Source organism: Rhodanobacter sp. Root480 (assembly GCF_001426645.1).
Taxonomy (GTDB): Bacteria; Pseudomonadota; Gammaproteobacteria; order Xanthomonadales; family Rhodanobacteraceae; genus Rhodanobacter; species Rhodanobacter ginsenosidimutans.
The window spans coordinates 1,424,837-1,514,764 of record NZ_LMEX01000001.1 but is presented as its reverse complement, the minus strand read 5'-3'; the positions used below and the strand labels follow the sequence as shown (position 1 = coordinate 1,514,764).

Below are 89,928 nucleotides of genomic sequence, written 5' to 3'. Positions count from 1 at the left end.
CAGGCGACAACGCCGGTCTGCTGCTGCGCGGCCTGAAGCGTGACGACGTGGAGCGTGGCCAGGTGCTGGCCAAGCCGGGCACGATCACCCCGCACACCAACTTCGAGGCCGAGGTGTATGTGCTGAGCAAGGACGAGGGTGGCCGTCATACCCCGTTCTTCAAGGGCTATCGTCCGCAGTTCTACTTCCGCACCACCGACGTCACCGGCGCTTGCGAGCTGCCCGAGGGCGTGGAAATGGTAATGCCGGGCGACAACGTGAAGATGGTGGTGAGCCTGATCCACCCGATCGCGATGGACGAAGGCCTGCGTTTCGCCATTCGCGAAGGCGGCCGCACCGTCGGCGCCGGCGTGGTGGCCAAGGTCATCAAGTAAGCTGAAAACCGGGAATGGGGAATAGGGAATAGGGAATCGGAAGGGCATGCGACAGCGCCATCCGATCTTCCTGTTCCCGATTCCCCATTCCCTATTCCCGTTTTCCATACGCCAGTAGCTCAATTGGCAGAGCAGCGGTCTCCAAAACCGCAGGTTGGGGGTTCAAGTCCCTCCTGGCGTGCCACTTTCCAAGGAGCAATGACGGGTGGCGGATGGCGATACCGGCCGCAAGGTCCGGTATGCCGATGACACACGGCAACTGCGCATGAATACCAAGGCAGAACAGCCCAAGGGCACGAACGCCGCCGATATCGGCAAGCTGGTACTGGCGGGGCTGGTGCTGGCCGCCGGTATCTTCGCCTATTCCTGGTTCAACAACGACGCCAACGTTCCCGGCACGGTTCGCCTGCTGGGCGTATTTGCTGCGCTGGCGATCGCGCTGGCCATTGCAGCCTTTACCGCGCCCGGCCGGCGCGTGCGGCACTTCATCAGCGAATCCCAGTTCGAAATGCGCAAGGTCGTGTGGCCGACGCGCGACGAGACGCTGAAGACGACCGGCATCATTATCGTGGTGGTGATCATCCTGTCGCTGCTGTTGGGTTTGATCGACCTGATTCTGAAGTCAGTCATCCTTGACTGGCTGCTCAAGTTGGGTTCCTGAGGTGGCAAGCATGAGCAAGCGCTGGTACGTGGTACACGCCTATTCCGGTTTCGAGAACCAGGTGAAACGTTCGCTGGACGAGCGCATCCAGCGCGCGGGCATGGAAGAGAAGTTCGGCGAAGTGCTGGTGCCGACCGAGGAAGTGATCGAAATGCGCGGCGGCCAGAAACGGCGCAGCGAGCGCAAGTTCTTTCCCGGTTACGTGCTGGTGCAGATCGAGGCCAACACCGAAGGCAAGGTGCCGCGCATCGATGACGAATGCTGGCATCTGATCAAGGAAACGCCGAAGGTGATGGGTTTCATCGGCGGTACCGCCGACCGCCCGTTGCCGATCCGCGACAGTGAGGCCGAGGCGATCCTCAGCCGGGTGCGCGAAGGTGTCGAGAAGCCGCGGCCGAAGGTGCTGTTCGAGCCGGGCGAGATGGTGCGTGTCACCGAAGGCCCGTTCAACGACTTCAACGGCGTGGTCGAGGAAGTCAATTACGAGAAGAGCCGGTTGCGCGTCGCGGTGCTGATCTTTGGTCGCTCCACGCCCGTGGAACTGGAATTCGGCCAGGTCGAAAAGGCCTGAGCCAGGGATTGGTTGGCTCAGGGCGAAACCGCTCGGCACCTTCGCCCTCTCCCCGTTAGCGGGGAGAGTTGGAGAGGGGAGATTCCAGCTAACCGGAACTTCCAGCCGCTTTTGCTTCACCTCGACGCCTCACTGGCACGGGGCTTGCTCACAAACAGGTAAATCTCTAAACTACGCGGTTCACGCTGGGTCTTTTCGACTCGGCGTGCGCGCGTTTCGGGATCCGCAAGAGGCGGATCTTCCTTCCATCCAAGGAGCGGTGAACAGCGAGGAGCCGCAAGGCGCCTGCACTCGCGAGGAAATCCCATGGCAAAGAAAGTTATTGGTTACATCAAGTTGCAGGTCAAGGCCGGTCAGGCCAACCCGTCGCCGCCGGTGGGCCCCGCCCTCGGTCAGCGCGGTCTGAACATCATGGAATTCTGCAAGGCGTTCAATGCCGCCACGCAGAAACTGGAGCCGGGTCTGCCGATTCCGACCATCATCACGGCTTATTCCGACCGCAGCTTCACCTTCATCACCAAGACCCCGCCCGCCACGATCCTTCTGAAGAAGGCCACCGGCGTCGCCAAGGGTTCGCAGAAGCCGAACACCGACAAGGTCGGCAAGGTCACCCGCAAACAGCTGGAAGACATTGCCAAGCAGAAGGAGCCGGATCTGACGGCTGCCGATCTCGACGCCGCGGTGCGCACCATTGCCGGTAGCGCCCGCAGCATGGGCCTTGTGGTGGAGGGTTAAGACATGGCAAAGCTCACGAAGCGTATGAAGTCGGCTCAGGCCGCGGTGCAGCCGGGCAAGTTCTACGGCCTGGAAGAAGCCCTGAAGATCGTCAAGGACAACGCCAAGGCGAAGTTCGCCGAGTCGGTCGACGTGGCCGTGCGTCTGGGCATCGACGCGAAGAAGTCGGACCAGGGCGTACGTGGTTCCTCGCTGCTGCCGCATGGCACCGGCAAAACCGTCAAGGTCGCCGTGTTCTGCCCGCCGGGCGAGAAGGCTGAGGCCGCCAAGGCCGCCGGTGCCGACGCTGTCGGCATGGATGACCTGGCCGAGCGCATGCAGGCCGGCGATCTCGACTTCGGTCGCGTGATCGCCACGCCGGACGCCATGCGCGTGGTCGGCAAGCTGGGTCAGCTGCTGGGCCCGCGTGGCCTGATGCCGAACCCGAAGGATGGCTCGGTCACCGCCGACGTCGCCACGGCCGTCACCAATGCCAAGGCCGGCCAGGTGAAGTTCCGCAACGACAAGGGCGGCATCATTCACGCCACCATCGGCAAGGCGAGTTTCGAGGCGTCGCAGCTGGCGGACAACCTCAATGCGCTGATCGGTGACCTGCTGAAGGCCAAGCCGGCGACGGCGAAGGGTCAGTTCCTGCAGAAAGTTGCGCTGTCCAGCACGATGGGTGTCGGTGTTGCCGTGGATACCTCCACGCTGACGCTCGGCGCCAAGTAAGTATCAAGCCCCGTACCGGTCATTCCGGTGCGGGCACGTTTTTGAGGGCAGTTTCGGCCACTGGCCGATGCCGCCGTCAAAGACCGCAGGCGCGCTCAGCGCGCGGTGACGACGGGCAGGACGCTCGCATCTGGCAGGGAATCGCCGTCACCGCCAGCGGGATCGCTTAATCGGGTTCGAGAGGATCCGGCCTGCGCAGATGGTGCTGCCCTTCTGGAATGTTCGATTTGTTCTGGAAAGGCCATCACCCGGGACGTGTGTCCCCGGCGTCAAGGATGGCGTCGCCCAGGACCGCAAGCGGCAGGAGCCGCAAGCGGAGTTCATTTGGAGGAGTGCAATGGCTCTCAATCTGTCACAGAAGAAAGAAGTAGTCGCCGAACTGGCAGGTGTTGCCGCAACGGCTCACTCCCTGGTCGCTGCCGAGTATGCGGGCACCACGGTCGAACAGATGACCGCGATGCGCAAGAAGGCTCGCGAATCCGGTGTGTACTTGCGGGTTGTCAAGAACACGCTGGCGTCGCGCGCCGTGGCCGGAACCGAATTCGAGGTCGTCAAGGACGCCCTGGTCGGTCCGCTGCTGTACGCATTCTCGACGGAAGAGCCCGGTGCTGCCGGGCGTCTGATCAAGGAATTTGCCAAGGGCAACGACAAGCTGAAGGCGAAGGTCGTCTCGGTGGAAGGCAAGCTGCTGCCGGCTGAGCACGTTGACGTGCTGGCCGCGCTGCCGACCCGCGAACAGGCGTTGGCCATGCTGGCCCGCGTGCTGGCCGAACCGGCCACGATGTTCGCGCGCGTGGTCAAGGCCGTTGCCGATCAGCAGGGTGGTGGCGAAGTCGCCGCCGAAGCCCCGGCTGAAGCCGAGCCCGCCTGAGTTCATCGACTTACATACTGAATCGAATCACATCCAGAGGTAAATGAAATGTCCCTGTCCAACGAAGAAATCGTTGAAGCCGTAGCCGCCAAGTCGCTGATGGAAGTGATGGACCTGGTGAAGGCCATCGAAGAGAAGTTTGGCGTGACCGCCGCCGCCCCGGTTGCCGTGGCTGGCCCGGCTGCTGCTGGTCCGGTTGCTGAAGCGCAGACCGAGTTCGACGTCGTGCTGAAGACCGCCGGCGCCAAGAAGGTTGACGTGATCAAGGCTGTCCGCGCGATCACCGGCCTGGGCCTGAAGGAAGCCAAGGACCTCACCGAGGCCGGCGGCGTGCTGAAGGAAGGCGTGTCGAAGGAAGACGCCGAGAAGTTCAAGAAGGATCTGGAAGCTGCCGGCGCCACGGTCGAACTGAAGTAATTGGCGCCCTTGCGCGTCGTCAGTTTGATCTAGTTTCAGGCAAGCCTGGGGGCGAAAGCTCCCGGGCTTTGCCTGCTTTATGCGGGAATGGGGAATGGAGAATGGAGAATCGTTGAGCGACGCCAGCTGTTTGCTCTGACGATTCCCCATTCTCGATTCCCGAGTCCCCAGTTTTTTCATTCAGCCGGTGTGTGCACCACCGGCGTCACAGCGAACCGAGGCGGTATTCACCATGGCCTACTCGTATACCGAGAAGAAGCGCATCCGCAAGGATTTTGGCAAACGTCCACCCGTACTGGGCGTGCCCAACCTGCTGACCATCCAGACCGATTCCTATCGGGAATTCCTGCAGGAGCATGTCGCGCCCAAGCAGCGCGACGAGAAAGGCCTGCACGCGGCGTTGAAATCGGTGTTCCCGATTTCCAGCTATTCCGGCAATGCCGCATTGGAGTATGTCGACTATCGCCTGGGCGAGCCGGCGTTCGATGAGCGTGAGTGCCGCAACCGTGGCATGACGTTCGGCGCGCCGCTGCGCACCACCGTGCGCCTGGTCATCTACGACAAGGACAGCCCGGCCTCGAAGAAGGTGGTGAAGTACATCAAGGAGCAGGAGGTCTACATGGGCGAGATTCCGCTCATGACCGACACCGGCACCTTCATCATCAACGGCACCGAGCGCGTGATCGTCTCGCAGTTGCACCGTTCGCCGGGCGTGTTCTTCGACCACGACCGCGGCAAGACGCACAGCTCGGGCAAGCTGCTGTTCTCGGCGCGCGTGATTCCTTACCGCGGCTCGTGGCTGGACTTCGAGTTCGACCCGAAGGACGCGCTGTTCACCCGTATCGACCGTCGCCGCAAACTGCCGGTGACGGTGCTGCTGCGCGCGCTCGGCTACAGCAACGAGGAGATGCTGAGCATCTTCTTCGAGCACAACGTGTTCCATCTCGGCAAGAAGGGTGGCATCACGTTGGAGCTGGTGGCCGAGCGTCTGCGCGGTGAAACGCTGAGCTTCGACCTGGCCATCGGCGGCAAGGTGCTGGTGGAAGCGGGCAAGCGCATCACCGCGCGCCACGTGCGCCAGCTGGCGGCCGAGGACATCACCGCGCTGGAAGTGCCGGACGATTACCCGATCGGCCGCATCCTGGCGACGGACATCGTCGACGCGCAGACCGGTGAACTGCTGGCCTCGGCCAACGACGAGATCACCGCCGAGCATCTGGAAGCCTTCCGCAAGGCGGGCATCGAGACGCTGCCCACGCTGTACGTCAACGATCTCGATCGCGGCGCCTACATCTCGCACACCCTGCGCATCGACAACACCAAGACGCCGCTGGAGGCGCTGGTGGAGATCTACCGCATGATGCGTCCGGGCGAGCCGCCGACCAAGGACGCGGCGCAGAACCTGTTCTTCAACCTGTTCTTCACCTTCGATCGCTACGACCTGTCGGCCGTGGGCCGGATGAAGTTCAACCGTCGCGTGGGCCGCCAGGACATCCTGGGCCCGGGCGTGCTGTATGACCACAAGTTCTTCAGCGAGCGCAAGGAAGAGGCTTCCCAGGTGCTGGTCAAGGAGCAGGGCGAGAAGTCCGACATCCTCGACGTGCTGAAGGTGCTGATCGACATCAAGAACGGTCATGGCACCGTCGATGACATCGATCACCTGGGCAACCGCCGCGTGCGTTCGGTCGGCGAAATGGCCGAGAACACCTTCCGCATCGGCCTGGTCCGTGTGGAGCGTGCCGTGCGCGAGCGCCTGTCGCTGGCCGAGGCCGATGGCCTGACCCCGCAGGACCTGATCAACGCCAAGCCGGTCGCGGCGGCGGTGAAGGAGTTCTTCGGTTCCTCGCAGCTGTCGCAGTTCATGGACCAGAACAACCCGCTGTCGGAAGTGACGCACAAGCGCCGCGTTTCCGCGCTCGGGCCGGGCGGCCTGACCCGCGAACGCGCCGGCTTCGAAGTGCGCGACGTGCATCCGACCCACTACGGCCGCGTCTGCACCATCGAAACGCCGGAAGGCCCGAACATCGGCCTGATCAACTCGCTGGCCGTGTACGCCCGCACCAACCAGTACGGCTTCCTGGAGACGCCGTACCGCAAGGTGGCGGACGGCAAGGTCACCGACACCGTCGATTACCTGTCGGCGATCGAGGAAGGCGACCACGTGATCGCGCAGGCGAACTCGCCGCTGGACAAGCACGGCGCCTTCGTCGAGGACTTCGTGTCCTGCCGTTTCCGTGGCGAGTCCGAGCTGCGTCCGGCGTCCGAGATCAACTACATGGACGTCTCGCCGATGCAGACCGTGTCGGTCGCCGCAGCGCTGGTGCCGTTCCTGGAGCACGATGACGCGAACCGCGCGCTGATGGGCGCGAACATGCAGCGTCAGGCCGTGCCGACCTTGCGTTCGCAGACCCCGCTGGTGGGTACCGGCATCGAGCGCGCCGTGGCGCGCGACTCCGGCGTCATTGTTTCCGCCAAGCGCGGCGGCGTGATCGACCAGGTCGACGCGGCCCGCATCGTGGTGCGCGTCAATGAGGAAGAGGTCGGTGACAACGACGCCGGCGTCGATATCTACACGCTGACCAAGTACACCCGCTCCAACCAGAACACCAACCTCAACCAGCGCCCGCTGGTGAACGTGGGTGACGTGGTGGCGAAGGGCGATACGCTGGCCGACGGTTCGTCGACCGACCTGGGCGAGCTCGCGCTCGGCCAGAACATGCTGATCGCCTTCATGCCGTGGAACGGCTACAACTTCGAAGACTCGATCCTGCTCTCCGAGCGCGTCGTGCAGGAAGACCGCTACACCTCGATCCACATCGAGGAGCTGTCGTGCATCGCGCGTGACACCAAGCTGGGCGCCGAGGAAATCACCGCCGACATCCCCAACGTGGGCGAGCAGGCGCTGGCGCGCCTGGACGAGAGCGGCATCGTGTACATCGGTGCGGAAGTGAAAGCCGGCGACATCATGGTCGGCAAGGTCACGCCCAAGGGCGAGAGCCAACTGACGCCGGAAGAGAAGCTGCTGCGCGCGATCTTCGGCGAGAAGGCGTCCGACGTTAAGGACAGCTCGCTGCGCGTGCCGCCGGGCATGGACGGCACCGTCATCGACGTGCAGGTCTTCACCCGCGACGGTATCGAGAAGGACAAGCGCGCCAAGCAGATCGAGGAAATGGAAGTGAAGCGGATCCGCAAGGATTTCGACGATCAGTTCCGCATCCTCGAAGGCGCGATCTACAACCGCATGCGCACCCAGCTGGTCGGCCAGTCCGCGATGAGCGGCCCCGGTGGCCTGAAGCGTGGCGCCGAGATCACCGACGCCTACCTGGACGGCCTGAAGAAGGACGACTGGTTCAAGATCAACGTCAAGGACGAGAGCATCACCGAGTTCCTGGAGCGCGCGGCCGATCAGGTCAAGCGTCACAAGGAGGAGTTCGACAAGCGCTTCAAGGAGAAGCAGGCAAAGATCACCCAGGGCGACGACCTGGCCCCGGGCGTGCTGAAGATGGTCAAGGTGTTCCTGGCCGTGAAGCGTCGCATCCAGCCGGGCGACAAGATGGCCGGCCGCCACGGCAACAAGGGCGTGGTGTCGAACGTGGTGCCGGTCGAGGACATGCCGTACATGGCCAACGGCGAGGCGGTCGATATCTGCCTGAACCCGCTGGGCGTGCCTTCGCGCATGAACATCGGCCAGATTCTGGAAGTGCATCTGGGCTGGGCCGCCAAGGGCCTGGGCAAGAAGATCCAGAAGATGATCGAAGCGCAGGAGAAGGTGACCAAGATCCGCGAGTTCCTGGACCAGGTGTACAACCACCACGCCGCAGGTGCCGTGCAGCACGTCGACCTGAAGTCGCTGACCGACGACGAGATCCGCGCGCTGGCGAACAACCTGCAGGAAGGCGTGCCGATGGCGACGCCGGTGTTCGACGGTGCCGAGGAAACCGAGATCAAGGCGATGCTGAAGCTGGCGGATCTGCCCGAATCGGGCCAGACCACGCTGTACGACGGCCGCACCGGCGAGGCGTTCGATCGCCCGGTCACCGTGGGCTACATGCATTACCTGAAGCTCAACCACCTGGTCGACGACAAGATGCACGCGCGTTCCACCGGTCCGTACTCGCTGGTGACCCAGCAGCCGCTGGGCGGCAAGGCGCAGTTCGGCGGTCAGCGCTTCGGCGAAATGGAAGTCTGGGCGCTGGAAGCTTACGGCGCGGCCTACACCCTGCAGGAAATGCTGACGGTGAAGTCCGATGACGTGCAGGGCCGCAACCAGATGTACAAGAACATCGTCGACGGCAACCACGAGATGTCCGCGGGCATGCCGGAATCCTTCAACGTGCTGGTGAAGGAAATCCGCTCGCTCTGCATCGACATCGATCTGGAAGAGATCAAGTGATGTGCGGGATTCGGGAGTCGGGATTCGGGATTTGCACAAGCAAGCCCGGCTTCCGATCCCGGATCCGGCAAGCCTGACCTCGTTCGAACCGCGGACCTCGACCCAAGAATTTGCTCCGACCGGAGATTCAAATGAAAGACCTGCTCAATCTGTTCAATCAGCAGCGCGTGATGCCGGACTTCGATGCGATCAAGATCGCATTGGCGTCGCCTGAGCTGATCCGCTCGTGGTCGTACGGCGAAGTGAAGAAGCCGGAAACCATCAACTACCGCACCTTCAAGCCCGAGCGCGACGGCCTGTTCTGCGCTGCCATCTTCGGGCCGGTGAAGGACTACGAGTGCCTGTGCGGCAAGTACAAGCGCATGAAGCATCGCGGCGTGGTCTGCGAGAAGTGCGGCACCGAAGTGACGCTGGCCAAGGTGCGCCGCGAGCGCATGGGCCATATCGAGCTGGCCAGCCCGACCGCGCACATCTGGTTCCTGAAGTCGCTGCCGTCGCGCATCGGCCTGATGCTGGACATGACCCTGCGCGACATCGAGCGCATCCTGTACTTCGAAGCCTTCGTGGTGATCGATCCGGGCATGACCGCGCTGGAGCGCGGCCAGCTGCTCAGCGAAGACCAGTACCTGGAAGCCACCGAAGAGCACGGTGACGAGTTCGATGCCCGCATGGGCGCCGAGGCCGTCTACCAGTTGCTGAAGTCGCTGGACCTGCCGGCCGAAGTGATCCGCCTGAAGGAAGAGATCGGCTCGACCGGCTCGGAGACCAAGCTGAAGCGCCTCACCAAGCGCGTCAAGCTGATCGAGGCGTTCCTGGAATCGGGCAACAAGCCCGAGTGGATGGTGCTGACCGTGCTGCCCGTGCTGCCGCCGGACCTGCGTCCGCTGGTGCCGCTGGACGGTGGCCGCTTTGCCACCTCCGACCTGAACGACCTGTACCGCCGCGTGATCAACCGCAACAACCGCCTGAAGCGGCTGCTGGAACTCAATGCGCCGGACATCATCGTGCGCAACGAGAAGCGCATGCTGCAGGAATCGGTCGATGCGTTGCTGGACAACGGCCGTCGCGGCCGTGCCATCACCGGCACCAACAAGCGCGCGCTGAAGTCGCTGGCCGACATGATCAAGGGCAAGCAGGGCCGCTTCCGCCAGAACCTGCTCGGCAAGCGCGTGGACTACTCCGGCCGTTCGGTGATCGTGGTCGGCCCGACCCTGCGCCTGCACCAGTGCGGCCTGCCCAAGAAGATGGCGCTGGAGCTGTTCAAACCCTTCATCTTCGCCAAGCTGCAGGCGCGTGGCGAAGCCACCACCATCAAGGCGGCGAAGAAGCTGGTCGAGCGCGAAGAGCCGATGGTGTGGGACATCCTCGAGGACGTGATCCGCGAACATCCGGTGCTGCTGAACCGCGCGCCGACCCTGCATCGTCTGGGCATCCAGGCGTTCGAGCCGAAGCTGATCGAAGGCAAGGCCATCCAGCTGCACCCGCTGGTCTGCACCGCGTTCAACGCCGACTTCGACGGCGACCAGATGGCCGTCCATGTGCCGCTGTCGATCGAGGCGCAGCTGGAAGCGCGCGCGCTGATGATGTCGTCCAACAACATCCTCAGCCCCGCCAATGGCGAGCCGATCATCGTGCCGACCCAGGACGTGGTGCTGGGCCTGTACTACATGACCCGCGAGCTGATCAACGTCAAGGGCACCGGCATGGTGTTCTCCGGCGTCAGCGAAGTGCGCCGCGCCTACGACAACCGCGCGGTGGAACTGCACGCCAAGGTGAAGGTGCGCCTGCACCTGGTGCACATCGCCGAGGACGGCGCGCGCACGCATGAAACCGCGCTGGTCGACACCACCGTGGGCCGCGCGCTGCTGGCCGAAATCCTGCCCGAAGGCCTGCCGTTTGCGCTGGCCAACACCGAGCTGACCAAGAAGAACATCTCGCGCCTGATCAACTCCAGCTACCGTCTGCTGGGTCTGAAAGAGACCGTGGTGTTCGCCGACAAGCTGATGTACACCGGCTATCGCTTCGCCACGCGCGCGGGCATCTCCATCGGCATCGACGACATGCTTATTCCGGACGAGAAGAAGCCGATCCTGGAAGACGCCGAGAAGGAAGTGGTCGAGATCCAGCAGCAGTACCAGTCCGGTCTGGTCACGGCTGGCGAGCGCTACAACAAGGTGGTCGACATCTGGTCGCGTACCAGCGAACTGGTGGCCAAGGCCATGATCGACGGCATCGGTACCGAAAAGGTGACCGACGCCGAAGGCAAGACGGTCAACCAGAAGTCGATGAACTCGCTGTACATCATGGCCGACTCCGGCGCCCGTGGTTCCGTGGCGCAGATTCGCCAGCTGGCCGGCATGCGTGGCCTGATGGCGCGTCCGGACGGCTCCATCATCGAGACCCCGATCAAGGCCAACTTCCGCGAAGGCCTGAACGTGCTGCAGTACTTCAACTCGACCCACGGTGCTCGAAAGGGTCTGGCCGATACCGCGTTGAAGACGGCGAACTCCGGTTACCTGACCCGCCGACTGGTCGACGTGGCGCAGGACGTGGTGATCACCATGGACAACTGCGGCACCGAAGACGGCATCATCATGCAGCCGATCGTCGAAGGCGGCGACGTGGTCGAGCCGTTGCGCGAGCGCGTGCTGGGTCGTGTCGTGGTGGGTGACGTCTACGCGCCCGGCGACGACGATGAGCCGATCGTGCTCTCCGACACGCTGCTGGACGAAGCGCTGGTCGAGAAGCTGGACAAGGCTGGCGTGCAGTTGCTCAAGGTGCGTTCGCCGATTACCTGCGAAGCGGCCCATGGTGTGTGCAAGCTCTGCTACGGTCGCGATCTGGCCCGTGGCCACCTGGTCAACATGGGCGAGGCCGTGGGCGTGGTTGCTGCGCAGTCGATCGGCGAGCCCGGTACCCAGCTGACCATGCGTACGTTCCACATCGGCGGCGCGGCTTCGCGTGCGGCGGCGGTGGACAACGTGACGGTGAAGACCACCGGCTCGCTGAAGTACAACAACCTGAAGTCGGTGCAGCACAAGTCGGGCCATCTGGTGGCGGTGTCGCGTTCGGGCGAATTGAGCGTGATCGACGCCAGCGGCCGTGAGCGCGAGCGCTACAAGGTGCCGTACGGCGCCACCATCGCGGTGAAGGACGGTGCGGCGGTGAAGCCGGGCCAGACCGTGGCCAACTGGGATCCGCACACCCACCCGATCGTCACCGAGGTGGCCGGCGTGGTGCGCTTCATCGACTTCCTCGATGGCGTCACCGTGCAGAGCCAGACCGACGAACTGACCGGCCTGGAATCGGCGGTGGTCACCGATCCGAAGCGTCGTGGCGCGCAGGCGAAGGACCTGCGCCCGATCGTGCGCCTGGAAGACGCCAAGGGCCGCGAACTGAAGCTGCCGGGCACCGACATCGCCGCGCAGTACTTCCTGCCGGCCGGTGCGATCGTGTCGATCCAGAACGGTGCCGAAGTGGGCGTGGGCGACGTGGTTGCCCGTATCCCGCAGGAAACGTCGAAGACCCGCGACATCACCGGTGGTCTGCCGCGCGTGGCCGATCTGTTCGAGGCACGCAAGCCGAAGGAGCCGGCGATCCTGGCCGAGCGGTCGGGCATCATCAGCTTCGGCAAGGACACCAAGGGCAAGCAGCGCCTGATCATCAAGGATGTCGACGGCAACGAGCACGAGGAGCTGATTCCGAAGTGGCGCCAGGTCATCGTGTTCGAGGGCGAGCATGTGGAGAAGGGCGAAACCGTCGTCGACGGCGAGCCGAGCCCGCATGACATCCTGCGCCTGCTGGGCGTGGAGCCGCTGGCCTCGTACCTGGTCAAGGAAATCCAGGACGTGTATCGCCTGCAGGGCGTGAAGATCAACGACAAGCACATCGAGGCGATCATTCGCCAGATGCTGCGCAAGGTCGAGATCGTCGAGCCGGGCGAAAGCCATTACCTGCGCGGCGAGCAGATCGAGCGCGTGCGCATCAACGGTGAAAACGAACGCGCGGTGGCCAAGGGCGAGCGTCCGGCCGAGTATCAGTCGATCCTCCTGGGCATCACCAAGGCATCGCTGGCCACCGAGTCGTTCATCTCGGCGGCCTCGTTCCAGGAAACCACCCGCGTCCTTACCGAAGCGGCGGTTCGTGGCACGCGCGATACCTTGCGTGGCCTGAAGGAAAATGTTATTGTCGGCCGTCTTATTCCGGCAGGTACGGGTCTGGCCTACCACGCAGGGCGTCGCCGCCAGGGTGGTCTGACCGATCTGGAGCTGGATACCCTTTCCGGTTCCACACCTCCGACGTCATTTGTCGAAGCGCCGGTCAGCAGTGAAGGTGGTGCCGAGTAAGCCTCGACAGGTTTTACTCGCCGACATACGAAATGAGGTGCATGGATGCACCTCGTGTTCGGGTCACGGATGGCAGAGCGTCAACTTGCCCAGGCAAGCTCGCTCATGTTAAATTCCCGCTTCTTGGCAGACCGAGCTTATTCGGGCTGCCTTTATGTTTTCAGGAACAGCTTCGCATGACGACAGTCAATCAATTGGTGCGCAAAAACCGCAGCCCCAAGACCTACAAGAGCGGGTCGCCGGCCCTGCAGAGCAGCCCGCAGCGTCGCGGCGTCTGCACGCGCGTTTACACGACCACCCCGAAAAAGCCGAACTCGGCGTTGCGCAAGGTTGCCAAGGTGCGCCTCACCAACGGTTTCGAGGTGATCAGCTATATCGGTGGTGAAGGCCACAACCTGCAGGAGCACTCGGTGGTGCTGATCCGCGGCGGTCGCGTCAAGGATCTCCCCGGTGTGCGTTACCACACGGTGCGCGGCAGCCTGGACTGCGCCGGTGTCACCAAACGCCGTCAATCGCGCTCGAAGTACGGCGCCAAGCGCCCGAAGAAATAATGTCGCGCGGCCCTCGCTGGCCGCTTTACAGGCGGGCAGGAATGTCCGCGAAAATAACGGACAACAAACATGTCGCGTAAAGGTTCACATCCCGCCCGTCTGATCCTGCCGGATCCCAAGCATGGCAGCCAGCTGATCGCCCGTTTCATCAACATGGTGATGAAGAGCGGCAAGAAGTCGGTCGCCGAAAGCATTGTCTACGGCGCGCTGCAGCACATTGGCGAAAAGAATGCCGAGCCGGTGGCTCTGGTCGAGAAGGCGCTGAACAACATCGCTCCGGCGGTCGAAGTGAAGTCCCGTCGCGTCGGTGGTGCCACCTACCAGGTGCCCGTTGAAGTGCGTCCGGGCCGCCGCATGGCGCTGGCCATGCGCTGGGTGATCGACTCCGCCCGCAAGCGCGGCGAGACCTCGATGCCGCGCAAGCTGGCTGCCGAGCTGCTGGAGGCTTCTGAAAGCCGCGGCGGCGCCGCCAAGAAGCGCGAAGAGACGCACCGCATGGCGGAAGCCAACAAGGCGTTCTCGCACTACCGCTGGTAAGTGGTTTGCGCCGTCATCGATGACGGCGACGACCGGCCCGCCACAGATGGTGGGCCTTGATGATTCAGCCGTCGCCACGACGGCGAAGATGGTCCGGCATCATTGCCGGACCGTCGGTTATCCAAAAGCCGCATCGTCACGATGGGGCAAGCCAGCCGGCATCCAGGCCGGATATTCATAAGCGCAACGGCCCGGATGGCTGTCACAAACCAGGGCAGGCAGCCCGACACAGGTAAATATCAATGGCACGCACCACTCCCCTCGAACGCTACCGCAACTTCGGCATCATGGCTCACATCGATGCCGGCAAGACCACGACCACGGAGCGCATCCTGTTTTACACGGGCGTCAGTCACAAGATTGGCGAAGTGCACGATGGCGCGGCCACGATGGACTGGATGGAGCAGGAGCAGGAGCGCGGCATCACCATCACGTCGGCGGCAACGACGGCGTTCTGGAAGGGCATGGACGGCTCGCTGCCCCAGCACCGCTTCAACATCATCGACACCCCGGGACACGTTGACTTCACCATCGAAGTGGAGCGCTCGCTGCGCGTGCTCGATGGCGCCGTGTTCGTGCTGTGCGCGGTCGGTGGCGTGCAGCCGCAGTCCGAGACGGTCTGGCGTCAGGCCAACAAGTACAAAGTGCCGCGTCTGGCGTTCGTCAACAAGATGGATCGCACCGGTGCCAATTTCGACAAGGTCGTCGGCCAGCTGAAGGCGCGCCTCGGTGCGCACGCCGTGCCGATGCAGGTTCCCATTGGTGCCGAGGACGGCTTCGAGGGCGTGGTCGACCTGCTCAAGATGAAGGCCGTGATCTGGGACATGGAAACCCAGGGCATGAAGTTCGAATACCGGGATATCCCGGCCGAACTGGCCGACAAGGCTGCCGAAGCTCACGCCTTCATGGTGGAGTCGGCTGCCGAAGCCACCGAAGAGCTGATGAACAAGTACCTGGAGGGCGGCGACCTCAGCGAGAGCGAGATCATCGCTGGCCTGCGTCAGCGTACGTTGGCCAACGAAATCATCCCGGTCTACTGCGGTACGGCGTTCAAGAACAAGGGCGTCCAGGCGATGCTCGACGCGGTGGTGCAGCTGCTGCCGTCGCCCGCCGATCGTCCGCCGGTTGCCGGTATCGACGAGGACGAGAACGAGGCCTCGCGCCCGGCTGATGACGCCGCGCCGTTCTCCGCGCTCGCGTTCAAGATCATGACCGACCCGTTCGTCGGTTCGCTGACGTTCTTCCGCGTCTATTCGGGCACGCTGAACTCCGGCGACGCCGTCTACAACCCGGTCAAGAGCAAGAAGGAGCGCGTGGGCCGCATCCTGCAGATGCACGCCAACGAGCGTCATGAACTGAAGGAAGTGCGCGCCGGCGACATCGCCGCCGCGGTCGGCCTGAAGGACGTGACCACGGGCGACACGCTGTGCGCGCAGGACCAGATCATCACGCTGGAGCGCATGTCGTTCCCCGAGCCGGTGATCTCGATGGCGGTGGAGCCGAAGACCAAGTCCGACCAGGAAAAGATGGGTATCGCGCTGGGTCGCCTGGCAGCTGAAGATCCGTCGTTCCGCGTGCGTACCGACGAGGAATCCGGCCAGACGATCATCTCCGGCATGGGCGAGCTGCACCTGGACATCCTGGTCGATCGCATGCGCCGCGAGTTCAACGTCGAGGCCAACGTCGGCAAGCCGCAGGTGGCGTATCGCGAGACAATCCGCTCCAGCGACGTCAAGTCCGATTACAAGCACGCCAAGCAGTCGGGCGGCAAGGGCCAGTACGGCCATGTCGTCATCGAGATGTCGCCGATCAGTGCCGAGGACCGTGCGGACGAGAAGCTCGCCGCCACGATCAAGGACGACTTCCTGTTCATCAACGACATCACCGGTGGCGTGATTCCGAAGGAATTCATTCCTTCGGTCGAGAAGGGCTTGCGCGAAACCATCACCAGCGGTCCGCTCGCCGGCTTCCCGGTGGTCAACGTCAAGGTGAAGCTGGTCTTCGGTTCGTACCATGACGTCGACTCGTCGGAAATGGCGTTCAAGCTGGCGGCATCGATGGCGTTCAAGCAGGGCTTCGCCAAGGCCAGCCCGGTGCTGCTGGAGCCGATCATGAAGGTCGAGATCGTGACGCCCGAGGACTACATGGGCGACGTGATGGGCGACATCAGCAAGCGTCGCGGCATGCTCACCGGCCAGGAAGACACGCCGTCGGGCAAGACCATCAACGCCGAGGTTCCGCTGGGCGAGATGTTCGGTTATGCCACCACGATCCGGTCGCTGACCCAGGGACGCGCCACGTTCACGATGGAATTCGACCATTACGCCGAAGCGCCGAGCAACGTCGCCGAGCAGGTCATGCACAAGGCCTGATCAGGGCGGTTCCGCTCTGCAGATAATTTTTCCGAATAACAGTTCTTTCGAGGTTTGAGTCATGGCAAAGGGTAAATTCGAACGCACCAAGCCGCACGTCAACGTCGGCACGATTGGTCACGTGGATCACGGCAAGACGACGCTGACGGCCGCACTGANCATGGCAAAGGGTAAATTCGAACGCACCAAGCCGCACGTCAACGTCGGCACGATTGGTCACGTGGATCACGGCAAGACGACGCTGACGGCCGCACTGACGAAGGTCGGTGCCGAGCGCTTCGGTGGCGAGTTCAAGGACTACAGCGCGATCGACGCGGCGCCGGAAGAGAAGGCRCGCGGCATCACGATCTCGACCGCCCACGTGGAATACGAATCGCCGGTGCGCCACTACGCGCACGTCGATTGCCCGGGCCACGCCGACTATGTGAAGAACATGATCACCGGTGCGGCGCAGATGGACGGCGCGATCCTGGTGTGCTCGGCCGCTGACGGCCCGATGCCGCAGACCCGCGAGCACATCCTGCTGTCGCGTCAGGTCGGCGTGCCGTACATCGTGGTGTTCCTGAACAAGGCCGACATGGTCGACGACGCCGAGCTGCTCGAGCTGGTCGAGATGGAAGTGCGCGAGCTGCTGCTGTCGCGTCAGGTCGGCGTGCCGTACATCGTGGTGTTCCTGAACAAGGCCGACATGGTCGACGACGCCGAGCTGCTCGAGCTGGTCGAGATGGAAGTGCGCGAGCTGCTTTCCAAGTACGACTTCCCGGGCGACGACACCCCGATCATCCACGGTTCGGCGCTGAAGGCGCTGGAAGGTGATCAGAGCGARATCGGCGTGCCGGCGATCATCAAGCTGGTCGACGCGCTGGACAGCTATATCCCGGAGCCGGTGCGCACCATCGACAAGCCGTTCCTGATGCCGGTCGAGGACGTGTTCTCGATCTCCGGTCGCGGCACGGTCGTCACCGGTCGTATCGAGCGCGGCATCATCAAGGTCGGCGAGCCCGAGTCCAGCGCGGCGCCACCCTGATCCNATCCCGGAGCCGGTGCGCACCATCGACAAGCCGTTCCTGATGCCGGTCGAGGACGTGTTCTCGATCTCCGGTCGCGGCACGGTCGTCACCGGTCGTATCGAGCGCGGCATCATCAAGGTCGGCGACGAAGTCGAAGTGGTCGGTATCCGCGACACGCAGAAGACCACGGTCACCGGCGTGGAAATGTTCCGCAAGCTGCTGGACCAGGGTCAGGCAGGCGACAACGCCGGTCTGCTGCTGCGCGGCCTGAAGCGTGACGACGTGGAGCGTGGCCAGGTGCTGGCCAAGCCGGGCACGATCACCCCGCACACCNCTCGCGCAGATCAGCTGCCCGTGACGCGGTGGTGGTGGCAAATGTTCCGCAAGCTGCTGGACCAGGGTCAGGCAGGCGACAACGCCGGTCTGCTGCTGCGCGGCCTGAAGCGTGACGACGTGGAGCGTGGCCAGGTGCTGGCCAAGCCGGGCACGATCACCCCGCACACCGACTTCGAAGCCGAGGTCTATGTGCTGAGCAAGGACGAGGGTGGCCGTCATACCCCGTTCTTCAAGGGCTAYCGTCCGCAGTTCTACTTCCGCACCACCGACGTCACCGGCGCTTGCGAGCTGCCCGAGGGCGTGGAAATGGTRATGCCGGGCGACAACGTGAAGATGGTGGTGAGCCTGATCCACCCGATCGCGATGGACGAAGGCCTGCGTTTCGCCATCCGCGAAGGCGGCCGCACCGTCGGCGCCGGCGTGGTGGCCAAGGTCATCAAGTAAAGCCGTCAATCACGAGGCCGCCTTGCGCGGCCTCGTGTGCATTCCCGCGCAGGTTCCCATCGACTGAAATGTCGAGGGGGCTTCACTAAGCGGAAGTTTGCAGATATACTTCGCAGCTTGCTTATCGACGGACATGGTTTTCGTCGATCTACCGCGAAATGAGACACAGGAAGTGTTTCGAGTTCGCTGGCCGAGGACGGCCCTCGCAATCTCACTCGATCAAAGGCATGGCCGATGATCGGTTTTTTTGCGCGAAGGCAAATGCTGGTCCAGGCGAGCCGTCAACGTTCGCCTGGGCTTTTCGAATTTGGGGCGGCGTGTTTGCGGCCCCGATGTGGTGCAGAAACAGGTTGTGCGGATCGGTGAGAAGCCGTTCCGTTTCACATTACGTTCTTTCGACAACAGGACACGGTTATGGCGAACCAGAAGATTCGGATTCGGCTGAAGGCATACGATCACCGACTGATCGACCGCTCGGCCAGCGAGATTGTCGAGACCGCCAAGCGCACTGGCGCAACGGTACTCGGCCCGATCCCGCTCCCGACCAAGATCGAGCGCTACACGATCCTCACGTCCCCGCATGTGGACAAGGATGCGCGCGATCAGTACGAGACCCGCACGCACAAGCGTGTACTCGACATTGTCGACCCGAACGACAAAACCGTGGACGCGCTCATGAAGCTTGATCTCGCCGCTGGCGTCGATGTTCAGATCAAGCTCGGTTGAGCGACAGACAGGATACGAAGATGAGTATCGGATTGGTTGGCCGCAAATGCGGCATGAGTCGCCTCTTCACTGAAGATGGCCGCTCGATTCCGGTGACGCTGATCGAAGCGACCCCGAATCGCGTGACCCAGCTGAAGACGGAAGATAACGATGGCTACAGCGCCGTCCAGGTTGCAGCGGGCACCAAGCGCGCGAACCTGTTGACCCAGCCGCTGAAGGGTCATTACGCAAAGGCAAAGGTCGAGCCGGGTCGTGGCTTGTGGGAATTCCGCGTGTCCGCCGATGATCTCGGCAAGTACAGCGTCGGTGCCGACATCAAGGCGGACGAGGTGTTCAGCGTCGGCCAGATCGTCGATGTTGCCGGTGTGTCGAAGGGCAAGGGTTTCCAGGGCACGATCAAGCGCTGGAACTTCAAGATGGGTGACGCTACCCACGGTAACTCGCTGTCGCATCGCGCGCCGGGTTCCATCGGTCAGCGCCAGACCCCGGGTCGCGTTTTCCCGGGCAAGAAGATGGCCGGTCACATGGGTGCGGTCAACCGCACGCAGCAGGGTCTGGAAGTGGTCAAGGTCGACGCCGAGCGTCATCTGATCGCGGTGAAGGGCGCGGTCCCCGGTGCAACCGGTGGCGACGTCATCATCCGCCCGACGACGAAGAGCTGAGGAGAGACGCCATGGAACTCAATGTCATTGGTGCCAAGTCGCTCAGCGTGTCCGACGAAGTGTTCGGCGGTGAGTACAAGAAGGCCCTGGTTCATCAGGTCGTGGTGGCCTATCAGGCCGCCGGCCGCGCCGGTACGAAGGCGCAGCTCTCGCGTGGCGAGATGTCCGGTACCACCAAGAAGTTCAAGAAGCAGAAGGGCGGCGGCGCCCGTCACGGCGATTACCGCGCTCCGATCTTCATCGGTGGCGGTGTCACGTTTGCCGCCAAGCCGCGCAGCTACGAGCAGAAGGTCAACCGCAAGGCCTACCGCGTGGCGATCCGCTCGATTTTCTCCGAGCTGATTCGTCAGGATCGCCTGAAGGTGGTCGAGAGCTTTGGCATCGAGACGCCGAAGACCTCCGCGATGGTTGCCAAGCTGGCCGAGCTGGACGTTTCCGGTCGCGTGCTGCTGGTGTCCGAAGATGCGTCCGAGTCGGTGTTTCTGGCCGCGCGCAACATCCCCTATATCCATGTGCTGGACGTGATGGGCCTGAACCCCGTCAGCCTCGTCGGCTCCGACCACGTAGTGGTGACGGTCGATGCGGTGAAGAAGATCGAGGAGTGGCTGGCATGAACAACGAACGCATTCTCGATACGCTGCGCGCGCCGCACATTTCCGAGAAATCGGCGCGTCTGGCCGAGCACAACCAGTACGTATTCGTGGTTGCCCCCGCGGCAACCAAGGCCGATGTCCGCGCTGCCGTGGAGAAGTTGTTCGACGTGAAAGTCGAGCAGGTGAACCTCGTCAACACGAAAGGCAAGGTCAAGTCCTTCCGTTTCCGCGCTGGCAGCCGCCAGGGCAAGCGCAAGGCCTATGTGCGTCTTGCCGATGGCCAGACCATCGACGTGTCCGCCAAGGCCTGAGCCAGGAGTTCTTTGAGATGGCACTAATCAACCACAAGCCGACCTCGCCAGGCCGTCGCGACGCCGTCAGCGTCAAGACGGAAGGCCTGTACAAGGGTGCGCCGTACGCGGCGTTGACCGAGTCGCAGTCCCGCAGCGGCGGTCGCAACCATCATGGCCGCATCACCGTGCGTCATCGCGGCGGCGGTCACAAGCAGCACTACCGCATCATCGATTTCAAGCGTGACAAGGAAGGCATCGCCGCCCGCGTCGAGCGCATCGAATACGATCCGAACCGCACCGCGCACATCGCGCTGCTGTGCTACGCCGATGGCGAGCGTCGTTACATCATCGCGCCCAAGGGCGTGCAGGTGGACGATCGCCTGGTGTCCGGTCGCGACGCGCCGATCAAGGCCGGCAACTGCCTGCAGCTGCGCAACATCCCGATGGGCAGCACGATCCATTGCATCGAGCTGCGTCCGGGCAAGGGCGCGCAAATTGCCCGCAGCGCCGGCGCCTCGGTGCAGCTGGTGGCCCGCGAGTCCGGCTACGCCACCTTGCGTCTTCGCTCCGGCGAAATGCGCCGCGTCTCGGTCGATTGCCGCGCCACCATCGGTGAGGTCGGCAACGGCGAGCACAGCCTGAAGAAGCTCGGCAAGGCCGGCGCCAAGCGCTGGCTGGGTATCCGCCCGACCGTTCGCGGTGTGGTGATGAACCCGGTCGACCATCCGCACGGCGGTGGTGAAGGCAAGACCTCCGGTGGTCGTCATCCGGTCAGCCCGTGGGGCACGCCGGCGAAGGGTTACAAGACCCGTAACAACAAGCGCACGCAGCAGTTCATCGTGCGTCGTCGTACGAAGTAACAGGAAACCGACATGCCTCGCTCTCTGAAGAAAGGTCCGTTCGTCGACCTTCACCTCGTAAAGAAGGTGGAAGCTGCGGTTTCCGCCAACAACAAGCGTCCGATCAAGACCTGGTCGCGCCGCTCGATGATCCTGCCGGAAATGGTCGGCTTGACCATCGCCATCCACAACGGCCGTCAGCACGTGCCCGTCCTGATCAACGAGAACATGGTCGGGCACAAGCTCGGCGAGTTCGCGGTGACCCGTACGTTCAAGGGCCATGTCGGCGACAAGAAGGGTAAGTGATGAGCACTGAAGCCAAAGCGATCCTGCGTGGCGCCCGCATCTCGGCGCAAAAGGCACGCCTGGTGGCTGATCTCGTCCGCGGGCTTCCCGTGGGCCGGGCCAGCGACGTGCTCACCTACACCAACAAGAAGGCCGCACACCTCGTTCGCAAGGTGCTGCTTTCGGCCGTCGCCAATGCCGAGAACAATCTCGGCGCCGACGTTGACGAGCTGAAGGTGTCCAGCATCTTCGTCGACGAAGGTCCGGCGATGAAGCGCATGTACGCCAGGGCCAAGGGCCGCGGTTCGCGCATCCTGAAACGCACCAGCCACATCACTGTGGTTGTTGGCAACTGACCGAGGATATAGACGATGGGTCATAAAGTTCATCCCACCGGTATCCGCCTCGGCATTGCCAAGGATTGGAACTCGAAGTGGTATGCGAACAAGCGCGATTACGCCACGTACCTCGTGGCTGACATCAAGGTTCGCGACATGCTGAAGAAGAAGCTGGCCCAGGCCGGCATCTCGAAAATCCAGATCGAGCGTCCGGCCAAGACCGCACGCGTGACGATCCACACCGCCCGTCCGGGCGTGGTGATCGGCAAGAAGGGCGAGGATATCGAGAAGCTGCGCAAGGAAGTCAGCGACATGATGGGCGTCCCGACGCACATCAACGTCAGCGAAGTGCGCAAGCCCGAGCTCGACGCGCAGCTGGTTGCCGAGTCGATCGCGCAGCAGCTGGAGCGCCGCATCATGTTCCGCCGCGCGATGAAGCGCTCGGTCGGCAACGCGATGCGCCTCGGTGCGCTGGGCGTCAAGATCAACGTGTCCGGTCGTCTGAACGGTGCCGAGATCGCTCGTTCCGAATGGAGCCGCGAAGGTCGCGTGCCGCTGCATACGCTGCGCGCCGACATCGATTACGGCTTTGCCGAGGCGAAAACCACCTACGGCATCATCGGCATCAAGGTGTGGATCTTCAAGGGCGAAATCTTCGATCTCGCCGCGGCCACCCAGGAGTCGAAGGACGAGTCGTCGCAGCCGCGCCGCGAGGGTGGCGAAGGTCGTCGTAATGATTCGCGTCGCGAGGCCGGTGACGGCCGCCGCGAGCGGTCTGCGAAGTAAGGAGAGTTGCCATGTTGCAACCTAAGCGAACCAAATACCGCAAGCAGTTCAAGGGCCGCAACGACGGCTTGGCCCAGTGCGCCAACCTCGTCAGTTTCGGCGAGTATGGCCTGAAGGCGATCACGCACGGTGCGATCACCGCGCGTCAGATCGAGGCCGCCCGTCGTTGCATCACGCGCTACGTCAAGCGTGGCGGCAAGTTGTGGATCCGTGTGTTCCCCGACAAGCCGATCACCAAGAAGCCGATCGAAGTGCGTATGGGCGCCGGCAAGGGCAGCGTCGAGTTCTGGGTTGCCCAGATCCAGCCCGGCCGCATGCTTTACGAGATCGAGGGTCTCGACGAGACCACGGCGCGTGAAGCGTTCCGTCTGGCGGCGGCGAAGCTGTCCGTGCAGACCCAGTTCGTGACCAGGGCGGTGATGTGATGGCCAGCAAAGATATCAATAACCAGTCGGCCGACGAGTTGAAGCAGCACCTGCTGGACCTGCGCAAGGAGCAGTTCAACCTGCGCATGCAAAAGGGTTCCGGCCAGCTCACTCAGCCGCACCAGCTTCGCCGCGTTCGGCGTGACATCGCCCGCACGAAGTTCGTGCTCGGCGGCAAGAAGTAAGGGACGGCCGAGATGAGCGCCAACAATCAAGAAGTTCAAGCAGAAGCGAAGCAGGCGCGTACCCTCGAGGGTCGCGTCACCAGCAACAAGATGAACAAGACGGTCACCGTGCTGGTCGAGCGCCAGGTGCAGCATTGGCTGCTGGGCAAGATCATCCGTCGGTCGACCAAGCTGCATGCGCAGGACGACCTGGGTGCGAACGAAGGTGATCTCGTACGTATCGCCGAGTGCCGTCCGTTGTCCAAGACCAAGCATCACCGTGTGGTCGAAATCATCACGCGCGCCAGCGTCTAAGGGAGGGTGCAGACATGATTCAGGTGCAAAGCACGCTCTCCGCAGCGGACAACAGCGGCGCGAAGGAACTGATGTGCATCAAGGTGCTCGGTGGCTCCAAGCGCCGTTACGCCGCGATCGGCGATGTCATCAAGGTCACCGTGAAGGATGCGATTCCCCGCGGCAAGGTAAAGAAGGGCGAGGTGTACAGCGCCGTGGTGGTTCGTACCGCCAAGGGCGTGCGCCGTCCCGATGGTTCGCTGATCCGTTTCGACGGCAATGCAGCGGTCCTCCTCAACAACAAGCTCGAGCCGATCGGCACCCGTATTTTCGGGCCGGTTACCCGCGAGCTGCGCAGCGAGAAGTTCATGAAGATCGTCTCCCTCGCGCCTGAAGTGCTCTGAGCGGAGTCAAGACATGAACCGTATCCGTAAAGGTGATCAGGTCCTCGTGATCACCGGCAAAAACAAGGGCCAACGCGGCGATGTGCTGCGTGTTGCAGGCGAGCGCGTGTTCGTCTCCAACGTGAATCTGGTCAAGCGCCACACCAAGCCGAACCCGCAGGCCAACCAGGCTGGCGGTATCGTCGAGCGTGAAGCTTCGATCCATCTCTCCAATGTGCAGCTGTTCAACCCCGCCACGAACAAGGGTGAACGCGTCGGCACCAAAACGCTCGAAGATGGGCGCAAGGTCCGCGTGTTCCGTTCGAATGGCGAGGTCGTGGACGCGTAAGGAACACGATCATGACGCGCCTTGAAAAGTTTTATAAAGAGCAGGTAGTGGCGAAGCTCACCGAGCAGTTCGGCTACCAGAACGTGATGCAGGTTCCCCGCATCACCAAGATCACGCTGAACATGGGCGTGGGCGAAGCGGCCGGCAACAAGAAAGTGCTGGAGAATGCCGTGGCCGATATGGCCAAGCTTTCCGGCCAGAAGCCGATCACGACCAAGGCGCGCGTTTCCGTGGCCTCGTTCAAGATCCGTGACGGCTGGCCGATCGGTTGCAAGGTCACCTTGCGCCGCGCCCAGATGTGGGAGTTCATGGACCGCCTGATCAACGTCTCGCTGCCCCGCGTGCGCGATTTCCGCGGCGTGTCGGCGAAGGCATTCGACGGCCGTGGCAACTACAACTTCGGCATCAAGGAACAGATCATCTTCCCGGAGATCGATTTCGACCAGGTCGACGCGCTGCGCGGTATGGATATTTCCATCACCACCACCGCCAAGACCGATGACGAAGCCAAGGCCTTGCTGGCCGCGTTCAGCTTCCCGTTCCGCAACTGATAGGCGTTATCCATGGCCAAGACATCAATGGTGAACCGCGATATCAAGCGGACCAAACTCGTCCAGAAGTACGCCGCCAAGCGCGCCGAACTGAAGGCGATCGTACTGAGCGCCACCGCTTCTTATGAAGAGAAGATGGACGCCCAGGGCAAACTGCAGAAGCTGCCGCGCGACGCCAGCCCGGTACGCCAGCGCACGCGCTGCGCGTTGACCGGCCGCCCGCGTGCCGTCTACGCGAAGTTCGGCCTGGGTCGCAACAAGCTGCGTGAAGCGACCATGCGCGGCGACGTGCCGGGTCTGCGCAAGGCCAGCTGGTAATTTGATTGAGCCGACGTCGGGGCATTCCGCCCCGACGTCGAGCCACGCGCTGGCATGTCGCCATCGCTGATGCGACTACCGCATCGAGATTCGCTAAAACCTGGTAAAGCTGATATAGTCGGCGGTCTGCGCAACGCAGGCCGGCTTCCATGCTGGCTCACAATCTGATTGATTTCCGGTTTTATCGGATATCGGTGCACTCTGAAGGATGTTTTCATGAGCATGACTGATCCCATCGCCGATCTGTTTACGCGCGTCCGCAATGCCCAGGCCATGGGCAAGCCGACCGTTCGTATGCCGTCGTCGAAGTTGAAGGTGGCGATTGCCAACCTTCTCAAGAACGAGGGTTATATCCTCGATCTCAAGACCTCCGCCGAGGAGGGCAAGCCGGTACTCGAGATTCAACTCAAGTACTTCGACGGCGCCCCCGCCATCGAGACCATTTCCCGTGTCAGCCGCTCCGGCCTGCGTGTGTATCGCGGCAAGGACGAGCTGCCCAAGGTGCTGGGCGGTCTGGGCATTTCCATCATCTCGACTTCCGCCGGTCTGCTGACCGACGCGCAGGCCCGTGCCAAGGGTCTGGGCGGCGAAGTCATCGGCCAAGTGGCATAAGGAGTCGATCATGTCACGAGTAGCCAAACAGCCGATTACCCTGCCCAAGGGCGTGGAACTGGTCGTGGGTGCCGAGAACATTTCGGTCAAGGGCCCGAAGGGAACCTTGTCCGTCCATCATCTGCCGGGTGTTTCGGTGGCGGTGGACAACGGCGTTGCCACCATCAGCCTCGCCGAAGGTACTGATGACATGTTCGGCGGCACCGCGCGTGCGTTGCTGGCCAACATGGTCAAGGGCGTTTCCGACGGTTACGAGCGCAAGCTGGAGTTGGTCGGCGTGGGTTATCGCGCTTCGATGACCGGCAAGTCGCTGAACCTCAGCCTCGGGTTTTCCCATCCGGTGGTGTTTGAAGCGCCCGAAGGCATCAGCATCGAGACGCCGACGCAGACCGAAGTCCTGATCAAGGGCAGCGACAAGCAGCGCGTCGGCCAGGTGGCCGCCAAGATCCGCGGCTTCCGTCCGCCCGAGCCGTACAAGGGCAAGGGCGTCCGCTATGCCGGTGAGAAGATCACGATGAAGGAAGCCAAGAAGGCTTAAGTGGGTTAGTACGCTTTCCCTGCGTGAGGAAAGCGGCCATTCATGGCCGCACTCCCCAAAAGAGCAGGGCGATTCGCTAACACTCATGCAAGTCGATCCGCTTCCTGGAGATATAACGATGAACAAGAACGAAAGTCGTCTGCGCCGCGCCAAGTCCACCCGCTCGCACATCCGCAAGCTGGCGGTTGCGCGCCTGTCGGTGCATCGCACCGGCCAGCATCTGTACGCGCAGGTGTTCGATGCGTCGGGTACCAACGTGGTGGCCGCTGCCTCGACGCTGCAGAAGTCCGTGGCCGAAGGCCTGAAGGGCACCAAGAACCTGGCCGCTGCCGCGGCGGTGGGCAAGGCTGTGGCCGAGCGCGCCAAGGCTGCCGGTATCGAGTCGGTGGCATTCGACCGCTCCGGTTTCCGCTATCACGGGCGTATCAAGGCGTTGGCCGAAGCTGCTCGCGAAGCGGGTCTGAAGTTTTAAGAAAGCGACACCTGGTTCGGCAGTGCCTCCGGCGTGCCGATGCCGCAAGCAACACCTACAACTCCAAGCGGCTCAGCCGCAAGCAAAGTCCCGTTTGTCGGGCATACGGATAGAACATGTCTTCTAACGATCGCGAAAATTCGGACGGCCTGCTCGAAAAGCTGATTGCCGTCAACCGCGTGGCCAAGACCGTCAAGGGTGGCCGCCAAATGAGTTTCACCGCGCTGACGGTTGTCGGCGACGGCGAGGGCAAGGTCGGCTTCGGCTATGGCAAGGCACGTGAAGTGCCGGTGGCCATTTCCAAGGCGATGGAGCGCGCGCGCCGCCAGATGGTGAACATCGAACTGAACAACGGCACCCTGTGGTACGCCATCAAGGCCAACCATGGTGCGGCCCGCGTCTACATGCAGCCCGCTTCCGAAGGTACCGGCGTGATCGCCGGCGGCGCCATGCGTGCCGTGCTGGAAGTGGTTGGCGTCAAGAACGTGCTGGCCAAGGCGGTCGGCTCGCGCAACCCGATCAACCTGGTGCGCGCCACCATCAAGGGTCTGCAGGCGGTCGCCTCGCCCAAGAAGATCGCCGCCAAGCGTGGCAAGACACTGGAAGAGGTGCTCGGCAATGGCTAAGTCTCAAGCAACCGCCGACAAGACCGTGCGCGTGCGCCTGGTCAAGGGCCTGCGCGGCGTGCAGGCGCGTCACCGTCTCAGCGTGAAGGCGCTGGGTCTGGGTAAGCTCAATGATGTCCGCGAATTGAAGGACAGCCCGCAGGTTCGTGGCCTGATCAACACGGTCTACTACCTGGTCCGGGTCGAGGAGTAATCATCATGCGTCTGAATGACATCAAGCCGGCCGCCGGTTCGCACAAGACGCGTCTGCGCGTCGGTCGCGGTATCGGTTCGGGCCTGGGCAAGACCGCCGGTCGCGGTCACAAGGGTCAGCATGCCCGTGCGGGCGGCACCCACAAGTACGGTTTCGAAGGCGGCCAGATGCCGCTGAACCGCCGGATGCCGAAGGTCGGTTTCCGTTCCAAGCTGAAGGTCGGCAGCCAGGAAGTGTTCCTGTACCAGCTGGCCAGTCTCAAGGCTGACGTGATCGACGTCGTCGCGCTGCATCAGGCTGGCCTGATCAACAGTCGTGCCAAGAAGGTCAAGGTCGTCCTGAAGGGCGAGATCGGTCGCGCGGTGAAGCTGTCAGGTCTGCTGGCTACCGCCGGCGCCAAGGCAGCCATCGAGGCGGCCGGCGGCAGCGTGGAGTAAGACGGTGGCTGCAGCCAAGGGCAATGCACTCGGCAAGCTCGGCAAGCTGACGGAGCTTCGTCAGCGCATCTTCTTCGTGATCGGCGCCCTGGTGGTGTTCCGCCTGGGCTCGTTCATTCCGGTGCCCGGCGTCAATCCGGCGGCGATGACCAGCCTGGTCAACGGCAATGGCCTGATGGACATGTTCAACATGTTCTCGGGCGGTGCGCTGGAGCGGTTCTCGGTGTTCGCGCTGGGCGTGATCCCGTACATTTCCGCGTCGATCGTGATCCAGATGATGGGGTCGGTCGTACCCAGCCTGCAGGCACTGCGCAAGGAAGGCGAGTCCGGCAAGCGCAAGATGACCATGTACACGCGCTTCGGCACGGTCGGGTTGGCGTTGTTCCAGTCGTTCGGTATCGCGGTGGCGCTGCAGAAGCAGGTGGCGGCCGGCGGGGCACCGGTGGTTTACCACCCGGGCTTCGGCTTCATCATGGCATCGGTGATCGGGCTGACCGCGGGAACCATGTTCCTGATGTGGTTGGGCGAACAGATGACCGAGCGCGGTATCGGCAACGGCATCTCGCTGCTGATCTTCGCCGGTATCGTTGCCGGCCTGCCGGAAGCGGTGGTGCATACGCTGGGCATGGCCAACAACGGCGAGCTGACGGTGCTGAAGCTGTTGATGGTGTTCGGGCTGGTCCTGGCGGTCACGGCGTTCGTGGTGTTCATGGAGCGTGCGCAACGGCGCATCACCGTGAATTACGCGCGACGCGGCGGCGGTCAGAACGCTTACCAGAACCAGAGCTCGCACCTGCCGCTGAAGATCAACATGTCGGGTGTGATCCCGCCGATCTTCGCGTCCAGCCTGCTGATGTTCCCGGCAACGGCGATCACCTGGTTCGGTACCGGTCACCAGTCACGTTGGCTGCAGGAACTGACGCAGTCGCTGAATCCGGGCGAGCCGTTGTACGACATCGTGTACTCGATCCTGGTGATTGGTTTCGCGTTCTTCTATACGGCGATCGTCTTCAACGCCGATGAGACCGCCGACAATCTCAAGCGGTCAGGTGCGCTGATTCCGGGCATCCGTCCGGGTCGGGCTACGGCCAGTTACGTCGACGCGGTAATGACGCGCTTGACCGGTGTGGGCGCTCTGTATCTGGTGCTGGTGTGCCTGGTGCCGTCGTTCATGCAGAGCTTCTGGCACGTACCGTTCTATTTCGGCGGCACCTCGCTGCTGATTGTGGTGGTGGTGGTGATGGACTTCACGTCGCAGATCCAGGCGCATCTGGTCAGTCATCAGTACGAAAGTCTGCTCAAGAAGGCCAACCTTCGCCGCAGTTGAGCTGCGTGTGTCGGGTTCGAAGTCGGGAGGTGGCGGCACCGCGGTGCCGCAGGGCTTTCCCGGCAGTGTAATTCAGGTTAGAATTGCGCGTTTACCGCGCACGAAACGCATCGGAGAAAGAACATCATGGCGCGCATCGCGGGTGTCAATTTGCCGGTCCAGAAGCATGTCTGGGTTGGTTTGCAGAGCATTTACGGTATCGGCCGCAGCCGGGCCAAAAAGGTCTGCGCGGATGCTGGTGTGGTTCCCACCACCCAGATCAAGTCCCTCAGCGAGGGTGAGGTGGAGAAAATCCGCCACGAGATCGGCAAGTACATTGTCGAAGGTGATCTGCGTCGCGAGGTGGGTATCGCCATCAAGCGTCTGATGGATCTTGGTTGCTACCGTGGCCTGCGCCATCGTCGTGGCCTGCCGGTGCGCGGTCAGCGCACGCGTACCAACGCACGTACCCGCAAGGGTCCCCGTCGCGCGATCAAGAAGTAACGGATTCCGAATATGGCTAAGCCGGTAAAAGCAAAGAAGAAGATCAAGCGCGTTGTCACCGATGCGGTGGCCCACGTGCAGGCTTCCTTCAACAACACCATCGTCACCATCACCGATCGCCAGGGCAATGCCTTGTCGTGGGCTACCGCCGGCGGCGCCGGTTTCCGTGGCTCGCGCAAGTCCACCCCGTTCGCTGCGCAGGTCGCAGCGGAAAAGGCCGGTCGCGTGGCTGGCGAGTATGGCGTCAAGACAGTCGAAGTGCGGATTAAGGGCCCAGGCCCGGGTCGCGAGTCGGCCGTGCGCTCGCTGAACGCGTTGGGCTTCAAGGTGCTCAACATCATCGACGTCACGCCCATTCCGCACAATGGCTGCCGTCCCCCCAAGAAGCGTCGAGTCTAAGGAGTAACCCATGGCCCGTTATCGTGGAGCTACCTGCAAACTCGCCCGTCGCGAGGGTGCGGATCTCAACCTGAAGAGCCCGGCGCGTGCGCTGGATTCCAAGTGCAAGCTGGAAAACAAGCCCGGTCAGCATGGCGCCAACAAGCGCATGCGCATGTCCGACTACGCCGTGCAGTTGCGTGAGAAGCAGAAGGTCAAGCGCATCTACGGCGTGCTTGAGCGCCAGTTCAGCAACTACTACACCAAGGCGACCACGCTCAAGGGCAACACCGGTGAAAACCTGTTGCGCCTGCTCGAGAGCCGCCTGGACAACGTCGTTTATCGCATGGGCTTCGCGGTCACCCGCGCCCAGGCGCGTCAGCTGGTTGCCCACAAGGCGATCCTGGTGAACGGCAAGAAAGTGAATATTCCTTCGTACCAGGTTCGTCCGGGCGATGCGATTGCACTGACTGAAAAGGCGCGCAGCCAACTGCGCGTGCAGGAAGCGGCAACCGTGTTCGACACGATGGACCTGCGTCCGATCTGGGTCGAGGTCGATGCCAAGAAATTTGAAGGTACGTTCAAGTCGGTGCCGGATCGCGGCGATCTGCCGTCCGACATCAATGAAGCATTGATCATCGAGCTTTACTCGAAGTAATTACCGGAGCTCTGCATGGCAGTTTCGTCAACTAGCGTGCTGCGGCCTCGTGGCCTCAGCGTCGAACAGCTCGGAGCCAACCGCGCCAAGGTGGTGGTCGAGCCGCTCGAGCGTGGCTTTGGCCACACCCTGGGCAACGCGCTGCGTCGCGTGCTGCTCTCCTCGATCCCTGGCAGTGCCATCGTCGAGGTGGAAATCGATGGCGTGCTGCACGAGTACACCACCCTTGAGGGTCTGCAGGAGGACGTGATCGAAGTCCTGCTCAACCTGAAGGAAGTGGCGATTCGTCAGCACACCGGCGATGAAGTCACCCTTACGCTGTCCAAGAAGGGCAAGGGCGTGGTCACCGCCGGCGACATCGCCGTCGATCACTCGGTGGAAATCATCAACCCCGAGCACGTGATCTGCCACCTGACCAAGGACATCGCACTCAACATGCGCCTGAAGGTGCGTCGCGGCGTCGGCTACCAGCCGGCCAGCGCGCGCCAGCATCCGGATGACGAGGCGCGTCCGATCGGTCGGCTGCAGCTGGACGCGTCGTTTGCCCCCGTGTTGCGCGTCGCCTATGAGGTGGATGCGGCTCGTGTCGAACAGCGCACCAACCTCGACAAGCTGGTTCTCGACATCGAGACCAACGGCACCATCAATGCCGAGGATGCGGTTCGCAAGGCGGCCGAGATCATCAACGACCAGTTGTCGGTCTTTGGCGACTTCTCGCGTCGCGAGAACGACATCAGCACCGCCGAGAAGAGCGGTTTCGATCCGTTGCTGCTGCGTCCGATCGATGATCTGGAACTCACCGTGCGTTCGGCGAACTGCCTGAAGGCCGAGAGCATCTACTACATCGGCGACCTGGTGCAGAAGACCGAGGTCGAGCTGCTGAAGACGCCGAACCTGGGCAAGAAGTCGCTCACCGAAATCAAGGACGTCCTGGGTGGCCGTGGCCTGGCCCTGGGCATGAAGCTTGAAAACTGGCCGCCGCCGGGCTTGTCCCACGGCATGCAGTTGGGTTGATTGAAAGCCGGGACTCGGCAGACGGGATTCGGGATTCGGTAAGGCACGCTCTCGCGAGCGCATGCTTTTCACGAATCCCGCATCTCTAATCCCGAATCCCGAATAAAAGCGGGTAATCCGCGGAAAACCGGACACAGGTGCCGGTTTTTCATAACAACAGACTAGAGAGTTTTCCGCCATGCGCCATCAATATTCCGGACGCAAGCTCAATCGCACCAGCAGCCATCGCGAAGCCATGTTCAAGAACATGGCCTCGTCGCTGTTCAAGCACGAGCTGATTCGTACCACCCTGCCCAAGGCGAAGGAACTTCGCCGCGTCGCCGAGCCGCTGATCACGCTGGCCAAGACCGATGGCGTCGCCAACCGTCGCCTCGCCTTTTCGCGCCTGCGCGACAAGGAAGCGGTGGGCAAGCTGTTCGTCGAGCTGGGCCCGCGCTACCGCGAACGTCCCGGCGGCTACCTGCGTATCCTGAAGTGCGGCTTCCGTCCCGGCGACAATGCGCCGATGGCGTACGTCGAGCTGGTGGGCCGTCCGCAGGTCGAGGCAGTAGACGCCGACTAAGCGCCACGGACATCCAGACGTCCAAACACGAAACCCCGGTCGGGCAACCTTCCGGGGTTTTTGTTTGTCGAAAGATCGGTTCTGTCGGCGCATCCATCGCCGGTGCGATGATGTATTTGGCCCGGTCCGGCATGCTGACAGCATCGCGCCGAACCGGTAATGTCGGGAGCTCGCCATGCAGCAAGATGTCATGAATCCACTTCGTTGGTCGTACCGCGTCAGTTTCCTCGTCGGGTTTTGCGCCTGTTTCGGCTTGCTCGCTTTCGCCCTGTACGCCGAATACGGCCTCGGCATGGCGCCTTGCCCCTTGTGCGTGTTCCAGCGCATTGCCTTCCTTGCGATGGGTTTCTTCTTCTTGCTGGGAGGCTTGCATGCGCCGAGCGGCCGCAACGGTCGGTGGACATACGCGGGGCTGGTGCTGCTGAGTGCACTGGGCGGGCTTGTCACTGCCGGCCGGCACCTGTGGTTGCAAACGCTGCCACCGGATCAGGTTCCGTCCTGCGGTCCCGGCATCGGCTATCTGTTCGATGCGTTTCCGTTGGGGAAAATGCTGAAGCTGGTGTTCACCGGTTCGGGTGAGTGCGCCAAGGTGGAGCCCATCCTGGGCTTGCCGATGCCGGCGTGGAGTTTGTTGTGGTTCGTGTTGCTGGCGGTGCTGGTGATCGTGGCAAGCCGTCGTCGTAGCGTGGGGAAGTGATCATGCAACCTGGGTCGCAGCGGGACGCGAACACCTTCCCGCCAGCGCCGGCGTCGTGGACCCCGGCATCGTGGCAGCAGCACGAAGCACTCCAGCAGCCGCATTACGAGGACGCAGCCGAGCTGGCCGCGGCCACCACGCACCTGGCGCAGCTGCCGCCGCTGGTGACGTCGTGGGAGGTTCTGGCTCTGAAGCAGGCCTTGGCCGAGGCGCAGGATGGGCAGCGATTCCTGCTCCAGGGCGGCGATTGTGCCGAGAGCTTCGCCGACTGCAGCAGCCCGATCATTTCCAACCGGTTGAAGGTGTTGCTGCAGATGAGTCTCGTGCTCGTGCACGGTCTCAAGAAGCCGGTATTGCGGGTCGGGCGTTTTGCCGGCCAGTACGCGAAGCCGCGCTCGGCGGACATGGAAACGCGCGACGGCGTGAGCCTGCCGAGTTTTCGTGGTGACCTGGTCAACAGCCCGGAATTCACGCCCGCCGCGCGCCGGCCCGATCCGCAGCGGCTGATCCAGGCGCATGCGCATTCCGCCTTGACGATGAACTTCGTGCGTGCGCTGGTCGATGGCGGGTTCGCCGATCTGCGCCATCCCGAGTACTGGGACCTGGCCTGGGTGGAGCATTCGCCCTGGGCGGCCGAGTATCGGCAAATGGTGGCGGCCATCGGCGATTCCCTGCAGTTCATGGAAACGCTGGCCGGCCCGATTGCCGGTTTTTCCAAGGTGAATTTTTTCACCTCGCATGAAGCGCTGCTGTTGCATTACGAGCAGGCGCTGACGCGCGAAGTGCCGCGTAACCCTGGCTGGTTCAACCTCTCCACCCACTTCCCCTGGATCGGCATGCGCACGGCGGCGCTGGATGGCGCACATGTGGAATATTTCCGCGGCATCCGCAATCCGGTGGCGGTGAAGGTGGGCCCCACGGTGACGGCGGACCAGTTGCTGCCCTTGATCGACGCACTCAACCCCGAGGATGAGCCGGGCCGGCTCACGTTGATCCATCGCATGGGCAACACGAAAATCGGCGAGGCCTTGCCGCCGTTGCTGCAGGCGGTCAAGCGCGAAGGGCGCCGCGTGTTGTGGGTGGCCGACCCCATGCATGGCAATACCGAGGGCACGTCGAACGGCTACAAGACGCGACGCTTCGCCAATATCAGCGGCGAGCTCGATCAGGCGTTCGATATCCACGCGGCGGCAGGTACGCGCCTGGGCGGCGTGCATCTGGAGTTGACCGGTGAGGACGTGACCGAATGCACCGGCGGCGCACGTGGCCTGGTTGATGCGGATCTGGACCGTGCCTACAAATCGATGGTGGATCCACGCTTGAACTACGAGCAGTCGCTGGAAATGGCCATGCTGATCGTGCGCAAGTCGAACGGAAAGATTCCCTCCCGCGGCTGATCCTCCCGGGAAATCCACGCGGCGAGATGCGGCACGACGTCGCGGTTGACTCCATGTTTGCGCGATTGCCTGTGACAGGGGATCTATAATCGGCGGATGAACTGGTTTGTCTTGCCGTACCTCGCCTGGTCGGGATGGGCTTCGCGGGCAGCGATCGCGTTGCTCGTGGTTTGTGCGCCTCTTGCCACGACGCTGGCCGCCGATTCCGTATCCACCGCGGACTCGCAGCCGCAGGTTCCCGATACGATTCAGCAGCGCGTGAAAGCCTGCACCACCTGTCATGGCGTGCACGGCGAAGGCTCCGCCGGCGACGGTGTGTTCCCGCGACTGGCGGGCAAGCCAGCTGCTTATCTTGCGCAGCAACTCGCTTATTTCCAGGACGGTCTGCGCAAGTACGCGCCGATGGAATACACCGTGCGCCAGCTGAGCCCGGCTTACATGGAAGAGATCGCCGCCTATTTTTCCGCCCAGGAAGCGCCTTACCACCAGTCGCCGGTGCCTTCGGTTTCCACGGCGGTGATGGAGCGCGGCAAGCAGTTGGTGGAACGTGGTGATTCGACGCGCGGCATCCCCTCGTGTGTCAGTTGCCATGGTGAGCGGCTTACCGGCGTGGAGCCGGCGATGCCGGGTCTGGCCGGGTTGTCCTACGATTACGTCAGCGCGCAGATCGGCTCCTGGCGCACGCATACCCGTGCGGCAAAGTCGCCCGATTGCATGGCGATCGTGGCCAATCGCCTGCGTGATTCCGACATCACGGCGGTCGCCGCGTGGCTGGGCAGCCTGCCGCCACCGACGGACATGCACGCGCAGCCGGCCGATGTCGAAAAGCAGGTCTTGCCGGGCTGGTGCGTGGTGAGTGACGCCGGAGTCACGCCATGAAGCGGTGGCTTGGCGGTTTGCTGGCGGTCGTCATCGTGCTCGTGGCGTTGGCGTTGGCGTGGACGTTCTTCCCCTCGCCCCGGGAAAAATCGCCACAGTCCGCATCATCCCAGGTGAGTGCCACCACTCTGCGTGACCCCGCGCTGATTGCCCGCGGCGAATACCTTGCCGCGGTTGGCGATTGTGCGGCCTGCCATACCCGCAAGGGCGGCGTTCGTTATGCGGGTGGTCGTTCGCTGGCGACGCCGTTCGGCAATGTGCCGGCGCCCAACCTCACGCCGGACCCCGAGACCGGCCTGGGCCAGTGGAGCTTCGAGGATTTCTGGCGGGCATTGCACCTGGGCGAGGGACGCCACGGCGAGTTGCTGTATCCGGTGTTTTCCTACACCTCGTTCACCAAGGTCACGCATGACGACGCGCTGGCGATCTTCGCCTACCTGCAGTCGTTGCCGCCCGTGCGGCAGGCGTCCGAGGAGCCCTCGTTGCGTTTCCCGTACAGCCTGCGTCGCAGCCTTGCGGCGTGGCGCGCGCTGTATTTCAAGCCTGGGGTTTATCAGCCTGACCCCGCGCGGTCGGAACAGTGGAATCGCGGCGCCTACCTGGTACAGGGCCTGGGCCATTGCAACGAATGCCATGCCACGCGTGACGCACTCGGCGGCCTGTCTCCCGATCACACGCTGACCGGCGGCCAGATTCCCGAGCAGAACTGGTACGCCCCCGATCTGAGCGTCAACCAGGGTGGCGGGCTGGAAGGGTGGAGCAAGGGCGACATCGTCGACCTGCTGAAAACCGGTCAGTCGGCCAAGGGCGCAGCCTTCGGGCCCATGGCGGACGTGGTGCGCAAGAGCACCCAGCACATGACCGACACGGATCTGGATGCGATCGCCACCTATCTGCAATCGTTGCCGGCGCGCCCGGCCGCACAGGCGCTGGTGTCGCGCGTGTCGTTCGACCGGAAGAAGGGCGCGCAGCTGTATGCGGATCGGTGTGCGGATTGCCATGGTGCCGATGGTCGCGGCGTGGCGGGCATCTATCCACCGCTGGACGGCAATACCTCGATCAACGAACCGACCGGCATCAATGCGATCCGTACCGTGCTGCTGGGTGGTTTTGCGCCGGTCACCGCGGGTAATCCGCGTCCGTACTCGATGCCGCCTTATGCGCAGGAATTGAACGACGAGGATGTGGCGGCGGTGGTCAGCTACATCCGCCAGTCGTGGTCGAACAAGGCGCCGGCGGTGCGGCCGTCGGACGTCAGCGTCTACCGGCATACGCCAATCGATTAGCGCGCGAATGCTGCGCCCGGCTTCACCGGTTGCGCAGCGTCTCCACCAACTGCCCAAGCGCGAGCCATGGCGCAATCTGCCAGTGCCCTCGCGCCTGGCCGGACGGCGAGGGCAGTACGAACAACTGTGTCGTGCCGATATGCCCGGTCTGCAGGCCGTAATCCACCGCGTGGCCCAGCGCAGCGCGTGCGGCATTCTTGCTGGTGAACGCGAGCACGTGCGGGGAATAAATCGCGATCTTGGCGTGCAGTGCAGATACGTCGAAGGCGTCAGGTGGCAGTTGGTTGTCATTGCCGCTGTGGCGCTTGGCCAGGTCGGTAAGGCCAATGCCGAAGTCTGGCAAGACGGGGAATTCGGAAGGCGCCAGTCGGCGCGGGGTGAGCCTTGCCTCGTGCAGTGCGCGCCAGAACAGATTGCCGGGGTGCGCGTAGTAGGCGTGTTCGGCGGCCGATCGTTTGCCCGCGGCGGTGCCGCAGAACACCAGGGCCAGGCCCGGTTGCAGCAGGTCGGGCAGGATCATGTCCGCATCGGCCACCATCACGCGTCCGCAAGCAGGAAATCGGTGAACTGGAAGCGGTCGTCGCGCAGCACCGATTCGCCGCGGTTCAAGGTCAGCGGTTGGCGAAACAGTGGCCCGGCGTAGCTCAGTGTGTGGAATTCGCCGCGTTCGCCGCAGGGGTCGACGCCGGCGGGGAGCGAATCGAGCAGCGCCGCATCGTAGTCGCGGCCGCAGAAACCTGCGTCCAGTTGCTGCGTGTCGACGCAGCACAACCTGGCGCGATGACCTTCGCTGATGAAGCGCCGCGACAACAGGGTGGTGTCCTCGCCCCACAAGGGAAACACCGCGCGCCAGTTTTCGCGGCCGAGTTGGCGCACCCGATAGTCGCGCACGTCTTGCAGGAACAGGTCGCCGAAAGCGCAATGGCGCAGTCCGGGCCAGCGGCGTTGTGCCTGCGCCAGCGCCTCCGCATGTGCCTTTTCATAGGCCTCGTTGCTGCCGGGCCAGTCCAGCGCCACTTCCACCAGCGGCAGGCCGAGCGCGGCGGTTTGTGCGGCGAGCACTTCCTGCCGCACGCCATGCATGGCCACCCGCTGGTAGGAGCGGTTGATGGTGGTGAGCAGGCCGACGACGTGCCAGCGTGGGTCGGCAAGCAATCGCTGCAGGGCGAGCAGGCAATCCTTCCCGCCGCTCCAGGCCAGCAGTATGGGGCGCGCATTCATTGCCTTACTTTAACTTGCTCCCGTATCGACGTGGCATGGACGTAGGCGCTGCCAAGGTGGCGGCCATGATCCCCCTCATCGATTTCTGGAACGCCCATCCGTGGGCACGACTGGGCGCCACCATCGTCGTCGCCTTGCTGCTCGGCGCCTTGTTGCACCGTCTGGTTTACCTGGTGTTGCGCCGGCTGACGCGTGGCCGCGAGGTGGCCACCGACATGTTGCACCGTGCCAGTGCGCCGATGGGCTGGCTGGTGCCGTTGATCACGTTGACGGTGGCCTTGCGCATGTCGCCAATGGTTCCCGGGTTGATACAGCACGTGCTGCTGGCGGCGTTGATCGGCACCGCCACCTGGCTGGGCGTGTCGTGCATCGGTGCGCTGGAGAGCTGGATGGTGCGCGAATATCCGCTCAACACCGCTGACAACCTGCGTGCACGGCGGGTACAAACCCAGGCTCGCGTGCTGGGCCGCGCCGGGGACGTCATCCTGGTGTTGATTGGCGCCGCACTGATCCTGATGACGATCCCCGGCGTTCGCCAGATCGGAACCAGCCTGCTGGCGTCGGCGGGCGTGGCGGGACTGGCGCTGGGTTTTGCCGCCAAGCCGGTATTGGGCAACCTGATCGCCGGCCTGCAGATCGCGCTGGCGCAGCCGATCCGGCTGGACGACGTGGTGATCATCGAAGGGGAGTGGGGCCGCATCGAGGAAATCACCGGCACCTATGTCGTCGTGAGCATCTGGGACGAGCGGCGGCTGGTGGTGCCGCTGAACTATTTCATCGAGAACCCGTTCCAGAACTGGACCCGCACCACCTCGCAGCTGATCGGCTCGGTGTTTCTGTGGCTGGATTACCGCATGCCACTGGAGCCATTGCGCGCGGAGTTGCAGCGGTTGTGCAAGCAGGCACCGCAGTGGGACGGCCGGGTGTGCGTGTTGCAGGTGACCGACGCCAATGAACAGGCGATGCAATTGCGCGTGCTGGTCAGCACCGTGGATTCGGGCACCGGCTGGGACCTGCGTTGTTTTGTGCGCGAGGGGCTGATCGCATTCGTGCAGGCCAACTATCCGCAGCACCTGCCGCTGCGCCGCACCGAGTTTCATCAGGCTGAAAGCGCGTCGCCGCCGGACCGCTCCCGTCCGCTGCTGGCGCAACCTGCCGACGGGCCGTCGCCCGGTTCGCCCTGAGAGCGCTATGGGCGCGCTTTCATCCGGCGCCGTGTACCTGATCGTCGTGTCGCATCGTCGGCGCAGGCCGACCGCGTCACAACAGCCCTTGCGATGGATCGACAGCCGCCGCGGCCACCCGCTATAAAGAACACTTGTCCTGGGGGTGTGTGGTGAGTGAAGAGATCCTGATCAACGTAACCCCGCGGGAAACACGAGTTGGTGTGGTCGAGAACGGCATGCTGCAGGAAGTGCATGTCGAACGCGCCTCCAAACGTGGCTACGTGGGCAATATCTACAAGGGCCGCGTGCAGCGGGTGATGCCGGGCATGCAGGCGGTGTTCGTGGAGATCGGGCTGGAGCGCGCGGCGTTCCTGCACGCGTCGGACATCGTGAAGCCGCCGGCGCCGGGTGGCGCCGATGGCACGGAATCGAACGGCAACGGCCACATTCCATCGATCAGCGAACTGGTGCACGAAGGCCAGGAAATCGTGGTGCAGGTGGTCAAGGATCCGATCAGCACCAAGGGCGCACGGTTGTCGGCGCACCTGTCCATTCCTTCCCGCTATCTGGTGTTGTTGCCGTATTCGCGCACCCTGGGCATTTCTGCGCGCATCGAGGACGAGGCCGAACGCCAGCGGCTCAAGGACGTGCTCACGCCGATGATCGGCGAGGACATTCCCGGCAGCCACCGGCTGGGTTATATCGTGCGCACCAACGCCGAGGGGCAGAGCGCCGAATCGCTGGCGTTCGACGTGGCCTACCTGGGCAAGGTCTGGCGTGTGGTGCAGGAGAACATCGCCAAGGCGAAGGCGGGCGAGCGCGTCTACGAGGAATTGTCGCTGCCGCTGCGCAGCCTGCGCGACATGCTCAACAGCGACATCGAAAAGGTGCGCGTCGATTCGCAAACCACGTTCGACAACGTGGTGAAGTTCGTGCACAAGTTCATGCCGAGCCTGGACGACCGCATCGAGCACTACGACGGCGAGCGACCGATCTTCGACCTGTACGGGGCCGAGGACGAAATGCAGCGCGCGCTCAAGAAGGAGGTGCCGCTGAAATCCGGCGGTTACCTGATCGTCGACCAGACCGAGGCGATGACCACCATCGATGTCAACACCGGCGCCTACCTCGGCACCCGCAATCTGGAAGAAACCGTCTACCGCACCAACCTGGAAGCGGCCCAGGCCGCATCGCGGCAACTGCGCCTGCGCAATCTGGGCGGCATCATCATCATCGATTTCATCGACATGGTGGATGAGGAACACAAGCGCCAGGTGCTGCGGATGCTCAACAAGGGCCTGGCGCGCGACCACGCCAAGACCACCGTGTACCCGATTTCCGCACTGGGCCTGGTGGAGATGACGCGCAAGCGCACCACCGAAAGCCTGGCCCGGCAACTGTGCGAGCCCTGCGCCACCTGCAACGGCCGGGGCGTGCTGAAAACCGCCGAAACCATCACCTACGAGATCTTCCGCGAGATCACCCGCGCGGTCCGCCAGTTCGACGCCGAGAAGCTGCTGGTGATGGCCAACCCGGCGGTGGTCAACCGCATCCTGGAAGAAGAGTCAGGCGCGGTGGCGGAACTGGAAGAGTTCATCTCCAAAAGCATACGATTTCAGGCTGAAGAGCATTATTCGCAGGAACAGTTTGATGTCGTTTTGCTGTAAATCCGTCGGGATCCGTTGCGCGTGAACATGGAGTGGCGACGCCGTTGGCAGCGGGCCGCTCGTGGCCTGGGCTGGACGGCAGGCAGTCTGCTGATCGCCCTCGCATTGATGGTGGCGTTGGCGCAGCTGTTGCTGCCGCTGGTGGCCCATCACCCGGACTGGGTGGCCGCAAAGCTTTCGCAACGCCTGCAACGCCCCGTCAGCATCGAGGCGATGGAGGGCCATCGCACCCGTTCCGGCCCGTCGCTGGTTCTGCATGGCGTGACCATCGGCGTGCCGGTAGGCGAAAGCGGAAGCCCGTTGCACATTCCCTCGTCGAGTTTGAAGCTCGATTTCGGTGGCTGGCTTTGGCCGTCGCGGCATCTGTTCAACCTGCACGTGAGCGGGTTGCAACTCGATGTCCTGCACAGTCGCGATGGCCGCTGGCATCTCGATGGCATCGGTACGGATGCCACGGCGCAGCGGCAGCCGGTATCTCTGCGAGGCATGTCGCTCGATCTGTGGCTGAACGACGTGCGCGTCAATGTCACCGATGAAGCGCTCGACCGGCATTACACACTCACCTCCCGTCAGCTTCGGCTGAGCCGCCGCGGCGGAAATTTGCGGGTTGGTGGCGTGCTGCACCGGACCGGTGCAGCGGGATCACTGAGCGTGGTCGGGCGTTTCAGCGATGACGGCAGTGCGGGCAGGCTCTGGCTCGGCGCGGATCAGGTGGATCTCCAGGCGGCGCTGCAAGGCGTCGATATGGACGGCTATACGGCCAATCGTGGCCATGGTCGCTTGGGGGTTTGGGTTGATTGGCGCGACAAGCGCATCGTCGGCGCCACCGCACGCCTCGATCTCAACGACGTGCAGATCACCGCGCCGAACCACGACAGCGCCAACGTGCCCGCCTTGCATGGCGTGGCCAGCCTGCGCCGGAACGATGACGGTTACGAACTGCGCTGGGCTGGCGATCAAGGCGGTGCACTGGTGCTGGCGCTGCACCAGCCGGCGAATGGAAAGCGGTGGCTGGCCGTTGCCGCCCGCGATCTGCAACTGGCGCCACTGTTGCCGTGGCTGGCGCTGAAATCCGGGCTCCCGAACGGGGTGGCGCAATGGCTGGGCGATGGACGCCCCCATGGTGAATTGAGCCGGCTGGCGATGAACTGGAGCGAGGCGGCCGGGTTGCGGTCGATCGAGCTGGCGTTCAAGGACGTGGGCATCGACGCGGCCGGTGCATTGCCGGGCGTCAGCGGGTTGCGCGGCACCCTGCGCGGTGATGGCGAGGCGCTTTCGCTGGAACTGCCCGTGCAGGCGACCACGCTGACGTTCCCGCATCTTTTCCGCCAGCCACTCGCGTTGTCGAAACTTGGCGGCACGCTGGCGTTCTGGCCTGACGGTGCCGGCTGGCATCTCGGCGCCGATGCACTCGACATCGAAGGCGACGGTTTTTCCGGGCAGGTGCGTGGCCAGGTGCTGTTGCCCGCGAAAGGCGGCAAGCCGTTTGTCGACCTGTATGCCGCGGTGGATCGTGCGGATGTCACGGCGACGCGCCTGTTTCTTCCGCCCTCGACATCGCCCCATGGGACCGCCGCCTGGCTGGACACCGCACTGGCCGGCGGCACGCTCGACAGCGCGCAGGTCGTGCTGCACGGGAATCTGGCCGACTGGCCGTTTCGCCACAATGAAGGGCGGTTCGAGGCGCATGCGAACATCAGCGACCTGACGCTGGATTATGGCCACGACGAATGGCCGGTCGCCAAAGGCGTTGATGTGGTCGCCAGTTTCGTCAACAACGGCTTGCTGGCCGAAGCCAGCAGTGGCCAGTCGTTGGGCGTCAAGGTCGACAAGGCTGTCGCGGTGATACCCGACTACGGGCAAAGCCTGCTCGACCTCAACGTGAGCGGCCACGGCGCCGCCCGTGATCTGCTCACGTTCGCCCGGCAAAGCCCGGTGGCGCGTCGCGAGGCTGATGTACTGGCAAAAATGAAACTCGGCGGCAGCGCCACGTTCGATTTCCACCTGGTGTTGCCGCTGCATGACGTGCAGTCGGTGAGCCTTGACGGCAAGGCGCAGCTCAGTGCCGCCGATCTTGATGCGCCGGACTGGAACCTGGCGCTGGGCAAGCTTGCCGGCCCGCTGCGTTTCGACGCGCATGGCCTGCAGGTGGGGCCGTTGAGCGGCGCGTTCCATGGCCAGCCCTCGACGCTGCAACTGGCGGTGGGTGCCGCCACCGGTGATCCATCGACCATGCTTTCGGCCAGCATGACAGGCCGCTACACGATGGCCGAACTGGTCAGCGATTACCCGACGCTGGATTGGCTGGGCAAGCTTGCCGACGGCCGCAGCGATTTCACGGTCGGTTTTTCCATTGCCGATTCGCGTGGCACGGCACCCGCCGCGCAGTCCTTGCGCATCGAGTCCAGCCTGGACGGCACCGCGCTCGATCTGCCGGCTCCGCTACGCAAACCCGCCAGTGGCAGCCTGCCGCTGCACGTGGCGCTGACGCTGCCGGTCGATGGCAGCGATGTGCAGCTGTCATTGGGGCAGGTGATGCGCGGGCATTTGCGTCTGCCGCAGGATGTACCGAACACGGGCAACCCGGGTGCGCGGAAGCCGCTGGCCGGCGCCCTGGCCTTCGGCAGCGAGATGCCCACCGCCTTGCCCGCAAAAGACCTGCGCATCCTCGGTCACGCCGACACGCTGGATGTGACAGGCTGGGTCCAGCGCGCTGCGGCCGGCACGGGCGGCGATGGGCCGGGTCTGGAAAGCGTGGATGTAAGCACCGAACACGCCGAGTGGTTTGGCCAGCCGCTGGGTGCGATGCAGATCCGCGCCAATGTGCAGCCGGATGCGTTGAGCGTGGACGTGACGGGCGCGGCGATGGTCGGCAATTTCAGCATTCCGCGGCAGGAACTCGCCAAGCGCGGCATCACGGCGCGGTTGCAGCGCTTGTACTGGCCGAAGGAGACGAAGGAGTCGACTGAGCCGCACAAGCCGTCTGCCGCGCCCGCAGTGGCCGCGACGCCACCGGCCGAGCCGACTCCCGCGCCCGCGGTGGAGGACCACCCGTCCGATACCGGCATCGCTCCCGCATCGGTACCGCCGCTGCATCTGTGGGTGAGTGATTTGCGCCTGGGTACGGCGCGCTTGGGCGAAGCGCGGCTGGAAAGCTGGCCGACGGCCGACGGCATGCACATCGATCAACTGCGTGCGCTGTCCAGTCGCGTGCAGATCACCGGCAGTGGCGACTGGAATGGCACGGCCAGCGACAGTCATACTCATATGCGCATCGAATTCGCCGCGGAAAACCTCGGCAGCATGCTGACCGCGCTGGGCTACACCGGTCTGTTCGAGGGCGGCAAGACGCATGACGAGCTGGACGCCAGCTGGCCTGGGTCGCCCTCGGCGCTGGCGCTGGCCAACATGCGCGGCACCTTGAAAGTGAACGTCAGCGACGGCCGCATTCCGGAGGTTCCACCCGGCATGGGCCGGTTGTTTGGTCTGGTGTCGATGGCCGAACTGCCGCGTCGGCTGACCCTGGATTTCGGCGACGTGTTCGGCAAGGGCCTCGCATTCGACGCGATCACCGGCGACTTCACCCTGGCCGACGGCAATGCCACCACCGACAACCTGGTGATTCAGGGGCCGGCGGCCCGGATCAGCATTTCCGGCCGCACCGGCCTGCGCAGCCGCGATTACGACCAGCAGGTGACCGTGGTACCGCATGTGGGCAACAGCTTGCCGATCGTGGGAGCCGTAGTGGCAGGACCCATCGGTGCGGCGGCGGGGATCGCCATGCAGGGTCTGCTCGGCAAGGGCCTCAACCGCGCCGCAGGCGCCCGATATCACGTCAGCGGCAGCTGGGACAAACCGGTCATGACGCTGATCGAGAAACACGATGTGCCCGCACCCGCGACGACCGCGCCGGTTCTGGCGCCGCCGTATCGCGACGCGGGGGAGCCGCCTGCGGCCGGTACGACCTTGCTGCCGGCACCAGCCAGTTCTGCCGCGCATTGAGGCCCGCGACGGCAACGTTGGGGCAGCGATCCCCGCCGGTTCCCTTTAAACGGTGCGCTCCGACCCTCATCTGACAAGACTCCCCCGCATTGAATGGCTGAGATTTGATGGATTCCCTGATTGCCCAGGCCGAGCGCCGGTTGTTGACGCCCGGCGGCCTTGCCGCCACCGATCTCGATCGCGTTTTCTCGCAATTGATGGGGCCGTCGATCGACGCCGCCGACCTGTATTTCCAGCATTCGCGCAGCGAGTCGTGGCTGCTGGAGGAGGGCATCGTCAAGGACGGCAGTCATTCGATCGAGCAGGGCGTGGGCGTGCGTGCCATCTCCGGTGAAAAGACCGGCTTCGCCTATTCCGACGAGATCGTGATGCCGCAGCTGTTGCAGGCGTCGAAAGCGGCCCGCGCCATCGCGCATGACGGCAACGGGGCCGGCAAGCCTCTGGCGCTGAACGGCGCGCGTCAGCTGTATCCGGCCATCGATCCGGTCGACAGCCTGCCCAACCCCGACAAGATCGCGCTGCTGCGCGAGGTCGATGCGTATGCGCGTTCGCGCGACCCGCGCATCAAGCAGGTGATCGTCAGCATTGCCGCCACCGTCGACACCATCCTGATCGCCGCCTCCGACGGCACCCTGGTGGCTGACGTGCGGCCGCTGGTGCGCATGAGCGTGCAGGTGATCGCGGAGCAGAACGGCCGGCGCGAGCAGGGTCATTCCGGCGGTGGTGGTCGCCACAGTTATCGCGAACTGATGGAGAACGGCCGCGCCCTGGGTTTCGCCGACGAGGCCGTGCGCCAGGCGCTGGTGAACCTGGAGGCGGTCGATGCCCCGGCCGGCAGCATGACGGTCGTGCTGGGCCCGGGCTGGCCCGGCGTGCTGCTGCACGAGGCGATCGGGCACGGGCTGGAGGGCGATTTCAACCGCAAGGGCAGCTCCGCCTTCGCCGGTCGCATCGGTGATCGCGTGGCCGCCGCTGGCGTCACCGTGGTCGATGACGGCACGCTTGCCAACCGTCGCGGTTCGCTCAGCATCGATGACGAAGGCACGCCGTCCGAGTGCACCACGCTGATCGAGAACGGCATCCTCAAGGGCTACATGCAGGACAAGCTCAACGCCGGGCTGATGGGCGTCAAATCCACCGGCAACGGTCGCCGCGAGTCGTTCACCACGCTGCCGATGCCGCGCATGACCAATACCTACATGCTGGCCGGCCAGCACGACCCGCAGGAAATCATCCGCTCGGTGAAGCGCGGCATTTACGCACCCAATTTCGGCGGCGGCCAGGTGGACATCACCAACGGCAAGTTCGTGTTTTCCGCCAGCGAGGCCTACCTGATCGAGGACGGCCGCATCACCCGGCCTGTGAAGGGTGCCACGCTGATCGGCTCCGGCCCGGAAGTGCTCAATCGCGTCTCGATGATCGGCAACGACCTGAAGCTGGATGAAGGCGTTGGCGTGTGCGGCAAGGACGGCCAGAGCGTGCCCGTGGGCGTGGGCCAGCCGACCCTGAAAATCGACAACATGACGGTGGGCGGTACCGCTTCCTAACGCGCTTGCGCCAGATAGCGCCGGTGCAGTGCCATGACGGTATCGTCCAGCGCCGCTTCGTCGCCGCTGTTGTCGATGACATCGTCGGCCATGGCCAGGCGTTCGGCGCGACTCGCCTGGCGGTCCAGCATGCGCTGCGCCAGCGCCGCATCGATGCCGTCGCGCTCGACCAGTCGTGCGATCTGCGTCGCTTGCGGCGCGTCCACTACCAGCACGCGATTGACCCAGCGGTAGGCGTTCATGTTCTCCACCAGCAACGGGATCGCCAGCAGGCAATAGGGATCGTGCTGCGCCATCGCGCGATCGTGCAGCCACTCGCGCACGCGCGGATGGATGATCTCCTCCAGCTTGCGTCGGGCGCCGTCATCGGCAAACACATGGCGGCGCATCGCGGGGCGGTCCAGTCGGCCGTCCCGGTCCAACACATCGGGGCCAAAGGCCTGGACCACCGCCTGCAGTCCCGGCGTCCCCGGCTCGATGACCTCGCGGGCAGCCACGTCGGCGTCGTGCACGGGCACACCCAGCGCCTGGAATCGGCGCGTCACCGCGCTCTTGCCGGAGGCAATGCCGCCGGTCACGGCGACGACGAAGGGCCGCGCGTTCATCGCAGGCCGGTGAACTGCATGTAGCTCTGCAGCAGGCCGTCACCGGCCACCAGCCAGACCCAGCCGGCCGCCGCGATGAACGGCCCGAACGGCATCGGCAATTCCCGCTGGTGCCGGTGCAGGGCAATCAGCGAGCCGCCGACCAGTGCGCCGATCAGTGACGACAACAGGATGACCGGCAGCAACGACACCGGCCCCATCCACGCGCCCAACGCGGCCAGCAATTTGAAATCGCCGTAACCCATGCCTTCCTTGCCGGTGAGCAGCTTGAACAGCCAGTACACGCTCCACAGGCTCAGGTAGCCGGCGGCGGCGCCGATGATCGCCGAGGGCGCGGCCACGAACATCGGCAGCAGCGACAGCAGCAAGCCCAGCCACAGCAGCGGAAAGGTCAATTGATCGGGCAGCAGCTGGGTGCGGAAGTCGATGCCGGCCAGCGCGATCAGCGTCCAGGTAAACACCAGCCCGGCCAGCGCAACCCAGGTGGGCCCGAACTTCCACACGATGACGGCGCTCAGGAGGCCGCTGAGCAGTTCCACCAGTGGGTACTGGATCGAGATGGCCGCCTTGCAATAGCGGCAGCGCCCGCGCAGCAGCAGCCAGCTGAACAGCGGGATGTTGTCGCTCGCTGCCAGGCGATGCTTGCACTGCGGGCAGTGCGACGGTTCGCGCACGATGCCCGGCGGCAGTGGTGTCGCGTCGGCCTCCATTTCCAGCACGTCGCGTGCTTCCTGCCGCCACCCCGCCGCCATCCGTTCGGGCAGGCGCAGGATCACCACGTTGAGGAAACTGCCGACCAGCAGGCCCAGCACGCCAGCGATGGTGATCCACAGGGCAAAGGGGAGATCGGGCATGCGTCAGCCTTGTGTGTGAGCCTGTGAAGGAGGCGCTTAGGTTACGGTGCTTCGTTTCATAACGGAAACGGCGGGCCATGCCCGCCGTTTCGTGTCGTGTCGTGTTTTGCCGAGGCTTAGAACGTGCCGGCGAGCTTGAAGATCGGCAGGTACAACGCGACCACCATGCCACCGACCAGCGTGCCCAGCACCACCATGATGATGGGCTCGAGCAGGGTCGACAGTGTATCGACCGCATTGCTGACTTCTTCCTCGTAGAACTCCGCCACCTTGAACAACATATTGTCCAGGGCGCCGGATTCCTCGCCGATGGCGGTCATCTGCACCACCATGTTGGGGAACAGGCCGGTCTGCTTCATCGCCAGTTGCAGCTGGTGGCCGACCGCGATGTCTTCGCGCATCTGGCGCACCGCATCGCCATAAACCACGCTGCCGGTGGCGCCGGCCACCGCATCCAGCGCCTCGACCAGCGGCACGCCGGCGCGGAAGGTGACGCCCAGCGTGCGGGCGAAACGGGCGATCGCCGAGTTGCGCACGATATTGCCCATCACCGGCATCTTCAGCGCCATCCGGTCCAGGAAGTGGGCGAACTTCACCGAACGTTTCTTGGCGACCACCAGGGCGACGATGCTGCCGCCGATGATGCCGATCACCACCCACCAATAGCTCTGCATGAACTCCGACGCAGTCACCAGCAACTGCGTGGGCGCTGGCAATTGGGCGCCGGCGTCCTGGAACGTCTTGGCGAATACCGGCACCACGAACAGCAGCATGATCAGACAGACCATGAACACCACCGCCAGCACCATCATCGGGTAGAACAGCGCTTTCTTGATCTTCTTCTTGATCGCTTCCATGCGCTCTTTGTAGGTGGCCACGGTGTCCAGCACCGTATCCAGCACACCGGAGGCTTCACCCGCGCGCACCAGGTTGCAGTACAGCTCGTCGAACTGGACCGGATAGCGATGCAGGGCTTCGTGCAGGGCCGAGCCGCCTTCGATGTTCTGCTTCACATCGAGCAGGATGTTCTTGAAGCGGACGTTTTTCTGGCCGTCGGCAATGATGTCGAACGACTGCACGATGGGTACGCCGGACGCCATCATGGTGGCGATCTGGCGGCTGAAAACCGCGACGTCGAGCGGCTTGACTGGCTTGCCGGACGAACCGAACAGCGGCTTGGCGCGTTCGCGCACGGTCTGCGGATTCATCCCCTGGCGGCGCAGTTCGGCTTTTACCAGCGAGGCGTTCTTCGCCGGCATGTCGCCTTTCATTCGTTTGCCGCGCTTGTCCAGCGCCACCCACTCGTAGGTGGTCAGCCTGCTGACTTCGGCGCGTTGGGCGCCGAGCGTGCGCGTCTTGCTTGCGGTAGCCGTGGCCATGCGCATTTTCCCCCAATGATCCAATCCAGACTTGCCGCAGGCGGCAGGCAAGGTCAGTACAGCTTATGCCAATTTCCAGCCCCCAAACCGTGGCGCGCAACGCAACTCCAGCCAACGGTTTTTCCAACAAATGTCTTGCTCAGTCCTTGGTGACGCGGTCGATCTCGGTCAGGCTGGTCAACCCGTTTTTCACCTTGAGCAGCGCCGACGCACGCAAATCATTGATGCCTTGCGCCTTCGCCACCTCGGAAATCTGCAGGGCGTTGCCGCCTTGCAGGATGATCTTCTGGATTTCCTCCAGCATCGGCATCACCTGGTAGATGCCCACGCGGCCCTTGTAGCCATCATTGCACCCCGAGCAGCCGACCGCTTCGTACACGGTCATGCCCGCGTCGATGTCGGCTTGGGTGAAGCCCGCCGCCAGCAGCACGTTCGGCGGCAGGCTTTGCGGCTTCTTGCAGTCGTGAAGGCGCCGGGCCAGGCGCTGGGCGATGATCAGGGTGACCGACGAGGTGATGTTGTACGGCGCGATGCCCATGTTCATCAATCGGGCGATGGTCTGTGCCGCGTCGTTGGTGTGCAGCGTGGACAGCACCATGTGGCCGGTCTGCGCCGCCTTGATCGCGATTTCCGCGGTTTCCAGGTCGCGGATTTCGCCGACCATGATCACGTCCGGATCCTGGCGCAGGAACGATCGCAGCGCGCTGGCGAACGTCATGCCGCGCTTGGCGTTCTGCTGCACCTGGTTGATGCCCTCGACGCGGATTTCCACCGGGTCTTCCACCGTCGAGATGTTGCGCTCGGCGGTATTGAGCATGTTCAGGCCGGTATACAGCGACACGGTCTTGCCCGAGCCGGTGGGGCCGGTGACCAGCACCATGCCGTAGGGCTTGTGGATGGCGTCGATGTAGAGCTTCTGCTGGTCGGGCTCGTAGCCCAGCTTTTCAATGCCGACCTTCGCCGACGAGCCATCGAGGATACGCAGCACGATCTTTTCGCCGAACAGCGTCGGCAGCGTGCTGACGCGGAAATCGACCGCGCGGGTCTTGGACAGGTTGAGCTTGATGCGGCCATCCTGCGGCACGCGCTTCTCGGCGATGTCCAGTTGCGACATCACCTTCAGGCGGGAGGAGATGCGGTTGGCCAGTTTCATCGGCGGGCTGGCCACGGCGCGCAACATGCCATCCATGCGCAGGCGTACCCGGTACTGCGTTTCGAACGGCTCGAAATGGATGTCCGACGCGCCGCGGCGGATCGCGTCGAGCAGGATCTTGTTGACGAATTTCACCACCGGCGCGTCGTCGTTGGCGTTCGCGTCGACGCCGGTGCCGGCGGCCTCGCTCTCGTCATCGCCGATCTCCAGCTCCAGCCCGTCCAGCTCGCTGCCGCCGATATCCGGCATGGTGTCGCGCATGCTGTTGAGCAAGGTCTCGATCGTGCGCTGCAGCGTGGCACGCTCGACCAGGATCGGTTCGACATTGCAGTTGGAGTTGAACTTGATCTCGTCCAGCGCGCGCGACTGCATGGGATCGGCAATGCCGACGAACAGGCGCTTGCCACGGCGAAACAGGGGCAGGGCCTGATGCTTGCTGATCAGCGCTTCACTGATCAGGTCCATCGGCATGGTGGTCGGATTGAGCGCCGAGACATCCATCATCGGCATGCCGAATTCGGCTGACGCGATCTGCGTCATGCGCGCGCTGTCGACCAGGCCATGGTCCAGCAGCCAGACCGCCAGCGTGGTTTTATGCGCGGCGCTGTCGGACATCGCCTTGCGCACATCCGTCTCCGGCAGTACGCCTTCGGATACCAGCCGGCGCGCCATGCCGGATAAACCCGCGAGCGTTGCTTGCACTTCAGAAGACATAACCGTATTTCTACCCCATCCCCGTATGTTGTTGAATCTACCGCAGTCTGCGCGGAAGGTCATCCATTGTTTGCAGGGCCATTTGTGACCGCCGGCGAGGTTCGGAGAGGCCGTGCCCACTTTTCGTGGAGCCTCGTGCGCGCCGCTGTGCCGGAGCCCGTTTTCCGCGGCCGGCAGAACCCTACCCGCCGGCAAAGACAGGTATGGCGCGGCAGCAGCCGAAATCCGAGCCGATGGTGAGCTTTGATCTGCCCCGGGCGGTGGCGGCGATTGGTTACCCGGGGGATCGCCCAGCCGCCATTCGGCCGGGCGACAGCGTCAGGCGGCGACGTCGTCGGTCAGCTTCACGCGTCCGCGCAGCGAATTGGCCATCGCCTCGGTGATCTCCACGTCGACGAATTGGCCGATCAGGCGCGGGTGGCCGGCGAAGTTCACGAAGCGCATGTTCTCGGTGCGGCCGGTCAGCTCGGAGGCGTCGCGCGTGCTGGGTTTTTCCACCAGCACGCGCTGCACACTGCCGATCATCGCCTGGCTGATCCGTTTCGCATTGGCGTTGATCGCGGCCTGGAGCCGGCTCAGCCGGGCGTGCTTTTCTTCGGCCGGCGTGTCGTCGGCCAGCCCCGCCGCCGGTGTGCCCGGGCGCGAGGAGAAGATGAAGGAGAAGCTCTGGTCGAAGCCGATGTCCTCGATCAGTTTCATCGTCTTCTCGAAATCCGCCTCGGTCTCGCCGGGGAAGCCCACGATGAAGTCGGATGACACGCAGATGTCCGGCCGCACCGCACGCAGCTTGCGGATCTTCTGCTTGAATTCCAGCGCCGTGTAGCCGCGCTTCATGGCGCTGAGGATGCGGTCGGAGCCGGCCTGCACCGGCAGGTGCAGGTAGTTGGCCAGCTGCGGCACGTTGGCGTAGGCCTCGATCAGCGAGTCGGAGAACTCCAGCGGATGCGAGGTGGTGAAGCGGATGCGGCCGATGCCGTCGATCTGGGCGATGGCGTGGATCAGCACGGCCAGGTCAGCGGTGCCGCCGTCGAAGGTGGGTCCGCGGTAGGCGTTGACGTTCTGGCCCAGCAGGTTGACCTCGCGCACGCCCTGGGCGGCCAGCTTGGCGACTTCGACGATCACGTCGTCGAACGGGCGGCTCAGTTCCTCGCCGCGGGTGTACGGCACCACGCAGTAGCTGCAGTACTTCGAGCAACCTTCCATGATCGACACGAACGCGGTGGGGCCTTCGGCGCGCGGCTCGGGCAGGCAGTCGAACTTCTCGATCTCCGGAAAGCTGATGTCGACCTGCGGCAGGCCGCTGGCGCGCTGCTGCTCGATCAGCTGGGGCAGGCGATGCAGGGTCTGAGGGCCGAACACCAGGTCCACGTACGGCGCGCGCTTGACGATCGCCGCGCCTTCCTGCGAGGCCACGCAACCGCCGACGCCGATCAGCACCGGCTTGCCGTCCTTCTTGTGCTGCTTCCAGCGGCCGAGCTGGCTGAAGACTTTTTCCTGCGCCTTCTCACGGATCGAGCAGGTGTTGATCAGGATCACGTCCGCCTCGGACTCGTCCAGCGTCAGCTCCATGCCGTGCGACTCCCGCAGCACGTCGGCCATCTTGGCCGAGTCGTACTCGTTCATCTGGCAGCCGTGGGTCTTGATGAAGAGTTTGCCGCTCATGGCGTGGGTACCGTGGTTGGTGAGGCGTAATGCACTGAACCGCGCATTTTACCCCTGCACGACTGGCCCCGCCAATCGATGCTTCGCGGATCAAACACTTGCGTCAACTGGCCGCGGGCCGCTGCGGTTCCGCAAAAGTGAGACATTGCACTTGGCGTCGACGTTGCGTTGGCGCCACACTCTGCGCATGTTCGATACCGCACGCCACGGGGGAAGCGTCGGTCGGTTCGCCGGGGGCTTCTCCTTGATCACGTTGCCGCGCCGGCTCGCGCTGGCCGGCGCATTGCTGTGCGGCGCCTTCTGGCTGCCGGGTGCTTCAGCGGGTGCGTTGTACCGCTGCACGGGCAGCGGTGGGGAAGCGGTGTTCAGCAGCAGCACGGTGGGCTACCACGGCTGCAAGCGGATCAGCACGTTCGGTGCCTCGCCATCGCGCAAGGTGCCGGTGCCGCGGGCATCGCTGGCGCGGGCGAACGGCGACGTGACGACCTCGGCGCGCAGCCTGGCAGCGGATGGCATCAAGCCGGTGTCGCTGGCCAACGTGCAAGGGAGCGTGCAGACCAGCGCCACGGCGGTGGGCGCGGCCTCGGTACGGCGCGCTTCGTTGGCCCAGGTGGAGGCAAGCGCAAGCACCACCGGCAAGGGCGCGCACCCGGCACCCGTCGCCGCCCCCGCCAAGCCAGGGCAATGGAGTTATCGCGAATCGCATGATGCCGAAGCGGCGCCAGCCACGGCGATCGCCCCGTCGACCAAGGTGTTGCGCGGAGCGGTTTACCGTGTCGTGGGCCACGACGGCACCGTTGAATACACCAACCTGCCGCCGCGCGGCCGCAAGGCGGCGACCCTGCTTTTCAGCTACATCGCCACCTGTGCTGCCTGCGATCTGCATTCCACCATTCGCTGGGGGCGGGTGGCGCTCAACCTCACTGCCTACAACGACACTATCCGTGCCGCCAGTCTTGAATATGGCGTCGACGAGGCGTTTCTGCGCGCGATCATCCATGCCGAAAGCGCGTTCAATCCTCGTGCGCTTTCGATCAAGGGCGCGCAGGGGCTGATGCAATTGATGCCGGGCACTGCCAGCGACATGGGGGTGCTGGATGCCTTCGATGCCGACCAGAACATCCGCGGCGGCGCGCGTTACCTGGGTTTGCTGCTGCAGAATTTCCACGGCAACGAACGCTTGGCGGCGGCGGCCTACAACGCAGGCCGGGGCGCCGTGCAACGCTACAACGGCGTGCCGCCGTATGCGGAAACCAAGGTGTATGTAGAGCGTGTCGGTACGCTGCGGCAGCGTTATGGCGCAGCGATCCATCCGCCGCTGGCGGCCAGCGGGCCGGGCTGACCGGGCCGGGTGAACTGGGCCAGGCGGGATTCCGCTCAGTCGTCCGAGGTGGTGCTGGTGGCCATGGGCGGACGTTTGGCGACCGTCAGTTCCGAATGGAAGGGAGCGCCGTTGCGCAGGCCGGAAACCGTGACCTTGCTGCCCGGTTCCAACGCTGCCTCGTGTCGTCGCAGATCGGCTGGATCGAGAATGTCGTCCTTGCCTATTTTCAGCAGGATGTCGTGTGGCTGCAGGCCGGCGAGGGCTGCCGGGCTACCCGGATAGACGTCCGTTACCTGGGCGCCACGCGCCGCCGCCGGCAGGCCGCTGTTGGCGGCCACCGGCACGAAGGCGTAATCCGCGCCCAGCCAGCCGCGCACCACGTGCCCGGTGGCGATGATCTGGTCGAGGACCTTCATGGCGGTGTTGACCGGGATGGCGAAACCGATGCCCTCGGCCCCGGCCGCCTTGCCGATCAACAGCGTATTGATGCCGACCAGCAGGCCGCGGGCGTTGATCAGCGCGCCGCCGGAATTGCCGAGGTTGATGGCCGCGTCGGTCTGGATGAAATCCTCGGCGCTGGAGCTGTTCAACTGGCGCCCGATCGCGCTGACGATGCCCATCGTCACGGTCTGGTTGAGGCCCAGCGGGTTGCCGATCGCCAGCACTACGTCGCCGGCGCGCAGTGGTTGCTGATCGGCGATGTGGATGGAGGGCAGGTTGCTGGCGTCGATCTTCAATACCGCCAGGTCGGTTTCCTCGTCGGCGCCCACCAGCGTCGCCTTGGCGATGCGGCCGTCGTAGAGCAGCACCTGGATATCGGCGGCGTGCGCGATGACGTGGTTGTTGGTCAGTACGTAATCCTGGCCCTGCGCGTTGACGATCACGCCCGACCCAAGAGTCTGTTCCCGCCTCTGGTATGTGGTCGGCTGCCCGCCGAGCAGTTGCTGCAGCAGCGGATCGTTGTACATCCGGAAGGCCTGGCCGGTGACGATCTTGTTGGCGTAGATATTCACCACGGAAGGTTCGGCGGCGGCCACCGCGTCGGCATACGACAACGGGCTGCCAGCCGGCGCACTGGCCGGCTCGGTACGTGCTGGCGGCGTGGTAGTTACCCCGAATCGACTGCGCAGGCGATCACCGCTGCCGGGCCACAACAGGGTGATCACGAAGGCGATCGCCAGCCCGAGAATCACGAATCGGGCAATGAAGGCGAGCGTGCCGGCGGCATGTTTCATATCGAGGGGGATACTCGGCAAGTCGGGAGCTGGGGCCGCGGCGCGTCGCCATCGCCGGGTAGGTGTTTTATTGTACGGGGCCGGCCCTGACGCTACACTAACGCGATTTTTGCGGGCACTGGTTCTGCCAGTTTCGGCGAAGCAGCTTGATGGGCTTCGACGATCGGCATGCCCAAACCCATCACGATGATATTGCAAGTACCGGAGAGCCTGATGGCGAACGAAGTCGTCGATCACGGCCGCCGCCGTTTCCTTACAGCAACCACTGCGGTGGTTGGTGGGGTGGGAATCGTTGCGGCGGCTGTGCCCTTCATCAAGTCGTGGGAACCCAGCGCGCGAGCCCGGGCCGCCGGTGCTCCGGTAACGCAGTCCCTGGCCAAGATCGAGAGTGGCCAGATGCTGACCGTGTCGTGGCGCAGCCTGCCGGTGTTCGTGTTGAATCGCAGCAAGGCGCAACTGGCCACGTTGCCGATGGTCGACTCGCGGCTGGTGGACCCCAAGTCCGACGGCGCCTCGGCCGACCAGCAGCCGAAGTACGCACAGAACGAAGCGCGCTCGATCAAGCCGGAATGGCTGGTGGTGATCGGCATCTGCACGCATCTGGGCTGCGTCCCCGATTTCGTGCCGGAGATCAAGCCCGAGCCGTTCGATCCGGAATGGAAAGGCGGTTTCTACTGCCCCTGCCACAAGTCGCGCTACGACCTGGCCGGCCGTGTGTTCCAGGGCGTACCGGCGCCGAAGAATCTGCCGGTGCCGCCGTATCACTTTGTTGACGACAACACCATCCAGATTGGCGTGGATCCGAAGGAGGCTGTCTGATGGCCAACGTATTCACGAGCATCGGTGACTGGGTCAACGAACGCGCACCCGGCATGGCGCCGATGTACCGCGCGCACATGACCGAGTACTACGCGCCGAAGAACTTCAACCTCTGGTACTACTTCGGTTCGCTGGCGCTGCTGGTGCTGATCAACCAGATCGTCACCGGCATCTTCCTCACCATGAACTACAACCCGAGTGCGGCGGGAGCCTTCAACTCGGTCGAGTACATCATGCGTGACGTGGAGTGGGGTTGGCTGATCCGCTACATGCACTCCACCGGCGCCTCGCTGTTCTTCGTGGTGGTGTTCCTGCACATGTTCCGCGGCATCATGTATGGCTCGTACAAGAAGCCACGCGAGCTGGTGTGGCTGCTCGGCATGCTGATCTTCCTGGTGCTGATGGCCGAAGCCTTCATGGGCTACGTGCTGCCGTGGGGCAACATGTCGTTCTGGGGCGCCAAGGTGATCATCTCGCTGTTCGGCACCATCCCCTACATCGGCGACACGCTGGTGGAGTGGATCATGGGCGACTTCCTGCCCGCCGACGCCACCTTGAACCGCTTCTTCGCACTGCACGTGATCGCGTTGCCGATCGTGCTGCTGCTGCTGGTGGTGTTGCACATCGCCGCGCTGCACGAAGTGGGCTCCAACAACCCCGACGGCGTGGAAATCAAGAAGGGTCCCAAGGGCAACCGCTGGGATGCGCTGAAGCCGGCCGACGGCATTCCGTTCCATCCGTACTACACGGTGAAGGACCTGGTCGGCGTGGGCTTTTTCCTGATGATCGCTGCGTTCATCATCTTCTTCGCGCCGACGTTTGGCGGCTGGTTCCTGGAACATGACAACTTCATCCCGGCGAACAACCTGGCGACTCCGTCGCACATCAAGCCGGTTTGGTATTTCACCCCGTTCTACGCGATCGTGCGCATGATCCCGTCCTTCCTCGGCTCGGCCGTGTGGGGCGTGCTGGCGATGTTCGGCGCCATCGCGGTGCTGTTCGCGCTGCCCTGGTTCGATCGGGGCAAGGTGAAGTCGATCCGTTACCGCGGCACCGGTTTCAAGGTGGGCCTGGGCTTGTTCGTGCTGTCGTTCTTCGCGCTGGGCGCGGTCGGTGCGGGCATTACCGCCGAGGTGATCCCGGTCTGGTTCGGCGATGTCGACGTGACGTTCTGGGAGAACCTGTTCGGCCGCGTGATGACGCTCGTCTACTTCGGCTTCTTCGCCTTCCTTTGGGCATACACATATTTCGGCTGGGAAAAGACCAAGCCGGTTCCGGAACGGGTGACCACGCATGACTAAGCGGCAGCTGCTAATGAAGCGATACATCTTCCCGGTGGCGTTGGCGCTGAGTCTGCTCGTCGGCAGCATCTCGGTGCAGGCGTCCGAAGAGGGCGGTTTGCCGGCGGCTGGCACCAACGTGCACGACCAGGCGTCGCTGCAGCGCGGAGCCAAGCTGTACTTCAACTATTGCGTGGGTTGCCACTCGTTGAAGTACATGCGTTACGAGCGGATCGCGGCCGATCTGGGCCTGTCCGAACAGGAAGTGATGCAGAACCTCAACTTCACCGGCGCCAAGTTCGGTGAACCGGTGATCTCGCACATGCCCGAGGCCTCGGCCGCAGCGTGGTTCGGCAAGGCACCGCCGGATCTGTCGCTGGAAGTGCGCGCCAAGGGCGCTGATTGGGTCAACGCCTACCTCAACTCGTTCTACCTGGATCCGAGCCGTCCGGTGGGCTGGAACAACACCGTGTTCCCGAACGCCTCGATGCCGTTCCCGCTGTGGGAGCTGCAGGGTCTGCAGACGGCGGAAATGAAGCCGGCCAAGCCCGGTGAAGATGCGCAGGTGGAGAAGCTGGTGCTGTCGCACCCGGGCAAACTGACCCCGGCGCAGTTCCAGCAGGCTACCCGTGATCTGACCAGCTTCCTGGAATACGCGTCCGAACCGGCCGCGCTTGAACGCCATGCCTATGGTGTCTGGGTGCTGCTGTTCCTGGCCTTCTTTACCTTGCTGGCATACATGCTGAAGAAGGAATACTGGAAAGACGTCCACTGAAACGGGTGAGATAACCCTGCGAAGGCGGCGGCCGACCAGCCGCCGCCTTCGTGTCGACGAAGGGGATTGGTGCATGGTTCAAAGCGCGCGCTCACGTAACGTACTCACCTTGTATACCCTGGCCGATGACATCCAGTGTCACCGGGCGCGACTGGTTCTGGCAGCCAAGGGCGTCAGCTACGAACGCGTGATCGTGGACCGCGACAAGGCGTCGGCGGAGCTGGTGGAGCTCAACCCTTACGGCACGACACCGACGCTCGTTGATCGCGACCTGGTCCTCTATGACACCAGCGTGGTGTGCGAATACCTGGACGAACGTTATCCACATCCGCCCCTGATGCCGATCGATCCGCTTTCGCGCGCCAGACTTCGTGTGGCGGCGGTGCGTATCGAAAAAGACTGGCTGACGGAAGTGGATGTGATCCGTGCTGGTGGTCGGCCCGCGGATGCCGCGCGCAAGCGGCTGCGGCAGAACCTGCTTTCCACGGTGCCGCTGTTCAAGGCGTCGCGCTTCTTCCTCAACCCCGAGATGAGTCTGGTGGACTGCCTGGTGGCCCCGGTGATCTGGCGGTTGCCGTCGCTGGACGTTGATCTTGGCAAGGAAGGGCGACCGATCGTCGATTACGGCGAGCGTCTGTTCCACAGCCAGGGCTTCGAGCGCAGTCTTACCGAGGACGAAAAAAACATGCGGTTGGAAACGGTGCGCTGAAGCCGGCTGCGGCCGTCTTGACACCATTTTTCCGCCCGCTGTCGCAGGGTGTCCAACGCTGACGGCGCGGGCGACGGCTGGCAAGCTGTCAACGCACGATCCATTTGTTGATGTTCAGCTGTCCGCCGCCAACATTCTGGTACGCCCGCAGACATCGACTTTCATTTGGCCCCTGGCCTTGAGGCATCACCCCCACAGATGAGCACCGACGAGTCCCCCTCGATGAGTTCCAATCGCCCGTATTTGCTGCGGGCGATCTACGACTGGATCAGCGACAACAACCTCACCCCGTACGTGCTGGTGGACGCCGGCGTGGAAGGGGTCAGGGTGCCGCCCCAGGTCATCAAGAACGGCCAGGTCGTGCTCAATCTCGCCATGCGCGCCGTCGCCAACCTTGACCTGGGCAACGACTGGATCAGCTTCCAGGCGCGCTTCTCTGGCGTCAGCCAATCGATCCACATACCGGTTCGTGCGGTGCTGGCGCTGTATGCCCAGGAAAACGGGCAAGGCATGATGTTCCCGGCCGAGGAGGAGGGCGACATGCCTCCGCCGACCACGCCGCCCGACGACGACAAGACGTCCGCCGGCCCCGCCGCACCCGCCGAAGCGGCGCCAAAGCGCGGCGCGCATCTGCGCGTCGTCAAATAACCAACAGGTACCGCGCGTAAACGCGGGAATCAGTGCAGGCGTTGGTCGGCGCGACGGGGACGCAGCGGGATCACGTTGTCGGATGTCTGGTGGCTTGCGCTTGTCGCGCCGGTAATGGCAACCGGAGAAACAGGCAGGTCTGGCGTAGGCAAGCTCAGTGCGCTGATCGCTGTGCCCAGCATCCACATGTGCGCGGATTTGCGATCATCGCCTTCAAGACTGACCTCGAACCCGTAGCAGCGCTCGATCCTGCCCCGGCCGGGACTGCCGCGATGCAGTCGCAAGGCACGCAGCCCGACGGTTTCATCGAGCAGTTGCAGCCCATGTTGCAGGCACAAGCGACGCGCTTCGCGTACGGCATGTTCCCGCGCCGCGCTGATTTTCAGCCACAGGCCGACAACGGCACCAAGCGACAGCAGCAACAGCAGGTCTGAAAGATTGCTCATGCCGTCAGTGTGTGGGCCGTCGCTACCGTGTGCAAGCGATCGCCGGCATATCGTTCGGCCTGCGGTGCGGTCGACGACGAACGATTCACCGGTTCGGGGAGTTGGCGCGCCGAGAGGTTGTGATTTTTCAACCTCGAAGCACGGTCACGATGGGCGGGTGCGTGTCGATCACGCCGGTGATTCATTCGCGTGAGCGCTTTGGGGCATGTACCGGAAGCGCGACAGAGGTACACCACAGGAAGTGGTTTACCCCACAAACGCTGAGCCGTCAGCTCAATTGCAGGCGCAGGGAGAAATCCACCGCGTGGACATGCTTGGTCAGCGCACCCACGGAAATGAAATCCACGCCGGTGCGCGCGATGGCGCCGATCGTCTGCAGGTCGACGTTGCCCGAAGCTTCCAGTGGCACACGGCCGGCCGTGATCCGCACCGCTTCGGCCATTTGTGGCAGGTCGAAGTTGTCCAGCATGATGCGGTCCACATCCGTCTCCAGCGCCAGTGCCAGCTCGGCCAGCGTCTCCACCTCGACTTCAAGTGGCAGATCAGGGTGTTTTTGCCTCGCCGATTGCACCGCCGCTGCGAGGCTGCCCGCGGCGATGATGTGGTTTTCCTTGATCAGGATGGCGTCGTACAAGCCCATCCGCTGGTTGTGGCCGCCGCCGCAACGCACCGCGTATTTTTGCGCCAATCGCAGCCCTGGTACGGTTTTGCGGGTATCGAGGATGCGCGCGGCGGTGCCGGCGATGGCCCCGACATGGGACGAGGTGACGGTGGCGGTGCCGGACAGCAATTGCAGGAAGTTCAGCGCCGAACGCTCCGCCGTCACCAATGCCCGGGCTTGACCGGAAAGGCGGCAGATCACGGCACCAGCCGTAGCCCGTTGCCCGTCCTGTAGCCGCCATTCGATATGGACTGAGGGATCCAGCCGCTGGAAGCAGGCATCGAACCATGCGCTTCCGGCCAATACCGCGTCGTCACGGCAGGTGAGCTCGGCGCGCCCGTGGGCATCGGCACCGAGCAGGTCCGCCGTTGCATCGCCTGCGCCGATGTCCTCGGCGAAGGCGCGTTCGATGTCGTTGCTGATCTGGTCGGGGGAAGGGGGCGAAAAAGGCGTGCCGGAATTCATTCTTCTTCTGTGACAGGGGACGGATGGCTGAGGCGGTCCACGATGGCGCTCATGGCTCGCTCGAACAGCGCGTTGGCGGCCAGTACGCGCGCCTTGCCCTGCTTCAGCAGGGTGGCCAGCTCACGTGGCGCGTAATCCGCCACCTTCAGCCCGCGCCGATTCACGAACAGGTAGCGCCCGGTCATCGGGCTGATCCATGACAGCTTGGCCCGCGTGCAGGAGTCATCGGCGAGCGAGAGCTCCAGCCAGGTGCCCGACTGAAGCGCTTCCACCTGACGATACTCGGGGCTGTCCGTAGTGATGTCCGGAGACGCGAAACCGAGATTGTCGTCGTCGAAATCCGGCGCGGCCTGAACCAGCGGCTGGATGCTGTCGGGGATAGGCAGTGCGGATTCGTCCTCCGCCGGCGGTGCGGCGGAAGGGTTTATCTCGCCCAGTTGCTGGCGGTAGTAGGTATGCAACTGACCAAGCAGTCGCTCGATATCCGGCTCCTGGAAAGCGACATTGGCCAAGCCGTGACGCAGCGCCCGCTCGATGCCGGGCAACATCTGCCGAAGCGCCTGCCGGGCTTCAGGGGTTTGGGCGGGACGGCTGCTGGCGATGAATTCATTGACGAAATGCAGCGCCACCTTGAACTCGGTCGAATCATCGCCGTGGCGCAACAGCAGCAGCACCATGTGATTGGCCCATGCGCGGGCCAGTACGCCATGGATCAATGGTGGCAATTCGTTGGTGCCGATCCGCTCGACGATTTCCCGGGCGGCGCGACGACGTGCGTATTCCAGCTTTTCGCGGCCGCGGGTGGATTCGGCCACGCGCAGCTCGGCCAGATCCGCGCGTTTCATGCTCAGTTCCTGGAACTGCTGCAGGTCCGCCAGGAGCCGGTCGAAAATGCCCATGTCATCATCGAATTCGTGCAGCAGCTGTTCGACGATGGACTTGACCTTCTCGTGCAGGCGCCGGTCGCGGTCGGATTCGTCGGACCAGCCCTTCGCCTGTTCCGCCAGGCCGTCGAGCAGGCGCCGTGCCGGATGCTGGCGATGCGCGAAAAGCTTGCGATCGATGATGGCCGCTTTCAGATAGGGAATCTGCAGTCGAGCCAGCAGCACCTGCATCTCCGGTGGCAGGTTGCGGTCTTCCAGGATGAATTCGAACAACATGCCGACCAGGTCGATGGTGTCCTCGTCGATCGAGGCCACCTGGCCCGGCCGTGCACCACGCAAGGCCCCGATCTGGCGCAGCAGTTGTTCCTTCAGCGCGGTGACCTCGTGGCTGAGGTTGGCGCCGGACAGGCCGACGGCCGATGGTTGCGCGTCAGTGGTGGCTATCTGGTTCTGCAATACGCTGAGTGCGCCCAGCAACTCGTTCACCGAGGGCAACGGGCCGCTGGAATAATTGCCCGCCCCGCCGTCGCCGCTTTCACCGGGATTGCCACGACGTGCACTGAACAGCGCATGCAGGGTTTGCAGCAGGTCGCCGGGAATGTCGCCCGATTCCTCGCTGGCCACGCCATGGTGTTCGCCAATTACCGACGAGGACGCAGCCGCCGTACCGGACGGCTGGCGAGCCACGTGGGGGCGCAGTTGGGGCAGTACGCCAGCGCGAATAAGCTCCGCGTTGATCGCCTGATACAACTCCTCGAGCGCCGACAGTACATAGCGGTCGAACAGTTTGTAGATAATCAGCTTCACGCGCATGTCGGCACTGAGTTCGTGCAATGCCGTGCGGAATGCCTGGGACAGGATCGCGGGCGCGACGGGGTTGTTGCTGTCGTCGATCTTGTGGCCACCGCAAATGACCGACAGGCGATGATTGACGGCGAACAGGTCGCGGGACATGCGCGATTCGTTCTTGCCGATCATGCTGGTGATCGCCAGCGATTCTTCCAGTTCGTTGTCGGCAACCAGCGACAACTCCACCACGCCGGTAGGGGCGGGGGAATGCGTTGCCGACGGACGGCGGCTGGCCAGTTCGCCCAGCTCGCGCCCGATGGTGGACAGGAACGACCGCTCCACCGTCGCCCGACGCTTGCGCACGTCGCGCATGCCATCGAAGTAGTGCATCTGGGCCGCATTGTTCTCGGCCTTTTCGGCCAGGTCGAATAATGCGTCGTCGACATGCTCGAACACGTTGCCGACCCACTGCTGCAGCAAACGATTGGCGATGGTGCGAACCGTTGCAAGCAATTCACCGACGCGCTCGCTGGAAGGATCCATGCGCTGATTCAAATTGACGATTTTTGATGAGTCACTGGCTTCGTTCATAGCCACGCCCCCGGAGCGTCATCAGTCATGCAGTGCCGTCCGGGCGAACCGGTCGGAATGCCACAATAAGCCAAAGCGAGCCCGCATGTCATGCCTGGCGCACATTATCAATGATCCGGCCGGCCCGATGGCCGCAGGGCATTTACTCGTTTTCAGGATGCCGCCGGAAAATCCGTCAGTTGCAGCGTACCGATACCTTCTTCCGGGAGCATGACAGGAATGCCATCGTCGACCCGGTAGATGACCTTCCGGTCCGTGGTGATCAGGCCCTCGGTGATGGGTTGGCTCACGCGGGCGTGCGCCACGGTATCGACGGATCCGGCGCTGATGGCCGAATTCAGGGCGTCGAGTTCATGCTTGCCCAGGGGCCGCACCGGTGTCTTGCTGACCGGGCAGCACAGGATGTCGAGTAAGCGCTTGTCCATGATGATTTATGCGGGATGCCGGAGCTGCGGAAAGCCCGTACAATAGCGGTTTTTGGACGGCCGAACCATGACAGCAGCAATCAGGGCGCCGCGCGTTGGCGTGGTGATGGGGTCACGTTCGGACTGGGAAACCATGCAGCACGCGGCCGATGTGCTGACCGAGCTGGGCGTGTCACACGAGGTGCAGGTGGTCTCCGCGCACCGCACGCCTGACTTGCTGTTTCATTATGCCGAACAGGCTGCCGGCCGGGGTATCCAGGTGGTGATTGCCGGGGCCGGCGGCGCGGCGCACCTGCCCGGCATGCTGGCGGCAAAAACGCGGCTGCCAGTGTTCGGCGTGCCGGTGCAGTCCAAGGCGCTCAACGGCATGGATTCACTGCTCTCCATCGCCCAGATGCCGGCCGGCATTCCGGTGGGGACGCTGGCCATCGGGCGCGCTGGCGCCGTCAATGCCGGATTGCTGGCCGCCGCGGTGCTGGCCTTGCACGACGGCGAGCTGGCCAAGGCGCTGGACGCGTGGCGCAGCCGCCAGACGCAAGCGGTGATCGATCAACCGGACCCCCGCCAATGACCGCTGATCGGCAGCCCGTGCTGGGCATTCTTGGCGGCGGTCAACTGGCCCGCATGCTGGCCTTGGCCGCGGCGCCGCTGGGCGTGAAGACCCTGGTCGTGGACGGCGTCGCCGATGCCTGCGCCGGTCAGGTGGCGCCGCTGGTGGTGGCCGACTGGACCGATTACGCCGCGCTGGAAGCGTTTGCCGCGAAAGTCGACGTGGTCACCTTCGATTTCGAGAATGTGCCCGCGGAAACCGCGCATTGGCTGGCCGAGCGCGTGGCGGTGTTCCCCGCGCCGCAGGCCTTGGCCGTCGCGCAGGATCGCCTCGCCGAAAAGACCATGTTTCGCGACTGTGGCCTGCAGACGGCCGCGTTCATGGCGGTGGATACCCGCGAGATGCTGGATCAGGCGCTGGCCACGATCGGCACGCCGGCCATTCTGAAGACCCGTCGGCTGGGTTACGACGGCAAGGGGCAGTTCCGCCTGCACTCGATCGCCGATGCCGATGCCGCATGGGCATCGCTGGGTGCGGCCGCCGCGCGGCATGGGCTGATCCTGGAGGCTTTCGTGCCGTTCCAGCGCGAGTTGTCGGTGATCGCGGTGCGCGGTCGCGACGGTGATTTCAACACCTGGCCACTGACCCGCAACTGGCATACCGATGGCGTGCTCAGCATGAGCCTGGCGCCCGCGCCGGATATCGAGCAGCTGCAGGGCCGGGCCACCGAGCTGGCGCGCACATTGGCCGAGCGGCTGGGTTATGTCGGCGTTTTCGCGCTGGAACTGTTCGTGAAAGACGGCGAGTTGCTGGGCAACGAGATGGCGCCGCGCGTGCACAACTCCGGCCACTGGACGATCGAAGGCGCGCACACCAGCCAGTTCGAGAATCATGTTCGCGCCGTCCTCGGCATGCCGCTGGGTGATTGCGAGGCGCGCGGCGTATCGGCGATGTTCAACTGGATCGGTGACCTGCCGGATCCCGCCCCCGTATTGCGCACGGTGGATGCGCACTGGCATGACTACGGCAAGCAGGCACGGCCGGGTCGCAAGGTGGGCCATGCCACGCTTTGCGCGCCCACGTCCGGCGCCCTGGCCGATCGTCTGGCTGATGTCGCCACGACACTGGGCCGCCTGCCGCAAGCGCAGCCGGCGCTGGATGCATTGACCCGCTAAGCGCCATCGCGACCGCGTCGACCCATAAAAAAACGGAGCCATGACGGCTCCGTTTTTTTGGTGGCGCTGACAGGAAAAATCAGGCCAGGTTCTTCGCCGCGAAATCCCAGTTCACGAGATTCCAGAACGCCTCCAGATACTTCGGGCGGGCGTTGCGGTAGTCGATGTAGTACGCGTGCTCCCACACGTCGGCGGTGAACAGCGGCTTGTCGGTGCCGGTGATCGGGGTGGCGGCGTTGGACGTGTTGACGATGCCCAGCGAGCCATCCTGGCGCTGCACCAGCCAGGTCCAGCCCGAGCCGAAGTTGCCGGCGGCGGACTTGGTGAACTCCTCCTTGAATTTCTCGACCGAGCCGAACGCCTTGTTGATCGCGTCGGCCAGCTTGCCGGTCGGCTCGCCACCGCCGTTGGGCTTCATCGAGTTCCAGTAGAACGTGTGGTTCCAGGTTTGCGCCGCGTTGTTGAACACGCCGCCGGACGACTTCTTGATGATGTCCTCGAGCGAGGCGTTGGCAAACTCGGTGCCTTCGATCTGCTTGTTCAGGTTGGTGACGTAGGCCTGATGATGCTTGCCGTAATGAAACTCCAGCGTTTCGGCCGAGATATGGGGCTCGAGGGCGCTTTTTTCGTACGGAAGGGGAGGAAGTTCAATTGCCATGATTGGCTCCTTGGCGATGGCGGAGGAAGCGCGACCGGTCGCAACGGCCGGCCGCTGGGGGGCTGATACAATGCCGGCCTGCACGCATTGTAAAGATGAAACATTCGAACCATGGATATTAACGAACGAATCAAGGCGATGCTTGCCGAGCATCCCATCGTGCTCTTCATGAAGGGTACGCCGGAATTTCCCATGTGTGGTTTTTCCAGCCGCGCGGCGCGTGCGTTGAGCGATGCCGGTGCGCCATTCCACGCCGTGAATGTGCTGGCCGATCCCCAGGTGCGCGCAGCGTTGCCGCATTTCGCCAACCTGCCCACGTTCCCGCAGATGTTCATCCAGGGCGAGTTGATCGGTGGCTGCGACGTCATCGAGGATTTGCAGGTGGCCGGTGAACTGGCACGCATGGCCAGCGACGTCGCGGAAACGACGCATTGACCGCGCTGCCTGTAGCCCGCTTGCCCGAGGGCTGGAAACCTGCGGCCGATACGCTGGCCGGACGCGTTGTTCTCGTCACCGGTGCCTATGGCGGGTTGGGTGGCGCGGTGTCGCGCGCAGCTGCGCGCGCCGGTGCCACGGTCGTCATCACCGGCAAGCGCAAGCGCCAGCTGGAGCAGCTTTACGACGCCATGATGTCCGAGGGCTTGCCCGAGCCGGTGATCCATCCGCTGGACATGGAGGCGGCCACGCCCACCGATTACGCCGCGCTGGCCGAAGGGCTGGAGCGCGACTTTGGCCGTCTGGACGGCATCGTGCATGCGGCGGCGAGTTTTGCCGGACTCACGCCCATCGTCATGCACAAGCCCGATGCCTGGCTGCGCACGATGCACGTGAATGTGTCGGCGCCCTTCGCGCTGACCCAGGCCTGCATGCCACTGCTGCTTGGCGCGCCGGACAGCGCCGTGGTGTTCGTGCTGGACAACCCGGACTTGTTGCAGCGGGCGCACTGGGGCGCCTATGGCGCATCGAAGGCGGCGCTGGAGCGGTTGGTGGCGATCCTGCATCAGGAAACCGACGACGGCGCGATGCGCACGCATGCGCTGCTTCCCGCGCCCATGCGCACCACGTTGCGGCGCATGGCCTATTTCGGCGAAGACTCCATGCAACTGCCGCTGCCTGATGCGACGGCGGAAGCGGCGGTTTACCTGCTTGGCCCCGATGCGGCACCGGCGCGTGGCGCGGTGCTGGACCTGCGCGACGGCGCCTGATTCCGAGCGGTACACCGCCTTCGCATGCGGCCGCTGGTTTCGGTGTAGAACCGCAGTCTGTACGCAACCCCTGCACGGGTCGGCCGACCCGCCACCCAAGGAGCCTCCGGTTCGATGGAAACGCAGATGACCACGTTGTCGGCGGGAATCATGTTGTTTCTGATCATGGACCCGCTGGGCAACATCCCGTTCTTCCTCAGCCTGCTCAAGGACGTGCCGCCGCGCCGGCGTCGCCTGGTGATGGTGCGCGAGCTGCTGATTGCGCTGGGCGTGCTGCTGGTGTTCCTGTTCGGCGGCCAGTTCATGCTGAAGCTGCTGCAGCTGAAGTCCGATTCGATCAGCATCGCCGGCGGCATCGTGCTGTTCCTGATCGGCATCCGCATGGTGTTTCCGCCGGCCGACGGCGGCGGCATCTTTGGCAAGGCGGGCGAGGGTGAACCGTTCATCGTGCCGATGGCGATCCCCGGCGTGGCCGGCCCGTCGGCCATGGCCGCGCTGCTGCTGCTGACCAACACACAGCCCGGTCGCACCGCCGACTGGGTGATCGCCTTGTTGCTGGCGTGGCTGGCCACGTCGGTGATCCTGCTCAGCGCCACCTACCTGTTCCGCTGGCTGGGTGAGAGTGTGCTGACCGCGCTGGAGCGGGTCATGGGCATGTTGCTGATCGCCTTGTCCGTGCAGATGTTCCTGGGCGGCGTCGCCTCGTTCCTGCATCTGGCGATCTGAGCGCGAGGCGCTTTCCCTCGGCGCCCCGGCTGAAGCAGCATTGACGCCGCACATACTCGACCTGTTGTCACAATCGTCTGACAGATTGGGGAAAACTCTCGAGGGCGCGACATGCTGAGCATTGAACAGGCGCTGGTCGAGCGGATGCCCTGGCTGGCGCAGCACCCCAGGATCCGCCGCCCCATGGCCGGGCTTTTCGGACGCCTGGCCGACGAATCCACCTTCAACCGCGTGCTTGACCAGGCCGGCGCCGCGCGCGGTTTCGACTTTGTCGACTGCACGCTGGCGCTGCTGGGAACGCGCAGCCACGTCCACCTGCAGCAGCGCGAGAACATTCCGGTGGACGGCCCGCTGCTGGTGGTCGCCAACCATCCGCTGGGCATGCAGGATGCGCTGGCGCTGTTGCAGTTGATCGGCTCCGTGCGTCGTGACGTGCGGGTGCTGGGCAACGACTGGCTGGCCGTGGTGCCGCAACTGGGGGACCTGCTGCTGCCGGTGGATGTATTCGGCAACGGCGCCGCTTCGCGCCTGCGTGGCATCTATCGCGCGCTGGACAACGGCGAGGCCTTGATCGTGTTTCCTGCCGGCGAAGTGTCGCGCATGCGCGCCACGGGGGTGCGTGACGGGCGCTGGTCGGATGGTTTCGCCCGGTTGTCGTTGCGGCGAAAGGTGCCGGTGCTGCCGATCCACGTGACGGCGCGCAATTCCGCCGCTTTCTACGGGCTGTCGATGCTGGCCAAGCCGTTGAGCACGGCGATGCTGCCGCGCGAGGCGGTGGCCGCGGGACAGCGGCGTATCGGCTTCCAGATTGGCGCCCTGATCGATCCCGACGAGTTGGCCTTGCGCAGCGGGAATTCGCCGGCACGCGCGACGGTGCTGATGCGGCGGCACGTCTATCGGGTAGCGCGTGGCCGCGGGCTGATCTTCGGCGGGCAGGTGGCGCTGGCGCATCCCGAGCCCGTGCAGCAGCTGGTCGACGAACTGGGCGGCGCCGAAAAACTGGGCGATCTGTCGGATGGCAAACAGGTGTTGCTATTCACCGGTTCGTGCGACAGCGCGGTGCTGCGCGAGATCGGCCGCTTGCGCGAGCTGACCTTTCGCAAGGTGGGTGAGGGCACCGGCCAGCGCTGCGACCTGGATGCGTACGACGCCCATTACGAGCACCTGCTGCTGTGGGACCCGGCGGCGCAACGCATCGTGGGTGCCTACCGTTTTGGTCATGGCGCCCGGGTGCTGTCCGAGCGCGGCATGGCCGGTTTGTACACCGCCAGCCTGTTCCATTATTCGCCCGCGCTCGAGAGCCGCCTGAGCCAGGGACTGGAACTGGGGCGCAGTTTCATCGCGCCGGCGTATTGGCGGTCGCGGGCACTCGATCAGCTGTGGCAGGGCATCGGCCTGTATCTGCAGCGCCACCGCGAGATCCGCTACCTGTTCGGCCCGGTCAGCATGTCGGTGAAGCTGCCGCGCGAGGCGCGCGAGTGGATCGCCGTGGCGCACCAGCATTATTTCGGCGCGCCGGGCCTGGCCGCGGCGCGCCAGCCGTTCGTGGTGTCACCCCAGGTGGCCGAGCGCGTGCATCAGGCGCTGGCCGGCCTGGACCCGCAGGCGGGCCTGGGTCAGCTCAAGCATCAGCTCGATGCCCTGGGCGTCAGCCTGCCGGTGCTGTATCGCCAGTACGTCGACTTGATGGAGCCGGCGGGTGTGCAGTTTCTGGACTTTGGCGAGGACCCGGATTTCTCCGGCTGTGTCGACGGCCTGGTGATGCTGGATCTGGCGAATCTGAAGGCGTCCAAGCGGACGCGCTACCTGGGGGCGGCAGCGGCTGAATCGGTGAAATTTTATAAGTGACTGATATTCATGCATTAAACGTTGAGTTTTGGGGTGGCTACGCGCATCGAGGCACCTGCAAACGTTATAAAAGTGTCATACACTATCGTTAATGTTTTTTAACAATCGAGGCCGTCGGTCGGCTTCGATGATGGTCCGAAACCTGTCCAGCGGCGTTGCCCGTGCCGTCCCGCAGTCACCGGCAACGCCCACGAATCCGTTGTGAGCCCAAGGTCGATCAAGAATGAATAACCCGATACGCACCAAGATCCTGCCCCTCGCCATCGCCTCCCTGCTGGTGGCGAGTGCGCCCGCCATGGCGCAGGTCACCTCGTCCGCCATCAGTGGACGCGTGCTCGACAACGCCGGCCAGCCGGTGGCGGGCGCCACTGTGCAGATCGTGCATGAGCCTTCCGGCACCACGAAGATCACCACCACCGACGCCGATGGACGCTATTCGGCCCAGGGCATGCGCGTGGGCGGCCCGTTCGACGTGACCGCATCCAAGGCCGGCCTGACCCAGGGCGAGCAGGATCAGGTGTACCTGCAGCTGGGCCAGGAAAGCACGGTCAACCTGACCATGAGTGCCGAGCAGGCCAAGAATGTTCAGGACCTTTCCGGTGTGACAGTGTCCGCCAGCGCGTTGATGCAGACCTTCACGCCGGACAACAAGGGCCTGTCGACCAATCTTTCCGAGAAGCAATTACAGGCGACGCCGCAGGCCGACCGCTCGATCTCGGACATCGCGCGTCTTGATCCGCGCATCACGGTGACCGACCAGGGCTCCGGCGCCATCTCCGCCAACGGCCAGAACACCCGCTACAACAACATCAGCGTGGACGGCGTATCGCAGGGCGACCCGTTTGGCCTCAACGCCAACGGCCTGCCGTACCAGGGCTCGCCGATCTCGCCCGACACCATCGCCGAATACAACATCTCCACCGCGAATTTCGACACCACCTCCAACAGCGTGGGCGCCAGCATCAACGCGGTGACCAAGTCGGGTACCAACGATTTCCACGGCTCGGTCTACTACGCCTATCGCAACGCCAGCCACCTGGTAGGCGACGCCGGCTATCTGGACCGCGACGACCCGAACTACCACTACAAGGGCTACGGCATCGACGCCACCAAGGGCGTGACCCTGGGCGGCCCGATCGTCAAGGACAAGCTGTTCTTCTTCGTGTCCGCCGAGAAGCAGAAGACCACCGGCGTGGGCTCCTCGTCCAATGTGGCGTATGACCCGAGCCTCGGTGATGGCCCGTCCACCGGCAATGCGGTTTCTCCCGGCGACATCGAGCGCATCCGCAACATCGCCATCGGTTACGGCCTGGATCCGGGCGACGTTGCCGGAGGCACGACCGACCTGACGGATGACCGCTACCTGGTCAAGCTGGACTGGAACATCAGCAACAACCACCGCGCCAGCTTCACCTACCAGCGCACGAAAGAGTCGTATCCGAAGGTCAACGGCAACGGCAATTCGTCGGTCGGCCTGAGCAGCTACTGGTACACCACCAACAGCCTCACCGAGAACTCGGTGATCCACCTGTTCGACGACTGGTCCGACAATTTCTCCACCGAGGTGAAGATCGGCTTCCAGCAGTTCTCGCAGCTGGCGGGTGGCGCCAAGGACCAGCCGGCCATCCAGGTGCACACCGATTCGTTCAACAGCCCGTCGGTGAACCTCGGCGAAGACCAGTTCCGCCATTACAACGAAATCAACACCAAGCGCTGGACGGCGTTTGTCGCGGGCACCTATTACGCCGGCGACCACACCATCAAGGGTGGCCTGGCCTTCGAGCAGGACCAGATCTACAACCTGTTCGGCCGCACGGAGTTCGGTTCGTACACGTTCAACAGCATCGACGATTTCGCCGCCGGTGCGGGCAACTACGACAGCTATGAGCTGTACCAGCCCGCCGGCGATCGCGGCATCGGCGACATCGCCGCCAAGTGGACCTATCGCCAGTACACCCCGTTCCTGCAGGACACCTGGCAGGTCACCGACAACCTGTCGGTGATGTACGGCGTCCGCGTCGACATCCCGTACTCCGACCACAAGCCGCCGTACAACGCCGATGCCGCTGCCGCGTTCGGCTATCCGAACAACTACGCGGTCGGTTCCAGCAATCGCGTGGTCGAACCGCGTCTGTCGTTCAACTACAACTTCGAAGGCGACCGCATGATGCAGTTGCGCGGTGGCGTGGGCCTGTTCCAGACCACACCGCCCACGGTATGGATGACCAACCCGTACCAGAACAACGGCCTGACCCTCGTTGACTACAAGTACGGCTACGGCTCGCATTGCGACGCCAAGCCGGATTTCAGCCCGGACGCGCACAACCAGATCATCGACGACTCGCCCGGCTGCGCGGTGGCCGGCCCGGTGGATACGATCTCCAAGGACTTCCGCCTGCCCTCCGTGTGGAAGGCCGCGCTGGCGCTGGATCGCGAATTGCCGTGGTGGGGCATGATCGCTTCGGCCGAGTACCAGCACATCCAGGTGCGCAATGCGATCCTGTACAAGGCGATCAACCTGGGCACGCCCTCGGGCTACCTGCCTGACGGTCGCGAGCAATACTGGGTCACGCCTGGCGCGACCAAGGGCCCGAACAACGGTGCCAACCCGGCGTTCTCCACCGCTTCCACGCAGCTGACCAACACCCACAAGGGCAAGGCCGACAGCTTCACCCTGTCGCTGCGCAAGCCGTTCTCGGAGAACTTCTTCGGCAATGCCAGCTTCACCCTCAGCCATTCGACCGAGGTCAATTCGGGCGGCAGCTCGCAGGCGTTCTCCAGCTACCAGTACATGCCGCGCATCAATCCGAACGGCAACGAGAACGAAATTTCCGCCTACAACATTCCGCGCAGCCTCAAGCTGTCGCTGACCTGGCAGCACAAGTTCTTCGGCGACTACAACACGCAGATCTCGGCGTTGTACCTGGGCCACGACGGCCTGCCGTACAGCTGGGTCTACAGCGGCGACGCGAATGGCGACGGCATCAGCTATTACGACCTGGCCTACATCCCGCAGGTCAACGACGCGCTGGTGGGTGCCTACGTGGACAGCAAGGGCAAGCCCGCCAGTGCCCAGCTCGTGCAGCAGTTCCAGGACTACATCACAAACAACGAGTACCTCAATGCCCACCGCGGCGACGTCGCCGGCCGCAACGCCAGCCATCTGCCCTGGTCGAACGAGCTGGACATGAGCTTCGTGCAGGAGCTTCCGGGCTTCTTCAAGGGCCATAAGGGTGAGTTGCGACTGGATGTCTACAACTTCCTGAACCTGGTCAACAAGGACTGGGGCAGCGTGCCCTACATTCAGTACCAGACGCGCAACCTCGCCGGTTACAACGGCGTGGTGGACGGCAAGTACGTCTACAAGCTGCCGACCGACAAGAACGGCAACTACCAGGCAACGCCGATTGGCGTGTACGAATCGGGCCAGAACCCGACCCGCGTGGTTTCGCGCTGGTCGGCCATGCTGACCCTTCGCTACACGTTCTAAGCGAACCTGTGGATTGATCGAACAGACCGGCGTCCGCGAGGGCGCCGGTTTTTTTTGGCTTGACCCTGTCGACGCCCGCGCGTGAAGCTAACGAGTCCGCCGTATCGAGACGGCATGGAGATGTAGTGCATGAATGTTGTAAACACCGGTTCCGGCAAAGTCGCCACCGTCAGCGCGCGCATTTCGCCCGCGGGCGGCCTGGATATCCTGTCCCGCAACGAGGTGGTGCGCCTGCGTGGCGCCAGCGGGTCCGGGCTGCATGCACTGTTGCGCCGTTGCGCGCTGGCCGTGCTCACCTCGGGCAGCATCAGCGACGATCCGCGCGCCATCCTGGAGCGATATCCGGATTTCGACATCCAGGTGCTGCAGCAGGATCGCGGCATCAAGATCGAGCTTTCGCACGCGCCGGCGCAGGCGTTCGTGGATGGCCAGATCATCCGCGGCATCAACGAATTGCTGGTGGCGGTGGTACGCGACATCGTCTACGTGGCGACCCAGCTGGAGCACACCGGCGACGATCTCGATGAATCCGACCGGCTCACCGAGGACGTGTTCGAGATCCTGCGCAACGCGCGCATCCTCAAGCCGCATGCCGACCCCAACCTGGTGGTGTGCTGGGGCGGGCATTCGATCTCGCGCGAGGAGTACGACTACACCAAGCTGGTCGGTTACCAGCTCGGTCTGCGCGGCATGGATATCTGCACGGGTTGCGGCCCCGGCGCCATGAAGGGGCCGATGAAGGGCGCGACCATTGCGCATGCCAAGCAGCGTCACCGGCACAACCGCTATATCGGGCTGACCGAACCGGGCATCATCGCCGCCGAATCGCCCAACCCGATCGTCAACCACCTGGTGATCATGCCGGACATCGAGAAACGCCTCGAAGCCTTCGTGCGCATCGGCCACGGCATCATCGTGTTTCCCGGCGGCGTCGGCACCGCCGAGGAGATCCTCTACCTGCTCGGCATCCTGCTGCATCCGGACAACGCCGATACGCCGTTCCCGCTGATCTTTACCGGGCCGAAACAATCGGCGGCGTACTTCGAGCAGATCGATCAATTCCTGCGCCTGACCCTGGGCGATGAAGTGGCCGAGCGTTACCAGATCATCGTCGACGACCCGGCGACGGTGGCACGGGCCATGGTCAAGGGCGTGGAAAAGGTTCGCCACCACCGGCTGGATACCAAGGATGCCTTCTTCTTCAACTGGGCACTGCAGGTGCCGTATGCGTTCCAGCTGCCGTTCCAGCCCGACCACGCCGCGATGCGGGCGTTGCAGATCCGGCATGATCGGCCCCGCCACGAACTGGCCGCCGACCTGCGCCGCGCGTTTTCCGGCATCGTCGCCGGCAACGTGAAGGAGGAGGGTGTGCGCGCCATCGAGCAGCACGGGCCGTTCGACATCGACGGCGACAGCGACATCATGCAGGCCCTGGACAAGCTGCTGCAGGCCTTCGTGGAGCAGCAACGCATGAAGCTGCCCGGCGGCGCGGCGTACGTGCCTTGCTACCGCGTGCGTACGCCTTGAAAAGGGCGCGAAATTTGCTCCCGATGGGTTGACAGCTGAGCGCACGAACTACAAACTACGCAGCTCCCGCCCGAATAGCTCAGCTGGTTAGAGCACTTGACTGTTAATCAGGGGGTCGTTGGTTCGAGTCCAACTTCGGGCGCCAAAATTCAAGCAAAGGGCCGCGAGTGATCGCGGCCCTTTTGCGTGGGCGGTACCCACGGTTTGTTCCGCGGTGAAAGCCCTTGGTGCCCTGCTTGCGGCAACTGGTGAAAATCGTAAAGGCCGCTGCCGGAAATCGCTGGCCCGGGTTTGCTTTACTGGCGCCATGAAGATGCCCACTTTCCGCCGTTCCCTTACCGCCTGCAGCTTGGTCATGCTCCTGGTCTGCCTGGTGCCCGTCGTCTACGCCGCGCAGGGGGTACGACATATCGACATCGATGTGCAGGGGAAGACCTCGCCGCTGGATCGTTTCTTCAATTTCTCCATCGGCTCCGATTACCCCGGCACGCTGATGCGCGACGACAGCCTCGCGCAGCTGCAGACCGCAAGGAAGGAACTGGGCTTTCGCTACATCCGTTTCCACGCCATCTTCCACGACGTGCTCGGCACCTATCGCGAGGTCGACGGCAAACCGGTTTACGACTGGACCGGCATCGATGCGCTTTACGATCGCTTGCTCGCTATGGGCATCCGTCCGTTCGTGGAGCTGGGCTTCACGCCGGAGGCGATGCGGACCTCGGATCAGCACCTCTTCTACTGGAAGGGCAACACCTCCCATCCGGTGCTTTCGAAGTGGAGCGCGCTGGTGACCGCGTTCGTGCGTCACCTGGAGCAGCGCTATGGCCAGCAGGAGATCCGGCGCTGGTATTTCGAGGTCTGGAACGAGCCGAACCTGAGCGGCTTCTGGGAGGGCGCCGATCAAAAAGCCTATTTCGACCTTTTCGATGCCACCGTGCGCCACATCAAGCAGGTCGATCCGCAATTGAAAGTGGGCGGTCCGGCCACGGCGGGCGCGGCCTGGGTGCCCGAGTTGATCGAGCATGCCGCGCAGGTCGGCGTGCCGATCGATTTCATCACCACGCATACCTATGGCGTCGATGGCGGCTTCCTCGATGAGCATGGCGAGAGCGACACCAAACTCTCGCCATCACCGGATGCGATCGTCGGCGACGTGCGCCGCGTGCGCCAGCAGATCGAGCAATCCTCCATGCCCGGCCTGCCGCTGTACTTCACCGAGTGGAGCAGCAGCTATACGCCGCGCGATCCCGTGCATGATTCGTACGTCAGCGCCGCGTACATCCTCGGCAAGCTCAAGGCGTCGGAAGGTTTGGCGCAGGGCATGAGCTATTGGACCTTCAGCGACCTGTTCGAGGAGCCGGGCCCGCCCACGGCGCCGTTCCAGGGCGGTTTCGGCCTGATGAATCCGCAGGGCATCCGCAAGCCGGCCTGGTTCGCCTACAAGTATTTGAACCGGCTCGGCGCAAGCCAGCTGAAAACCGCCGACGCGCAGAGTTACGTGACGTGGGACGACGGCGTGCTCAAGGTGCTGGTCTGGGATTTCGTGCAACCAACGCAGGACAAGAGCAACCGCCCGTTCTACACGAAGGTGTTTCCCTCCCGGCAGGATGGCGCCGTCACGCTCGACCTGAAGCATCTGCCGCCGGGCACCTACCAAGCCGCGGTTTACCGCACGGGCTACGACGCCAACGACGCGTACACCGCCTATCTGCGCATGGGTTCCCCGGCGTCACTGACGCCAGGCCAGTTGCAGCAATTGCAGGCGGCCACCACCGACCAGCCCCGGATTCACGAGGTGACGGTCGGCGCCGATGGGAAGGCAAGCGTGCCCGTTCCGATGCGAACCAATGATGTCGTGCTGATGGAGATCACGCAGAGCCCCTGAGCGCGAAGCCTGGCGTGGGTGGCTTCACCTCAGCGGGGAGCTTCGCCGACACAAGAAAGCCCCGGAAAACTCGCGCTTTCCGGGGCTTAGGGTCTTGCAGGAAACTGGTGCCGGAAAGAGGAGTCGAACCTCCGACCTACGCATTACGAATGCGCCGCTCTACCAACTGAGCTATTCCGGCAGTGAGCCGCGAATTTTACGGGGCGGGAGGTGGTTGGCGCAAGCTGTGTGGCGGGCAGGCATACCGCAGGGCGTGCGCCGCAAGCGCTGGTCGGCAACCTTTTCCCCGCCGCATCCTCGATACCAGGCATGCCCGCACCTATCGCGCACCGGACCACGGTCACGTTTTCACGGTGCCCGGACACCGCTCATCGGGCCGTTGCTACCGCTTGTCGGGAGGGGGCTGGTCGAGAGCTGCGGAATGGCTACATTGCACGAAGGGGTATCAGGGAGAATTTTCCATGCAAGTCTTGTCGCGTCAGCGAGGCGTCTCGCTGATCGAGGTGCTGGTCGCCATGCTGATTTTCAGCATCGGCGTGCTGGGCATCGCGCTCATGCAGATCAAGGGTGCCCAATACACCAAGCAGGCCGGGGCACGTACCGTCGCCGTATTGCAGGCACGGTCGCTGGCCGACGCCATGCGCGCCAACCCCGCGGGGGTTTATGGCGTGGCCAGCGAGACTGATATTGCCGCGAAGAATGGTGACCTCAGCGACAGCTATTACGCCTACGACGGTACGGCCACGCCATCGAGTTCAGGGTGCCCGAATGCGGCCTGCAAGCAGGCCAAGGGTGATTTGGCACGTTGGGTTACCCAACTAAGGGCGGGCGCGGCGGTTCCGCTCAAGGCCAATGGCAGTGCCGATGCGTCCGGCCTGGCCTTGGTCACGGTAAAGGGCACCGACCCCACTGGAGCCTCCAGCGCCGACGCCTCTCAAAGCGGAACCCTTGTCATCACATCGAGCTGGAGCGGCATGCGCGCCAACGCCAGCGGAGTCCCCACCAATGATTCATACAGTTTCGACTACCAGCCCAGCCAGTTCTGAGGTTGCCGATGGCCGTGCCATGCGCGGCATGGCGCACGCTGCACGGGGCTTTTCGCTGATCGAGCTGATGATCGCGATGGTGCTGGGTCTGCTTGTGGTGGCTGGCTTGATCAACCTGTTCGTGGCCAATCGCAAGGCCTACCAGGTGCAGTCGGGCAACAACTACCTGCAGGAAAACATGCGCATCGCCTCCGATCGTCTGGGTTGGTCGTTGCGCATGGTGGATTTCTGGGGCGGCAACAAGGCTGTTGGCGTGACGGTTGACTCCAGCGCCAGCGCCACGGTGACGGACAACGGTGATTGCGACGGCAACTGGGCCACGGCCATCACGTACTCGACCACTGGCGGCGGTGGCATTTTCGGCTACAACGGCGCCGCCAGTCCGCCGATAGATTCGACATGCATCGGCGGCACCGCCAATTACGTGCCCGGTTCGGACGTGCTGGTGCTGCGCTATGCCGATCCGCAAGTGTTGTCGCCCGGCCCGGTGCCTGTTGCGGCCAGCACCATCACCGGCAACGCGGACCGGATCTTCCTGCTTTCCACACCGGGTAACAGGGCCGAACTCTTCGCTGGCAGCGTGCCGGCTCCGCAGCCCAATGCCACCTTGATGCGGTATGCCTATCCCTATCAGATCGATATGTACTACCTGCGCCCGTGCAACGTGATGACGGGCAGTACATGCACCGCTTCGGCGGATGGTGGCCAGCCCTTGCCCACGTTGATGCGCATGCGCTTGAGTGACGGCAATTTCGTTTCCGATCCGGTGGTGGATGGTATCGAACAGCTCAAGATCGAGTATGGGGAGGCATCCGCTGCCACGGGCATGGCGCCCGAGTACCACTCTGCGGACAATGTTGGTAACTGGGCCGACGTGATCTCGGCGCGCGTATCGCTGGTGGCGGTCAACCCAGTGCGGGACCTCACAGTGCCGCACGTGGCGACCTATACCCTGGGCAACTGCACCTACACCATCAACAATGGCAGCGCGGCAACCACCACCGGCTGCGCCGGCTTCAAGCCTTACGGTGACAAACCCTGGCAATTCGTGCGTGCCAGTCAGCAGTTCGTCGTGCAGCTGCGCAACCGGGTGAGGGGATGATTGCCATGCCGACACCAGTTAATTCACGGGGCATCGTCGTGCCATCGAGTCGGTATCAACGCGGCGTGGCCCTGTTCGTCGGGCTGGTATTTCTTGTCATGCTGAGCCTGGTGGCCTTGATGGTGATGAAGGACACCTTGCTCGAGATGCGCATGACCACCGCCACCGCGCGGCACGAGCAGGCATTCGAGGCAGCCGAGCGGGCGCGGGTGATTCCGGAGGCCATCCTGGCCGATCACGTGTTCAACCGCGGCTGGCCAGTCAGCTGGGGTGGCAGCGTGCCGGATGGCAAATTCGACCTGTACACCACGTTCGCCCACCGCGAGGCGTGGATCGATCTGATCAACCCCAAAACCAATGATGGCGAAGGTCTGCAGACATCCTGCGGCGGCAGCAACCTGGTCATTTTCTACATGCCGCAGACCTGCGCCACGCATACCGAAAGCTACAACTACGATTCATCGACCTGGGACGACGCTGTGGTCATGAACACTTGTGCGGATGGCAGCGAGTCCTGCGGGGCAAGCCAGAAGATCAATAGCCGGGTTGCGATCGTCCGCGACGGCGTCATGCTCAACAAGGGCTCCGGCGCAGCGTCGCAGCAGGGCTATTCCAGCGTCGGTGTGGGTACCGCCAAGGGTGGTGGTGCGTTGCTTCTGCAGGTACGCAGCGACACGAAGGTGCCGGGTAATGGCGAGGCCGCCACCATTGCTCAATACAAGCTGGAAATCAAATGAGGACGCAGGCATGACCACGTTCAAAAACATTTTGCGCGGCCTGTGGCTGAGCCTCCCGATAGTCATCATCAGTGGCGTGGCCCTGGTGGGTGTTTCCGCCCAGAGCACGGCTCCGGCGGTGACACCGGGCAGGATTTCCACCGCGGATATGCCTGATTTCGAATCGTACCCCTCCGGGGTCAATGCGCTTGCCGCTCCCAACGTGCCGCCGTTGGTCATGCTGGTGATGTCGCGGGACGAGCAATTGTTCAACAAGGCGTATCCGGATTACACCGATCTGGATAACGACGGCAAGATCGATACCACCTATAACAACGCTTTTACCTATAACGGCTATTTCGATCCGGAGCTTTGTTACGGTTATAAAAGCGGAACCTTCTCCTCGAGTAAAAAGGCAACCACTCATCAATGCTCTGGCGATTGGAGCGGAAACTTCCTGAATTGGGTATCGATGAGCCGTCTCGATATCATTCGGTGGGTTCTTTATGGCGGCACGCGCAGCATCGACACCGCTACCAGCACCGTCCTTGAACGCGCGGAAATTCCCAGCGACCTGCATGCATGGGCGAAGGTCTACTCGGGTGCCGATATCAACAAATACACACCTTTTACGGCGGCTCAAACTTTTTGTAATGTATCCGAAGGCGAAACGGGCACGAAAGGTGGCTGGAGTACTCCGACCCAAGCCATATCTGGCATCAAAAGCACGCCGGTCATTCGTGTGGCTTCCGGCAATTGGTCGGATTGGGCCTCAACGGCCAAGTACCAGTGCCAATGGAACGGTAAGGGCGAGGGTGACAGTGCCAGGCCATCGAAAACCAGTGATGCCGATTACACGGCGCGGGTTACGGTGTGCAAGAACGCCGCCGGGCAACCCAACGAGTCGTACTGCGTCGCAACCGGAACTTCCTTGAAGCCAGAAGGCCTCCTGCAAAAGTACAGCAAGCAAGGAAGTTCCGACGCCAAGCGTTTTGGCCTGGTTACCGGATCCGTAACCAATGCCCGCAAGGGAGGGCAGCTGCGTCGAAACATCGGCAAGCTGGCTTTTAACTCCCCGACCGGCACTGCAACCGGCACTGGCTGTGAGGTTGGTGACGAGTTCAACAGCAAGGACGGAACGTTTTGCTACAAAATGGCGACGGCGACCGAGGGCATAGTTATGACCCTCGACCGGCTGCAGGTTTTCGGCTGGCAAACCAATTCGACTAATGGCCCGAAGAATTACGGAACGTCTGGAAGTACGGCCTGCAATTCACCCGGTGGCAACCCTTGGGGAACGCGCGGTTACGATATTCAGGACAATCCCGCCAAGTGCCCGGATTTTGGTAATCCGCTGGCCGGCATGTATGCGACGGCGTTGCAGTATATCCACGGTGATACCACGCCAACACGTGAGACAAGCGTGCTCCCCACACCGACTTGGGTCGACCCGTATGGAAAAGTGGACGGGGTTTTTCGCAACGAGGAGTGTGCGACCTGTTCCATTGTTCTGATAAGTAGCGGTTTGAATACATTCGACGCGGAGAATGTACCCGCGGTGACCCTGGCGGACGGCACGGCTAAGTTGGATGCTGCCGGCTTGACGGATGCTGTGCAGAGCGCAGAGGGCATCAGCGGGAGCTATATGCTTTCGACCTACTCAGGTCCTACAGGGGCAGGCTTGCCAGCTGCAAATTCGCTTACCGTCGCTGGTAAAAATTACAGTGATGTGGCCGTCTGCCAGCCAGCAACCATCGGCAAACTCTCAGATATTGTGGGTCTCTGCAATGGTGCGCCAGGCCAGCAGGGGAGCTATTTGCTAGCAGGTCTTAGCTATGGCGCGTGGAATGCCGATGGATCCACGGCTATCCGTAAAATGACCGATACCAAGCTCCCCAAATTTCAGGTGAAGACGTACGGCGTATCGCTATCCGACAACCTTCCGTCATTTGATATCAAAGTGACCGATAATAAGTCGATTTCGCTATCGCCCAGCTGCCGTGCTGATGCGCTTAGCGTTGGCAATTTCACCACATGTTATATCGGAAGTGTCCGTATCGGTGCTCAGCCCGCTTACGCTGGGAAGGGGCCGACGGTATACGGATTAACGCCGACCGGAGACTATCCGAACGTCGGAAGTTTCTATTTTGTCTGGGAAGATTCGCAGTACGGTTCGGATCATGACCAGGACGAAGCTAATGTAATTTCCTATTGCGTTGGAAAGAGCTGCAATCTTCCTTCAACGATCGTAAGCGGTGGTGTAGCGATATGCGATCCGGTGGTGATGAACGGAACGATATTGAATAATTCCACGACGATAGGGGGGGCGTGCGACAGTAATGGCAAGCTGAAGTCGCCCTTACCGGACGGCAGTACTGATGTGATTATTCGCAATCAGCTGGTGGGGTATAGTTCGTCCCCTCTTAAAGTGGGCTATCAGATAAGTGGCACGACGAGCGATGGGCTTGTCGAATTCGCTGTCAAGAACAGCGAGGCTAGCAAAGGTACCGATGCCAACAATGGTGCCTCGTTCAATTGTGATTTGCTTGGTAACTCGTCTGGTAACCTCGGTTCTGGTGGTTGCAACAGCAGGCCCCAAGTCAAGCGTTTTTCCGTTGGGACGGGGGACCCGGTATCCACGCTGCAGACGCCGTTGTGGTATGCGACCAAATACAGCGATTTCAAGGGTGATGCGCCTATCTTGCCTGATGGCCGCAGTGATCCAGAAAACTATTTCTACGCTCGCAATGCCGGCCAGCTGAAGACCCAGCTTGATACGGTATTTCAGGACATCAGCTCGTCGGCGGCCGACAACTTCGGCAATGCCACCACGCCTTCGTCGAGCAATGACGTCAAGGGCTATGGCCTGTCTTATCAGGTGCAGTACTACCAGCAACGCAACGACGTAAAGTGGACGGGCAGCCTGCAGGCATTCTGGTCCGACGGCAGTTATCTGCGGGAAGGCACCACCAGTGGCGCCCAGGAGCTGGAGAGTTCCGCCTATTACGTGACAACCGGCAAGAACACCGCAAGCACGTTGACGGATGCGATGACCAGTTATCGCTGCGCCATCCCGCCCGCTGGACGGGATTTCGACCCGACCCAGCATACGGGCGACTGCTCCATGGTCACGGAGTTCAACCCGTTGCGGCCTGCATGGGACGCCGGCAAGTGGCTCAATGCGTATTACGACCCGACGGCAGCCAGTGACAGCGCCGCAGCCAAGGCGATCGCCAACCTGGCCAAACAGCGCACCTACGGAAGCGCCACCGACCTCGCCGGCAACAGCCAGCGCTACATCTTTACTTATCTCACCAGTACGCCGAACGGTGCCACCGCTACCGGCACGGTGACGACCGGTACGCAGACGGATTTCGTGTGGAATGCGGACAGTTGTGATGCGACGACCGGCAAGTACACCCTGTCAGCCACATCGGGTTTCTGTGGCGGCATCGGTACCGATGGCAAGCGCTTTGGCAATTACGGCTTGCTCAACGAGAAGAGTCCCGCGCTCGCCGAGAAGCTGGTCGATTGGGTGCGGGGTGTGGAGTATCCCAGCGATTACCGCAGCCGCACCGGCAAGACCCTGGGCGATCCCAAGCACGTGGATGAGAATGGGGCGGACGCCCCCATACCCGGCACCACGTATACCTACCGACTGGGCGACATCGTGGATTCGTCACCGATGATCGTGGGTACGCCGGCCGAGTCGTACGACCTGTTGTACAGCGACTTCGGCTATGCCGCGTTCCGCGCCAATTACCAGAGCCGCCGCCAGATGGTCTACGTGGGCGCCAATGACGGCATGCTGCATGCCTTCAATGGTGGCTTCTATATCCCCGGCCAGGCTGGCCCCGACCCCGCCAACCCGACAGTACTGCGTCAGCTGACGTCGGACAGCGGTATGAGCACCGGCAACGCCGACGTGAAACTGGGCAACAACTGGCAACTGGGCCAGGAAGTGTGGGCGTTTGTCCCCGACAATCTGGTGCCGCATTTGCGTTGGCTGGCCGACAAGGACTACACGCACGTCTTCTACGTCGACGGTTCGCCAGTAGTGACTGACGCGCAAATCTTCACGACAGCCACCATTACGGGCGAAAGCGCAGCATGCAAGGCCGGTACGGCGGCAGCGGCGGATATCGACAGCAAGGGGCATGTCTGCGGATGGGGCACGGTGATGGCTGTGCCGTTCCGTCTCGGCGGCGGTCCCATCAGCGTGGACACGGTGGGTAACGGCACGGCCGCCGATATCCAGGCGTCCAACTCGGCCTACGTGATCCTCGACGTGACCGATCCGGAACAGCCACCCACCGTGCTCGGCGAGATTGTGACGGGCACCTTCGCTTCGGCGGCGCCGGCGTTCTCGGTACACCGCGAGGCCGACGACAAGCTGCACTTCCTGTTGACCGTAGGTTCCGGGCCGGCAGACAACGGTGGCCCGAATGGCGACAGCGGCGACAAGCCGGTATCGGCCCCATACGACACCAAGCTCAAAGTCTGGGTTTATGACCTGGCCGACATGGTGTCCAGCAAGAGCAGTACGCCGGTGGCGTCGCTGGTGGATACCGGTCCCGCCAACAGTTTCGCGGGGGACATGATTTCCACGGACTTCGACCTGAACTACAGCAGCGAAGGCGTGTATTTCGGCGCAGTCACCAATCCGGACAAGAGCGTGGAGGTCAAGAAAGCGACCTATACCGGTGGGCTGTGGAAGCTCGACATGAACACCGGCGGCACCGCCGATGCGGATGGCAACGCCACGGCAGCCGATACCAGTGACCCGTCGACATTCAAGCTGGTGCAGGTGATTGGCACGGATCAACCGGTCACCATTCGCCCCACGGTGGCGCTGGACCCCACGGGTCGCCCGATGCTGTTCTTCGGTACCGGTCGCTCCTACACCACCAACGACGATGACGGCGGGTCGGCGCAGGGAACGCAGCAGCAGTACATCTACGGTGTTTCCGACAACAGCCTGATCAGCTGGCTGGATGCGGACTGCAAGAAAATGCCCACGACCGATCCGCTGTTTGATACCACCAGCGTGGAAGTCGCCGCCGATGACGCAAGCATCAGCGGTTTGCCCACCGAAGGTTTCGATGATGTAAATACCGTGGATAACCTCGCCGCCAAGTTGACGTCACAAGACGCCACCACGGGTTGCTACAACTATTCCGGCTGGAAGTTGAAGCTGACGGCGGGGAACATCGACAATCAGGTTCCTTCCGAACGTGTCGTCAGCAGCCAGACCTTGTACGCGGGCGATCTGCAGACCACGACTTACCTCCCGGCCAGCAGGCAGAAGAAGCTCGATTCCGGGGAAAGCCAGTGCCGGCCGATCCCCGTACCCGGCAACAGCAACCTTTATGCGATGAACTATCTGACGGGCACGGCCGACCCCGCGCTTGCCGGGTCCTTCGGTACGGATGCCTCGGGCAACGTCAACCGCAAGGTGGGACTTGGCGGCGGCAAGGCGTCGGCGCCCGTGCTGATCGTGAAGGATGGCCAGGTGACGGCGGCGGTCGGCCTGAGTGGCGGCACCAAGCTGCAGGAGCTGGGGTCGGTAGGGGGAGCCAGCAATGGCGAAATTTCATGGCGTGAGCCGATGGACAACCAATGAAGACAAACAAGCATGGAATGGCCGGTTTCAGCCTGATCGAATTGATGATCGTGGTGGTGATCATCTCGATACTGGCGGCGATTGCGATTCCCTCGTATCGGCAGTACGTGCTGCGAGGGCATCGCACGGATGCAACGCGTGCTCTGCAGGATCTGGCATCAAGGCAGGAGAATTATTTCTTCAGCAACAACATGTACACCAACAACCTGTCGTTGCTGGGGGCCACGTCCAGCGTGGCCGGCCAGTACTTTACGGTGAGCGTCAGCATCCCGGCCGGGAGCAGCAGCACCGACTATCTGATCACCGCCACGGCACAGGGCACACAGGTGCAGGATTCGGCCTGCACTGCGTTCACCCTGGCGCGTTCGGGCGAGAAGGGGTCGAGCGGTACCGGTACGGCAGATACCTGCTGGGGCGGGCGTTGAAGATGCGCCGGGCCACGGTACTGGCGGCGTCGCTGCTGCTGATCAGCAGTGCCATGGCGCAGACCTACTACAAATGGACGGATGCCAACGGCGTCACCCATTACGGTGAGCAGAAACCGACAGCGGTCAAGGCGCAAGCCTTGCATCTGCGGGCGGACGGCGCTGGCCCCGCGCCGGCGACCACCGCAGCCGGCCCCGCACCGGCCGATGTGGCGACGGATCTCCAGGCGGCGAAGAGCGATTTCCGCAAGCAGGCTTGCACCACGGCGCGCGACAATCTCCGCCTGCTGTCGGGACGTGCCATGGTGCTGGATACGGGGACCGTGCAAAACCCCGATGACATCACCACGGCAACCAAGCTCTCTACCGAGCAGCGTGAAGCCGCCAAGGCCGATGCACAGAAGCAGGTTCACCAATATTGTGATCGCGGATGATGCCCATGCCAGCCAGTGAGCGTACTCACACGCCCTCGTTACCGAACCGGCGTGCTCTATTGGACCCTGCCAGACAGCATCCTGTCGGGCGGCGGCAGAGGGGCTTCACCCTCATCGAGCTGATGATATCGCTGACCGTGCTTGCCATACTCACCACGATCGCCTATCCCAGCATGCGGGATTTCATGCGACGCAATCGTGCGGTAGCCCAGTCGAACAACATCCGCTCGGATCTCCAGTTTGCGCGCGGGCAGGCGGCTGCCACGCGAAGCTACATAACGGTCTGTCCGCTTTCCGCACCGGGTGGAACCGCCTGCAGTACCGGCAAGAATTACGATGCCGGCTGGCTGGTCTACATCTCGACTGCACCCAATGCCGCCTATGTAGCAGGGGTCGCCGGTAGCTTGCTGCGCACGGAAGCCGCGCCTTCCGGTACGTCGATTCGTGCCAACGTGGCCGGGCCGCTCACTTTCAATTCGCGGGGCGAGCTGCTGGTTTCCAGCGTGCCGTCGAGCACGCCTGTGACCTTCAATGTCTGCGCCAAGGTCGCTGACGCCGATGAAGTGGGTAGCAGTACCTCAGCCGTCCCTGGTGTCCAGCTGAGCGCCAGTGGTTCAGGTCGAGTGGCGTCGAGCAAGCTTGGTGCGGGTGCAAGCTGCGAATCGCCGACCACCTGATTCCTTCCACGAGCCGACTTCAGTCGCTTCTCTCCCCGAGGTTTCAATAGGAGCGCGCGACTGAAGTCGTCAGCTTTCTTGAGCGGCCATTCGTGCTATCGAGCCTGGTTTTCTCCCAGCCGCTCAGCCAGCCCCGAGTACCGCCGGGTCTGTTGCCGGGTCGCCAGCTCGATGATCTCCTCGCTGCCGGCCAGGGTGAACCAGCGGCGGGCGCGGGTGATGCCGGTGTAGAGCAGTTCGCGGGTGAGCAGGGGGCCGGGGTCGGGTGGCAGGGCCAGCAGGGTGTGTTCGAATTCCGAGCCTTGCGATTTGTGCACTGTCATCGCGTAGGCAGTGGCGACATCGTTGAGGCGTGAGGGCAGGATGCGGCGTACGTGTGTGCTGCCTCTTGCGCCTGGCGTCGTGCTGGCGGGGAATGCCACGGCCAGTCGCGCGCCGCCTTCGCCATCGGGGAAGCGCAAGCAGATGCCGACGTCGCCATTGGACAGGCCCAGGCTGTAGTCATTGCGCGTGACCATGACGGGGCGGCCTTCGTACCAGCCTTCGTTTGCATGGCCCGGGCCGACGCCCGCTAAGCGGCTTTCGATCAGGCTACGCGCTTGCAGTGCTTCGGCGATCTGGCGGTTCAGCCCTTCCACGCCGTACGGTCCGCGGCGCAAGGCGCACAGCAGCTGAAAGCGGTTGAACGCGTGCAGCGTGTCGAGTGCCCACGCATCGTGGGCGTCGTTGCCTGCGTCATCGGTGGGGCGTTGGCGCTGCAGTTGTTCAAGGTAGTGGCGATGTCCGCATGCGTTGGCGTCGCTGCTGTCGCCCTGTGCGTGCGAACGTCCATCTATCGCCAGGTCGACCAGGTGTGAGGGTGTCGCCGATGGCTCCCATATCACGTCGGTCGTGGCGGTCGTCAGCAATGCGTGCACGGCGGATGCATCGCCCATGTTCACGGCAGCGGCGAGTCTGCCGATGCCGCTGCCGGCATCGAAGCGGTGGCTATGCCGCAGCATGGCCACTTGCTGGTCGAGCGCGTTGGCGTCGGCGGTCACGAACGGCGAGACATCTTCGCCGGTGGTGGCCTTCAGCCATTGTGCGGTGGCGTCATCGTAGTGACCGCCCTGCGCGCGGCGGCACAGGTCGCCCAGTACGGCGCCGGCTTCCACCGAGGATAGCTGATCCTTGTCGCCCAGCAGGATCAGCCGTGCGCTGGCAGGTAGCGCGGACAGCACTGCGGACATCATCTCCAGATCGATCATCGACGCTTCGTCGATCACCAGCACGTCCAGGTGCAATGGATTGGCGCGGTCGTGGCGAAAGCGGCGGGTGTCCGGGCGTGAGCCGAGCAGGCGGTGCAGCGTGTCGACCTGGGTGGGAATGGCGGTACGGGCATCTGTATCGACGTCCAGTGTGGTCAGTTGCGCGATGATCGAAGCGGTCAGGCGTTCGGCGGCTTTGCCGGTGGGCGCCGCCAGTCGGATGCGCAGCGGCCGCGCGTGCTCGCGCAGATGCAGGGTCTGCAGCAACCCCAACAGCCGCACGACGGTAGTGGTTTTGCCGGTGCCCGGTCCACCGGTGATGACGCTGAAGGCGGATCGCGCCGCCAGTGCGCAGGCGATTTTCTGCCAGTGGAGGGGCGCCGTGTCGTGCACCGCTTCGACTGGGTTCTTTCCGTTTGATGGAAACAACCGTTGAAGTTCGTCGGCCAGCTGCAGCGGCAGCTCGTGGGGCCGCGTCAGGCGTTCGCGAATGGCCGCAGCCACGTGGCATTCGTGGTTCCAGTAGCGACGCAGGTACAACCGGCTGCCGTCGCGCACCAGCGGCGCGGCGGTGGGCTGGCCCTTGGCGTCGGCAATCAACGGGGAACGCCATGTGCCGACGTCCTCCTGCACGCGGTGCAGCAAGGTGCGCCAGGGGAAGGGCCATTGCTGCTCGTCGGCCATGGCGTCCAGTGCGTCGATATCCAGGCACAGATGGCCATCGGCCAGCTGACGGCTGAGCAGGGCGCCCAGCCACAACAACGGTGCCGGTGCGGCGTTGTCGCGCTCGGCTAGGAAACGCGCCAGCGCCACGTCCAGTGGTCGCAGCCGATGCTGTGCGATATCCGATTCGAACATCGCGGCGAGCGACTCAGTGGGCATCGTGTGCGTCTCCCGCGGCGAACAGGCGGTCCATCGCGTCCACCAGCGCAAACGGCAGACGTTCGCTGTGCACGCCATGGCCGGTGCCATCGATGCCGCGCAAATACAGGTAGAGCACGCCGCCGACATGCTGCGCGTAATCGTAGCCAGGCAGGCGCGCGCGCAATTGCCGATGCAGGGCCAGCGTGTAGATCGCGTACTGCAGGTCGTAACGGCTGTGCAGCACCGAATCGCGCATGGCATCGATGGTGTAGGCCGCCGCGTCGGCGCCCAGCCAGTTCGATTTGTAATCGACGATGTAATAGCGGCCGCCGTGTTCGACCACCAGATCGATGAAGCCCTTCAGCATGCCGTTGAGGCGGTCGGGCAGCAGTGGCGCGCGGGGCCGCGCGTCCAGCGTGTGCGCGGTGACCAGCTGATCCAGCGCGCTGGCATCCACGCGATGGGCCTCGAACCAGAACTCCAGTTCGGCGCGGTAAGCGTGGTCGCCCAGCGCGGCCAGCGGCACGCTTTCACCCGTGGGCAAGGGCAGCGGCGTATTCAGAAACTGCGGTAGCCACGCCGCCAGCATGTCGCTCCATCGTTGCAAATCGCGGCGGCAACGGTGATCGATCAGCGCGCTCTGCGTGGCTGGTGCAGTGGCGCTGTATGCAAAGCCTTCATCGGCCGCCGTTTCAAGCAGGTCGTGCAGGAAGGTGCCGGGTTGGGCGCCACGAGGGAAGTTGTGGATGGTTGGTGTTTCGACGTTGCCCATCGGCGGGGGCGACGCAGGAGATTCGTTCAGCGCTTCGGTCAGC

The 89,928-nt window shown here is 63.5% G+C and carries 83 protein-coding genes, 3 tRNA genes and 4 pseudogenes (1 of these 90 running past the window's edge); 74 read left to right on the top strand and 16 right to left on the bottom strand.

The features are described 5' to 3' along the window. The 47 genes and pseudogenes from tuf (ASD22_RS07110) to ASD22_RS06885 form a co-directional block, all read left to right on the top strand. A pseudogene (tuf, locus tag ASD22_RS07110) lies at positions 1-374 on the top strand (elongation factor Tu); the annotation flags it as partial. A 108-nt stretch (positions 375-482) separates the two neighbouring features. Further along, positions 483-558, top strand: a tRNA-Trp gene (locus tag ASD22_RS07105). Between the two features lie 81 nt (positions 559-639). Beyond that, positions 640-1,035, top strand: coding sequence for a preprotein translocase subunit SecE (gene secE, locus ASD22_RS07100; protein ID WP_056081099.1), 396 nt, complete (start codon positions 640-642; stop codon positions 1,033-1,035). A 10-nt stretch (positions 1,036-1,045) separates the two neighbouring features. Further along, on the top strand, positions 1,046-1,606 hold the full coding sequence (gene nusG, locus ASD22_RS07095; protein WP_007083014.1) for a transcription termination/antitermination protein NusG: 561 nt from the start codon (positions 1,046-1,048) through the stop codon (positions 1,604-1,606). A 306-nt stretch (positions 1,607-1,912) separates the two neighbouring features. Further along, complete coding sequence (gene rplK / locus ASD22_RS07090; RefSeq protein ID WP_007083015.1) at positions 1,913-2,341, top strand: 50S ribosomal protein L11; 429 nt, start codon at positions 1,913-1,915, stop codon at positions 2,339-2,341. Between the two features lie 3 nt (positions 2,342-2,344). Further along, the gene (rplA, locus tag ASD22_RS07085; RefSeq protein WP_056080670.1) at positions 2,345-3,052 is read left to right on the top strand and encodes a 50S ribosomal protein L1; all 708 of its coding nucleotides are present in this window, start codon (positions 2,345-2,347) and stop codon (positions 3,050-3,052) included. A 337-nt stretch (positions 3,053-3,389) separates the two neighbouring features. Beyond that, complete coding sequence (gene rplJ / locus ASD22_RS07080) at positions 3,390-3,923, top strand: 50S ribosomal protein L10 (RefSeq protein WP_056080668.1); 534 nt, start codon at positions 3,390-3,392, stop codon at positions 3,921-3,923. Positions 3,924-3,971: 48 nt separating this feature from the next. Then, complete coding sequence (gene rplL / locus ASD22_RS07075) at positions 3,972-4,340, top strand: 50S ribosomal protein L7/L12 (RefSeq protein ID WP_056080665.1); 369 nt, start codon at positions 3,972-3,974, stop codon at positions 4,338-4,340. 232 nt (positions 4,341-4,572) lie between these two features. After that, positions 4,573-8,733, top strand: a complete 4,161-nt coding sequence (gene rpoB, locus ASD22_RS07070; protein ID WP_056080662.1) for a DNA-directed RNA polymerase subunit beta — start codon at positions 4,573-4,575, stop codon at positions 8,731-8,733. Positions 8,734-8,864: 131 nt separating this feature from the next. Further along, positions 8,865-13,079: a DNA-directed RNA polymerase subunit beta' gene (gene rpoC / locus ASD22_RS07065; RefSeq protein WP_056080659.1), complete on the top strand. Its 4,215-nt coding sequence runs from the start codon at positions 8,865-8,867 to the stop codon at positions 13,077-13,079. A gap of 176 nt (positions 13,080-13,255) precedes the next feature. Continuing rightward, positions 13,256-13,630 (top strand): 30S ribosomal protein S12, encoded by a 375-nt coding sequence (gene rpsL, locus ASD22_RS07060; protein ID WP_007083021.1) that lies wholly within the window; start codon positions 13,256-13,258, stop codon positions 13,628-13,630. A 69-nt stretch (positions 13,631-13,699) separates the two neighbouring features. Continuing rightward, positions 13,700-14,167: a 30S ribosomal protein S7 gene (rpsG, locus tag ASD22_RS07055; protein ID WP_007083022.1), complete on the top strand. Its 468-nt coding sequence runs from the start codon at positions 13,700-13,702 to the stop codon at positions 14,165-14,167. A gap of 242 nt (positions 14,168-14,409) precedes the next feature. Then, complete coding sequence (fusA, locus tag ASD22_RS07050) at positions 14,410-16,539, top strand: elongation factor G (RefSeq protein ID WP_056080656.1); 2,130 nt, start codon at positions 14,410-14,412, stop codon at positions 16,537-16,539. A 159-nt stretch (positions 16,540-16,698) separates the two neighbouring features. Next, positions 16,699-17,533, top strand: a pseudogene (locus tag ASD22_RS16920) (GTP-binding protein); the annotation flags it as partial. 37 nt (positions 17,534-17,570) lie between these two features. Next, positions 17,571-17,882: pseudogene (locus ASD22_RS16670) on the top strand (EF-Tu/IF-2/RF-3 family GTPase); the annotation flags it as partial. 1 nt (position 17,883) lies between these two features. Continuing rightward, positions 17,884-18,329, top strand: a pseudogene (gene tuf, locus ASD22_RS07040) (elongation factor Tu); the annotation flags it as partial. Between the two features lie 414 nt (positions 18,330-18,743). Next, positions 18,744-19,055 carry a 30S ribosomal protein S10 gene (gene rpsJ / locus ASD22_RS07035; protein ID WP_007082173.1) on the top strand — a complete coding sequence of 104 codons (312 nt, stop codon included), beginning with the start codon at positions 18,744-18,746 and terminating at the stop codon, positions 19,053-19,055. Between the two features lie 20 nt (positions 19,056-19,075). Beyond that, the gene (gene rplC, locus ASD22_RS07030) at positions 19,076-19,717 is read left to right on the top strand and encodes a 50S ribosomal protein L3 (protein WP_056080653.1); all 642 of its coding nucleotides are present in this window, start codon (positions 19,076-19,078) and stop codon (positions 19,715-19,717) included. An 11-nt stretch (positions 19,718-19,728) separates the two neighbouring features. After that, positions 19,729-20,331: a 50S ribosomal protein L4 gene (rplD, locus tag ASD22_RS07025; protein WP_007082175.1), complete on the top strand. Its 603-nt coding sequence runs from the start codon at positions 19,729-19,731 to the stop codon at positions 20,329-20,331. Further along, positions 20,328-20,621, top strand: coding sequence for a 50S ribosomal protein L23 (rplW, locus tag ASD22_RS07020; protein ID WP_007082176.1), 294 nt, complete (start codon positions 20,328-20,330; stop codon positions 20,619-20,621). Before rplD ends, rplW begins: the two co-directional genes overlap by 4 nt. 17 nt (positions 20,622-20,638) lie before the next feature. Next, positions 20,639-21,463 carry a 50S ribosomal protein L2 gene (gene rplB / locus ASD22_RS07015; RefSeq protein WP_007082177.1) on the top strand — a complete coding sequence of 275 codons (825 nt, stop codon included), beginning with the start codon at positions 20,639-20,641 and terminating at the stop codon, positions 21,461-21,463. 12 nt (positions 21,464-21,475) lie between these two features. Continuing rightward, on the top strand, positions 21,476-21,748 hold the full coding sequence (gene rpsS / locus ASD22_RS07010; protein ID WP_007082178.1) for a 30S ribosomal protein S19: 273 nt from the start codon (positions 21,476-21,478) through the stop codon (positions 21,746-21,748). Further along, complete coding sequence (rplV, locus tag ASD22_RS07005) at positions 21,748-22,083, top strand: 50S ribosomal protein L22 (RefSeq protein WP_007082179.1); 336 nt, start codon at positions 21,748-21,750, stop codon at positions 22,081-22,083. Before rpsS ends, rplV begins: the two co-directional genes overlap by 1 nt. A gap of 15 nt (positions 22,084-22,098) precedes the next feature. Continuing rightward, positions 22,099-22,851 (top strand): 30S ribosomal protein S3, encoded by a 753-nt coding sequence (gene rpsC, locus ASD22_RS07000; RefSeq protein ID WP_007082180.1) that lies wholly within the window; start codon positions 22,099-22,101, stop codon positions 22,849-22,851. A gap of 11 nt (positions 22,852-22,862) precedes the next feature. Next, entirely contained in the window at positions 22,863-23,276 is a 414-nt protein-coding gene (gene rplP / locus ASD22_RS06995; RefSeq protein WP_007082181.1) for a 50S ribosomal protein L16, read from the top strand. Further along, entirely contained in the window at positions 23,276-23,461 is a 186-nt protein-coding gene (gene rpmC / locus ASD22_RS06990) for a 50S ribosomal protein L29 (RefSeq protein WP_007082182.1), read from the top strand. Before rplP ends, rpmC begins: the two co-directional genes overlap by 1 nt. Positions 23,462-23,473: 12 nt before the next feature. Further along, positions 23,474-23,755 (top strand): 30S ribosomal protein S17, encoded by a 282-nt coding sequence (gene rpsQ, locus ASD22_RS06985; RefSeq protein WP_007082183.1) that lies wholly within the window; start codon positions 23,474-23,476, stop codon positions 23,753-23,755. A 14-nt stretch (positions 23,756-23,769) separates the two neighbouring features. Further along, positions 23,770-24,138 carry a 50S ribosomal protein L14 gene (rplN, locus tag ASD22_RS06980; RefSeq protein ID WP_007082184.1) on the top strand — a complete coding sequence of 123 codons (369 nt, stop codon included), beginning with the start codon at positions 23,770-23,772 and terminating at the stop codon, positions 24,136-24,138. 13 nt (positions 24,139-24,151) lie between these two features. Beyond that, positions 24,152-24,466 carry a 50S ribosomal protein L24 gene (gene rplX, locus ASD22_RS06975; protein WP_007082185.1) on the top strand — a complete coding sequence of 105 codons (315 nt, stop codon included), beginning with the start codon at positions 24,152-24,154 and terminating at the stop codon, positions 24,464-24,466. Between the two features lie 8 nt (positions 24,467-24,474). Continuing rightward, complete coding sequence (rplE, locus tag ASD22_RS06970; RefSeq protein ID WP_200946342.1) at positions 24,475-25,017, top strand: 50S ribosomal protein L5; 543 nt, start codon at positions 24,475-24,477, stop codon at positions 25,015-25,017. Positions 25,018-25,029: 12 nt separating this feature from the next. Then, positions 25,030-25,335, top strand: coding sequence for a 30S ribosomal protein S14 (gene rpsN / locus ASD22_RS06965; RefSeq protein ID WP_007082187.1), 306 nt, complete (start codon positions 25,030-25,032; stop codon positions 25,333-25,335). 216 nt (positions 25,336-25,551) lie between these two features. Continuing rightward, the gene (gene rpsH / locus ASD22_RS06960) at positions 25,552-25,947 is read left to right on the top strand and encodes a 30S ribosomal protein S8 (RefSeq protein ID WP_056080647.1); all 396 of its coding nucleotides are present in this window, start codon (positions 25,552-25,554) and stop codon (positions 25,945-25,947) included. Positions 25,948-25,957: 10 nt separating this feature from the next. Next, positions 25,958-26,485, top strand: a complete 528-nt coding sequence (rplF, locus tag ASD22_RS06955; RefSeq protein WP_056080644.1) for a 50S ribosomal protein L6 — start codon at positions 25,958-25,960, stop codon at positions 26,483-26,485. Between the two features lie 112 nt (positions 26,486-26,597). Beyond that, entirely contained in the window at positions 26,598-26,957 is a 360-nt protein-coding gene (gene rplR / locus ASD22_RS06950) for a 50S ribosomal protein L18 (protein WP_193385305.1), read from the top strand. Positions 26,958-27,073: 116 nt separating this feature from the next. Then, positions 27,074-27,583 (top strand): 30S ribosomal protein S5, encoded by a 510-nt coding sequence (gene rpsE / locus ASD22_RS06945; protein ID WP_007082191.1) that lies wholly within the window; start codon positions 27,074-27,076, stop codon positions 27,581-27,583. After that, positions 27,576-27,776 carry a 50S ribosomal protein L30 gene (rpmD, locus tag ASD22_RS06940; protein WP_040671001.1) on the top strand — a complete coding sequence of 67 codons (201 nt, stop codon included), beginning with the start codon at positions 27,576-27,578 and terminating at the stop codon, positions 27,774-27,776. The genes rpsE and rpmD overlap by 8 nt, the downstream gene beginning before the upstream one ends. Further along, positions 27,776-28,213, top strand: a complete 438-nt coding sequence (gene rplO, locus ASD22_RS06935; protein ID WP_193385306.1) for a 50S ribosomal protein L15 — start codon at positions 27,776-27,778, stop codon at positions 28,211-28,213. Before rpmD ends, rplO begins: the two co-directional genes overlap by 1 nt. 4 nt (positions 28,214-28,217) lie before the next feature. Further along, a complete protein-coding gene (gene secY / locus ASD22_RS06930) occupies positions 28,218-29,540 on the top strand; it encodes a preprotein translocase subunit SecY (RefSeq protein ID WP_007082194.1) in 1,323 nt (440 codons plus the stop codon). A 126-nt stretch (positions 29,541-29,666) separates the two neighbouring features. Next, on the top strand, positions 29,667-30,023 hold the full coding sequence (gene rpsM / locus ASD22_RS06925) for a 30S ribosomal protein S13 (RefSeq protein WP_007082195.1): 357 nt from the start codon (positions 29,667-29,669) through the stop codon (positions 30,021-30,023). Positions 30,024-30,035: 12 nt separating this feature from the next. After that, positions 30,036-30,422 carry a 30S ribosomal protein S11 gene (gene rpsK / locus ASD22_RS06920; protein WP_007082196.1) on the top strand — a complete coding sequence of 129 codons (387 nt, stop codon included), beginning with the start codon at positions 30,036-30,038 and terminating at the stop codon, positions 30,420-30,422. Between the two features lie 10 nt (positions 30,423-30,432). Further along, positions 30,433-31,059, top strand: coding sequence for a 30S ribosomal protein S4 (rpsD, locus tag ASD22_RS06915; protein ID WP_056080640.1), 627 nt, complete (start codon positions 30,433-30,435; stop codon positions 31,057-31,059). Between the two features lie 15 nt (positions 31,060-31,074). Beyond that, positions 31,075-32,073: a DNA-directed RNA polymerase subunit alpha gene (rpoA, locus tag ASD22_RS06910; protein ID WP_056080637.1), complete on the top strand. Its 999-nt coding sequence runs from the start codon at positions 31,075-31,077 to the stop codon at positions 32,071-32,073. Positions 32,074-32,251: 178 nt separating this feature from the next. Beyond that, positions 32,252-32,635, top strand: coding sequence for a 50S ribosomal protein L17 (gene rplQ, locus ASD22_RS06905; protein ID WP_056080634.1), 384 nt, complete (start codon positions 32,252-32,254; stop codon positions 32,633-32,635). A gap of 190 nt (positions 32,636-32,825) precedes the next feature. Then, complete coding sequence (locus tag ASD22_RS06900) at positions 32,826-33,332, top strand: disulfide bond formation protein B (protein ID WP_056081096.1); 507 nt, start codon at positions 32,826-32,828, stop codon at positions 33,330-33,332. Positions 33,333-33,334: 2 nt separating this feature from the next. Continuing rightward, on the top strand, positions 33,335-34,729 hold the full coding sequence (locus ASD22_RS06895; protein ID WP_056080632.1) for a 3-deoxy-7-phosphoheptulonate synthase class II: 1,395 nt from the start codon (positions 33,335-33,337) through the stop codon (positions 34,727-34,729). Between the two features lie 96 nt (positions 34,730-34,825). Beyond that, a complete protein-coding gene (locus ASD22_RS06890; protein ID WP_056080629.1) occupies positions 34,826-35,608 on the top strand; it encodes a c-type cytochrome in 783 nt (260 codons plus the stop codon). Further along, positions 35,605-36,894, top strand: a complete 1,290-nt coding sequence (locus tag ASD22_RS06885; protein WP_056080625.1) for a cytochrome c — start codon at positions 35,605-35,607, stop codon at positions 36,892-36,894. The genes ASD22_RS06890 and ASD22_RS06885 overlap by 4 nt, the downstream gene beginning before the upstream one ends. 22 nt (positions 36,895-36,916) lie before the next feature. Here the strand turns inward: ASD22_RS06885 and ASD22_RS06880 are convergent, their stop codons facing one another. Both ASD22_RS06880 and ASD22_RS06875 read right to left on the bottom strand, forming a co-directional pair. Then, positions 36,917-37,432, bottom strand: coding sequence for a mismatch-specific DNA-glycosylase (locus ASD22_RS06880; protein ID WP_056080623.1), 516 nt, complete (start codon positions 37,430-37,432; stop codon positions 36,917-36,919). Continuing rightward, positions 37,432-38,115 (bottom strand): ATP-binding protein, encoded by a 684-nt coding sequence (locus ASD22_RS06875; protein ID WP_056080620.1) that lies wholly within the window; start codon positions 38,113-38,115, stop codon positions 37,432-37,434. The genes ASD22_RS06880 and ASD22_RS06875 overlap by 1 nt, the downstream gene beginning before the upstream one ends. A gap of 65 nt (positions 38,116-38,180) precedes the next feature. On the opposite strand from ASD22_RS06875, the gene ASD22_RS06870 reads away from it, so the two are divergent. The 4 genes from ASD22_RS06870 to tldD all read left to right on the top strand — a co-directional run bounded on the left by ASD22_RS06870 (position 38,181) and on the right by tldD (position 46,497). Further along, positions 38,181-39,299, top strand: a complete 1,119-nt coding sequence (locus tag ASD22_RS06870; protein ID WP_235577562.1) for a mechanosensitive ion channel family protein — start codon at positions 38,181-38,183, stop codon at positions 39,297-39,299. A gap of 152 nt (positions 39,300-39,451) precedes the next feature. Next, positions 39,452-40,948 carry a ribonuclease G gene (rng, locus tag ASD22_RS06865; RefSeq protein WP_056081093.1) on the top strand — a complete coding sequence of 499 codons (1,497 nt, stop codon included), beginning with the start codon at positions 39,452-39,454 and terminating at the stop codon, positions 40,946-40,948. A 27-nt stretch (positions 40,949-40,975) separates the two neighbouring features. After that, the gene (locus tag ASD22_RS06860) at positions 40,976-44,950 is read left to right on the top strand and encodes a YhdP family protein (RefSeq protein ID WP_235577583.1); all 3,975 of its coding nucleotides are present in this window, start codon (positions 40,976-40,978) and stop codon (positions 44,948-44,950) included. A 104-nt stretch (positions 44,951-45,054) separates the two neighbouring features. Beyond that, on the top strand, positions 45,055-46,497 hold the full coding sequence (tldD, locus tag ASD22_RS06855; protein ID WP_200946326.1) for a metalloprotease TldD: 1,443 nt from the start codon (positions 45,055-45,057) through the stop codon (positions 46,495-46,497). Here tldD and coaE read toward each other — a convergent pair. From coaE to miaB, 5 genes are all read right to left on the bottom strand, one after another. Beyond that, entirely contained in the window at positions 46,494-47,102 is a 609-nt protein-coding gene (gene coaE / locus ASD22_RS06850) for a dephospho-CoA kinase (RefSeq protein ID WP_056080609.1), read from the bottom strand. The genes tldD and coaE overlap by 4 nt on opposite strands. Further along, positions 47,099-47,956: an A24 family peptidase gene (locus tag ASD22_RS06845; protein WP_056080606.1), complete on the bottom strand. Its 858-nt coding sequence runs from the start codon at positions 47,954-47,956 to the stop codon at positions 47,099-47,101. Before ASD22_RS06845 ends, coaE begins: the two co-directional genes overlap by 4 nt. 116 nt (positions 47,957-48,072) lie before the next feature. Beyond that, positions 48,073-49,335: a type II secretion system F family protein gene (locus ASD22_RS06840; RefSeq protein ID WP_056081088.1), complete on the bottom strand. Its 1,263-nt coding sequence runs from the start codon at positions 49,333-49,335 to the stop codon at positions 48,073-48,075. 139 nt (positions 49,336-49,474) lie between these two features. Then, the gene (gene pilB / locus ASD22_RS06835; protein WP_056080603.1) at positions 49,475-51,202 is read right to left on the bottom strand and encodes a type IV-A pilus assembly ATPase PilB; all 1,728 of its coding nucleotides are present in this window, start codon (positions 51,200-51,202) and stop codon (positions 49,475-49,477) included. Between the two features lie 318 nt (positions 51,203-51,520). Next, complete coding sequence (gene miaB / locus ASD22_RS06830; protein ID WP_056080601.1) at positions 51,521-52,864, bottom strand: tRNA (N6-isopentenyl adenosine(37)-C2)-methylthiotransferase MiaB; 1,344 nt, start codon at positions 52,862-52,864, stop codon at positions 51,521-51,523. 244 nt (positions 52,865-53,108) lie between these two features. Between miaB and ASD22_RS06825 the strand changes: the two genes are divergently transcribed. Next, the gene (locus ASD22_RS06825) at positions 53,109-54,206 is read left to right on the top strand and encodes a lytic transglycosylase domain-containing protein (protein WP_343123421.1); all 1,098 of its coding nucleotides are present in this window, start codon (positions 53,109-53,111) and stop codon (positions 54,204-54,206) included. Between the two features lie 35 nt (positions 54,207-54,241). On the opposite strand, the gene ASD22_RS06820 is transcribed toward ASD22_RS06825, so the two are convergent. After that, positions 54,242-55,423, bottom strand: coding sequence for a trypsin-like peptidase domain-containing protein (locus ASD22_RS06820; RefSeq protein ID WP_056080595.1), 1,182 nt, complete (start codon positions 55,421-55,423; stop codon positions 54,242-54,244). 213 nt (positions 55,424-55,636) lie between these two features. Here ASD22_RS06820 and petA point away from each other — a divergent pair, with 213 nt between their 5' ends. The 5 genes from petA (at position 55,637) to ASD22_RS06795 (ending at position 59,654) form a co-directional block, all read left to right on the top strand. Next, positions 55,637-56,242, top strand: a complete 606-nt coding sequence (gene petA, locus ASD22_RS06815; protein WP_056081086.1) for a ubiquinol-cytochrome c reductase iron-sulfur subunit — start codon at positions 55,637-55,639, stop codon at positions 56,240-56,242. Beyond that, a complete protein-coding gene (locus ASD22_RS06810; RefSeq protein ID WP_056080593.1) occupies positions 56,242-57,543 on the top strand; it encodes a cytochrome bc complex cytochrome b subunit in 1,302 nt (433 codons plus the stop codon). Before petA ends, ASD22_RS06810 begins: the two co-directional genes overlap by 1 nt. 13 nt (positions 57,544-57,556) lie before the next feature. After that, a complete protein-coding gene (locus tag ASD22_RS06805; RefSeq protein WP_056080589.1) occupies positions 57,557-58,297 on the top strand; it encodes a cytochrome c1 in 741 nt (246 codons plus the stop codon). Positions 58,298-58,370: 73 nt separating this feature from the next. Continuing rightward, on the top strand, positions 58,371-59,006 hold the full coding sequence (locus tag ASD22_RS06800; RefSeq protein WP_056080587.1) for a glutathione S-transferase N-terminal domain-containing protein: 636 nt from the start codon (positions 58,371-58,373) through the stop codon (positions 59,004-59,006). Between the two features lie 222 nt (positions 59,007-59,228). Further along, positions 59,229-59,654 carry a ClpXP protease specificity-enhancing factor gene (locus ASD22_RS06795; RefSeq protein ID WP_082520146.1) on the top strand — a complete coding sequence of 142 codons (426 nt, stop codon included), beginning with the start codon at positions 59,229-59,231 and terminating at the stop codon, positions 59,652-59,654. 29 nt (positions 59,655-59,683) lie between these two features. Here the strand turns inward: ASD22_RS06795 and ASD22_RS16370 are convergent, their stop codons facing one another. The 4 genes from ASD22_RS16370 to ASD22_RS06780 all read right to left on the bottom strand — a co-directional run bounded on the left by ASD22_RS16370 (position 59,684) and on the right by ASD22_RS06780 (position 63,915). Continuing rightward, a complete protein-coding gene (locus tag ASD22_RS16370) occupies positions 59,684-60,100 on the bottom strand; it encodes a DUF3301 domain-containing protein (protein ID WP_056604875.1) in 417 nt (138 codons plus the stop codon). A 268-nt stretch (positions 60,101-60,368) separates the two neighbouring features. Further along, the gene (gene nadC / locus ASD22_RS06790) at positions 60,369-61,226 is read right to left on the bottom strand and encodes a carboxylating nicotinate-nucleotide diphosphorylase (protein ID WP_056080579.1); all 858 of its coding nucleotides are present in this window, start codon (positions 61,224-61,226) and stop codon (positions 60,369-60,371) included. Continuing rightward, the gene (locus ASD22_RS06785; protein ID WP_056080577.1) at positions 61,223-63,490 is read right to left on the bottom strand and encodes a DUF1631 domain-containing protein; all 2,268 of its coding nucleotides are present in this window, start codon (positions 63,488-63,490) and stop codon (positions 61,223-61,225) included. The genes nadC and ASD22_RS06785 overlap by 4 nt, the downstream gene beginning before the upstream one ends. Before the next feature lie 152 nt (positions 63,491-63,642). Beyond that, a complete protein-coding gene (locus tag ASD22_RS06780; protein WP_056080574.1) occupies positions 63,643-63,915 on the bottom strand; it encodes a Trm112 family protein in 273 nt (90 codons plus the stop codon). Between the two features lie 67 nt (positions 63,916-63,982). On the opposite strand from ASD22_RS06780, the gene purE reads away from it, so the two are divergent. Then, complete coding sequence (purE, locus tag ASD22_RS06775) at positions 63,983-64,486, top strand: 5-(carboxyamino)imidazole ribonucleotide mutase (protein WP_056080571.1); 504 nt, start codon at positions 63,983-63,985, stop codon at positions 64,484-64,486. Then, entirely contained in the window at positions 64,483-65,640 is a 1,158-nt protein-coding gene (locus ASD22_RS06770; protein ID WP_056080568.1) for a 5-(carboxyamino)imidazole ribonucleotide synthase, read from the top strand. The genes purE and ASD22_RS06770 overlap by 4 nt, the downstream gene beginning before the upstream one ends. Positions 65,641-65,719: 79 nt before the next feature. Here ASD22_RS06770 and ASD22_RS06765 read toward each other — a convergent pair whose 3' ends face one another. Next, complete coding sequence (locus tag ASD22_RS06765; protein ID WP_056080564.1) at positions 65,720-66,298, bottom strand: Fe-Mn family superoxide dismutase; 579 nt, start codon at positions 66,296-66,298, stop codon at positions 65,720-65,722. Between the two features lie 111 nt (positions 66,299-66,409). Between ASD22_RS06765 and grxD the strand changes: the two genes are divergently transcribed. From grxD to ASD22_RS06725, 8 genes are all read left to right on the top strand, one after another. Then, a complete protein-coding gene (gene grxD, locus ASD22_RS06760; protein WP_040671014.1) occupies positions 66,410-66,733 on the top strand; it encodes a Grx4 family monothiol glutaredoxin in 324 nt (107 codons plus the stop codon). Further along, entirely contained in the window at positions 66,730-67,503 is a 774-nt protein-coding gene (locus ASD22_RS06755) for an SDR family NAD(P)-dependent oxidoreductase (protein WP_056080560.1), read from the top strand. The genes grxD and ASD22_RS06755 overlap by 4 nt, the downstream gene beginning before the upstream one ends. Before the next feature lie 126 nt (positions 67,504-67,629). Further along, positions 67,630-68,229, top strand: coding sequence for a YhgN family NAAT transporter (locus tag ASD22_RS06750; RefSeq protein ID WP_056081082.1), 600 nt, complete (start codon positions 67,630-67,632; stop codon positions 68,227-68,229). Between the two features lie 111 nt (positions 68,230-68,340). Further along, positions 68,341-70,077 carry a lysophospholipid acyltransferase family protein gene (locus ASD22_RS06745; protein WP_056080558.1) on the top strand — a complete coding sequence of 579 codons (1,737 nt, stop codon included), beginning with the start codon at positions 68,341-68,343 and terminating at the stop codon, positions 70,075-70,077. Between the two features lie 223 nt (positions 70,078-70,300). Beyond that, positions 70,301-73,567, top strand: coding sequence for a TonB-dependent receptor (locus tag ASD22_RS06740; RefSeq protein WP_056080555.1), 3,267 nt, complete (start codon positions 70,301-70,303; stop codon positions 73,565-73,567). Positions 73,568-73,696: 129 nt separating this feature from the next. Next, a complete protein-coding gene (ppnN, locus tag ASD22_RS06735; protein ID WP_056080551.1) occupies positions 73,697-75,094 on the top strand; it encodes a nucleotide 5'-monophosphate nucleosidase PpnN in 1,398 nt (465 codons plus the stop codon). A gap of 68 nt (positions 75,095-75,162) precedes the next feature. Then, positions 75,163-75,239, top strand: a tRNA-Asn gene (locus ASD22_RS06730). Between the two features lie 210 nt (positions 75,240-75,449). Beyond that, positions 75,450-76,979, top strand: coding sequence for a beta-xylosidase (locus ASD22_RS06725; RefSeq protein ID WP_056081079.1), 1,530 nt, complete (start codon positions 75,450-75,452; stop codon positions 76,977-76,979). Between the two features lie 105 nt (positions 76,980-77,084). Here the strand turns inward: ASD22_RS06725 and ASD22_RS06720 are convergent. Continuing rightward, positions 77,085-77,160, bottom strand: a tRNA-Thr gene (locus ASD22_RS06720). A 280-nt stretch (positions 77,161-77,440) separates the two neighbouring features. Here ASD22_RS06720 and pilV point away from each other — a divergent pair. Genes pilV through ASD22_RS06685 form a run of 7 tightly spaced genes read left to right on the top strand, consistent with a single transcriptional unit; the run spans position 77,441 to position 87,002 of the window. Beyond that, on the top strand, positions 77,441-78,025 hold the full coding sequence (pilV, locus tag ASD22_RS06715) for a type IV pilus modification protein PilV (RefSeq protein ID WP_056080547.1): 585 nt from the start codon (positions 77,441-77,443) through the stop codon (positions 78,023-78,025). Positions 78,026-78,053: 28 nt separating this feature from the next. Then, positions 78,054-79,127, top strand: a complete 1,074-nt coding sequence (locus ASD22_RS06710) for a PilW family protein (protein ID WP_056604854.1) — start codon at positions 78,054-78,056, stop codon at positions 79,125-79,127. 5 nt (positions 79,128-79,132) lie between these two features. Then, positions 79,133-79,864, top strand: coding sequence for a pilus assembly PilX N-terminal domain-containing protein (locus ASD22_RS06705; RefSeq protein ID WP_162245063.1), 732 nt, complete (start codon positions 79,133-79,135; stop codon positions 79,862-79,864). A gap of 10 nt (positions 79,865-79,874) precedes the next feature. After that, on the top strand, positions 79,875-85,466 hold the full coding sequence (locus ASD22_RS16665; RefSeq protein ID WP_156458956.1) for a hypothetical protein: 5,592 nt from the start codon (positions 79,875-79,877) through the stop codon (positions 85,464-85,466). Beyond that, positions 85,463-85,891 (top strand): type IV pilin protein, encoded by a 429-nt coding sequence (locus ASD22_RS06695; protein ID WP_082520143.1) that lies wholly within the window; start codon positions 85,463-85,465, stop codon positions 85,889-85,891. The genes ASD22_RS16665 and ASD22_RS06695 overlap by 4 nt, the downstream gene beginning before the upstream one ends. A gap of 2 nt (positions 85,892-85,893) precedes the next feature. Further along, positions 85,894-86,325, top strand: coding sequence for a DUF4124 domain-containing protein (locus ASD22_RS06690; protein ID WP_056080532.1), 432 nt, complete (start codon positions 85,894-85,896; stop codon positions 86,323-86,325). A gap of 59 nt (positions 86,326-86,384) precedes the next feature. Beyond that, the gene (locus ASD22_RS06685) at positions 86,385-87,002 is read left to right on the top strand and encodes a GspH/FimT family pseudopilin (protein WP_255357413.1); all 618 of its coding nucleotides are present in this window, start codon (positions 86,385-86,387) and stop codon (positions 87,000-87,002) included. A gap of 95 nt (positions 87,003-87,097) precedes the next feature. Here the strand turns inward: ASD22_RS06685 and recD are convergent, their stop codons facing one another. Next, positions 87,098-89,131, bottom strand: coding sequence for an exodeoxyribonuclease V subunit alpha (recD, locus tag ASD22_RS06680; RefSeq protein ID WP_056080527.1), 2,034 nt, complete (start codon positions 89,129-89,131; stop codon positions 87,098-87,100). Continuing rightward, a protein-coding gene (recB, locus tag ASD22_RS06675) for an exodeoxyribonuclease V subunit beta (RefSeq protein WP_056080522.1) crosses the window boundary here: on the bottom strand, positions 89,121-89,928 show its end. Its footprint extends 2,864 nt past the window's final position; the window shows 808 of its 3,672 coding nt (coding positions 2,865-3,672); the start codon falls outside the window, past its right edge — the gene reads right to left on this strand; it ends in the stop codon at positions 89,121-89,123. The genes recD and recB overlap by 11 nt, the downstream gene beginning before the upstream one ends.

Excerpts from the sequence above, each read along its gene's own strand:
- ppnN (WP_056080551.1), top strand. The coding sequence starts at position 73,697 with ATGAATGTTGTAAACACCGGTTCCGGCAAAGTCGCCACCGTCAGCGCG.
- ASD22_RS06710 (WP_056604854.1), top strand. The coding sequence starts at position 78,054 with ATGGCGCACGCTGCACGGGGCTTTTCGCTGATCGAGCTGATGATCGCG.
- rplP (WP_007082181.1), top strand. The coding sequence starts at position 22,863 with ATGTTGCAACCTAAGCGAACCAAATACCGCAAGCAGTTCAAGGGCCGC.
- ASD22_RS06745 (WP_056080558.1), top strand. The coding sequence starts at position 68,341 with ATGCTGAGCATTGAACAGGCGCTGGTCGAGCGGATGCCCTGGCTGGCG.
- rplW (WP_007082176.1), top strand. The coding sequence starts at position 20,328 with ATGAACAACGAACGCATTCTCGATACGCTGCGCGCGCCGCACATTTCC.
- rpsG (WP_007083022.1), top strand. The coding sequence starts at position 13,700 with ATGTCGCGTAAAGGTTCACATCCCGCCCGTCTGATCCTGCCGGATCCC.
- nadC (WP_056080579.1), bottom strand. The coding sequence starts at position 61,226 with ATGAATTCCGGCACGCCTTTTTCGCCCCCTTCCCCCGACCAGATCAGC.
- ASD22_RS06845 (WP_056080606.1), bottom strand. The coding sequence starts at position 47,956 with ATGCCCGATCTCCCCTTTGCCCTGTGGATCACCATCGCTGGCGTGCTG.
- ASD22_RS06880 (WP_056080623.1), bottom strand. The coding sequence starts at position 37,432 with ATGGTGGCCGATGCGGACATGATCCTGCCCGACCTGCTGCAACCGGGC.
- rplF (WP_056080644.1), top strand. The coding sequence starts at position 25,958 with ATGTCACGAGTAGCCAAACAGCCGATTACCCTGCCCAAGGGCGTGGAA.
- rpsQ (WP_007082183.1), top strand. The coding sequence starts at position 23,474 with ATGAGCGCCAACAATCAAGAAGTTCAAGCAGAAGCGAAGCAGGCGCGT.
- ASD22_RS06890 (WP_056080629.1), top strand. The coding sequence starts at position 34,826 with ATGAACTGGTTTGTCTTGCCGTACCTCGCCTGGTCGGGATGGGCTTCG.
- ASD22_RS06740 (WP_056080555.1), top strand. The coding sequence starts at position 70,301 with ATGAATAACCCGATACGCACCAAGATCCTGCCCCTCGCCATCGCCTCC.
- ASD22_RS06875 (WP_056080620.1), bottom strand. The coding sequence starts at position 38,115 with ATGAATGCGCGCCCCATACTGCTGGCCTGGAGCGGCGGGAAGGATTGC.
- rpsN (WP_007082187.1), top strand. The coding sequence starts at position 25,030 with ATGGCCAAGACATCAATGGTGAACCGCGATATCAAGCGGACCAAACTC.
- ASD22_RS06770 (WP_056080568.1), top strand. The coding sequence starts at position 64,483 with ATGACCGCTGATCGGCAGCCCGTGCTGGGCATTCTTGGCGGCGGTCAA.
- rplX (WP_007082185.1), top strand. The coding sequence starts at position 24,152 with ATGAACCGTATCCGTAAAGGTGATCAGGTCCTCGTGATCACCGGCAAA.
- rpsE (WP_007082191.1), top strand. The coding sequence starts at position 27,074 with ATGTCTTCTAACGATCGCGAAAATTCGGACGGCCTGCTCGAAAAGCTG.
- rplJ (WP_056080668.1), top strand. The coding sequence starts at position 3,390 with ATGGCTCTCAATCTGTCACAGAAGAAAGAAGTAGTCGCCGAACTGGCA.
- ASD22_RS06705 (WP_162245063.1), top strand. The coding sequence starts at position 79,133 with ATGCCGACACCAGTTAATTCACGGGGCATCGTCGTGCCATCGAGTCGG.
- ASD22_RS06805 (WP_056080589.1), top strand. The coding sequence starts at position 57,557 with ATGAAGCGATACATCTTCCCGGTGGCGTTGGCGCTGAGTCTGCTCGTC.
- ASD22_RS06750 (WP_056081082.1), top strand. The coding sequence starts at position 67,630 with ATGACCACGTTGTCGGCGGGAATCATGTTGTTTCTGATCATGGACCCG.
- rpsC (WP_007082180.1), top strand. The coding sequence starts at position 22,099 with ATGGGTCATAAAGTTCATCCCACCGGTATCCGCCTCGGCATTGCCAAG.
- ASD22_RS06795 (WP_082520146.1), top strand. The coding sequence starts at position 59,229 with ATGAGTTCCAATCGCCCGTATTTGCTGCGGGCGATCTACGACTGGATC.
- pilB (WP_056080603.1), bottom strand. The coding sequence starts at position 51,202 with ATGTCTTCTGAAGTGCAAGCAACGCTCGCGGGTTTATCCGGCATGGCG.
- recD (WP_056080527.1), bottom strand. The coding sequence starts at position 89,131 with ATGCCCACTGAGTCGCTCGCCGCGATGTTCGAATCGGATATCGCACAG.
- ASD22_RS16665 (WP_156458956.1), top strand. The coding sequence starts at position 79,875 with ATGACCACGTTCAAAAACATTTTGCGCGGCCTGTGGCTGAGCCTCCCG.
- rpmD (WP_040671001.1), top strand. The coding sequence starts at position 27,576 with ATGGCTAAGTCTCAAGCAACCGCCGACAAGACCGTGCGCGTGCGCCTG.
- rpsD (WP_056080640.1), top strand. The coding sequence starts at position 30,433 with ATGGCCCGTTATCGTGGAGCTACCTGCAAACTCGCCCGTCGCGAGGGT.
- rplB (WP_007082177.1), top strand. The coding sequence starts at position 20,639 with ATGGCACTAATCAACCACAAGCCGACCTCGCCAGGCCGTCGCGACGCC.
- rpsL (WP_007083021.1), top strand. The coding sequence starts at position 13,256 with ATGACGACAGTCAATCAATTGGTGCGCAAAAACCGCAGCCCCAAGACC.
- ASD22_RS06860 (WP_235577583.1), top strand. The coding sequence starts at position 40,976 with ATGGAGTGGCGACGCCGTTGGCAGCGGGCCGCTCGTGGCCTGGGCTGG.
- fusA (WP_056080656.1), top strand. The coding sequence starts at position 14,410 with ATGGCACGCACCACTCCCCTCGAACGCTACCGCAACTTCGGCATCATG.
- rpsS (WP_007082178.1), top strand. The coding sequence starts at position 21,476 with ATGCCTCGCTCTCTGAAGAAAGGTCCGTTCGTCGACCTTCACCTCGTA.
- rpsH (WP_056080647.1), top strand. The coding sequence starts at position 25,552 with ATGAGCATGACTGATCCCATCGCCGATCTGTTTACGCGCGTCCGCAAT.
- secE (WP_056081099.1), top strand. The coding sequence starts at position 640 with ATGAATACCAAGGCAGAACAGCCCAAGGGCACGAACGCCGCCGATATC.
- ASD22_RS06765 (WP_056080564.1), bottom strand. The coding sequence starts at position 66,298 with ATGGCAATTGAACTTCCTCCCCTTCCGTACGAAAAAAGCGCCCTCGAG.
- ASD22_RS06870 (WP_235577562.1), top strand. The coding sequence starts at position 38,181 with ATGATCCCCCTCATCGATTTCTGGAACGCCCATCCGTGGGCACGACTG.
- rplD (WP_007082175.1), top strand. The coding sequence starts at position 19,729 with ATGGAACTCAATGTCATTGGTGCCAAGTCGCTCAGCGTGTCCGACGAA.
- ASD22_RS06810 (WP_056080593.1), top strand. The coding sequence starts at position 56,242 with ATGGCCAACGTATTCACGAGCATCGGTGACTGGGTCAACGAACGCGCA.
- ASD22_RS06725 (WP_056081079.1), top strand. The coding sequence starts at position 75,450 with ATGCTCCTGGTCTGCCTGGTGCCCGTCGTCTACGCCGCGCAGGGGGTA.
- ASD22_RS06785 (WP_056080577.1), bottom strand. The coding sequence starts at position 63,490 with ATGAACGAAGCCAGTGACTCATCAAAAATCGTCAATTTGAATCAGCGC.
- ASD22_RS16370 (WP_056604875.1), bottom strand. The coding sequence starts at position 60,100 with ATGAGCAATCTTTCAGACCTGCTGTTGCTGCTGTCGCTTGGTGCCGTT.
- rpmC (WP_007082182.1), top strand. The coding sequence starts at position 23,276 with ATGGCCAGCAAAGATATCAATAACCAGTCGGCCGACGAGTTGAAGCAG.
- petA (WP_056081086.1), top strand. The coding sequence starts at position 55,637 with ATGGCGAACGAAGTCGTCGATCACGGCCGCCGCCGTTTCCTTACAGCA.
- ASD22_RS06800 (WP_056080587.1), top strand. The coding sequence starts at position 58,371 with ATGGTTCAAAGCGCGCGCTCACGTAACGTACTCACCTTGTATACCCTG.
- ASD22_RS06820 (WP_056080595.1), bottom strand. The coding sequence starts at position 55,423 with ATGAAACATGCCGCCGGCACGCTCGCCTTCATTGCCCGATTCGTGATT.
- rpoA (WP_056080637.1), top strand. The coding sequence starts at position 31,075 with ATGGCAGTTTCGTCAACTAGCGTGCTGCGGCCTCGTGGCCTCAGCGTC.
- grxD (WP_040671014.1), top strand. The coding sequence starts at position 66,410 with ATGGATATTAACGAACGAATCAAGGCGATGCTTGCCGAGCATCCCATC.
- ASD22_RS06690 (WP_056080532.1), top strand. The coding sequence starts at position 85,894 with ATGCGCCGGGCCACGGTACTGGCGGCGTCGCTGCTGCTGATCAGCAGT.
- rplA (WP_056080670.1), top strand. The coding sequence starts at position 2,345 with ATGGCAAAGCTCACGAAGCGTATGAAGTCGGCTCAGGCCGCGGTGCAG.
- ASD22_RS06840 (WP_056081088.1), bottom strand. The coding sequence starts at position 49,335 with ATGGCCACGGCTACCGCAAGCAAGACGCGCACGCTCGGCGCCCAACGC.
- rpsJ (WP_007082173.1), top strand. The coding sequence starts at position 18,744 with ATGGCGAACCAGAAGATTCGGATTCGGCTGAAGGCATACGATCACCGA.
- rplN (WP_007082184.1), top strand. The coding sequence starts at position 23,770 with ATGATTCAGGTGCAAAGCACGCTCTCCGCAGCGGACAACAGCGGCGCG.
- ASD22_RS06885 (WP_056080625.1), top strand. The coding sequence starts at position 35,605 with ATGAAGCGGTGGCTTGGCGGTTTGCTGGCGGTCGTCATCGTGCTCGTG.
- ASD22_RS06895 (WP_056080632.1), top strand. The coding sequence starts at position 33,335 with ATGCAACCTGGGTCGCAGCGGGACGCGAACACCTTCCCGCCAGCGCCG.
- nusG (WP_007083014.1), top strand. The coding sequence starts at position 1,046 with ATGAGCAAGCGCTGGTACGTGGTACACGCCTATTCCGGTTTCGAGAAC.
- rplK (WP_007083015.1), top strand. The coding sequence starts at position 1,913 with ATGGCAAAGAAAGTTATTGGTTACATCAAGTTGCAGGTCAAGGCCGGT.
- ASD22_RS06695 (WP_082520143.1), top strand. The coding sequence starts at position 85,463 with ATGAAGACAAACAAGCATGGAATGGCCGGTTTCAGCCTGATCGAATTG.
- ASD22_RS06780 (WP_056080574.1), bottom strand. The coding sequence starts at position 63,915 with ATGGACAAGCGCTTACTCGACATCCTGTGCTGCCCGGTCAGCAAGACA.
- purE (WP_056080571.1), top strand. The coding sequence starts at position 63,983 with ATGACAGCAGCAATCAGGGCGCCGCGCGTTGGCGTGGTGATGGGGTCA.
- ASD22_RS06900 (WP_056081096.1), top strand. The coding sequence starts at position 32,826 with ATGAATCCACTTCGTTGGTCGTACCGCGTCAGTTTCCTCGTCGGGTTT.
- rpsM (WP_007082195.1), top strand. The coding sequence starts at position 29,667 with ATGGCGCGCATCGCGGGTGTCAATTTGCCGGTCCAGAAGCATGTCTGG.
- rplC (WP_056080653.1), top strand. The coding sequence starts at position 19,076 with ATGAGTATCGGATTGGTTGGCCGCAAATGCGGCATGAGTCGCCTCTTC.
- rplQ (WP_056080634.1), top strand. The coding sequence starts at position 32,252 with ATGCGCCATCAATATTCCGGACGCAAGCTCAATCGCACCAGCAGCCAT.
- miaB (WP_056080601.1), bottom strand. The coding sequence starts at position 52,864 with ATGAGCGGCAAACTCTTCATCAAGACCCACGGCTGCCAGATGAACGAG.
- rplV (WP_007082179.1), top strand. The coding sequence starts at position 21,748 with ATGAGCACTGAAGCCAAAGCGATCCTGCGTGGCGCCCGCATCTCGGCG.
- pilV (WP_056080547.1), top strand. The coding sequence starts at position 77,441 with ATGCAAGTCTTGTCGCGTCAGCGAGGCGTCTCGCTGATCGAGGTGCTG.
- rplL (WP_056080665.1), top strand. The coding sequence starts at position 3,972 with ATGTCCCTGTCCAACGAAGAAATCGTTGAAGCCGTAGCCGCCAAGTCG.
- coaE (WP_056080609.1), bottom strand. The coding sequence starts at position 47,102 with ATGAACGCGCGGCCCTTCGTCGTCGCCGTGACCGGCGGCATTGCCTCC.
- rpsK (WP_007082196.1), top strand. The coding sequence starts at position 30,036 with ATGGCTAAGCCGGTAAAAGCAAAGAAGAAGATCAAGCGCGTTGTCACC.
- rpoB (WP_056080662.1), top strand. The coding sequence starts at position 4,573 with ATGGCCTACTCGTATACCGAGAAGAAGCGCATCCGCAAGGATTTTGGC.
- rpoC (WP_056080659.1), top strand. The coding sequence starts at position 8,865 with ATGAAAGACCTGCTCAATCTGTTCAATCAGCAGCGCGTGATGCCGGAC.